Raw genomic sequence first — 97,608 nt, forward strand, 5'->3', positions numbered from 1 at the left:
CCTTCGCAGCTAAAAATTGCTGCGAAGGTCTTTTTTATTATTATTCGGTTAGTCTGATAGCGGCTTAACCGGCTGATCTACTTTATTAGTGCCTAACAGCGCGCCAGCGACCTTTAAATCACCAAGTGCGTCAATGGCCGTATTAGGTACAATAACCGTGTTAGCGGGGCTCTTAGCCACATCACGGAAAGCATCAATATTTTGGGCAGCCAAATAATTGCCATCAACCTGACTCAGAATCTCATTAGCCTTCTGAATACGATAAGCCTCAGCATCCGCAGCCAAGCGAACCGCTTTCGCATCGGCTTCAGCGGTTGCAACTAGCGCATCATTCTTAGCTTTCGTCGTGAGTTCAATTGAACGCGCTTCACCTTGCGCTCGTGCAATGGCAGCCTCACGTTCACGGGTTGCATTAATTTGCTTATTCATCGACTCTTGGATTTCAGGTGTTGGTTGAATTGTATCAATGTTAATACGATCCACATTTACCCCATAAGCATCCGTAATCGACCCCAATTCGCGACTCAAAGCGGCGTTAATTCGCTCTGTCCCGTTCAACACATCGTTCAAATCCATCGTACCAATAATCCCACGTAGATGTGCACGTGATTGCTGAATCATTGACTTCACGGAGTCCGCATTCTCAAATGTAAACTTATATGGATTTGTGACGTGGTAATTCAATGACAGTGAAATGATGACTTCCGCATTATCCTGCGAAATAACACTTTGTTCACTTAGTCGAATTGGTACCTGGGCAAGATCAACACGATCAACGTGCGTAATGACTGGTACAACGACATGCAGTCCTGGTTCAATTTGTTTTTGATATTTACCAAGCACAGAAACCATGCCAACCATATTTTGGGGAATAATGCGGACCCCGGTAAATAAAATCACCCCAATAATTAATACAACGATAATTGCTAAAATACTAAATACTATCATCACCCAAGTCTCCTTTTTGAACGATTAATTGGTTACCAACAATGTCTGCCACATAGACCACATCACCAATAGATACTGGTACATCACTCTGAAGTTGATAATAAATACCATTCACTCGTAACATACCGACATCATAATTATCATGATCTAAAACAAACGTTTGATGAAGCAACCGCTGATCGAAATTATAACTCACTATCAGTCCCCCGCGATGGTACTTTTTCCAGAATCAATGTCTCCCCGACAACACGAGCAACGCGAACTGTATCCCCCATCTGCACCCCATCCAAACAACGGTATTGATAGCTTTGCCCATTAATTGTAATTTTGTTGTTTGTAAAACTACCTGGCGTTAAATGAATCGTCATTTGAAAAATAATATCATCTAATTGTAATGCCATAATATGGTACCCCCATCTCATTTATTACACTCAGTATAGACTTTTTATAACGAAAAATAAATAAGGATGCCTTGAACCTGGATAGTAGCACACTATCTAGTCACAAGGACCACAAAAAGCCCTGTTCAGTTTAAGAACAGGGCTTTTGTAAAATATCTCTAGACACAAAAAAACCTCACACGTTACCGGTGCGACATCACTGCCATTCAACCTAGACTTGGCTACTGCCATCATCGTAACGGTTTATACCATGTAACATGAGAGATTTCATTGTTTTGTATTAATTAACCAATGAAATTAGTCAACCAATTCCAAGATAACCATTGGTGCAGCGTCTCCACGACGTTGTACCGTCTTCAAGATGCGAGTGTAACCACCTGCACGGCCCTCAAAGCGAGGTGCAACATCGTTGAACAAGTGTTGCAAAGCCGTTTCTACCTTGACCTTGTTATCTTCAGTCGTTTGTACGTCAGCAACGACGTTACGTACGAAAGCAGCGGCCTTACGGCGTGAAGCCAAGTCACCACGCTTACCCAACGTAATCATCTTTTCTGCAGTACGGCGAACTTCCTTAGCTCGAGCTTCTGTCGTTTGAATGCGACCGTTGATCAACAAAGCAGTCGTCAAATCACGCAACATAGCCTTACGTTGTGAGCTAGTACGTCCCAACTTGCGGTATCCCATGAGTATGTCCTCCTTTACTTGGAATTCTATCGTTTAATCTAATCTTCCTTGCGGAACCCTAAACCGAGCACTGCCAGCTTTTCCTGGATTTCGTCAAGTGATTTCCGACCGAGGTTTCGTACAGACATCATTTGAGTTTCTGTACGCTCCGTCAACTCTTGTACAGAGTTGATCCCGGCCCTTTTGAGACAATTATAAGAACGAACTGACAAGTCCAACTCTTCAATAGGAGTGTCGGCATGCTTGCTAGTTGGTGCTTCTTCCTTGTCTACCATCACTTGTGTGTTAACCGCACGTTCTGACAACTCAACGAATGAGTTCAAGTGGTCTGACATGATGCGAGCTGCCAATGAAATAGCTTCAGTAGCAGTCAATGATCCATCAGTCCAGATGTCCAAAGTCAACTTGTCAAAGTCATCACGGTTACCCACACGCGTGTTCTCAACTTGATAGTTTACGCGTTCGATTGGGGTAAAGATTGAATCAATTGCTAGAACGCCAATTGGCATTTCATCATGCAATTCCTTATTCTGGTCCGCAGACACATAACCACGTCCGCGTTCTGCAGACAAAGTCATGTGCAACGTAGCCCCAGCCGCAACAGTGGCAATGTGAAGGTCCTTGTTCAAAATCTCCACATCACTGTCACCAGCGATGTCGCCGGCCGTCACAGTAGCGGGACCGGTTACGTTAACTTCGAGCGTCTTCTCTTCATCACTGTCGATGCGCATTGAAACCTTCTTGAGGTTCAAAATGATTTGCGTAACGTCTTCAACGACACCTTCGACCGTTGAAAACTCGTGCAAAACGCCATCAATTTGTACTGAATTGATTGCCGCACCAGGCAATGAAGACAACAATACACGGCGTAGGGAGTTACCCAAAGTAGTTCCGTAACCACGTTCAAGCGGCTCAACCACAAACTTACCGTAATTGCTATCCTCTTCAACCAGCGTAATCTTTGGGTTTTCGAATTCAAGCATACTGTTTGTTACCCCTTTCAAAGCATTGTGTGAACTAGTTGCAACTGGCAATTAGACACGACGACGCTTTGGTGGACGTGAACCGTTGTGTGGTACTGGAGTAACGTCCTTAATAGACGTAACTTCCAAACCAGCAGCGGCCAACGCACGGATAGCGGCTTCGCGACCTGAACCAGGTCCCTTAACAGTGACCTCAACAGTCTTCATGCCGTTTTCCATAGCACCCTTGGCAGCAGCCTCAGCAGCCATTTGCGCAGCAAATGGCGTTGACTTACGGCTACCCTTAAATCCAAGAGAACCAGCTGATGACCAAGCAACGGCGTTACCTTGAACGTCGGTGATCATCACGATCGTGTTGTTGAACGTTGCGTGGATGTGTGCAACACCTGACTCAATATTCTTCTTTACACGACGCTTACGATTAGTACGACCTGCCATAATCAAGTAATCTCCTTTCCTTAAAAATTAATTACTTCTTCTTACCTGCAATTGCAACAGCTGGGCCCTTACGCGTACGGGCATTGTTCTTCGTGTTTTGACCACGAACAGGCAAGCCCTTACGGTGACGGATACCACGGTATGATGCAATTTCTTGCAATGCCTTAATGTTCAATGAGACTTCACGACGCAAGTCACCTTCCACCTTAATACCGTCTACGACGGCACGGATGGCGTCCTCTTGGTCGGGAGTCAAATCACGAACACGAACGTCTTCAGAAACCTTAGCTTCTTCCAACACCTTCTTGGCAGTTGCGTTACCGATTCCATATACATATGTCAATGCGATCACGACACGCTTGTCGCGAGGCAAATCAACACCAGCAATACGAGCCATTACGATTACCTCCTATACAAAGATTTAATAAGTTTTACGACCAAAATGCAAATTATGCACCTTGACGTTGCTTGTGCTTAGGGTTTGCAGAGCAAATCACCATCACACGACCGTTACGCTTGATAACCTTGCAGTTATCGCACATAGGCTTAACAGATGGACGAACCTTCATGGTATTTACCTCCCTTGGATATTTTTATGGTTGACTACTTAAAGCGGTACGTAATACGTCCCTTAGTCAAATCATATGGCGACATTTCAACCGTCACACGATCACCAGGCAAAATGCGAATAAAGTTCTTACGAATCTTCCCTGACACGTGAGCTAGAATGGCGGCGCCGTTTTCCAATTCAACGGTAAACATGGCATTTGGCAAAGTTTCCTTTACCACACCAGAAATTTCAATAACATCGTTGGCCACGTTGCTGCCTCCTTAGTTGTGACAATGGAGAACGTAACAAGTTATTATAACATGCTTACTTGTAATTAAACAATAAAAGCTTCGTTAAATAATTAAGCGTTCTTCAAATTATCAAGTAACGTCTTTACATCAGCGAACACTACATCAAGCTCGCGAGCACCATCGATCTTGTTCAAGATACCCTTTTCGGCATAGAACTCAGCGATTGGCTCAGTAAGCTTTCCGTTAACGTCCAAGCGATTCTTAATCACTTCAGGCGTATCGTCTGCACGGCCACGGGCCATCATACGATCAACCAAAACATCAGTATCAGCTGTGAAGTAAAGAACACCGTCCAATGAACGACCGTCCTTTGCCAACATCTCATCCAATGCCTTCGCTTGGTCCAAGTTACGAGGGAATCCATCAAGGATGAATCCAACCTTCGTATCCTCTTCTGCCAAACGTTCGGCAACGATACCGTTCGTAACTTCGTCAGGGACCAAGTTACCGGCATCCATGAATGACTTTGCCTTCAACCCAAGTTCAGTTTCGTTAGCCATAGCCGCACGGAACATGTCGCCCGTACTGATGTGCGGCAAGTTGTACTCTTCCACAATCTTGGCAGCTTGGGTACCCTTACCAACACCTGGCAAGCCCAATAGCATGATATTCAAACTCATTTTGCTTCGACTCCTTCTTGAATAAATCCAACATATTGCCGCTTCATCATCAATCCTTCAAGTTGGCGAATCAGATCAATTGCCACACCAATGACAATCAATACTGATGTTCCTGACATTCCAAGGTTACTATCCAACCCGAAGATGTGTGTTGCTAGGATAGGTGCCAAAGCAACGAATCCTAGGAACAAAGCGCCGACTACTGACAAACGCATCAGCAGACCTGACAACCACTTCTCAGTGGCGCGGCCAGGCCAGACGCCCACGATGTAACTACCTTGCTTTTGTAGGTTCTCAGCAACCTTTTCAGGGTTAACCTGAACAAAGGCATAGAAGAACGTAAACAAGACAATCAACAACGTGTATACAATACCACCTTGCATTGTCTGCATTGATAGGTATTGCATCAAAGTGTTGTACCAACCTGCATCCGCAAACTTAGTTGCAAAAGCTTGCAAAATCGTTTGTGGCGTTACCAGCAATGATGAAGCGAAGATAACAGGGATAACACCCGCAACATTAATCTTCAACGGCAAGTAAGATGAGTTACCTGAACCCGTTGAACGACGTGTATATTGCATTGGAATCTTGCGAATCGCTTGGTTAAACCACGTAACAAACGCGATAACCAAGATAAAGATCAACAAGATACCAGCCAAGAATGCCCACCCACGCGCTGGGTCGTCACCTTGGAGAACGTGTTCCTTGAACAGTTGGTATACACCTGCTGGCACACGCGCAATGATACCAGCAAAAATCAACATTGAGACACCTTGACCGAGTCCGCGCTCAGTAATCATCTCACCCAACCAAACGGCAAACATTGTTCCCGCAGTTAAGATGAAACCGATCAACAAGTACGTTTCCAAATTTGGCGTCTCTACCAATTTAACTTGACTCAGTTGATTGAATCCAGCGGTGATTCCAATAGATTGGACAAACGCTAGAACAATGGTCAAATAGCGGGTCACTTGGTTCAACTTGCGTCGACCAACTTCACCTTGTTTCGACCATTCAACAAATCGTGGCACAATATCCATTTGTAGGAGCTGTACCACGATTTGTGCAGTAACGTATGGTGAAACTCCCATTGCGAACAATGAGTAGTTTGTAAGACCACCACCGCTAAACATATTCAAAATGCTGCCGAGCCCAGAATTTGCTACCTCAGTAAGTGCGGCCGTGTTAATACCCGGCACAGTAATGTAAGCACCCAATCGGTAAACAATCAGAATCCACAAAGTAAAGAACAACTTCTTGCGAATGTCCTTTTCCTTCAGTGAATTGAGCACGGTTTTCAGCATTAGATCACCTCAGTCTTACCACCGGCAGCTTCAATAGCCGTAACAGCAGCGGCTGAGAACTTGTTAGCCTTAACAGTCAATGACTTTTCCAATTGACCGTTTGCCAAGATCTTAATGCCACTCAATTCGTTCTTAACGATACCAGCTTCGACCAACAATGCTGGTGAAACTTCAGTTCCGTTATCGAATTGGTTCAATACGTCAAGGTTTACAACAGCGTATTCCTTGCGGTTGATGTTCGTGAAACCACGCTTTGGCTTACGACGGAACAAAGGCATTTGTCCACCTTCAAAGCCCAAACGTACCTTACCACGAGCCTTTTGACCCTTTTGACCACGTCCAGCAGTCTTACCGTTACCTGATGACTCACCACGTCCAACACGGTTGCGGACGTTGCGTGAACCTTCAGCAACTTGGAGTTCATTAAGCTTCATTAGGTTGTACCTCCTTCAAAGCAATCTATTTATATGCTTACTTAACTACTTCAACAGTAACCAAGTGAGCAATCTTAAACACTGCACCACGCGTTGCTGCGTTGTCAGGCAACACGACTGATGATGACACCTTGTTCAAACCAAGGGCCTTAACAATCGCACGTTGCTTTGGCAAACGGTGGGCAGCACTCTTAACAAGAGTAATCTTAACTTGTTCAGCCATTTTCTGCCTCCTTAATCTGCCAAGTGCTCAAGTGAGACCTGACGCAATTCAGCAACTTCTTCAGCGTTCTTCAATGAGTTGATTGCATCGAAAGTTGCGCGCACAACGTTAATTGGAGTTGATGATCCCAATGACTTTGCAGTCACGTCGGCAACACCAGCCAATTCCAAAACGGCACGAGCAGCACCACCGGCTGCCACTCCAGATCCTTCAACGGCTGGCTTAAGCAAGATGCGACCACCGCCAAAGACACCATTTGCAGAGTGAGGAAGGGTCGTACCAACAGTTGGAACTGCAACGATGTTGCGCTTTGCAGCTTCAACGGCCTTGCGAATAGCTTCAGGCACTTCTTGTGCCTTACCAGTACCAAAACCAACGTGTCCGTTACGGTCACCAACAACTACCAAAGCAGCGAAACGCAAGCGGCGTCCACCCTTAACAACCTTGGTAACACGGTTGATGGCAACAACGTTTTCTTCAAGCTCGCCGAGCTTGTTTGCATCGATAAAAGCCATGTTAAATTTCCTCCTTCCCTTAGAACTTCAAACCAGCTTCACGCGCAGCTTCAGCCAAAGCTTGCACACGACCGTGGTACAAGTAACCACCACGGTCAAATACAACAACTTCGATGTTAGCAGCCTTGGCGCGTTCTGCGATCAAAGCTCCAACCTTTGCTGCTTGTTCAGTCTTTGGAGCAGTCTCAACTGACTTGTCCAAAGTTGAGGCACTAGCAAGCGTCACACCCGCTACGTCATCAATTAATTGCGCGTAGATGTTCTTGTTAGAACGGTAAACGTTCAAGCGTGGGCGCTCAGCAGTACCAGAAATCTTTCCACGAACGCGCGTGTGTCGGCGTTGACGCACCTTGTTCTTGTCTGACTTCGTAATCATGTTCGTAACCTCTTTTATATATATTCGAAAGATATACTAACAAGTAAATCCCGAGACGTTGCGCCCGGGCCTTAAGCTATAAGCTTAAGATTACTTACCAGTCTTACCTTCCTTACGTGCAACGTATTCGTTCTCGTAACGGATACCCTTACCCTTATATGGCTCAGGTGCGCGTACGGCACGGATTTCAGCGGCCAAGTCACCAACAAATTGCTTGTTGATTCCTTCAACCGTGATCGTAGTTGAATCAGGAACTTCAACGGTCAAACCTTCACGGGCCTCAAACTCAACAGGGTGTGAGTAACCAACGTTCAAGACAAGCTTGTCGCCTTGCTTAGCAGCACGGTATCCGACACCGACCAACTTCAAAGTCTTCTTGAAGCCATCAGTTACACCTTCAACCATGTTTGCAACGTTAGCGCGAGTAGTTCCGTGAAGTGCCTTGATACGTCCTTCATCTGAAGGACGAGTGAACGTTACTTCCGTACCGTCCACAGTGAACTCGATTTGTGAAGCGACTTCGCGTGAAAGTTCACCCTTAGGTCCCTTAACAGTAACGACGTTACCTTCGCGTGACAATTCAACGCCAGCAGGCAAAGTCAAAACCTTGTTACCAATACGACTCATCGGTAGACACCTCCTTATTAGATTTTATTTATTACCAGACGTAAGCCAATACCTCGCCACCAATCTTCTTGGCGCGAGCTTCCTTATCGGTGATGACACCTTCAGAAGTTGAGATGATAGCGATACCCAAGCCGTTCAAAACCTTAGGTACAGCATCTGCCTTGACGTATGAACGCAATCCTGGCTTTGAAATACGCTTCAAACCAGTGATAACGCGAGTCTTGTCAGTACCGTACTTAAGGAAGACACGGATGACACCTTGCTTGTCATCTTCAATGTATTCAACGTCGCGAACAAAGCCTTCGTTCTTCAAGATCTCGGCGATGTCCTTCTTGATCTTTGATGCAGGAACTTCAACTGAATCGTGGCGAACCATGTTCGCGTTACGAATGCGAGTCAAAAAATCTGCAATTGGGTCAGTCATTGACATTGATGTTTGCCTCCTATTATTAATTACTGTAAATCAGTGAATGATTACTTTGCGAAAGGCATACCCAATTGAGTAAGCAATTCACGACCTTCTTCGTCAGTGTTGGCAGTCGTAACAACGACAATATCCAAACCACGGACACGGTTAACTTGATCGTAATCAATTTCTGGGAAAATAAGTTGTTCACGAATTCCCAACGTGTAGTTTCCACGACCATCAAAGGCCTTTGGTGAAACTCCACGGAAGTCACGAACACGTGGCAATGAAACGTTGATCAACTTATCCAAGAAGTCGTACATACGCTCACCACGCAAAGTAACCTTAGTACCGATTGCCATACCCTCACGCAAACGGAAGCCAGCGATTGACTTCTTAGCGCGAGTGATAACTGGCTTTTGACCAGCAATCAATTCCAATTCAGCAACAGCTTCATCCAAGTTCTTTGAGTTTGATACAGCGTCACCAACACCCATGTTAAGCACGATCTTTTCGATCTTAGGTGCTTGCATGATTGATGAGTACTCAAACTTTTCGATCAATGAAGGCGTTACTTCATTGACGTACTTTTCCTTCAAGCGATTTGCCATGATAATGATTTCCTCCTTTCACCTAGAAATTATGCCAAAGTCGTTCCAGACTTCTTAGCAAAACGTACCTTCTTACCATCTTCAACCTTGTAACCAACCTTAGTTGGTTCGTTAGTAGAAGGGTCAAGCAATTGTACGTTTGAAACGTGGATTGGAGCTTCAAGCTCAACAATTCCACCTTGTGGGTATTGGTTGTTTGGCTTTTGGTGCTTCTTTACAATGTTCACACCTTCGACAACAACACGGTCCTTGGCGGCCAAAGTCTTTACGACTACACCTTCCTTGCCCTTGTCCTTGCCGGCGATAACCTTAACCTTGTCACCAGTCTTCACAAACATGCGAGGCTTCCTCCTTGATTTAATGATGGTAATTACAATACTTCAGGTGCCAATGACACAATACGCATGTAATCATTGTCACGCAATTCACGCGCAACAGGTCCGAAGATACGAGTACCTACAGGGCTCTTGTCATCCTTTACGATGACTGCAGCGTTCTCATCGAACTTGATGTATGAACCATCAGCACGGTGAACTCCTGAAACAGTACGAACGATAACAGCCTTAACGACGTCACCCTTCTTTACAGTACCACCAGGAATAGCTTGCTTAACAGTTGCGACGATCATGTCACCGATACCGGCGAACTTACGACCTGATCCACCCAAAACCTTGATAGTCAAGATCTCACGTGCACCAGAATTGTCAGCAACCTTCAAACGACTCTCTTGTTGAATCACGATTTTGTCCTCCTTCCGTTATTGGTAAGATTCGAGATTAAACGATTAGATAATAACGGCCTTCTCGACGATTTCTACCAAACGGAAGCGCTTTGTAGCTGACGTTGGACGCGTCTCCATGATGCGTACAATGTCACCTTGCTTAGCTTCGTTGTTTTCATCGTGAGCCTTAAACTTCTTCGTGTACTTAACACGCTTACCATAAACTGGGTGGTTCTTGTAAGTTTCGATGGCAACAGTGATTGTCTTGTCCATCTTATCTGAAACCACGCGGCCTTGGTAAACCTTACGTGCGTTACGAGCTTCAGTCATATCGGTCTCCTCTCTTAGTCTACTTGTTCAATTCTTGTTGACGAATGACCGTCTTGATACGTGCGATTTGCTTACGTACTTCTGACAATCGAGCCGTGTTCTCAAGTTGACCAGTAGCTAATTGGAAACGCAAGTTGAACAATTCTTCCTTGTAGCTCTTTTCCTTGGCAACCAACTCAGCTTGGCTGAGACCCTTGATTTCGTTTTGTAGATCCTTGATCTTCATTATTCACCCTCCACTTGGCGAGTCAAGATCTTAGTCTTGACTGGCAACTTGTTAGATGCAAGACGCAAGGCTTCGCGGGCAACCTCTTCAGGAACACCGGCAACTTCAAACATTACCTTGCCGCGCTTAACAGGTGCAACCCATCCGTCTGGAGTACCCTTACCGTTACCCATACGAACACCAACACCCTTAGAAGTGTATGACAAGTGTGGGAAAATCTTGATCCAAACTTGACCACCACGCTTCATGTGACGCGTCATAGCAATACGAGCAGCCTCGATTTGACGGTTTGAGATCCAGTGTGATTCAGTGGCTTGCAAACCAAACTCACCAAATGTAACTGTCTTACCACCCTTGGCCTCACCGCGCATCTTTCCACGGTGTGGACGGCGGTACTTTACACGCTTTGGTACTAGCATGTTACTCGCCTCCTTGCTTCTTTACAGACTTCTTCTCTGGCAAAATGTCACCACGGTAAATCCAAGTCTTAACACCCAATTGACCGTAAGTAGTTGTTGCCTCATCCCATGAGTAGTCGATGTCAGCACGCAATGTGTGCAAAGGCACCGTACCCTCAGTGTATTGCTCTACTCGAGCAATGTCAGCTCCGTTGATACGTCCAGAAACTTGCGTCTTGATACCCTTGGCACCAGCACGCATAGCACGTTGGATAGCACCACGCATTGCACGACGGAATGCCACACGGCGCTCCAAGTCAGATGCAATTTGTGAACCTACCAAGTGGGCGTCCAAATCAGGCTTCTTAATCTCAATGATGTTGATGTGGACACGCTCGCCCTTAGCAACCAACTTTGAAAGTTCGTTACGCAATGCATCAACTTCAGAACCACCCTTACCAATAACCATACCTGGCTTAGCAGTGTGGATTGAGATGTTCACGCGGTTAGCAGTACGCTCAATTTCGATACGTGAAACTGATGCGTCAGCCAACTTAGTCTCGATGTACTTACGCAACTTCAAATCTTCGTGCAAAGCCGTTGCGTAGTCCTTCTTGTTTGCGTACCACTTAGCATCCCAGTCGCGGATGATGCCGACACGCATACCAGTTGGGTTAATCTTTTGACCCATGACTCAATCCTCCTTACTTTTCTTTTACCACAATCGTGATGTGGCTTGTACGCTTGTTGATTGGTGAAGCTGAACCCTTGGCACGTGGACGGAAACGCTTTAGCGTTGGTCCTTCGTTAGCAAAGGCTTCTGCAACTACCAAATCTTCGCGATCTAGTGAGAAGTTGTTCTCAGCGTTAGCAACTGCTGAGTTCAACACCTTGTATACATCTTCTGAGCTGTGGTTTGGCAAGAATTGCAAAATTGCAAATGCCTCAGCCACAGACTTACCACGAACTTGGTCAAGCACTAGGCGGACCTTACGTGGAGCGACACGAACGATCTTCGCTGTGGCGCGTGCTGACGTGATTTGTTCAGCCATTGTATTGTCCTCCTATATTACTTGCGCTTAGTCTTCTTATCGTCTGCTGCGTGTCCGCGGAACGTACGCGTAGGGACGAACTCACCAAGCTTGTGACCGACCATGTCTTCTTGTACCAAAACTGGCACGTGCTTACGTCCATCGTAAACAGCAAAAGTCAATCCAATAAAGCTAGGGAAAATCGTTGAACGACGTGACCATGTCTTGATGACAGCTTGCTTTTCTGAAGCGTTGGCTTCTTCAACCTTCTTCAACAAGTGAGCGTCAGCAAATGGTCCCTTCTTCAGGCTACGACCCATTTTAAGGTCCTCCTCTCGTTTGCTAAAAACTTATTAATTACGGAGTGTAAGTGATTACTTGCCCTTACGACCGCGAACAATGAACTTCGTTGAACGAGCCTTCTTGTTACGCGTCTTCTTACCGGCAGTCTTCTTACCCCATGGTGACATTGGTGATGGACGTCCAACTGGAGCCTTTCCTTCACCACCACCGTGTGGGTGATCGTTAGGGTTCATAACTGATCCACGAACGTGTGGACGTTGACCCTTCCAACGACGACGACCAGCCTTACCCCAGTTGATCAATGAGTGTTGTTCGTTACCAACAACTCCAACTGTGGCACGGTTAACGGCCAAGATCATACGTACTTCACCTGATTGCAAGCGAACAAGTACGTACTTTCCTTCCTTACCCAACAATTGTGCTGATGCACCGGCAGAACGGGCCAATTGACCACCCTTACCAGGCTTCAACTCGATGTTGTGGATTTGTGTTCCGTCAGGGATGTTTGCCAATGGCAAAGCGTTTCCGACCTTGATGTCGGCTTCAGGCCCTGATTGAACAGTCATTCCAACTTCCAAGCCCTTAGGCGCCAAGATATATGCCTTAGTACCGTCAGTGTATTGCAACAAAGCGATGTTAGCAGTACGGTTTGGATCGTATTCGATCGCTACAACCTTAGCTGGAACATCATCCTTTGTACGCTTGAAGTCGATAATACGGTATTGGCGCTTGTGTCCACCACCACGGTGGCGCACAGTCATGTGACCGTATGAGTTACGAGCACCAGTGTTTGACTTTGATTCCAACAAGCTCTTTTCAGGCGTCGTCTTAGTGATTTCAGCAAAATCTGAAGACGTCATGTTACGACGACCGTTAGAGGTTGGCTTGTACTTCTTGATAGCCACGCTAATTTCCTCCTAATTAGTTTTCGTTGAACAATTGAATGTCCTTAGAAGCGGCAGTCAACTTAACAGTTGCCTTCTTACGCTTCTTAGTGTAACCAGCGAAACGTCCTTGACGCTTCAACTTACCACGTACGTTCGCCGTGTTGATCTTTTCGATCTTAACATCGAAAATCTCTTCAATAGCGCGCTTAATTTGTGGCTTAGTGGCGCGAACATCAACTTCAAACGTGTAACGCTTTTCATCCAAAACGCTCATCGTTTGTTCAGTGATGACCGGGCGCAAAATGATATCGCGTGCGTCCATTATGCCAAAACCTCCTCAACTTGTGCCAAAGCTGATTGAACTACAACCAACTTATCGTTGTTGATTACGTCAAGCACGTTAACACCCTTTGCAGTCATAACAGTAACGTTTTCCAAGTTACGTGCTGCCAATGCTGCGTTAGCGTTATCATCGTCCAAGACAACCAACGTCTTTTCGTTTACGTTCAAGTTGTTCAAAACTGCCTTGAATTCCTTAGTCTTAGGAGCGTCGAATGACAATGCATCGACAACAACCAAAGCTGAGTCCAAAACCTTTTGTGACAACACTGACTTCAATGCCAAACGGTAAACCTTCTTTGGCAACTTGTAGGCGTATGAACGTGGAGTAGGTCCGAAGACAATACCACCACCACGCCATTGTGGAGAACGGATTGAACCTTGACGGGCACGTCCAGTTCCCTTTTGACGCCAAGGCTTCTTACCACCACCTGAAACCGCTGAACGGTTCTTAACGGCGTGAGTACCTTGACGCATTGATGCGCGTTGCATCAAAACAGCGTCAGTAACAACGTTGTTGTTTGGCTCGATTCCGAAGATTGAGTCGTTCAACTCGATCTCACCGGCGTTTGAGCCGTCTTGCTTAAACAAAGCAACCTTAGTCATGTTAGTTTCCTCCCTTCGTCCTTATTACTTAGCCTTAACAGAGTACTTAACAGTAACAAGTGACTTGTTGGCACCAGGAACATTACCCTTAACCAAGATCACGTTGTTTTCTACGTCAACGCGAACTACTTGCAAGTTTTGTACAGTGCGCTTGTGGTTACCCATGCGTCCAGGCAACTTCTTACCCTTGAAGACGCGGTTGATGATGGCACCCAATGAACCAGGACGACGGTGGTAACGAGAACCGTGCGCCATAGGACCACGTGATTGGCCATCCTTCTTGATGTTACCTTGGTAACCATGACCCTTTGTGATTCCAGTTACGTCAACAGCTTCGCCAGCAGCGAAGATATCAACCTTAACTTCATCCCCAACATTGAATTCTCCCTCAGCGTCGCGGATTTCACGAATGTAGCGCTTAGGGGCCGTGTTTGCCTTGGCAACGTGACCTTGCTCAGGCTTGTTGCTCAAAACGGCACGCTTGTCTTGGTAACCCAATTGAACTGCGTTGTAACCGTCGTTTTCCAAAGTCTTAACTTGGAGAACTACGTTTGGCGTAGCTTCAATTACCGTTACGGGGATAAGCTCACCGTTCTCAGTGAATACCTGAGTCATGCCGACTTTGCGGCCTAAGATACCCTTAGTAGTCATGACTATCTCCTTTGAATAGTAAATCTAAATTTTTGATCAGTTAAATGCTTAATCAGGCAAGTTGTTGTTTGTTGTTGCGTTGTAAAAATTACAACTTGATTTCGATGTCAACACCACTTGGCAATTCAAGCTTTGACAAAGCATCAACTGTCTTAGCAGTTGGGTTCACGATATCGATCAAACGCTTGTGAGTGCGCATTTCGAATTGCTCACGTGAATCCTTGTGCTTGTGTGGTGAACGCAAAACCGTGTACAACGTACGCTCAGTAGGCAATGGAATAGGACCTGAAATTTCAGCACCTGTACGCTTTGCCGTCTCAACAATCTTTTCTGCTGAAGCATCCAAGATCTTGTGCTCGTACGCCTTCAAACGGATACGAATCTTCTTACTTGCCATGATATAAATTCTCCCTTCGTCCATATTGGAATATGAAACTAACTCCGTGGAAACTACCGACGCACCCCAAAGAGCTCCATGGCAATGGGCCCCGTGGCAATGCTGCCGGGTGTGTCGCAACCTCCCACATCATCGCTTGTCGATGGCACGCTAATATACCCGGGGCGAATACCCCGTCCGTATTTAACGTACTAGAATATAATACAGCATACTAAATGCATTAGCAAGCTTTTTCGCCAACTTTGTTGTGACAAATGTATCACCTTTTTTCACGCTGGCTTCATAATTAATTCCGAAAACTATAATAACTAATTTCCTAACTAATTACCACCCTTTAGGCTTACGAATTTCTTTTCGATTCTTGTGCGTTGAAATTATCGTGTTTATTCATGATGATTCCTATATAATAGTACTTAGTTTACACATACAGTTATGTTGATTAGAGTTGTTTGCCACTTTGGCCACTTTATTTCAACTATACATATAGTAGTAATTAAGGAGTTTCCCGATCTTATGACGCATTCACAAACAACATTACATCCAATATGGGATGAGTTCCCTGCTATTCGTAAGGAGCTGCAAGGGGTATTAGATCGTATCGAAGCTAACCTAGACGCCAATGACGCTGACGTCGAAGCCGCCCTTATAGATATGTTCTCGCATGGTGGCAAATTGCTACGCCCTGCATTCACGATTTTGATTGGTCGTTTCTTTCCAGCAGAGCGTGAACCATTATTGAACCTGGCTGCAACGGTAGAAATGTTACATACAGCCTCACTTGTCCATGACGACATCATCGACGACTCACCCAAGCGACGTCACGCCGAATCTGTTCAGTCACGATTCGGTAAGGATGTTGCTGCCTATACGGGGGACTATCTCTTCGCCGTAACCTTCCGTACGTTGGCCGATAACACAAACGACATTAACGTCGTTCGGATGGCAACGCGTTACCTAGAACGCATCCTATCTGGTGAGTTAACCCAACGAACAAATCACTATAAGCGTGATATGACCATCGCAAATTATGAAGATCAAATCGCCGGTAAGACAGCTGCCCTCTTTGTGCTAGCTGCTAACTTAGGGATTGCTGCCAGTCATGCACCCAAAGACTTTGCGGACCTCGCAACCGACTTCGCTTACAACGTTGGTATGGCTTTCCAAATTCTTGATGACTTACTCGATTACAGTGCTGATAGTACAACCTTAGGAAAGCCCACACTGAATGACGTCCGTGAAGGGGTCTACTCAGCGCCTTTGATTATTGCCATGCAAGATAATGAGGAGATTCAAGCGCTACTCGCCAAAGGGGCTACGATTAGTGATGATGAGGCCGTTCACCTGGGTGAATTGGTCCGAGCCTCTGGTGCACTAGCCATCGCTGAAGACATGGCGGTCGCCTATACAAATACAGCCCTAGAACGACTATCTGACATGCCTGAACACGAATCAAAGCGCATCTTACTCAGCATCAGTCAAACGCTACTTACACGTAACGATTAATTCTGCATTATTATATAGAAGAAAAGCACGTAACAGCTGGAAAAAGTTGTTACGTGCTTTTTTATATTAGTCTTCTTCTAAATAATCAAATTCAAGGGCTGGATTAGCATTTAATGACCAATCACCACGCTTACCATGCCGATAAGCGATATCCCCAGCTGCACCAATCATTGCTGCATTGTCGCCAGCCAACTTAATTGGCACCGGAATAAATGTGGTCTCTGGAAAATCAGCCATCATTGCCGTTAATCCATCGCGTAGACCACGATTGGCAGCGACCCCGCCAGCTACAATAAATGATTTCACGGGATAATTTTGCAGTGCCCGTCGTGTCTTAGTAACTAAGACCTCAACCACAGCCGCTTGGAAGGAAGCTGCTAAGTTAACATGGTCAACCGTTTCGCCACGTTGATCCGCATTGTGCATTAAGTTAATCACCGCGCTCTTCAAGCCCGAGAAAGAAAAATCATAGCGGTCATCATTCATGAGTGCACGTGGCAAGTCGTATGTTGGTTCACCTTGGTGCGCCATCTCATCAATTGTCTTACCCGATGGATATTGTAGTCCCATCGTTCGGCCGACCTTATCGTAGCTTTCACCAGCAGCATCATCGCGCGTATCACCAATTACAAGGTAATCGTATTCCTCACGCATCAACACCAACTCCGTATGACCACCTGAAACCATCAATGCTAAGGCCGGGTATTGGATGGGGGCCACAAAGTTTGCTGCACTGATGTGACCTGCTAAGTGAATAACTGGCACTAACGGTAATTGATGCGCCCAAGCAATTGTCTTAGCTGCCGTCACCCCAATCAACAACGCCCCAACCAAGCCAGGCCCTTGAGTAACTGCGATTGCCGTCAAATCTTGGTATGTTAATCCGGCATCCTGCAAAGCTGCATCAGCTAATACCGTTACCTGTTCAATGTGGTGACGACTAGCAACTTCCGGCACAATGCCGCCAAAACGTTGATGACTTTTAATCTGAGTAGCTGTCTCCAAGCTCACGATTTCAACACCATCTTTAACAATGGCCACACTTGTTTCGTCGGCACTTGATTCAAATGCCATTATGTATCGCGCCATCTTGTCCTCCTATTCCGCTGCTAATGGTAACGTGACATCCATTAGATATGCATCTTCTTTCGGATCACGGTAATAATCCTCACGAATGTTATAAATAATAAAGCCTAGTCGCTCATATAATTTGATTGCCCGTTTATTACCTTGGCGCACTTCAAGTAAAATGCGTGTGCCCGCATCAAACCCAACTAACCATTGGCGTAAGAGGCGTTCACCTAAGTGTTGGCCCTGAACCCCAGGCACGATGGCAACGTTGGTAATTTCAAGTTCCTCACCCAAATGTGTGCCACCAACAAATCCAATTGGTTCGCCATCAGCTTCAATAATCATGTATCGGGCAAATTTGCTTTTCAAATCATTGGCAAAGGTTTGTTTTGACCAAGGTGATCCTTTATACGCCGCTTTGGCAATTGCATAAAGTTCCTCAGTTGTCGTTTCATTTCTGAACGTAAAATCCATCTGTTTTTCTCCCGAGAATCTGCGCCATGTCCAGTGCATCTTCCCCGTTGTCTTCATAATAATGTGCTTTGCGTCGGACTACCTGGAACCCTAAGCGTTCATAGAGCCGTTGGGCACTTGTATTAGACACACGCACTTCCAGTGACATCCGATTAAAGCGAATTTGCTTAGCAACCGTCATCATATACATCAATAGGAACGTCCCGATGCCTCGTCCCTGCCAGTGCGGTGCAACGGTCACATTGGTAATGTGCACCTCGTGGATACCTGGACGGAAAGCTGCCCCAATATAGGCCACCATCGCGCCGGTCTCAGGTTCGCGCACAACGACATACAACCGTTCTCGTGAACGATGTAACTCGTTATGGAAAATATCAGCAGACCACGGCTCTTCCCCATGGTAAGCTTCTCGTTCCAATTCCACCATTTCATCAACATCTTGATACTGCGCCGGCACCAATTCAAAATCGAACCCTTTGACGCTGATTGTCTGCTTAAATTCTCGTAAGCTCTGTGGTAGCGGATGCATTTGCCAGTGTAACCAGTTTTTAAACCTTTTCCACATAAATGCCATCACCTGCGTCAGGGTGTGCCTTTGCCCAATCTGCCTCAGCTTGTGAAAGACGGTAGTAATTTGGCACAAATTGATGAATAGCTATCTCCGTTAGTACCGGCGCATCCGTTGTTAACATCATCATATTAGCCGCATGTGGTAAATTGTCTTCAGCAAATGTCACCTCTGGCAGTGCCATTTGGAGCTCCTCTGCGAAGCGAGCCCATTCACCAACTAGTACGACTGGTCGTTGTTCTTCACGAAGCGTTGCAATCAACTTCGTCACATTAGTATGCCGGTCTGGCGCAACCTGGACGAGGCGATCGTTGTCGCGGACATAGCCGCCAGCATACAAGTTGTCATTCCGGGCATCCATAATCGGTACAATCACCGCATCAGACCGCACCACATTCGTTGCCAAGACTGCCAAGCTCGAAACCCCTTGCAACGCAATCTGCAATGTAAAGGCCAACGTTTTCGCTGTCGTCACCGCAATCCGTAAGCCTGTATATGACCCTGGTCCTTGGCTCACAATTACCCGATCTAGGTCTGATGGTTGCCAACCAGCTTCATGCACTAGTTCGTCAATAAAAGGCAACAATTGTACTGAGTGATTTTTGGCAACATTTGTCTCGCGTTGCCCGATTAGTTTGTCATCCTCAAACAACGCCACACTAAGTGGTTGATTGCTTGTATCAAAGGCAATAGTCTTCATGATTACCTTTCTCCCATCATTTTTTACACGTAAATGTCTAACTGCTATTTTACCGCATTTTTTCTGGATTAACACAAAAACCCCAGAGTGGTAAACTCTAGGGTTCATTTATTGATTATTAACGATCTTCGTAACCGTGTGGGTGTTGTTGGTGCCAAGTCCATGCCGTCTTGATAATTTCCTTAACGTCATCGTACTTTGGCGCCCAGCCCAACACTTCACGGGCCTTAGCTGAAGAAGCCACCAATGAATCTGGGTCTCCGGCACGACGTGGACCAACTTCGGCAGGAATTTCCTTACCCGTTGCTTCGCGTGCTGCTTCAACCATTTGCTTTACTGAGAAACCATTGGCTGAACCCAAGTTAAATTGGTTTGACTCGTTACCCTTTGCCAAGTAATCCAAAGCCAAAACGTGCGCGTTAGCCAAATCCATAACGTGCACATAGTCACGCACATTGAAACCGTCTGGTGTGTTGTAGTCATCCCCAAACATCATAATCTTCTCACGTTGACCCAAAGCCGTTTGCAAGATAATTGGCACCAAGTGCGTCTCAACTGGGTGATCTTCACCAATTGAACCATCAGCCTTAGCACCCGCAACATTGAAGTAACGCAAAGCAACCCACTTCAAACCATAAGCATCATCAGCCCACTTCATGATGTGCTCCATTTGAAGCTTTGACTCACCATATGGGTTGATTGGGTTTTGTGGCGTCGTTTCCTTAATTGGGTTTTCTTCAGGAATACCGTAAGTTGCAGCCGTTGATGAGAAGACAATTTGCTTCACGTCAAACTCCAACATTACTTCCAACAAAGCAATCATTCCAGCCGTGTTGTTATCGAAGTACTTTAGCGGATCAGCCATTGATTCTGGGACAATTGAAGAAGCGGCAAAGTGCACAACTTGTTCAATATTTTCCTTTTCAAAAACCTCACGCAAAGCTGCCTTATCACGAATATCTACTTCGTAAAAAGGAACTCCTGCAGGAACCGCAGCGCGGTGACCTGTCAACAAGTTGTCGACAACCACCACGTCACGTCCATCTGACAACAACGTATCAACCATGTGTGAACCGATGTAACCGGCTCCACCAAGTACCAAAATGGCCATGTTTGTATCTCCTAAATGATTTATTACTTCTTAGTTTAGCTTAATTTTCAGCGTCCGTCCATTCGATTGCCGCTTCGGCTGACAAGGTATCCCCTGACCAAATGCGGTGAATCGTGGCATCTTCCAACGTTTGGGCTTCTGACTTAATCGTGTCACCCAGCAAAACTTCGTGCTCGTACTTAATGTTCAAGCGCTTGGGTTCATGAGTCTTCACAAAATCGTGATCCAACACGTCTTGAATCCAGTCAAAGTACTTTGAATTATTCACGTGTTGGTTTGAATCGATATCCAAATAGCGCACCACATATTCTTGCGTCACATCCACTGGAATATCAGCAATCATATGTTGTGGCTCTGGTTGACGTGGAATCTTCTTCACCCGTTCCGGTTCATAAGCATCCACCATTTCTTGCGGAATACGGGCCATGCGGCGACGTTCCATATCAATCATGGCATACAACGCATCAATTTCAACGAGCACATTACCCGCTTCATCAAGAATGCGGTACATACGCTTGGCAAAGAAGGGGTTAAACTCCTTAGCCAATGTTTGCAACGTTAAATTCTCACCGATTTTTGGTCGGCGATTAATTTCAACCATGTGCTGTAGAATAATCCAACCAATTCCTTGCGCGTGGACAAAATCCGGTCCCACCTCAAGATCAACGCTTTGTTGGGTTGAGCTCAGGACAGCTAGATTAAAAATCATTGGTAAGCTCAACTTACCTGTTACATCTGCTTCGTAGTACAGCACTTGGTGTTGCATACTGTAAATTTCTGCCATTGTTCTAAATTTCTCCTTGGTATTCCAAGTACAAGGCTTGTCGGTCCAAGTCACGGGCCTTAGCAATTTGCTTCACAGCCGCCGTGGCTTTCATGCCTGATTCAACCAGAGCACGGACCGCTTGCACTGGTGTCATATCGGCGAGTGGGTCATCATCTGCTTCGGTAACCGGGTTATCATTTCCCGACACCATCATCACAAATTCCCCTCGCACTTCATTTTCGTTTGCCCAATCCGCCAACTCTTGCGCTGTACCACGCAAGAATTCCTCGTAGCGCTTCGTTAGCTCACGCGCTAAAACAACCTGACGTTCGGGACCAAACGCCTTCACAATTGTTTGCAGCGTTTTGGGCAAACGATGCGGTGCTTCATAAAAAATCATCGTTTCCGTATGGCTATTAAGATTCTGTAGTTCCGCTAGTTGTTCCTTTGGCTTGCGAGCTAGAAAGCCATAAAACATGAACGGTTGCGGTGCAAGGCCTGAGGCAATCAACGCCGTAATACCTGCACTCGCTCCTGGCAACGGTACAACCGGAATATTTTGGGCCACCGCTGCCTTAACCAATTCGTGTCCCGGATCAGAAATAGATGGCATCCCGGCATCAGAAACCTGCGCAACATCCTCACCAGCGGCCAAACGCGCCACCAATTCTGGAATACGCGTCTCCTTATTGTGTTCATGGAACGACACTTGTTTGGTTTGAATATCAAATTGATTCAACAATTGTTGCGTATGACGGGTATCTTCGGCCGCAATCACCGCGACCGCTTTCAACGTGTCAATTGAACGCACGGTCATGTCACCCAGATTTCCAATGGGCGTTGGTACTAGATACAGCGTACCCGTGGTATGTGTGGCAAAACTCTTTTGTTGATTCATGATAAACCTGCTAACTTAAATTGACTTTCCAAAACCGTTGATTCAACCGTTGTTTGGAAATTAATGTTCTTTTGTAATCGTTGTGGTGCAGCTAAGACGATATCAAGGACGGCTAACAACGTGGCCGTCGTATAGCGTTGGCCGTCACGTTGCCAGGTACTACCAGCTGAAAAACGCACTGGTACATCACCCGTTCGGCTCAGTAGAATGTCACGCCAAGCTTGCGCCATCATCGCGAGCAAGACGCGTGCCCGATCTGGTTCACCAGCTAACGGCACCAAATTCGTTTGCACCATTGTAAAGGCAGTATCGTCTTTCTTGAGTGTCGCTGTCACCAGGTTACCCACGGCCTGCTCAGCTTGTTGAAACCAATCATCAACCAACCATTCAGCTGCCACCTCGCTACTGTCAGTGAGCGTCCGGACTAACTCAGCCTGGGTTGCATTGAAACCGACCGCCATTAATGATGCCTGCATCTGTTCGGGCCCTAATGCTGGAAAATCAACTACCTGGGTACGTGACACAACCGTCGGCAAAATTTGTGCGCGATTTTCAGCAATCAAAATCGCTGTTTGTTGCCCAACTGGTTCCTCGATAAACTTCAATAACCCGTTCGCTGCGCTGCTTGTCATCGTATCAGCGCCTGCGACGATAAAGACTTTTTGGTTACCTTCAACCGCGGTCTTGGTAAACTCATCCCGCAAGAAGCGGACTTGATCGACTTTGATACTATTGCCATCAGGCGCTAATTGAATCACATCCGGGTGTTCATTAGACGCAATGCGTTGGCATTGATCACACATCCCATCTGGTTGACCATCCGCCGTCACGTTACGACACATCAGGCGCATTGCTAGCCAATCCGCTACTAGCCCTTGGCCACGGCCACGTGGTCCAGTAAACAAAAAGGCGTGGGCAAGTTGGTCACTTGCCACCGCCTGTTTGAATTGCGCAATTAATTGCGGTTGTTGCGCATTTGCCTGTGCAATTAATTCTTTGGCGTCCATCTGCACTCCTTAGAAGCGGTGGAATTGTTCAATATCTTGAACAAACACCGTAGCCCCACCAACTTGAACTTCCATCGGCGTTGTGGCCGTTGACTCCATTGAAACATCCAAACTAACCGCTGGCGTCATAAATTGCTTACGCGTGTGTGACGTCTCTTTGATAATCTCTAACACCTCAGCCACACGGTCATCTTCAATTCCGACCATAAACGTTGTGTTTCCTGAACGGAGGAAGCCACCTGAAGTTGCCAAACGCGTGGCACGCACATTGGCCTTAACAAATTCTAATCCTAACTTGTTCGCATCTTTATCTTGCACAATCGCGATAACCATCTTCATAAGCCGAACCTCCTAGTCCTTTAAACCGAGTACCGGTGCTAATGCTGCCCATGTGTCAGCAATCACCGCATCTAGATTTTGTTCTGCATCAATTATCAAAAAGCGTTCTGGATCCTTCGCTGCTAGCGCATGGTAAGCTTCAGAAACCCGTTGGTGGAATGATAACGCCTCTACATCCAAACGATTCACTTCGTCTTGACGAGTCGTTTGAATGCGATTGAGACCGACTTCCGGCCGGATATCTAAGTATACCGTTGCCGTTGGCATCATCCCTTCGATTGCAAAGTCGTTAATCGCCGTAACCGCATCGGTACCAATTTCGCGACCGCCACCTTGATAGGCAATCGAACTGTCGACATAGCGATCCGTAATCACAACTTTATCAGCCGCAAGTGCTGGTAAAATCGTCTGAACCAAGTGTTGCCGACGTGACGCTGCATATAACAATGCCTCCGTCTTCTTATCCATCTCGGTATTTGCCGGGTCTAACACCAAATCACGGATAGCCTCTGCAATTTTGTTTCCCGTCCCACCAGGTTCACGCGTTAACAACAGACGCTCTCCCAATACCGGTTGTAGCCGAGCGACGATTGCACGCAGTACAGACGTCTTACCAGCTCCATCGGGTCCCTCAAACGAAATAAATGTTCCAGCCATCGTTGTCACCACTCTCACTTTTTGTTTTGTACTATATTATAGCAAAAAAAGAGCAGTTTAGGTATTCAACCTAAACTGCTCAACCAATTCAACTAGATTGACCAATCAATATTCTCTGGCTTTACGAACGCCAACTCAAACAAATAATTCGCAATGCGCTTCTCAGACCACTTGCTACCGTGGTCTGGCAATAGCCGTGAATTATCAATTAAACGTTCCTTCACCCACTTTGCATTAGCGTCTGACCATTGCGTATTCTTGGCAATGATTGCACCAAATTCAGCGTTTGAATAAGTCTTATCGCTCATAACTCTTCTCCTCTTCCCAATCCTAACTACAACTCAGGGTGTACAAAGGCCGTTGACCAATGCCCCTTCATATCACGATGCCGTGCTGCCCGTAGGAGGAAGAAATACTTTTGTCGCGCTTTATCTGTTTCAGCTTTATTCAATCGTGGATCAACATCGCTTTCAAACATGGCAACTTCTGACATTTTCGCCTTTTCATAGTCAAACTTAGCACGATCGATAGCTTGCGATAGCTGTTCATCATATGCTTTCGTATCCACCTTAGGGCGCTTAAACAAGTTAAACATTAAAGCTTCGTCCTTCCTTCCACGGCCTTGATCAAGGTAATCTCATCCGCATAGTCAATGTCACTACCAACTGATAGTCCGGTTGCCAAACGTGACACCGTCAACCCAGCTGGCTTCAACAAACGTGACAAGTACATGGCTGTCGCTTCACCTTCAGCGTTAGCATTCGTTGCCACAATAACTTCTTGAATGTCTTCGTCTTTTTGTAGGCGCGTAACCAATGACTCAATATTAATGTCATCAGGTCCCTTACCAGACAAAGGTGACAAGACACCGTGCAGTACGTGGTACAAACCGCGGTACTCACCCGTATTTTCAATGGCCATTAAGTCACGGACTTCTTCAACTACCAACACTTGGCTTTGATCACGCGTTGGATCAGAGCAAATGGCACATGGTTGTGTTTCCGTTAAATTACCACAGATTGAGCAAAAGCTTAAATCACGCTTTGCTGAAATCAACGATTGGGCAAAGCCTGTCACGTCTTCTTCCTGCATATCAATCGTGTGGAAAGCCAAGCGAGTTGCGGTCTTGATACCAATCCCGGGCAACTTAGTGTAACTATCAATTAGTTTAGCAATTGGTTCTGGATATTGCACGTTACACGCCTTCTTTCTCTATAAGTGCGTTGTCTCTTAGAACATTCCCTTTGGGGCATATTGCCCCAAACGCTTTTGTTGGTCGGCCTCGATTTGTTGCAAGGCATCGTTAACAGCCACCAAAATCATATCTGACATACCATCGACATCGTCAGCATCGACAATTTCTGGGTTGATTTGCAAGTCCTTCAATTCGCGGTTACCGTTGAACGTTGCCAACACAACATCTGAAGGTGCGTGGCCCGTATAGTCCGTTGCTGCAATTGCTTCTTGCTCATTTTGCATTTGCTCTTGCATCTTCTTAACTTGCTTCATCATTGATTGCATATTTTGTCCACCAAACATATCTGGTCCCTCTTTTCTAACTTAATTAATCATCTATTTCTTCAACAATATCACTACCAAACAGACGTTCAGCTTCCGCAACCACTGGTGCTGGTCCAACTTCAGCTTCCGAGGCGACGTCCATCGCCGTTAAGCTAGCTAAATCATCCGCCACAGCGGTGGCTGTTTGTGTCTCAACCTGCTGTTGGGTAGCTGTCGTTTGGGCAGTGCCCTTACGTTGTGCCACAAAGGCCGCACGCATCTTAGGCCACTCTTCGGCATTAACAAAGACCAATTGGCGTTCATGTTGTGCCTGGGTCAAATTTTGAATTTGTGTCACCATCGTGTTCAGTAGCTCCGCATTACGCATCGCGTTTGACTTGATGACATCAAAATCAAAACCGACAACCAATCCTTCTGGTGACGCCGCAATTGGACGCGCCACATTCAGCATCGCTTGTTGCGGTACTGGTAACATATTCACCATGTCTGCCCAGACGGCAACCACCCGGTCTAAGTCACCGCGCGTCGCGGCACTCAAAACGCTAAACACCGCTGCCTGATCATCACTCACACGTGGCGCTACCCGACTTGGTACTGGCTGAGCTACCGGCGTTTCATTAACTTCCGGTGCCATACTTGCTGGTTCACCTGTTAGATCCGAAACTGGCGCCTCACTAACCGGTGCTGGCGTTGTTGACTGAGCTGGCGCTGGTGTCACGGCTTGTGGGCGTTGTGGCTGTGGCTTTGGCTCAGCGACAACTTGGGTTGCTGATACGCGTTCAACAGTCACTGGTGCCGTTGTTGGCAATGGCTGACTTAACTTAACCGTCAACACTTCCAGGTAGATACTTGGTCGATTTGTATAGCGTAGTTGTTGCTGCGTATCATTCAGCGTATCAATCATCCGGTACCAAACAGTTGCAGGTGTATCACTCGCTAATGCTTTAAAAATATCATCCGGGACAATACTGATTAATTCTGGCGCTTCAGTATGCAACAACAAATCACGTGCATAGCTAATCAGATCTTCAACAAAACGGCTAGCATCTTTACCAGCTGACAACACTTCAGATAACTTCGCTAAGGCCGCCTTGGTGTCTTGCTGCACAACAGCTTGTACGTACTCACCCAATAATGTTTGGGTAACTGAACCTGTCACTAACAACGCATTTTCTAGCGTAACATGGCCATCCCCAAACGAGAGCGCCTGATCTAGAATACTCAACGCGTCACGCATCCCACCATCAGCAGCGTTAGCAATCACGCGAATGGCCGCTTCATCGTAAGTATCACCTCGTTGATCCAAGATGTACGTCATACGATCGTACGCTGCCTTCGCATCAATTCGCTTAAAATCAAAGCGTTGCGTACGTGAAATGATTGTGGCTGGAATTTTTTGTGGTTCCGTCGTAGCTAAAATGAAAATGACGTTAGCTGGTGGTTCTTCCAAAGTCTTCAGCAACGCATTAAACGCCCCTGTCGACAACATGTGGACCTCATCAATGATGTAGACCTTGTACTTCGCTTGCGTTGGGGCGTAATTCACATCTTCACGAATCTCACGAATTTCGTCAACACCGTTATTTGATGCGGCGTCCAATTCAATAACATCCCCCAACGTACCATTATCCGCTGCTTGGCACATGGCACAAACACCATCGGGTTCACCATTAATTGGATTCAAACAATTAATGGCTTTGGCAAAAATCTTGGCCGCAGATGTCTTTCCCGTTCCACGTGGGCCGTTAAACAAGTACGCGTGCGTTGTTTGGCCCGTCATGATAGCGTTTTTCAACGTCTTGGTCACGACTTCTTGACCGATCATATCGCTAAATTTTTGCGGACGCCATGTCCGGTACAACGCCTGATACGCCATTGTGTGTGACCCCTTTCAACACTGTCAATTTAGACAGTCAACTAAGAATATTTCCTACTCTTATATTACCAGAAAAAAGTAAAAAAAACGCCAACCGATTAGCATCGGTTAGCGATTAAAGTTCATAAGAAGTGAAGCACAATGCACGGTCTCCTTAGTGCTGCTGCCTTCCGACCCTGACACGGTTCGAAGTGCACACTTGCCCCACAAACAATATTATAGCAGGTGCATTACTTTTCTGCAAATGCATTAGGGGTTTCTTGCGCAGCTAACTCAGCCGCGCGGCGCGCTTTCTTTTCCGCCTTCTTTTGCTTACGAATCTCGCGAAAGAAATTACGCAACATATCCCCAGATTCCTGTTCACGAATCCCTTGATGTACATGCACTTGGTGATTCAAACGTTCATCTTCTAAGATGTGATACATTGAGTGAACAGCGCCAGCCTTCGGATCTTCGGCACCATAGTAGACATCACTAATCCGCGACTGTTGAATAATACCAGCGCACATAATGCATGGTTCTAGTGTGACAAACAATTGGGCATCAGGCAGACGCCATGACTTCACCAGCCGGTTTGCTTCCGTGATGGCTTGTAACTCGGCGTGTTGACTAGCATCTTCTAACCGTTCACGCAAATTAAAGCCACGTCCAATAATCTCACCGTGTTGTACAACCACCGCGCCAATCGGCACTTCACCTAATGCACCGGCCTTCTTGGCTTCCTTGATGGCCTCACCCATGAAATAATCAACTTGTTCAGGCGTCAGCTCGCTCATGGTATACGCTCTCCAAAATATAGTAACCCTTGTTCTTCGCGATAGTTGCGGCATTACCAAACGTTTCTGTCATCAATGCCTTCGCTGATGGCGCGCCTTGTTTCTTCTGCAAGACCACGGTCAACGTACCACCATCAACCAGATAATCCTTTGCCCCAGCAATCATATCTGACACAATTTCCTTACCTGCTCGAACCGGTGGATTCGTTAAAATCGCAGCAAACTTACCATCAACCCCAGAATAACGGTCTGATAACACCACGTCGATACGATCTGACACGCCATTCTTTTGGGCATTACGCTTTACCAATTCAGCGGCACGCTCATTAATTTCAGCCGCAACAAATTCACGATCAGGCATCACCGTTGCCAAAGCAATCGATACTGGGCCGTAACCAGCACCCAAATCCAAAATTTTGCCAGCTGGAATATCTTGATCAAACGCTTCTAGCATTGTTCGTGTCCCGAAATCTACGGTAGACTTAGAAAAGACACCTGCGTCAGTCGTAAACGTTAAGGAATGTTCAAAAAGCGGGAATGCCCAAGTGTGCTCGTCGTGCGCAACACTTGGGTTCGCCGTGTAATAATGTTCAGCCATGTGAACCTCTTTCTATCTTCAGGTGTCAGACATCCTGATAATCTTCAAAGTTTTAGTCTATAAACCATTGTAAGATAAAGGCACTAATTATAAAAGCAAAGTACTTGGGGGAGTATGACATGACAACACATACAATCGGCGTTTTTATGGGCGCTCAATACGGTCATCTAGAAGAATTCCATGAAGCGGCCGCAGCCATGGGGCACGGTATCGCCGAACATGGCTGGTCATTAGTCTATGGCGGTTCTAAAAGCGGTTTAATGGGCGAAGTCGCTGTTAATGCGATTAACGCCGGGGCCGACGTGACCGGTATTCGGCCTAGTAGTTTTCTACCAGAAGAAGCCGGTCATGAGTTACAAATGACCCACATTGACGTTCCTGACATGGATACCCGCAAACGGATGATGTTTGATCAAGCGGATGCATTCGTCTTTTTGCCTGGCGGCATGGGTACCTTAGAAGAATTGGGCCAAGTGATGTCCTGGACCAAGCTAGGATATTACGAAAAGCCAATCATCTTAGTTAACATTGCCGGCTTTTGGGACGATATGGTGGCCTGGTTTGAAACGGCCATCGATGCAGAATTTGTGACACGTGAAGGATTATCGCATTTGGCTTTGATGCCAAGTGTCGCTGAAACATTCACGTATCTTGAAGGTGAATTCGAAGAATAATAAAAGAGCTGCTCATGATTATCGTCATACGCAGCTCTTTTGTTTAAGCAATAATATCTGTTTTTTCAACCATCCAGGCAGCCAATGCCATCAAAATAATTAACACCATTAACACAATCAGTTGAATCGTCCAACTATGCCATAGTCCAAAACCGTAACCGAATAGCGTTGGTCCAAAGGCTGCCAATAGGTATCCCCCTGATTGGGCCATTCCTGACAATTCCGCCGTTCGGGTTGGGGTCGTTGTCTTAACTGAGAACATCGTTAACAAGTACGGGAACAGCGCCCCACCAGAGAAGCCCATCAATAGGTTAACAACCAACCAAAACAGGAACCCATGGCCATTAAAGAGCATCATACCCACACCAATAAACGCTAATGCTGAAAAGCCGACCATCACCCAACGACGGGTTTGGTTGCCCCAACGAGTAAACGCGGTTGGCAACACAAACGTCAGTGGCAATGTAATCAGCGTAAAGATTCCTGATAAGTAACCAGCTGCTTCGGCCGACAAACCCGTTTGTTGCGCCATTGTTGGTAACCAAGCCATGGCCGTGTAGTAATACAGCGATTGTAAACCACCATAGGCCAACAAATACCAAGCACGCTTATTGCGCCAAATTGAAGTATGCGCCCCGTCTTTTGGTCGTGCCTCCAAGACGTGGTTGTGCTTAACGTTGGGTAACCAAACCACAAACGCAATCACAATAATCACTGACAAAATCATAATCAGTGTCTGCCAATTCGTGGCCTTAACAATTGGCACCGCTAGTGATGACGCCAAGATAGTGGCAATTGTCATCGCTAACGAATACGTTGACGTATAGCGCCCAATTTTTGTTGGAAAGTTGGCAACAACTGCACTAGGCAACAACACGTTCAACGTCGCAATGCCGACCCCGATTAACACCGTCCCCAAGAACAGCAATGGCATTGACGCAATTCGCATCAATGAACCAATTGCCATCAACAAAACAAAAATAGCAAACGACTTCTCGATTCCCCATTTTTGACCAAACTTTGGCGCAAACGGTGAAACAATCGCAAAGCTTAATAAGGGAATTGTTGTTAAAATACCAAGCGAACTGACTGATACGCCAAGTCCCTTCGCAACATCGCTAATAACTGGCGGAATTGACGTAAAGGGAATTCGTAAAATCATCCCCATCATCACAATTCCAGGCACCAATAGTGGTGACTTTTGCTGTTCATCCATAAATAATATCTCCTCACACAATACACCGCTCTCTAAAACGGCATTTCCCAGTGTAGCGTAACAAAAAGCGCTACACAACAACGTGTAGCGCTTCACTTACATGATTTTACTTATCATATTTAGCCAGGAAATCAGCAACCTTTTGCTCATACTTCGCTGGATTAGTCGCATATGATTGGACGTGCTTAGCGCCTGGCACCAAGTACTTTTCCTTTGGACCATTTGACGCTTTGTACACTTGGTTCAAATACTTCGTTGGCACAAACGTATCATTACCACCGTGAATAAACAACATTGGTCGTGTATTCTTGGCGAGTAACTTAACTGAGCTAGCTTCAAAATAATCATAACCAGCCATCACCTTTGAGTAGGTTGATACAATCGGCACTAGCCCCTTGGCCAACCAATTTGGCATGCCGTACATATCACCAGCTTGGTAGTAAATTTCATCCGCAACAGACGTATAACCTGCGTCTTCAATGTAAGCTGAAACTTGCTTAGGTGGGTTCATCCCAGATAGCATCATGGTCGTAGCCGCCCCCATTGAAGCACCCATAACCGTGATATCGCTATCTTGACCATTCTTACTAATCACTTGGTTAATCCATTGCTTGTAGTCCTTGGCATCAAGGTAACCAAAACCAATGTACTTCCCACCAGACTTTCCGGCCGCACGATCATCTGGCATCAAGACGTTGTACCCCATGCGGTGGAACATTTCACCGTATGGCGCCATTGCCTTGTGATCAACACCAAACCCGTGAATCACAATCGCGGTCTTATTCGTCTTCTTCGCAGCAGGCACATAGTTACCAACTAACTTCGTGCCATCCTTAGCAGTCAAATGCCACGTCTGAGCATCCAAATCAAACCAGGCTTCTTGTTGTTTGTATAATGGATCCTTCTTCGTTAATACGCCACTACCGACGAAATCCTTCTTCGCACGGACTTCAGCAACGTGGAAGAAGTAGCCACCAGCTGCTACAACGAGCACAATCAAAACCACAATGATGCTAACTAGCCATGTGATTACTTTGCGCGATGTTGACCAGCGCTTCTTTTGCTTTGCCATTTCGCAAATCTCCCTATATTTATTAAACAAATAATTGCAACCTGTCCATTATAGGGAAGATACATGAAAAATAAAAGGTATACCCCGTTAATCATAATAAAAAGGCATAACCATTCGATTATGCCTCGCCAAGGATTTACTTCAAATATTGCAATGTGAACCAACCAATCATGCCAATCAGTGCAAACAGCAACCAATAATACCGAGCTAAAAATTCCCACCCATTTGTGATTGGACTATATTGCCACTGACGCCACCGGTGATTTTGATGCCAATCTTTATCGGCCTCATCTTGCTGCATATATTCACTCACTTTATCGCGAAATGACGTTTTACCCGGTTCGACCTGAGTACCAAATAATAACACTTGCACCGATACATCCAAAATGTCTGCAATTTCCTGCATACGATTCAAATCAGGTGAAGACTCTCCAGTCTCCCACTTCGAAACCGCCTGTCGTGTCATGTAGAGTTTATCGGCCAACTGTTGCTGCGATAACCCCTTCTGTTTGCGCAGGTTCGTCAACTGTTGTGCAAATACAATATCCATCATCTTGCCCCCTTAACTTTTGGTAACTAAATTATGACAAATCATCATTGATGCACCTAGCAATTCAATGTTATTTTTGCGCAAATTTAAGTTGCATCCTTGTTATGACGGCGTTTCTCAGGCTTTAATTTTTTACCCCATATCTATCAAGCGGTAGACATCCTTCAAGGGTCCTGTATATAATCGACCCAAAATTTATCGTCATATCTATTAAGACTGTTAGTCTAATCCCTCTAAGTTCCAAGCCAGCACTAGTTAAGGAGCGTTTCAGATGCAAGTTTCTATTATGTTAACAACCCACTCAACCGAATTGGACACTATTCGATCACATTACGACTCTCTAGCTGATTTTGTTCCAGCTCATCTATCACTAGTATTCCCCCAACCATTGCCTCAGTTGCAAACAAGTATGCTGACGGATATTCAAGAAATAATTCAAACATTGCCTGAAACCACTTTTTTCACAACACATTTATTACCTGATTATGACTATCACAACCTATTGCTCGTCTTGGATGATCCAGAAAACAGCCTAAAGAAATTGCATCAAGCATTATATTCATTGTCGTATTTTGAGCCATTTCAAAGACGCGATATTCCTTTCACGCCTCATATTACGATTGCACGCAATCAAACGAAGTCACAGTTAGACCAGCTGGCCCATGAGCTCATGTCTAAAACAATTGGCTTGTCAGTAACATTTGACACACTGGTATTTGAACAGATTGCCGACAATGATCAATCAATTCCTTTGCTCAAATGCCATTTAACTTGAGCTTAAATTACTGTACGCTACTTCTGACTAAACCACGCATCCCCCATGCGATCGCTATAAGCTTGCTCACGCTCCCAAATCGATTGGGTTTGCCAGTTGGCCGTCGAGTGCGTTGGTCGCTGTACGTTTTGCGTCGCAATCGATACAGTCGCCCCTAACACCCATACTGCTACCAATAAAATACCAAACACACGCATACTCTTTCGCATCACATCGTCCCCCACTGGTATCTACAAGCCACTTATCCACTTGTTTTTAGTAACTTCAGTTTACGCGCAAATTGTCATTATTCTGTCTGTGTTTCACTTAGGTTTTGTAAAGGTTTGACAGCGCAACAACTCCCATTTAAAGTACTTGCCATTCTTGCAAAATTGTATCGGCAAAATCGAATTCATTATTTTGGATGAATTTCTTAGCCTTCAGTACCAACGGCGACGAATTTTCTGGTGTTATATCTGCGAGTTTTACAAACAGTGCCCCTTTTGAATCTTGGCCCGGAAATTCTCGAACTTTTTCAGCAATGTTACCATGCACCTGCTGCACCAGGTTGAATACGGCAATATGATTATTCATCGTAAACGTTTCAAAGCGCCACGGATATCGAAAACTAGTAATGCCTAGTTGCTGATAGTTTATCAACTGCATACCGGTTTCTTCTAAGAATTCACGGCGTAGCGTATCATCAAGTCCCTCGCCCTCTGCCATGCTGCCACCAGGTAAATCTAACCGATTCGCATACGGCCCGCTTGTTTTCGAAATAACTAATAACCCTTGTTCCTGTCGATAGTAGATACCATACACACCGAACGCACGATGATAAATCTCATCCTTCATTATTTCATCCCCCACTTTGATAGCTTTCCAACAATATTATCATCAACACTCAAGATTGTGTGCTAAACTATTAGAAAACAATGAGAAACACAAGGAGTACCTATGGCCTATTCATTAAACTGGGATCTTGACCCAATTTACCCTGGTGGTATTACATCACCTGAGTTTGCTGCCAAGCTCACGTTGCTTGACGAACAAATCAAACAATTCGCTGCTGACGTTACCGCCTATGATCGATTCACAGATACTGATTTCAGTCAGTTTATTGCGTTAGTTGATGCCGCTCAGACAATCCGTTCTGGTTTGGGAACGGTTGCCCTATTCGTGAACGCATTATACTCAGCTGATTACACCAATCCTGTGTATCGCCCATATCAAACTAAGGTGTCACAACTTGACGTGGCTTATCAGGCACCTTTAAACGCCTTCGCTAAGTTGTTGACATCATTTGACGACGACACTTTTGCGAAGGTCCTGACATTGCCAGGCGTTAATGATGTGGCGTTCCATTTGAATGAGTTACGCGATGACGCGTCACGTTTGCTCGACGACCGTGCTGAGGAATTGCTAAATAACTTGCGGTTGGATGGTTTGCAAGCCTGGTCTGAACACTACGACACGATTTCAGCAGGTCTAAGCATGACGTACACTGACGAAAACGGGGCGGAACAAGCTTTGTCAGCCGGTCAAGCATTGAACCAACTGGATGGTTATCCTGATAACACAGTTCGAGCGAACATTATGGCTAATTATGAAAAGATGTGGGGCACGGCTGAAAACTTGGCCGCCGATACCATTAATCACTTAGCCGGTTCACGTCTAACAGAGCAACATGCCCATGGGTATGCTGATCATTTGGAACAACCGCTTGAGTTGAACCGCATGTCACGTGCCACGTTGGATGCCATGTGGCAAATGGTTGATGATAACAAGCACATGTTCAAAGCCTACTTTGACCGTAAGAAAGCTTTACTTGGTTTGGATGAAATCGGTTGGCAAGATCAAGTCGCACCGATTACCAACTTAGGTGATTATCAGCCAACTACCCTGACATATGATGAAGCAGCAGCCTTTGTGATTAAAAACTTTGGTAAGTACTCACCAAAGATGGCCGCCTTCGCGCAACATGCCTTTGAAAATCAATGGATTGAAGCCGAAGACCGCCCTGGTAAGACGCCTGGTGCTTGGATGGAAAGTGTGCCTGATATTCACGAGTCACGGATTATCACGACGTTCACAGGATCGGTTAACGACGCGGCTACCATCGCGCACGAAATTGGGCACGGTTTCCACTCTTCTGTCTTGACCGACTTACCTGTTTGGCGTGACGGTTATGCGATGAACGTTGCTGAGACAGCCTCAACGTTTGCCGAAATGCTGATTGCGGATGCTAATGTTCAAGCAGCCAAGACTGATGCAGAAAAGGTCGTGTTGCTTGATGCCAAGATGACCAACCCAATCGCGATGTTCTTGAACATTCACGCTCGATTCATCTTCGAGGATAACTTCTACAAAGAACGCGCTAACGGCTTTGTGCCAGCTGCCCGTTTGAACGAACTGATGGATAACGCCCAACAAGTTGCCTTTGATGGTATTTTGGATAAGCGTCACCCACACTTCTGGGCATCAAAGTTGCACTTCTTCATTGATGATGTGCCATTCTATAACTTCCCATACACATTCGGTTACTTGTTCAGCCAAAGCATTTACGCTTGGGCACAAACGCAAGCTAATTTTGAAGAAGCGTACATTGCCCTGCTACGCGATACAGCTAACATGTCAACCGAAGAATTAGCCCAAAAGCACCTAGGTGTCGATTTGACAAAGCCAGACTTCTGGCAAGCCGGTGCCGATTTGGTTAAGAAAGACATCGACGAATTCTTGGCGTTGTCTGAACAATTTATCTAGATATTTCCAAAAAGACTCAGCGCGATTGTGCTGAGTCTTTTTCATTTACGCACAACTTAGAACATTTGGCGTAAAGGCAATGGTGGCCATGATAATTGCAATAATCGTAAACTGCCACCAAGTTCGCAAAATTTTCAATTGCCACATCAGCCATCCGAACAACCCGATTGCCAATAGTGACAATACGATTTCGACACTCATTACCCTCTCTTGTTGGCGCATCAACAGTAGTACGACGCTTTCAACACCAAATGGCAGCCACACAAGTTGATTACATAACAGGACGCCACTCAACGTCAATTTCCGTTGAGGTCGCACAAGCATGAGTGCACCCCACAAAATAACGCCTAGCAATGAGGTCGTTAACACATACATCACCAGCGCCAACCCGATCAACATGGATTGATGTTCACGCAAGACACCATCAGTCCCCATTGTTGCCCGCATTTGACTTGTATTTATCCAAAATTGGCCGACCAATAGGGACAGCAGTGTAAGAGCACCCCACTTGCTGAGTCCGACCTTATTTTCCTGATATGTAAACATTGATCATCCTCCCCGCGATTTGATTTGAGTATAGCTAAATCGGTGACCCACGATAATATCGTATCGATAGCAAATCGGCGACAAATATCACAGTCGAATATCATTGTTAAGGTGGTACAAATTATCCCCACTACTTAGCATTATGTTTGATGTAACAAAAAACGGAATTACATCATCCCCTGACGTAATTCCGTTTGTCTGTTATTTTTTCAAAATTAACTTAGACGTTGTAATCGCCAAAACAACCGATAGTCCCATTGGCAAAAGCGCTGAGTAATCCATGTGCGTCACTTCAAACATCATAAACAATGCCATCAGTGGCGCTTGTTGCGAGGCTGACAACAAAGCCGTTGCCCCGATAACCGCCGCCTGATCAATCGATGCGCCTGGCATCATCATGACGTAGACAAAGCCCAAGATGGCACCAAATGATCCACCAATTCCAATCGATGGCGCCAGCGTACCACCATAGGCACCCGCTTTCAGCGTGAAGACTGTAATGACCGCTTTCAAAATCATGCCAATTGCGAGCATCCCAATCAGCTTCGTGCTTTCATTGTTAATCGCCAATTCAGCTAGACCACGCCCATTTCCCATAATCTGTGGGAAGAAGTAGGCCACGATACCCGTTGCAAGGGCGGCTAATGGCAGTTGCCACAAAACTTGCACTCGCTTAGCTTTCGCCTTGCCGCCTGCCCACTGGAACGCCTTGCGGAAATAGGCTCCCGCAATTCCCATAATTGGGCCAACCACAATAACGAATGGCAACATCTTCAAATCAAAATGCCGATCAGCCACAAAATAATAGGGGTGAAAGCCCTTGATTGACGCACCAACTAACATGGCAATCAATGACATACCTAAACTAACTGATACGGAACGCTTCGATACGTTCTTGTGCAGAATCTCCACCGCAAACAGCATTCCCGTAATCGGCGCAATATAGATTCCCGCGAAACCAGCGCCGGCTGCTGCGGCAATCAACAAGCGACGGTCATCTGCTGTTAACGTATCAAGGTGCCACTTGGCCAATAGCATTTCCCAACGTTGGGCAAGCAAGGCACCCATTTCACGTGGCGCTAGTTCACGCCCAACTGAACCACCGGTTGCCACATAAAATACCTGAGTAACAGCGTGAAGGATTGACGCACCCAATGGCATCGTCTCACCTTCAAGTGCTTTATTAATCCCTACTGTTGGCTTCATCTTCGTTTGCACAATGAACCACAAACCAGCCGCAATAATTCCACCAATTGTGACTGACAACAAGCGTTGCGTCCCAGCTGCATGAATGGCAACAGGCACCAACGTATTCTCCTCAAACCCCAAGAAGAAATGCTCAATCACATCTAAAAATAGACTTAGTACGACAGAACTCAGTCCCACAATTACCCCAAGTACCACAGTAGATAACGCCAAGACCCCCATCTTTTGACGCTCAGTATAAGTCTCCGATTGTTCCATCGTTACTACCTCATCTCAACAATAATTACAAAAAGTCATTATAACACGTTAGTTAACCCTGCTCCGGAATTCCGGCAATTGATCTGACGCATGTCAATTAAAAAAACAGTTATCCAACACCTAATTGGCGTTAGATAACTGTCAATATCATCACTATTCAACAACGTAGACACGTTCATCAATTAAATCAAATGACGTGTGGTGAGCATTTAATGCCGCCACTTCATGTAACGTCGCCTCTTGCCAAAAGACATCTGAATCCGTCGCACCATCTTTTTCGCCGATGACCAATAAATCAAAATCAAAGCGATATCGGTTATCGCGGATATACTGTAAGACTTGCCAGTCAGCGTCCGTGGTATCGGGCGCCCAACTCATAATCACGGTGGCCACGTTTTCGCCGTAACTATCCAACGCCGCAATCGCATCTAAGTTTTCAACGTCAGTAACTGGCTTGGCAGTCGTTGGATCTGGTTGCGTACGCCAGTCCTCATTGTCAGTCGCAATAATCGTTTGCGCTGGGGAAACTGCGCGAAGTCCAGCCGAAATATAACCATGGCCCGCCATAATTTCTAGGACGGGTAGACCATTTGTGTACGCTGACAGATCTTGAATAAACGCGTTCGACACATACGCATACATACTAAAGTACTCGATTAACGCATCTCGCAAATGACGGAGCATAAAATCAACGTCTGCCAACGGTTCCGTCAAAGTTTGCCAGAGGGCATTACCCTTCGTGGCGTCGTTCGGATATGTTTTTAAAACATATTGTTCTAATTCTGCCACCACCGACTCTGGGATTTCCATAGTCGGTAACGCACTTGGTAAGAGCCCATTATTTAAATCATTAATCGTCGCCACGGCTTGTTCAATCAAGTGCTTGATGGTGGGGATGTTTTGATAACGGTCCAAATATGGCAACAGCTCACTAAGATAATCTATCTCAGTGAGCTGTCGGCCAGATCCAAACCGAATTGTTTGGTTCGTTGTCATATCGTTTCCTCTAATTGGTTAGAAAAGACTCTCTTGATGGTTACTTCGCACATCGTCATCTGACGTAAACGAAACTGGGTTCAAGTATGAATTAACATACTGGAAAATATCAAACCGTTGCTGGTCAGTCAAAGGCTTACCGTTAAAATCGATTTCCTTACCTGACAGGAACAGCAAAGACAAATCCGTCTTCTCTGACATGGCGCGACCAACCAGAAAATCCATAGATACATTAAAGAAGTCCGCTAACTTGCGTACTTCAATGTACGATGGTGATCGATCACCACGCTCCCAGTTTCCGATTTGCGCGGCTGTATTTGGTTTTTGCCCCGGCTCGAGATGCTTATTCATCTCTTCTGCCAAGGTTTCCAATGTGATATTGCGTCCTTTACGCAACTCACGCAGACGATCTGGAAACATGTGCGTTGTACTCCGTTCTCACTAAAATAATCGTAAGCCGCGTTAAACGCCGTTTACTTCTCTATTTTAACGAACATTCAACTATTTTTCCACACCCAAATTGTGGATAAAGGCTTATTTTATCCACACGCTGTGAATTACTGTTTCACTGTCAAGACAACCACGTTAACTGTCACAGCTGGCAAGGGGGTTGCTTCCGCTGCGGCTTGGGCTTCTGGCCGAGCTCCCCAGTGAAGTGGCGTCATGTGTAACAGGTCAACATACAGGTCCGCTGGAATTGGCCATTGATAAGAAATTTCTTTTTGTGTAGCCGTAGGATAGTTCTCCATAAAGCGATCAACCACTTTTTGGTTACTGTAAGTATGATTTGGTGAATCAACTGGATAAAGCATTTCACGTAATTCATGCAAGTAACCTGACGCTGGTACGACTTTGACCAACGTTCCCTCAGGCGCCAGGACACGCTTGAATTCTTCGTACGCACTTGGTGAAAAGAATTCAACGATACTATCAAAACTATCGTCATTAAATGGCAAGTTCGCCAAATCTGCAACCGCAAAGAACGCGTCCGTCTCAAGCTGCGTCGCTAGGTTAACCCCTGCCTTTGAAATATCAAACCCAATCCCAGTGTCGATGTTGCCACGCTTCGCAAGTAACCGGGCAAACGGCGTTCCCTCACCCGTACCGACATCCATAATGCGTTGGGCAGTCGTTGGCAATGCTTCATTGACAGCATCGACAATGCCATCAAATAGTCCAGCCGTTAGCACCCGACGACGCGCTGCCAACATAGCATCATCGTATTCCGTGTTCACCGCGTGGTTCAAAAAGTAGAGTGTGCCCTTCTTATTGATATCAAGCCGGTGGTTATGCGCACAAACCAAGCTGTTGCCTTCTACGTGATCATAGGGTTCACCGTCAACGGTACAACGGAACATGTCGAGATGTTCCGTCACGAAGTGTGTCCCTTTTTCAATTTTCTTCATGTCGTTCCTCTTTCATCGCTAACCAAAGCATGGCATATACTTGGTCAAAGTCTGCTTCATTTTCCGTCGTTAAAGCCCGTTGTCGGACATAAGTCACAATCGTGCTAAAAGCCATCGTCATAAATACCTGGACTGGCATGTTGCGCAAGTCGCCCTTTGCAACACCTGCTTGCAACATGTCTGCGACAATATTTTGCTGGGCATCTGCCGGATCGGCAGGTGTTGTGTTAAAGACTGGGCTATCTGGTAATTGCTTAATTTGTGACACAGTTGTTAACGTGTCTGGTTTAGTTACCGCGATATGATACAACATTCGTAACCACGCACGCACTTGACCAGCAGTCGTTGGCTCAGCGGTAATCATCGTTGTGATTGATTGCCGCATAATCGCCTGTTCATGTTCAAACACCTGCAACAACATGTCTGATTTATTTTTAAAATAAATGTAGATATTTGACTGCGAAATGCCAACGGCTTTGGCAACTTTAGTCGTTGATAGACTGGCCGCACCTTCCGTCACAATAATCTTAATGGCAGCCTGAATAATCGTCTCATATTTTGTCTCGTCTTTTTTCTTCATGCTATTAATATAAACGCTTTACGTTGAAACGGCAATGTTGACAAAAGATAAGTCTATCTCTTATACTGATTACACATTAAAGATAAGTCTATCTCTTAAAGAGAGTGAAGGAGAATTATTATGAAAATCGCGATGCTTGGATCCCTCGGAAACATTAACCGGGTTGTGATTCCCGAATTAATTGCCGCTGGGCACGAGGTTACTGTAATGACCTCATCAGCGGAACGAGTTGCGGGTATTGCAGAATTGGGTGCCCACGCAGTTGTTGGTGATATCACTGATTTGGACAGCCTTGTAGCAACTTTAACTGGTGCTGACGTTGCTTATCTCATGTTGACTGGTCGCGCCAACGGTAGCTTAGTTGCTCACGGAGAAAAAGTTGGCCAGTTGTTTAAAAGCGCTTTGCTAAAGACTGGTGTGACCCGTGTCGTTAATTTGAGTAGTGTCGGTGCTGACCAGGGTCCTGAAATCGGCGCTTTGTACGTTTACAATATCATCGAGAAGATGCTTGCAAGTTTATCAATCGACATCACGTTCATTCGTCCAGTAGCGTTTTACGGTAACTTAATGAGCACCATTCAAACAATCAAAAATCAACAAGCCATTATCAATAATTTTCCTGCTAGTCACCGCAATGCCTACGTCTGGCCAGCAGATATCGCAGCGACCGTTGTTGACGCCATTTTGCACCCAGTTGCTGGTAAAACGGTTCGTTATGTCGTTTCAGATATGTTTACTGGCGACGAACTCGTGGCCGCTTTGCGTGAGACCTTGGGCCTGCCTGAGTTGAAATGGGTTGAAATTTCTGACGAACAAGCTTTGGCCAACATGACAGCTGCGGGGATGCCTGAAGCTGTTGCGACTGAATTTGTTAAGTTGGGCGCATCACAACGTTCTGAAACGGCGTACACTGATTTGTTAACCCACCTACCTGAATTTGGCGCGTTCAAATTGGCTGATTTCATGCCAATTTACAAGGCTGCCTACGAACGCTAAAAAAGTCTGGGACACAATTCTCTGTCTCAGACTCAAAAGCCGCCAATCTCCCGATTTAAAATCGGAGGACTGGCGGCTTTTAAACGTGTTCCGAAAGGCTGAACCCTTAATATAACGCCTCTCGTCTCACTCTCTTTAATTTACTCAGGTGCATCCAAATCAAGATCATACGCGACCCGATCACCAGCTAATTGGCCACGATAGGTAAAGCCACGTCGCGCGATGATTGCCTGCATCTTTTTATTCTTGGCATGGGTATCAATGCGCAGATACGTTAGTCCTTTCGTCCGGGCTGTTTCAAATAAGTGCGTAAATAGCGCTGTAGACAGATGGTAGCCTTGATGTTGGAAAGATACCGCCATTCGATGAATAATGGCATATGGACGTCTTTTCGTGGGATATAACCACCGACCGCCCTGAAGGCGTTGGTAGTTCACATCCTTTTCTTGCCATAAGGTTGCGGTTGCGACAACTTCATCGCCAAGTAATAACACATACGCATAACCTTTTGCGATATCTGCTTTGATAATTTCTGGGGATGGGTAACCATTATCCCACTGTGGATTCTGGTCAATCGACATCACGGCCTTTGCATCTGCAATAATTTGCCAGATGGCATCGGCGTCAGCCATGGTCGCCTGTCGGTAAGTTATTGTTGCCATTGGTAGTCCTCACTTCCGTCGAGTAGTACCATTATACGCCGGATTAATCCCATAATTCCCAACAGTTTCGTCACAACTAACGCGCATAATAACATCAGTCATAATAATGATTCGCGGTGAATCCCATCACCGCGCCTTCTTTCACCACCAGGTACTCCTTGCCTGGTGGTTTTTTACATGCTAAACGCCGTGGAAATCAGCACCCAAAGGACAATTAGTACCCCAATTCCTAACAGAAATAGCCCCAAGTAAAACCAAGCTGTTACTATAAACAGTAACAATGCCCATGGCAGTAGCAATATCTTTTTAATTATGTCCCACATAACGAACCTTATCTCCCAATTATAGAAGTCCAGACCACTAATCTGTTCATATTTTTAAGTCTACTTCTTATCGTGATCAGCTAATAATTGCATTAAATCGTGATGATCATGTACAAATTTCTTAATCGCCGTGTCATTTAGTTCATCACCCCTTAGTCGATCCAGGGATTCTTTCTTTCCGCGTTTCAATAAATCGTCATGTTCATCCATTAACTGACTAACTCCTTATTCCAATAACAATACAATCTAACATCAATTAAAATCAATCATATATATTACACCAATTCCAAAGATATGATAAGTGCAAAATAAAAATGCTACACGGCCAGTCATCTCGACTGCCATGTAGCATTTTTAATAACAATTAATCTTCGAAACCATCTGTCGTCATTGATGCTTGGTACAAAGCCACAACATCATCGACCGTCAAGTTCACGTAACCACCTTCTTGGTCCAAACGACCAATCTTAACAGCTGATTCAGCCATTGCACGGAAGTTCGTGTCATCAGTGATTTCGACACCTTGCAACGTCATTGGAATGTCCAAAGACTTAATCCAGTCATACGTTGCTTGGATTGCCTTTTCAGCAACCACTTGATCGTCATCGCCTTGAATTGACCAAACGTTGCGACCGAAACGGGCGAACTTAGCAACCGTTTCAGCTGACAAAGCACGCTTCATCCAACGTGGCGTCAAAATTCCCAAACCAACACCGTGAGTGATGTCGTAGTAAGCTGACAATTCGTGCTCGATAGGGTGCACTGTCCAGCCGTTTACGTTACCTGAACGAACCAAGCCGTTCAAGGCCATCGTTGACGCCCACATCAAGTTAGCACGTGCTTCATAGTGGTCAGGCGTTGCCAAAGCAACTGGCGCCCACTTGATAACTGCACGCATCATGCCTTCAATCATACCGTCTGAAATATCCGTATCGTTTGCACGATCGAAATATTGCTCAGTCAAGTGTGAGAAAATGTCGAATGAGCCAGCGGCTGTTTGCCACTTAGAAACTGAGTACGTCAATTGTGGATCCAAGAATGACACAGCGGGTGTGTTTGGTCCGTACGTACCAACCTTGACCTTTAGCTCTGGGTTTGAGATAACAGAACCAGGGTTCATCTCAGTTCCCGTTGCAGCCAATGTCAAAATGTCGACAACTGGCAATTGATCAATGTTTTGACGTGACTTGGCACCGCGGTCGGCCACCAAATCCCAAGCGTCACCATCATAGAACTTAGCTGATGCAATGACCTTAGATGCGTCAATAACTGATCCACCACCAACAGCCAAGATAACATCGATATCGTGTTCCTTAGCCAAACGTTGTCCTTCGCGAACTGAATCGATCTTTGGGTTTGGAGCGATACCTGTCAATTCGACAACGTTCAACCCTTCCAAAGCCTTCATCACACGCTCATACAAACCTGAACGCTTAATTGACCCACCACCGTAAGCCAACAAAACATTTTGACCATATTGCGCAACAGCGTCGTGCAATTCCTCGTCAATGTGGTTCTTTCCAAAGCGAATATCCGTCTTATTTACAAAGCGAAAATCTTCCATCTTAACATACCTCCGTTATTCGGTAGCTCAACCAATATTGCAAGAGTATACTATACACCTTAAACCATGGTTCAAGTCAAGTCACCACTTTTACACGGTCGCCACATATTATTCAAATTTCGACTATATGCTAACAGTATTGGAGGTACCTCATGAGTCGCAAAGCACGCTTATTACTAACCATACTCTGGGTGGCCGGACTACTCGCCGGGTTCAGCAGTGGTCAACTCTACCGCATTGCTCATCCTAAGCAGATAACTGATGCTTCATAGCTCGTTTTAACAGCTGGCCAAGCTGATACTACTATTAAGAGAACACAAAAAAAGAGCACCGGCGCTCCTGATACACAACAGTACATCAAGAAGGTCTATGCTCATTTACATATCACTGATTCAGTTGGCATGACCGCCATTGCCTCACCCTCAGCAGACGGTCCCTATGGCGCTCACAGTGTTATTTTATATAACGATGCGAATACGACACCTGCGCGTTATTACGTCTATCCAGATGGCGACGTTCGGGCTGATGTTTAATAATTCAACGCGACCTCAGCTAGATTAAGTGCCAATGACGCAAAGAATACAATCGCAAGCACTGATCCCGTTGCAATGCTTAGCGCAGCTGTCCGGCGACGGAGCCGGGTCAATGTATTACCGTTAACGGTATCAACGGTCAATGCCATCGTCGCACATCTATTAACCACGAACGCAGCAGCAAAAGCAATAATCAAGACTGCGAATGGCAACTGGTGGACAGCCCAGGTCACATCATTTACAAATTGTTGAAATCCAAAAGTTAAGACATCATGCATCTTAAAATTCCCCCTCTTTAACAAATCCCTCTTCTAAGAATAGATTACCAAAAAGGGGCCGGATAACAAATAGGTGAGACAATTTAAAATTTATTATTTCACAAAATAATATACAGTGACAGATTTGCTGACCAACACAAAAAAGCACTTTAACGAGATTCGCATCACGTTAAAGTGCTTTTTGTTTTGAACTACAACCAGCGATTAACCGAAATTAGTCGTTGTGCAAGTTCATTGAATTCTCAATATCAGCGATTGAAGGAATCTTCGTACCCTCTTCAGTTGATACCACAACAGGATCTGCAACGACCTTGTCTTCGATAGCTTGGTATTGCTTCATACCAGTACCGGCTGGAATCAACTTACCGATGATAACGTTCTCCTTCAAACCAACCAATGGATCGTTCTTTCCACGGATAGCAGCGTCCGTCAAGACACGAGTCGTCTCTTGGAATGATGCAGCTGACAAGAATGAGTTCGTCTCCAATGATGCCTTGGTAATACCAAGCAAAACTGGACGTGCTGTGGCTGGCAAGCCACCCTTCAACAACGTCTCTTCGTTAGCATCACGGAATTGCGCGATATCCATCAACGTACCTGGCAACAAGTCCGTCTCACCCGGATCCATGACACGAACCTTACGAAGCATTTGGCGAGCCATAACTTCGATGTGCTTGTCAGAGATCTCAACACCTTGCATACGGTAAACCTTTTGCACTTCACGCACAATGTAGTTTTCAGTAGCCAATGTGTCTCGAACTTGGATGATTTCCTTAGGATCAGCTGAACCTTCGTTCAACGTCTCACCACGGTGGATTTGATCACCTTCAGCCACACGCATGCGTGCAGTCATAGGCAACGTGTAAGTACGCGTATCCGTCTCACCTTGAACAGTAACTTCCTTAGTGCGTTCTGCTGGGTTTTCTTCAATTGAAGTAATCTCACCAGTAACTTCAGTAATCATTGCACGACCCTTAGGGTTACGTGCTTCAAAGATTTCTTGCACACGAGGAAGTCCTTGCGTGATATCGTTTCCGGCAACACCACCGGTGTGGAACGTACGCATAGTCAATTGCGTACCTGGCTCACCGATTGATTGTGCGGCAACAGTACCAACAGCTTCACCAACTTCAACAACGTCACCAGTAGCCATGTTACGACCGTAGTCGTATACGCAGACACCGTGTTCCGTGTTGCAAGTAAAGGCTGAGCGAATGTTAACAGTCGTAACGCCGGCTTCAACAATGGCCTTAGCCTTGTCTTCGTCGATCATTTCGTTGTGGGCAACGATAACTTCACCAGTCGTTGGGTTAATAACGGCCTTTTGTGCGTAACGTCCCAAAATACGCTCATACAATGACTCAATGACTTCGTTACCGTTCATGATGGCTGAAACATCCAAACCACGATCAGTACCACAGTCAAGCTCACGAATGATAACGTCTTGCGCAACGTCAACCAAACGACGAGTCATGTAACCTGAGTCGGCCGTCTTCAAGGCCGTATCAGTCATACCCTTACGAGCACCGTGAGTTGAGAAGAACATTTCCAAAACTGACAATCCTTCACGGAAGTTGGCAATGATAGGCAACTCCATGATACGTCCGTTAGGCGCAGCCATCAAACCACGCATACCAGCCAATTGCGTAAAGTTAGAAATGTTACCACGAGCTCCTGAATCCGACATCATAAAGATGTTGTTATCAGGTTCGAAGTGTTCAATCAGCTTTGACGTGATGTCATCCTTCGCTTGGTTCCAGATGGCAATAACACGCTCATAACGCTCATCGTCAGTAATCAATCCACGACGGAATTGCTTAGAAACAGTAGCGACTTGCTTGTGAGCTTCTTCGATGATTCCTGGCTTTTCCTTCAAGTCAGTAACGTCGGCCACACCAACCGTCAAACCAGACTTAGTTGACTCATCGTAACCCAAGTCCTTCATGCGGTCCAATAGCAATGACGTTTCCGTAACCTTGTAAATCTTGTAGACTTCGGCAACGATGTCTGACAAGTAACCCTTCTTGAATGGAGGCAAGATTGGCGTCTCGGCAAAGTGTGCCTTGATGTCAGTTCCTGGCTCCATGAAGAAGCGATCGTCAATGGCGTGCAAGTTAGCCTCAGTTGGCTCGTTCAAGTATGGGAAGTCGACTGGCAAGATGTCGTTAAAGAACAACTTACCAACAGTCGTCGTCATGATACGTGAACGTTGCTCGTCAGTGAATGGCTTCTCTGCAGGGAATGAAGACGTTTGGATTCCAATACGCGTGTGCAAGTGCACATACTTGTTTTGGAAGGCCGTGCGCGCTTCATTAATATCCTTGAAGATCATACCTTCACCTTCACGACCAGCTTCTTCAGTCGTCAAGTAGTAGTTACCGATAACCATGTCCTGTGATGGGGCCACGATAGGCTTACCATCCTTAGGTGCCAAGATGTGTCCAGCGGCAAGCATCAACAAACGAGCTTCGGCTTGGGCTTCATCTGACAAAGGAACGTGGATGGCCATTTGGTCACCGTCAAAGTCGGCGTTATAAGCTTCAGTAACCAATGGGTGCAAACGCATCGCCTTACCTGAAACCAAGACAGGCTCAAACGCTTGAATTCCCAAACGGTGAAGCGTTGGTGCACGGTTCAAAAGAACTGGGTGCTCCTTGATAACGTCTTCCAAGACGTCCATAACAACTTCGTCACGACGGTCGATCATACGCTTAGCGGCACGAATGTTACCAGCCAAGTCACGAGCAACCAATTCCTTCATGATGAATGGGCGGAACAATTCCATAGCCATTGGACGTGGCAATCCCATTTGGTTCATCTTCAAGAAAGGACCAACGTCGATAACTGAACGTCCTGAGTAGTCGACACGCTTACCAAGCAAGTTTTGACGGAAACGTCCTTGCTTACCCTTAAGCATGTGTGACAATGACTTCAATGGACGGTTACCAGGACCCGTTACAGGACGTCCGCGACGACCGTTGTCAACCAACGCGTCGACGGCTTCTTGCAACATACGCTTTTCGTTTTGAACGATAATGCCAGGTGCGTTCAACTCCAACAAACGCTTCAAACGGTTGTTACGGTTGATAACACGACGGTACAAATCGTTCAAGTCAGACGTTGCAAAACGTCCACCTTCCAATTGCACCATTGGACGCAAGTCAGGTGGGATAACAGGAATAACATCCATAACCATCCACTCTGGCTTGTTACCAGACTTAACGAAAGCTTCGATGATGTCCAAACGACGAACGGCGCGAACACGCTTTTGACCAGTGGCCTCACGCAATTCTGCCTTCAACGTTTCAACTTCAGCTTCAAGATCAGCATTTGCCAACAACGTTTGTACAGCTTCAGCACCCATACCCGCTTCAAAAGCGTTACCGTATTCGGCCTTCAACTCACGGTACTCACGTTCTGACAACAATTGCTTCTCAGTCAAAGGTGTATCACCGGCCTTAGTAACCACGTATGATGCGAAGTAGATAATCTCTTCCAATGAACGTGGTGACATATCCAAGACCAATCCCATACGTGATGGAATTCCCTTGAAATACCAGATGTGTGATACAGGAGCGGCCAACTCAATGTGACCCATACGCTCACGACGGACCTTTGATGACGTTACTTCAACGCCACAACGGTCACAAACGATTCCCTTGTAACGAATACGCTTGTACTTTCCGCAAGCACATTCATAATCCTTGGTAGGTCCAAAGATACGCTCGTCGAAAAGTCCATCCTTTTCTGGCTTGAGCGTACGATAGTTGATTGTCTCAGGCTTCTTAACTTCACCATAAGACCAGCTGCGAATCTTGTCTGGACTAGCCAATCCGATTTGCATGCTTTCAAACTTATTGACATCAATCAATGGTTTGACCCCTTTCGTAGGTTCCTATATACAATCCAATCCAGCACTTCTCTATGTCCGTGCTTACTGCATTCGAACCCAGTCAAATCCAGTAAGCACGAACCTAGCGAGGTGCTAGGTTGGCTAACAATCTATCATAAGGCGACCAAGCTTAACGCTTAGTCAGCATCACTCAAGTTTACGACTTCATCAGTCTTTGGCGCAGCAGTTGCTTCAGCACCGTCAGCAGCAAATTTCTGTGCCAAACGTTGTGCTTCTGCGTTCGCTGCTTCGATGTTAACGATTGAATCGTCTTCATCCATGTCGCGCAATTCGATCTCACGATCATCTGCGTCCAAGACCTTCATGTCCAAACCAAGCGCTTGCAATTCCTTAACCAAGACACGGAATGACTCCGGAACACCTGGCTTAGGGATTTGCTCACCCTTAACGATGGCCTCGTAAGTCTTAACACGACCAACAACGTCATCTGACTTGTACGTCAAGATTTCTTGCAACGTGTGCGCAGCACCGTAGGCCTCAAGGGCCCAAACTTCCATTTCACCGAAACGCTGTCCACCAAATTGCGCCTTACCACCAAGTGGTTGTTGCGTAACAAGTGAGTAAGGTCCGATTGAACGGGCGTGCATCTTGTCGTCGACCATGTGGGCCAACTTCATATAGTGCATGATACCAACTGAGACACGCTTGTCGAAGGCTTCACCAGTACGTCCATCGTACAAGATCGTCTTACCGTCAGCTGGCAAACCAGCTTCCTTAATTGCGTCCCAGATATCTGAGTCACGGGCACCGTCGAAGACAGGAGAAGCGATGTGGATACCCAATTCACGGGCAGCCATACCCAAGTGCAATTCAAGCACTTGTCCGATATTCATACGTGAAGGCACACCCATTGGTGACAACATAATGTCGATAGGTGTTCCATCAGGCATGAATGGCATGTCTTCTGAAGGAACGATAACAGAAACCGTACCCTTGTTACCGTGACGTCCGGCCATCTTGTCACCAACTTGAATCTTACGACGTTGGGCAATGTAGACACGAACCATCATGTTAACACCAGGTGCCAACTCGTCACCGTTTTCACGAGTAAAGATACGAACGTCTTGAACGACTCCGCCTCCACCGTGAGGAACACGCAATGACGTGTCACGGACTTCACGAGCCTTCTCACCGAAGATGGCGTGCAACAAACGCTCTTCAGCTGATAGCTCAGTCACACCCTTAGGCGTAACCTTACCAACCAAAAGATCACCGTCTTCAACTTCAGCACCGATACGGATAATACCGCGCTCGTCCAAGTTCTTCAATTGCTCTTCACCTGTGTTAGGGATTTCGCGAGTGAACTCTTCAGGGCCAAGCTTCGTATCACGCGCCTCTGATTCGTATTCTTCAATGTGAATTGACGTGTAAACATCATCGCGGATCAAACGTTCGTTGATGATGATGGCATCTTCGAAGTTATATCCTTGCCAAGTCATGAAGGCGATCAATGGGTTTTGTCCCAAAGCCAACTCACCTTGCTCCATTGATGGACCATCGGCCAAAACTTCGTCGGCATCAACTGCATCCCCAACCTTAACGATTGGACGTTGGTTGTAGTTCTTACCGGCGTTTGAACGACGGAACTTCATCAATTCGTACTTATCAAGTGAACCATCTTCGCGACGGATGCGGATTTCGCGACCGTCAACATACTCAACCGTACCAGGGTACTTTGCGATAATCGCAACACCCGCGTCGTGGGCAGCCTTGTATTCGATACCCGTACCAATCAATGGTGCGTGTGGATCGATCAAAGGAACCGCTTGACGTTGCATGTTGGCACCCATCAAGGCACGGTTTGAGTCATCGTTTTCCAAGAAAGGAATTGCGGCCGTGGCAACGGCAACAATTTGCTTAGGTGAAACGTCCATGTAGTCAACTTGGTCGATAGAAACTTCGACGTTTTCATCACCCTTACGAGCCAAAACAACGTCAGAAGCAAATGATCCATCTTCGTTCAAAACTGAGTTACCTTGGGCAACGATGAAGTTATCTTCTTCGTCGGCCGTCAAGTAGTCAATCTTGTCCGTAACCTTGTGCGTATCCCAGTCAACACGACGGTATGGTGTCTCAATGAATCCGTAACGGTTAACACGACCGTACGTAGCCAATGAGTTGATCAAACCGATGTTAGGACCTTCAGGCGTTTCGATAGGGTCCATACGTCCGTAGTGCGTGTAGTGCACGTCTCGGACTTCATAACCGGCACGGTCACGAGTCAAACCACCAGGTCCCAAGGCTGAAAGACGACGCTTGTTCGTCAATTCTCCAAGAGGGTTAGTTTGGTCCATGAATTGTGACAATTGTGATGAACCGAAGAACTCCTTAACAGCTGCCACAACTGGGCGGATGTTAATCAATTGTTGTGGTGTAACCGTATCTGGGTCTTGGATAGACATACGCTCACGAACCACACGCTCCATACGGCTCAAACCGATACGGAATGTGTTTTGCAACAATTCACCCACACGACGGATACGACGGTTACCCAAGTGGTCAATGTCGTCCGTTGCGCCGATGCCCAATGGCAAGTTCAAGAAGTAGTTCATACCAGCGATGATATCAGCTGGTTGGATCGTACGAATTGACTCGTCAAATTGACCGTTACCGATCACTGGCAAAGTCTTTTCTGGATCCTCTGGGTTTTCAACCAAGATTGTTTGCAACGTCATAGGCGTCGTCACAACACCTTCGTCTGAAGGCGTAAATGTCGTCGTCTTAAAGTCGTCACGATCTAGGTAAGGTGCCAAGTCGGCCATAACCTTCTTGTCGATTAGCGTACCCTTTTCGGCGATAACTTCACCAGTTTCAGGGTCAGCCAACGTTTCACCCAACGTCAAGCCCATCAAACGCGTCTTCAATGACAACTTCTTGTTGATCTTGTAACGACCAACTGGTGCCAAATCGTAACGCTTTGGGTCAAAGAAGCGCGCTGTCAACAACGCACGTGATGAATCCGCCGTCTTTGGCTCACCTGGACGCAGACGCTCGTAGATGTCCTTCAATCCTTCTTCGACACGAGAGTCGTTGATATCCTTGTGAACATCCTTATCCAACGTCAATGAGATTGAATCGTATTGGTCACCCAAAATTTGCAAAATCTCTGAGTCAGATCCGTAACCCAAGGCACGAACCAATTCAGTGATTGGCAACTTACGCGTACGATCAATACGTACGTAGCTCAATCCCTTGGCATCTGTTTCATATTCCAACCAAGCACCACGGCTTGGGATGAAAGTCGTTCCATAGTTAGGACGACCATTCTTATCCAATTCCTCGTTGTAGTACACACCAGGAGAGCGGACAAGTTGTGAGACGATAACACGCTCAGCTCCGTTAATGATGAACGTACCTGATGGCGTCATCAATGGGAAATCACCAAAGAACACATCTTGTGACTTAATTTCACCAGTTTCTTGGTTCGTCAAGCGCAACGTTACGTGCAATGGTGCTGAGTAATTAGCATCGTGGTTACGTGCTTCTTCTACTGTGTACTTAGGCTCCATGAGCTTATAGTCCACAAATTCCAATGACAACTTACCTTGGAAGTCCTCGATTGGCAAAATGTCCGTAAACATTTCGCGCAATCCTTCATCCAAGAACCAGTTGTATGAGTCCGTTTGGATCTCAATCAAGTTAGGCAAATCAAGGACTTCCTTGATTCGTGCGTAACTACGACGAACACGGTGCTTACCGTACTTTACAAGCGTTCCTACCAAGTTTTCCACCTCGCTTTGATTTGGCCAACTGCGCACACCAGTTTCTTTACAGTTTGATTACAATATCTGTTTTTTACCGGTTTTTGAGTGCAAAAAAGACAACGGCATTTCCATTGATGAAAACACCACTGCCCTTGCTATAAAGGCATTCAGGGACAATATTTCCTGCCTGCCGTTGTCTATGCACAATTAAACTACCTTATAGTATACAAGAAAAAGCAAGTAATATCAAGATTTTAAACCTTTGTCAATACTTGCTTTTTCAATTTATTGTGTTTATTCTGTGACCGCTTCTTGACTGTTCGTCTTTGACTTCACATTAATTGTGATTTCGCCACTCTTAGCACCGATCGTGACAACATCATTCGTCGTCACCTTACCAGCCAATAACTCTTCAGACAAACGATCTTCAACCTTCGTTTGCAACGCACGACGGATTGGACGTGCGCCATACTCTGGATCGAAGCCAGCCTTAGCAACCACATCAATGGCCGCTGGCGTAATCTTCACGTCAAAGCCTTGATCAGCGATACGCTTCAAGACTGACTTGGCCATCAACTTCACGATTTGGTGAAGTTCTGGCTTCGTCAATGAGTGGAAGACCACAATTTCATCAATACGGTTAATGAATTCCGGACGGAACGTCTCACGCAACGTCTTACGAACCGTCTCATTCATCGCATCGTAATCCTTTGACTTATCAACGGCACCAAAGCCGACTGACTTTTCATCACGAACACGAGTTGCACCCAAGTTAGACGTCATGATGATAATCGTGTTACGGAAATCGACCTTACGTCCCTTGGCATCCGTCAAGTAACCATCGTCAAAGACTTGCAACATCAAGTTGTAAATATCAGGGTGCGCCTTTTCAGCTTCATCCAATAGCACAACTGAGTATGGGTTACGACGAACCTTTTCAGTCAATTGGCCACCTTCTTCGTAACCAACGTAACCAGGTGCTGACCCGACCAAACGGCTAGCTGAGTATGCTTCACGGTATTCAGACATATCAACACGAATCATGTTGTCTTCTGAACCAAACATAGCTTCAGCCAAAGCCTTGGCCAACTCAGTCTTACCAGTACCCGTAGGTCCCAAGAACATAAACGTTCCAATTGGACGTTGTGGATCCTTCAAGCCTGAACGTGCACGACGAATTGAACGGGCGATGGCTGATACCGCTTCATCTTGCCCAACAACACGGTTGTGCAAAACCTTCTCCAAGTTCAACAAACGCTCTTGTTCTGACTTCTCCATTTGCGTTAGTGGAATACCAGTTTGCTCTGAAACAACTTCTGCAATATCATGCGTCGTAACTTCAAGGTCATAACTAGCTGACCCTTCTGGTTGTTCAGCATCACGATCTGCGATGTACTTATCAACCTTCTTCTTCTGGGTCATTTCCTTCTTACGCAATTGAGCTGCCAATTCGAAATCAAGCGCTTCGATAGCGGCATCCTTTTCAGCGCGGATGGTTTGCAACTTTTCCTCAAGCTTAGCCAACGGCGTCTTGTGACCAGAACGGTCAATGCGCACCTTGGCAGCTGCTTCATCCATGATATCGATAGCCTTGTCAGGCAAGAAGCGATCCGTCACGTAACGAACTGACAACTTAACAGCATCAACTACTGCGTCATCAGAGATGGCCACTTGGTGGTGTTGCTCGTAACGACTCTTCAAGCCCTTCAAGATTTCAATCGCATCAGCTTCAGATGGCTCGTCAACTTGCACTTGGGCAAAACGACGTTCCAAAGCAGCATCGGCTTCAATGTACTTTTGGTACTCATCCAAAGTCGTCGCACCAATCGTTTGCAATTCACCACGGGCCAAGGCTGGCTTCAAGATGTTTGACGCATCAATCGCCCCCTCAGCACCACCGGCACCAATCAACGTGTGCAACTCATCAATGAACAAGATCACATTGCCATCGCGTTGGATTTCGTCGATAACCTTCTTCAAGCGGTCTTCAAACTCACCGCGATACTTTGTTCCAGCGACCAATGACCCCATATCTAGCATCATCAAACGCTTCTTTGCCATGTCAGCTGGCACTTCGCCAGCGACAATCTTTTGGGCCAAACCTTCAGCAATCGCCGTCTTACCAACACCAGGCTCACCAATCAATACTGGGTTGTTCTTTGTGCGACGTGACAAGATTTGAATAACACGCTTCACTTCAGCAGAACGGCCAATGACAGGGTCCATGTGGTGATCACGGGCTTGTTGTGTTAAATCACGGGCCAATGAATCCAACGTTGGCGTACCTTCTTGTTGACCTTGTTGGTTACCACGACGGCTACCCCGGGCGTCCTTCTTACGCGCTGTATCATTAATACCCAACTTGCGCAAAATGACACGACGCATCTCACCTGGGTTAGCATCCAATGCAATCAAGATACGTGATGACAAGATTGAGTCATCAGCCAACAATGCCAACAACATGTGCTCCGTGCCGACACGACCTTGTTGCATGTTACGCGCTTCTTCACCAGCTAATTGCAACACTTCACCAGCCTTTGGTGAGTATGGCAAGTAAGCTTCCTTTTCAGCGCGTGATAGCGTACCGTAACCCGTAAAGCGTTCAATTTCCTCACGAATATCATCATCAGAAATATTAAATTGTTGCATTACCTTGCTGGCAATACCCTCTTTTTCAATCGCCAAGGCCAAAAGCAAGTGCTCCGTCCCAACGGCTTGGTGCTTAAAATACTTTGCTTGTTCTTGTGCCAAAACTAAAACGTTCTTTGCACTAGGTGTGTATTGATTATCCATAATTATTTACGCTCACTTTCAAACCGTAATCGGTTTAATAATTGACGCAGCAATTGTCCGCGTAGCTGTCCGGCCATCCGGGCATCCCCTACCGCTAATGCTTCCTTTGATAACATCGTTAATACAATCTTACCTTCCCGTTCAGTTAACAGTTCATCCCGGTATAAGCTTTCGATGATGTCGGTTGCTTCGCGTACGCTCACTACCTCTGAGAGACTTTGAATCAATTCTTCTATAAAACGTGGGTCAGTCCGTAGCGGAATTTGGACAATCCGAATATATCCACCGCCACCACGTTTTGACTCCACTATATAGCCGTTTTGAATCGTAAAACGTGTCTTAATGACATAATTGATCTGCGACGGCACGACATCGAAACGTTGTGCGAGTTCAGATCGACGAATTTCAATTTTCTCTGATTGCCGCAAAATCTGTTTCAGATACGTCTCGATAGCATCTGACATGTTTTGATCAGCCATGCGCGTGCCCCCTTGACCAATGTTGACATTATTATAAAACGCACTGCTTTGCAATGCCAATAATTTGTCGTGGTTTTCGCACACTTTCTGTAAGTTTACCATTACTCACAGTTTCTAAACAAAATTTTTCACAGATTTCCGCATACCCATACTGTAACAAATAATTATATCGATTCGACACGTATTCATTGGTAAAAACACGACAGAAAAACCACCAAGAAATATCTTGATGGTTTTTCCAATCGATGGGCCTAGCAGGACTCGAACCTGCAATACCCGGTTCGTAGCCGGGGTGTTTATCCAATTAGCATATAAGCCCAATAAATATTTAATTTGATTCTAAATCTAGAATCAGAAGCGAACAACGGGATTCGAACCCGCGACCTCTACCATGGCAAGGTAGCGTTCTACCAACTGAACTATATTCGCATCAAATGCCGACTACTGGATTCGAACCAGCGACCCCTTCATTACTAGTGAAGTGCTCTGCCAGCTGAGCTAAGTCGGCATGTCTATCGTAAACCGATAATACGGATGACAGGAATCGAACCTGCACGCCCGAAGGCACTGGAACCTAAATCCAGCGCGTCTGCCAGTTCCGCCACATCCGCAACAGACGTCTTCAAGTTATTCGCTTGAAACAACTTTTATATAATAACAAGTTTCGAATTAAGTGTCAACACTTTTTTAAAACTTGTTTTATCAAGTGGAACGCTTGGCAGCGGTCCGGTAGGCATGTCGCCTTACCACTCGATATATATTACTCGCTTCCGCCCAGTTTGGCAATACTTTTTTCATAAAAAAATAAACGTTTTGTGTCGACGCGTTGCGTCGAGGTATGGCAGGTGGTTGGGGTGGCGGTGCTCCGTCCTTCAATATAAGCTGGTGGCGACGGAGTCCCGTTCTCACTAAGTCTCAGCGTATTTCGGCGCCTACCGGCTTAAAATCCACTGCTACTAAGTGATTCCTGGTGCTCCTTCCTTCGCTTTATCACCGGCTAATATCGCAGGATCTCCGCACCACCACCCCAACCACCCGCCATACCAGCAACCGAGATATTCTCTATCAATTTCGATATTCATCTCTATGGACCGCAGGCACACACTAAGGAACCATGGATTTGCTAGTAAACATTATCGATCATTCAGCTCATTGGCGATTTTCGAACCAAAGTATTGCAACCATAAAATTCCCAGTCGAATTAACGCATTCCGGTTAATTCGACTGGGAATTTTTTCGTCTATCGCTAACTATGTCAGTTATCAGGTTCACGCATTTAATTCTCGGTGGATGATTATCACAGACAGACAAGAACATATCGGCTGCTGGCATGGGAGTTCAGCACTATCGGAGCGTTCAAATCGGGGCAACATGCCGCATGGCCAGCGCTATTCAGGTAAGCCCATATAGGACTAAAGGATTAGGGGGAATTATTTGCCCCGCTGAATGGCGCCTGTGCCATTCGGTTGCCTCAATTTGAACTTTGCCGAAGATAGCGCTGAACTCCCATGCCTCGACGCAACGCGTCGACACAAACCACCAACTAAAAAGCCCAACAACCAAAACCTGATTGTTGAGCTAAAATAATGTTTAATTTTACAACGTGTCTTCAGGAACGATCTTGTCTGCGCCAAAGTATGGACGTAGCACTTCTGGAATCGTCACTGTACCGTCTGCGTTTTGGTAGTTTTCCAAGATTGCGGCAACTGTACGACCAACTGCCAACCCTGATCCGTTCAACGTGTGAACGAATTGCAACTTACCTTCTTCATCACGGTATTGAATACGGGCACGACGCGCTTGGAAGGCCTCTGTGTTTGATACAGATGAAATCTCACGGTAGATGTCTTGTTCAGGCATCCAAACTTCCAAATCGTATGTCTTCGCAGCTGAGAAGCCCATGTCTCCCGTTGACAACGTGATCACGTGATATGGCAAGTTCAACTTTTGCAAGATGTTTTCAGCATTGGCCGTCATATCTTCCAAAGCTTGGTATGATTGCTCAGGCTTCGTAAACTTAACCATTTCAACCTTGTTGAATTGGTGCATACGAATCAATCCACGCGTGTCACGACCAGCTGAACCGGCTTCTTGACGGAATGATGGTGAAACGGCCGTTACAGAGTATGGCAACTTGTCAGCATCAATCACTTCTTCACGGAAGTAGTTCGTCAAAGGCACTTCAGCCGTTGGAATCAACGTCATGTCTTCGTTTGTGCCGACACGATAAGCATCTTCCATAAACTTAGGGTATTGACCCGTACCAAACATGGCTGCGTCCTTAACCATGTAAGGCGTAATCATTTCCTTGTAGCCTTCCTTTTGGTGCTCGTCCAACATGAAGTTGTAAACGGCACGCTCAAGACGGGCACCTTGGCCAACGTAGTAGACGAAGCGAGCGCCAGCAACCTTAGCACCGCGCTCCCAGTCCAAAATACCAAGGTCTTCACCAATTTCGTAGTGTGCCTTTGGCTTGAAGTCGAATGATGGGATTTCACCCCAAACACGCTCTTCACGGTTAGCTTCTTCATCCGCACCAACTGGAATCGTTGGGTTTGGCAAGTTAGGGAAGTGCAACATGCGGTCTTGGATAGCTTCGTCGACCTTAGCGACCTCTTCATCCAATTCCTTAATCTTGGCAGACACCGTTTGCATTTCAGCAATAACATCTGACGCATCTTCCTTGTTACGCTTCTTCAAACCGATTTCGTCAGACACCGTGTTACGGCGGGCCTTCAACTCTTCCGTTTGTACCAACAACTCACGACGCTTAGCATCGTCAGCTACCAAGGCGTCCACTTCCGCAGCATCGACACCACGCGTGGCCAAACGTTCCTTTACGCTTTCCGTTTCATTACGGATCAACTTCATATCTAACATAATTCTTTTCTCCTAATTAATCACGCAAACCGAGTTCATCAACTTTTTCGTCAATCAAAGACAAGACCTTCTTGGCCGCTTCAGGGTCATTAACGAAATCGTACTTGTCACCATCAATACTTAGCTTAGGCGAACGGTCATAACCTTCGAACCAAGCAATGTAACGCTCGTTCAACGTCTTGTAGTAATCATACAAAGATGGGTCGTGATCAATTTGTTCGAAATCACGGCCACGCTTTTGAATACGGGCCAACATCGTATCGAAACTGACGTGGATATAAATCAACAAGTCTGGCGTCTTAACGATAGCATCATCAGAAAAATCAACTTGTTCCATCATGTTGTTCAACAGATCGCCGTAAATTTGGACTTCTGTTTGCGTTGCACGTTCCAAATCGGCATTCAATTGGAATAGCAACAAATCTTCAAAAATTGAACGATCAATGACGTTTAGCTTGCTGCCTTGTGCGTCCTTGATATTGTCCATGCGCTTGTTCAAGAAATAATTTTGTAGCAAGAACGCATACTTCTTTGGATTCTCGTAGAACAAAGGCAAAATTGGGTTATCGTCCACGGACTCATAGAATGCGTCACTTCCCAAGTGCTCAGCGAGCATAGTTGTCAAACTGGTCTTTCCAGCTCCGATAGTTCCCGATAATACGATCATCGTGTCGTCCTGCTTTCTAAAATCAATATTAAGTCTATTCTACCAAATTTAAGAGGTCCTTAACACTCCCTTTATTTGGTCAGACGGTCTTTATAAGTTGCGCTGTATTCTTCGAGGGCTGGAATATCTGCTGACTTTGACTTATTGTAGTCGCCACCAGCGTTGCCTGTGTATTGTTCCAATGACAAATGGTACTTCGTGATGACCGCAGCTGCCCGCTTACCAACATAACGCATGTGCCATTCTTCGTGGTCATACCCGGTTGAAGTCGTTAAATCTTCTGGATAACGGACAATCAAGCCATACTTATAGGCATTATCTTGCAACCATTGCGCAGCATCCGGGTCAGAGCCACCTTCAGCAAACAAACCACCGGTGCTACTCCGCAAATCAAACGCCAAGCCAGTTTGGTGTTCTGAGTAACCAGGTCGGGCCGAAACGGAATCAGCCGCTGCTTGACCCTGACCAGCCACATAACCATCATACAATGTCTTCTGGTAATCATAAGCCCGGTAACCGGAAACCGTATCCCCAACGTTAAAGCCAGCGGCCTTCATTGCACTAATCAATTCATCCTTTGCCTGATTCGTCTTAGGACTCAAACCACCGTTATATGGGTTGTAATCAGCTGGCAACGGGTGCTTTTTGTTAACAACCATTAACGTCGTCGCCTCGGTTGACCCGGCTTTCACCTGCACAGGATATGGCTTGGTCGTTGCCGACTTCGTTTGCTTGCTCGTGTGTTGACTAGACTTGGTAATCGACGTGGTTGGATGTTGCTGATGGGCATAAACTAAGCCCCCGGCAACCAATCCAATTACGACGACGCCAATACCAACAGTCGCACCTAATTTCATGGGTTGTCTCCTTCATGCTTTTTCTGTCTGTTACTAGTTTACCACCCGAAACAAAAAAGGACCCCGAACATTTCTGTTCGAGATCCTTAAAGTTAGTCGATTGACTACTTGCCAGTCGCAACGTGGATACGGTTCACGGCACGCAACAAAGCGACCTGAGCACGTTCTACATCACGAACTGAGCTTTCTTCAGCAAGGCGACGCTCAGCACGTTCCTTAGCTGACTCAGCACGTGTCACATCGATGTCAGCAGCACGCTCAGCGGCGTCTGACACAACAGTCAACACGTTTGAAGAGAACTCAGCAAAACCACCGCTGACAGCCAAACGTTCTTCAACGCCATTGGCCTCGTCAACAATCTTCACTTCGCTCACCTTCAAAGCTGAAATAATTGGTGCGTGGTTCGCCATGACACCCACTTCACCGCCAGTCGTGCTAAGCACAACTAACGTAGCAGTCTCATAATCGAACACGACACCATTCGGCGTTACCACCTTAACATGTAGGCTGTGTTCATTCATGGCGCGCCCTCACTATTGAGCCATCGTAGCAGCCTTATCAGCTACTTGTTCGATGACACCAACGTTACGGAAGGCATCTTCAGGGTATTGGTCGTACTTACCTTCCAAGATTTCCTTGAAGCTACGTACAGTTTCAGCAACTGGTACGTACTCACCCTTCAAACCAGTAAACGTCTCAGCAACTGAGAATGGTTGTGACAAGAAGAATTGAATACGACGAGCGCGGTTAACGATCGTCTTCTCTTCATCTGACAATTCATCCATACCCAAGATTGAGATAATGTCTTGCAACTCACGGTAACGTTGCAAAGTACGTTGTACTTCAGTTGCAACTTCGTAGTGTTCTTGACCAACAATCTCAGGCGTCAATGCAGTTGACGTTGAAGCCAATGGATCCACGGCTGGGTAGATACCTTGTTGCGTCAATGAACGCTCCAAGTTAGTTGTGGCATCCAAGTGCGCAAATGTCGTAGCAGGAGCAGGGTCAGTATAGTCATCGGCAGGCACATAAACGGCTTGGATAGATGTAACTGAACCCTTTTGCGTTGACGTAATACGCTCTTGCAATTGACCCATTTCAGTTGCCAATGTAGGTTGGTAACCAACGGCTGATGGGATACGTCCCAACAAGGCTGAAACCTCTGAACCAGCTTGCGTGAAACGGAAGATGTTGTCGATAAACAACAACACGTCTTGTCCGTTAACATCACGGAAGTGCTCAGCAATTGTCAAACCAGTCAAGGCAACACGCATACGTGCTCCAGGAGGCTCGTTCATTTGACCATAAACCATGGCCGTTTGCTTCAAAACTCCTGAATCCTTCATTTCGTGGTACATGTCGTTACCTTCACGGGTACGCTCCCCGACACCAGTAAAGACAGAAATACCATTGTGACCTTGTGCGATGTTGTGAATCAATTCTTGAATCAAAACAGTCTTACCAACTCCGGCACCACCGAACAATCCGATCTTTCCACCACGGATGTAAGGTGCCAACAAATCGATAACCTTGATACCAGTTTCAAGGATTTCAGTAGATGTGGCCAATTGGTCGTAGGCAGGCGCGTCACGGTGGATTGGGTCACGAGGAACATCCTCACCCAATGCTTCACCACCGTCAACGGGGTTACCCAAAACGTTGAACACACGTCCCAACGTAGCTTCACCGACTGGAACACTAATAGGTGCATTAGTATCCTCTACGGCCATCCCACGTTGCAAACCATCAGTTGAGTCCATGGCAATCGTACGAACGACACCATCACCCAAAGCCAAAGATACTTCGACCGTCAACGAACCTTGCTCACCCTTATCGATGATCAAAGCATTGTTGATGTCAGGTACTTGAGTTCCTGATGGAAAGGCAACGTCGACGACTGGGCCAATGACTTGAACAACACGTCCAGTATTCATTGTCGTTTCCTTCCTTCATTTCAAAGGGGTTACGCCGCTTGGACTAATCCAAGGCAGCCATACCACCTGTAATTTCTGTAATTTCCGTCGTAATCGCACTTTGACGCGCACGGTTGAATTGCAACTCCAACGTGTTAATCACTTCCTTGGCGTTATCAGTTGCCGATGACATGGCGTTGGCCGAAGCCGCGTGCTCAGCCGTCTTGGCATCCAAGATAGCACCATAGACCAAACTCTCAGCATATTGTGGCAAAACCACACCCAAGATTTGTTCTGGAGAAGGATCCATTTCGTAATCCGCCTTCAAACCGCCTTCTTCAGTTGGTTCCATGTCGTCAGTCGTAACTGGCAACATCTTCTCCAAACGAAGATCGTTTTGAATACGTGATACGAAGTGTTGGTATGCAACAGTCAACTCATCAAAGACTTCGTTGTCGTACATTGTCGTAACGGTCTTAACGATTTCGCGAACCTCGTTAAAGGTAGGCACATCAGACACACCACGGTACTCGTAAGCAACATTGAAGCCACGCTTCTTGAAGAAGTCTGAGGCGTTACCACCAACGGCCAAAATAACCACTTGGTCAGGCGTCAATTGACGCTCTTCAATAACTGCCATCATACCCTTCAATAGCGTTGAGTTATAACCACCAACCAAACCACGATCAGAAGAGATGACCAAGAAGCCAACCTTCTTCACATCACGTTGTTCAAGCAAAGTACCTGAAACATTGTTGATGTGTGCATTAGCTAAGTGTGCCACAACGTCATGCAAGGCGTTAGCATACGTTGTGTATGAACCACCGTGACGTTGAATTTGACTCAACTTAGCCGTAGAAACCATTTGCATGGCACTCGTGATTTGTCGCGTCTTTTTTGTTGAGGCAATTCGGCGTTGAATATCTTGCAAAGAAGCTGCCATTTATCGCCCCTCCCTTAATTAGTGGGCACTTGGCGCAAAGGTTGCCTTGAACTCCGTAATAGCGGCGTTCATAGCATCTGCATCAGGCAAATCCTTTGTGTCAACAATCGTTTGCAACAAGTCGTTGTGTGAAGCACGAACAGCTGCGATCAATTCTGATTCGAAGCGTTGGATATCTTCAACTGCAACGTCATCCATAAAGCCACGAGTCAAGGCGTACAATGACAAAACTTGCTCTTCAACTGGCAATGGTTGGTGCAATGGTTGCTTCAACAACTCAACAGTACGACGACCACGGGCCAACTTAGCTTGCGTTGCCGCATCCAAGTCAGAACCGAATTGTGCGAATGACTCCAACTCCTTAAATGAAGCCAAATCCAAACGCAACGTTCCGGCAACCTTCTTCATGGCCTTAATTTGGGCGTCACCACCAACACGTGAAACAGAAGTTCCGGCATCGATGGCAGGACGTACGCCGGCGTAGAATTGGTCGGCATCCAAGAAGATTTGTCCGTCGGTGATTGAGATAACGTTCGTTGGGATGTACGCAGAAACGTCACCCGCTTGCGTTTCGATAACTGGCAAAGCAGTCATAGAACCGCCACCCAATTCGTCTGACAACTTAGCCGCACGTTCTAGCAAACGTGAGTGCAAGTAGAAGACGTCACCAGGGTAAGCTTCACGTCCAGGAGGACGACGAAGAATCAATGACAGCTCACGGTAAGCCGTAGCTTGCTTTGACAAATCATCGTACACAATCAAGACGTGCTTGCCGTTGTACATGAACTCTTCACCCATTGCTGCTCCGGCATAAGGTGCCAAGTACAACATTGGGGCTGGTTCTGAAGGACCAGCTGAGACAACAATCGTGTAATCCAAAGCACCCATTTGACGCAAAGTTTCAACTTGCGTACGCACAGTTGAGTCCTTTTGTCCAATAGCCACGTAGATAACGATCATGTCTTGATCCTTTTGGTTCAAGATCGTGTCGATGGCAACAGACGTCTTACCCGTCTTACGGTCACCGATGATCAACTCACGTTGTCCACGACCAATAGGAACCAAGGCGTCGACGGCCTTCAAACCAGTTTGCAATGGTTCGAAAACAGACTTACGCTCCATAACTCCTGGGGCCTTTACTTCAACTGGACGAGTGCTCGTCGAGTTAATTGGTCCCATTCCGTCGATTGGTTGACCCAATGCGTTAACAACACGTCCGATCAATCCCTCACCAACAGGCACTTCCATGATACGACCAGTGCGCTTAACAGTATCGCCTTCGCGAATCTCGTCGTACTTACCTAGGATAATGATACCAACATCATTAGACTCAAGGTTTTGTGCCATACCAAATACGCCGTTCTCAAACTCGACCAATTCACCGGCAAGAGCATTCTCCAAACCGGTTACACGGGCAATACCGTCACCAACATAAGTAACAGTACCCGTTTCTTGAACAGTCAATTCGTCTTGATAGTTGGCCAATTGGCTCTTGATGAGTGAACTGATTTCTTCAGCTTTGATGCTCATTTCAGCAGTTCCTCTTTCTTTAAAGTGTGTCTATTCATCACACACAACATCAATTTCTACTAGATTTTCAGATTACTAGCGGATGATACTCTGACGAATAGCAGCTAACTTAGTTGCTAATGACCCATCCAAAATCTGGTTGTTAGCTCGCACAACAACACCACCAAGTAAGTTTTCGTCAACAGATTGTGTCAACTTAACTTCCTTTGCATCAAAACGGTTTGCAAGTTGCGCCGTCATCCGGGCAGCTTGTTCGTCACTCAATGCAACGGCCGTCTTAACTTCTGCGTATACCACACCTTCAGCCTTGTTAACCAAAGCTTCGTATGCCGTAATAATCGCTGGTAGGTTGCTGAAACGGCGGTAATCATACGCCATTTGAAGCAAGTTAGTTACCACTTGGCTAGTCCCATCTGATAGCGTTGCTACCATTTGCTTCTTAGCCGACTCAGGCACACGCATTGATTCAATGGCCTTCGTCAATTCTGGGTTTTCCACCAATACTGTACGAACTTCAGCTAATTCAGCCAAATTCGCAGCATCCGTGTTCTGGTCATGGGTTAATTCGAACAAAGCAACGGCATATCGCTTAGCAATCGTTGCTTGATCCAATGCCATTACTTGTTACCTAACCCTTCGATGTAGGCGTCAATCAACGCCTTTTGATCATCTAACTTTAGTTCCTTTTGGATAATCTTTTGTGCGATTGATACTGACAATTCAGCAACATCATTCTTCACGCCAGCCATAGCCTCGGCACGCTCTTGCTCGATTTGAGCTGAAGCTTGATCCTTTGTGGCTTGGGCAGCTGCATGCGCGTCAGCAACGATTTGATCACGTTGCTTACCTGCTGCAGTCTTAGCGTCAGCGATGATGCCATTTGCGTCAGTACGTGCTGTTTGCAATTGAGCTGAACGCTCAGCTGCATCAGCTTCGGCTTGCTTGCGGGCCTCTTCAGCAGAGTCCAAATCGCGAGAAACCTTATCCGCACGGCTTTCCATCATCTTTACTACTGGACCCCAAGCGAAGTGCTTAATAAGAAGCATCAACACTAGGAAAGCCACTAGTACAAACAACATGTTACCCAAAGCCAACCCTTCGCTAGCACCTGCTAGAACAATTTGATTAATCATAATTAGTTGGCCTCCGCGTTACTATTACTTGCTCAACAACATGAAGGCAATGGCGATGGCGATGATAGGCACGGCCTCGACCAATCCAACACCGATGAACATGTTAGAACGCAACTTACCTTCCAATTCAGGTTGGCGAGCCATACCTGAGATCATGCTTGAAATAACAATACCGTTACCAATTCCGGCACCAATAGCGGCACCAGCAGCAGCAACACCAACACCAATGGTTGCAACGTCCATTTTTTTAATCCTCCGATTAGATAAAAAACAATTACTCTTCAATCTCAGTCTTTTCTGATACGTAAACCGTAGTCAACGTCACAAAGACATAAGCTTGAATACTTCCGACAAACAAAGAGAATGCTTGCCAAATCATCGTCAACAAGAATGCTGGAACGAATGATACGACACCGGCTGCATTTGCCAATTCCCAAAGAAGAGACAAGACCATTTCACCGGCAAAAATGTTACCGAACAAACGAAGTCCCAATGTTAAGAAACTTGTGAATTGCTCAATAATGTTAATTGGCAGCAATGCGCTAAATGGACTCAAGTAAACTGACTTGAAGTAGTTCTTAAATCCGAGCTTTTGAACACCCAAGAAATGGGACATTCCAATTGCAATCAATGCCAAGGTCATCGTTACCAACGGGTTAGCCGTTGGTGAACGCAAGTACGTTACGTCATTGAAGTTAACCACGAAGGCAACACCCAATTGGTTCGCAACGAAGATGAACATGAACATTGAGAATGCGAAGAACTTTAAATTAGTTCCAGTTCGATTTGGTAGCGATCCATCAACAATACCGTTGGTAAAATCGATAATCCATTCTAGGAAATTTTGCTTTGACTTACCAGCTGGCTTTAAAACCAACTTGCGAGACATCCAAAATACCAAGAAGAAAACAATTGCGAATGTCACAGTTGTTGAAATGATAATGCTCCAGTCGAACGTTAGCCCCGCAATGCTAAAGGTTGCGGTCTTCTCACCCACAGAAATCCACCTCTTTCCTTTCTAAATATAATTGAGCGGCGATGCGCAGAACACAGGACCGTTAAACTTTTACCCCCCTATATTACGCTTTTAGGAACGAAATTCAACGTTTTAGCATTCAACAAATTTGTCCCAAATGTGCAACCATTTAAGAAAAGGCCCATTTACCGCCGTTTTAATCATTCCAATTAGGAATGATTTGATATTAATATCCAGAATTGATATTTTCTGACTTGCCAAACCCGCGTCATTAAGCGTTTTTGTACCATTTTTACAAATAAAAAGCGACGTCGCTTTTACGCAACGTCGCCTATTCTTGAATATTTATTACTTTTCAGAAGCTGCCTTTTGTGGCAAAACCAAATTCAATACAATTCCCAAAACAGTCGCAATTGCTACGCCTGAAAATTGGATAATGTCATTACCATGACCAACTTGCAAGTAGGCATTTCCAATTCCGATAACCAAAACTGATGAGGCAATCATCAAATTGCGCTTCAAGTTGAAGTCGATCTTGTTTTCAACGATGATACGCAAACCAGAAGCTGCGATCACCCCGAACAGCAAGAATGAGACACCACCGGTAACAGCACCCGGAATTGATTGAATCAAAGCCGACAACTTACCCACGAATGAGAACAAAATGGCGAAGACGGCTGCACCAATCAAGACGTACACTGAGTGAACCTTGGTAATGGCCATAACACCGATATTTTCACCGTATGACGTCACTGACGGTCCACCGACCAAACCAGCGAAGATTGAGGCTGTACCATCACCAGCCAACGTCCGGTGCAAACCAGGGTTACGCATGAAGTCTCGGCCTGTCAAATCATCCAAGACCATCAAGTGACCCAAGTGTTCGGTAATTGTAACCAACGCTAGCGGTGCCATCACGATAATCGCACCCCAGTGCATCACAGGCTTGTAATCCACAAATGGCACATCAAAATCTGGCAAGGCAAACCATGCCGCGTGCGCAACTGGTGCCAAATCAACCAACCCAAACAAAATCGCGAAGATGTATCCACCCACGATACCCAGCAAAATGGGAATCAAGCCCAAGAAGCCCTTAAGGAACATGTTGAAGACGATTGTCAAAGCCAACGTGATCATCGCCACTGCAAAGACCCGAATATCATACTTGCCATTCAACAACGTTGCTGATTGTGCAGCAGATGATGACAATGACAGCCCGATGACCATGATAATTGGCCCCACCACAATCGGTGGCAACAACTTTTCAATCCAGTTCGTCCCGATGAACGCCACAATCGCAGCGACAATCAAGTAAACAATACCAACCGAGATAACGCCGGTTGCCACACCGGGGTAGCCAGTTGTTTTCATTAAGGCCACCATCGGAATAATAAATGCAAAACTTGATCCCATGTACGCTGGAATTTGACGCTTCGTAATCAAGATGTGTAGCAAAGTTCCCACACCTGAACTAAACAGCGCAATTCCGGGGTTCAAACCAACCAACAACGGTACCAACACCGTTGACCCAAACATTGAGAACATGTGTTGCAATGACAACCCAATCCATTGCAAGAAGCCCGGCCGTTCATTGACGTCTAGGACCACATCACGTTTCGTTTCCATAATAACACTCCTCTTTCATCGCCTTTAAAAACAAAAGCAGCCAAGATGACTCATCATCCCAGCTGCTAAATCTTGTAACGTGCGGTTGTGTTAGTCCTACTACCCCAATAGTACGTTAGTCGATCTTGTTAGTCTCGCTGGGCTAACTTAAAGACGTTCTTTATGTCTATTAGTATATAGTAGTTAAAACTCTTGGTAAACACTTCCGTTCGTGTTAAACGTTTTACTTAAAAATTGATCACTTCTGGGGCTTCAACGAATGACGCCAACAAAGCTGATGGGAAAGTCAACTCCAAAATGATTTCTTGTTCTGGCGTTGGGTGACCAGCCATGAAGCCCTTATTTTCTTCGAAATAGTGCTTCACATCAGCCCACGTCTTCTCAGAGCGTACCAGCGTTCCCTTGTTTGATGAAATTCGGCGACCGCCCTCACCCATCATGGTATTAAACGCAACCTTACTGTTTGCATCCAATTCAGCAACCTTGGCAGAAGCTGGGTCAGTTACCAAGTACCACTTATTAGGCGCTTCAGTTGATTGTGCAAAGCCCATGATGCGAGTTGATGGTTGGTTATCAACCGCCGTTGCCATCACCAACAATTGACCAGCCGCAGCCACGTATTCGTTAAAGTTTGCCATATGTGCAATTTCTCACTTTCTTTTCGTTACCTACATTCTAACAGAAAGAAAGTTGACTTGCTGGTTTAAATTGACTTTAATTCTCGCAAAGCATCCGGAATTGCAACATCCCCATCGTGCATCGTAATGACCCGACGGTACGTGTTCTCAGCCTGCAACAGTGCTGCCAAAACAGCCGCAACGTTCGGAATAGCATTCTTACCCGGCTCAGTTGGGTCAAGCGCAACTAAGCCTGTTGCCGGCTCTTCAACCAATGAACCCGGTTGTAAGATGGTGTAATCCAACTTGGTATTATCCATCAACCATCGATCAGCAAAGAACTTGGCAATGTTGTAGTCACGCAATCCTTCACCCCATTCAGCTGGTGACGTTGCGTTCCACGATGACAACATGATAAAGCGCTTAATACCCAAGGCTTCGGCAGCGTTTTCCAACTTAACTGCTCCAAAGGCGTCAATTTGCAATAAATTCTTACCGCGTGAACCAGCTACGAAATAGATAGCATCCACTGCCAACGGACGCAACTCACCAATTAGCGTGGCTTCATCAGCCAACAAGTCAATGTTCTTAACCGTTACACCGGCACCAAAATCTTGGTCAGTATGACGTGTCCCTGCCACAACTTCACGGCCATCCGCGACCAATTGCTTCACTAGTTCCTCACCAACACGACCGCTTGCACCAACAACTAATACTTTCATGTGTATCTCCTTTTCATCACTGACAATATCTTTCATCTTACCCCACCATAACAAAAATAGAGGCTGAATGATATTAATCACTCTGCCTCTACTATTAAATTTACAATTAGTGAGTACCGAACAAACGGTCACCGGCATCACCCAAACCTGGGACAATGTAACCGTGCTCGTTCAAACCTTCGTCCAAACCAGCCGTGTACACGTCAACGTCAGGGTGGGCCTTTTGTACTGTCTCAACACCGATTGGGGCTGAAACCAACGTAATCAACTTAATCTTCGTAGCGCCACGCTTCTTCAACGCATCAATCGCCATAACCGCTGAACCACCAGTGGCCAACATTGGATCAACAACCAACACTTCACGTTGGTCAATATCCTCTGGCAACTTAACGAAGTATTCAACTGGCTCCAATGACTCTTCATCACGGTACATACCAATGTGACCGATACGAGCGGCTGGGATCAACTTCATAATACCGTCGACCATGCCCAAACCGGCACGCAAAATTGGCACAATAGCCAACTTCTTACCAGCCAACGTCTTTTGCGTCGTCTTGGCAACTGGTGTTTCAACAACAACATCTTCAACTGGCAAATCACGCGTTACTTCGTACGCCATCAATGATGCAATTTCATCAACAATTTCGCGGAACTCCTTCGTTCCAACGTTCTTATCACGAATAATCGTTAGCTTGTGTTGAATCAATGGGTGATCAAAAACAGTAAGCTTGCTCATGTCATTTACTCCAATTCATTTTCTTCTATTATACAGGTTATGTTATTCCGCGTGCTCAATTCCGCTCAATGGGAATTGATCCGTCAATGCAACAACTTCCGCTGCAATCAAATCAAGGACTTCTTGGTTATCGTGGTTCTCAAAGGCACGCAAAATCATGTGCGCCACTTGACGCGCCTCGTGCTCCTTGAAGCCGCGGGTCGTAATTGCTGGCGTTCCGATGCGAATACCTGACGTAATGAACGGACTACGTGGCTCGTTTGGAATGGCTTCCTTATTAGTCGTGATGTGAATACTATCCAATAAGTTTTGCGCTTCCTTACCTGTCAAACCAGTTGCAGTCAAATCCAAGTTAAAGAGGTGGTTATCTGTGCCACCAGAAACAACACGGACCAAATCAGATTGCTCGAAGACTTCTGCCATTGCCTTAGCGTTGGCCACGATTTGTTGACCATACGCCTTGAAACTAGGTTGCATATCCTCATAGAACGCAGCCGCCTTACCCGCAATCACGTGTTCCAATGGACCACCTTGCGTGCCTGGGAAGACTGCTGAATTCAACTTCTTGCCTAGTTCAGCCTTGGCCAAAATCATACCACCGCGTGGGCCACGCAACGTCTTGTGCGTCGTCGTTGTCACAACATCTGCAATGCCAACTGGTGATGGATGAACGCCGGCTGCAATTAAGCCGGCGATGTGGGCCATATCAACCATCAAATAAGCACCAACTGAATCGGCGATTTGACGGAAACGGTCAAAGTCAATGAATCGTGAATATGCTGACGCACCCGTCACAATCAACTTCGGTTGGAATTCATCAGCCAACGCTTGCACTTGATCGTAATCAATCAACTCGTTCTCATCCAATCCATATGAGTGGAATTGGTAAGTCTTACCTGAGAAGTTAACTGATGAGCCATGTGTCAAGTGACCACCAGCGTTTAGGTCCATCCCCAACACGTGGTCACCGTGCTCAAGCAAAGCCGCATAAACAGCGGCATTTGCTTGCGACCCTGAATGCGGTTGCACATTGGCGTATTCGGCACCAAACAATTCCTTTGCCCGGTCAATCGCCAATTGTTCAACTTGGTCAATGTATTCTGTACCACCGTAGTAACGCTTACCTGGGTAACCTTCAGCGTACTTATTTGTCAAAACACTACCTTGTGCCGCACGGACACCTGCTGATGCAATATTCTCAGATGCAATCAATTCAATGTTGTGTTCTTGACGATCGCTTTCACGATCAATCGCTGCCCACAACTCTGGATCAAATTCACGATAATTTGTCATTCGCAATGACCTCCTATATATCCCCAATAACTATTACAGCCCCAAAGTTAATCCGCCAACAGTTCAGTTACCCAGTGACCACCTGACGACTTGCCAAGACGGTTATTATAAGCACTATTTTCTGGCGTATTTGGCATTGCAGCTACCAAAACCGTTAACACATCCTTACGATCATCGAAATGACGCAAGCCGGCAAACAATTTTGCTGCTGCGGTATCTCCATTATCCCCGAGCGACCAGACAAAGTCCATGCCGGCTAACTGGTGTTGCACAATTAAATCGTTCGTCAACATCAACCCAACTGGTTCCAATTGGCTTTGTGCCCAAATAATGGCCTGCGTCCAATCTTCAGGCGCCACCATATAGACATCCTTGTCGGGTGCGTAATGGCGGTACTTCATGCCCGGTGCTTTTGGCGCTTCATCTGCATCAACGTGCTTAATTTCAGAGTCCACTGGCACGCCCAAAACCGCTTCGATTTGGGCTGGCGTAATCTTACCAGGGCGTAACACAGCTGGCGTATCTGTCGACAAATCAATCACCGTCGACTCCACGCCAATCTTAGTTGCACCATCATCCAAGATGCCTGAAATCTTACCATGTAAATCATGATAAACGTGTTGGGCAGTGGTTGGTGATGGCTTCCCTGATGTGTTTGCAGATGGCCCAACCATTGGCGCATCTGCTTCACGAATCAAGGCCCGTGTCACGTCGTTGTCTGGCATCCGGGCGGCAACAGTATCCAAGCCCCCCGTTACCGTCGTCGACACCGTACCAGGCTTGACTGGCAAAATCATCGTCAATGGGCCTGGCCAAAAGGCGTCCATTAACTTTTCTGCCCACGCATTAACCACCGCAAAGCGATCAACTTGTGCCTTGTCAGCGACGTGGACAATCAACGGATTATCCGATGGTCGGCCCTTCGCTGCATATACCTTACTAACTGCTTTTTCATTAAAGGCGTCGGCACCTAAGCCGTACACCGTTTCAGTCGGGAACGCTACCAGTGATCCGCGCTTAATCGCACGAACGGCTGCTGGCAATTCATCGGCCGACCAAATTTTTGTCTCTGCCATACTCTTTATGCCTCCCGCGACACTTTAATCATCCGATCATGTCCACTCATATCTTGACGCAACGCCACTGATACACCTGGCAACTCGCCAAAGACCGCTAACAAAGCGGGCCCTTGTTGATAGCCAATTTCAAAGTACGCTGTTCCGTTGGGTGCCAAGTAGGTGAGCAATTGGGCTGCCATTTGCTTGTACAGGGCTAACCCCTCATCATCAGCAAACAAAGCCAAATCTGGTTCGTACATGATGACTGACTCATCCATCACATCACGTTCCGCCTCACTAATATAAGGCGGGTTCGAAATAATGATGTCGTATTGCCCAGTCGCTTGGCTAAACAAGTCGCTTTCAATGAAATTAACCTGCTTGGCAAATTGGTCAGCGTTGGTTTGCGCTACTACTAACGCATCTGCTGAAATATCCGCCCCAGTCACATCCCAGGTTGGTCGTTCAGCCCCAATCGTCACCGCAATCGCCCCCGAACCAGTCCCGATGTCGAGTACGCGTTGCACCGGCCCAGTTACTTTATGATCGTTTAATACCCATTCAACTAATTCCTCAGTCTCCTGGCGTGGAATCAAAACACGTCGATCAACGTTGAACTCGCGGCCATAGAACGCAGCGTGACCCAGCGCGTATTGCACTGGTTGACCACCCTTGATTGCCCGGACGGCAACCATGAAACGTAACCGCTTCTCGTCCTCTAAGACCGTATTCAAGTTATTCGCCAATTGCGCATAGTTCCAATCCATCATCCCTGTTAGCAGATAATCGATTTGTGCAAGTCGCTCTTCTTGGTCGTGAATGTATGGCTCAAGTTGCCAATCACCCCAATCGCGAACTGCTTGAATTGTCCATTGTTCATCAAACATGTTATCTATCCTTGCTTCAATTCTTCCAACTTAGCCGTTTGATCAGCGATAATCAACGCATCAATCACGTCTTCCAATTCACCGTTCATAATGCGATCCAACTTGTTCAATGACAAACCGATACGGTGGTCCGTCACACGGTTTTGTGGGTAGTTATACGTTCGGATACGTTCTGAACGATCACCCGTACCAACCGCCGTCTTACGTTGCTCGGCGTATTCAGCTTCGTTTTGTGAGGCGTAGTAGTCGTAGACACGCGCCTTCAAAATTTCCAACGCCTTCGCACGGTTTTGTTGTTGTGAACGCTGGTCTTGCATGGCTACCACGATACCAGAAGGCAAGTGGGTCATACGCACGGCTGATGACGTCTTGTTAACGTGCTGTCCACCAGCACCAGATGAACGGTACACATCGACACGCAAATCCTTGTCTTCAATTTCGATATCAACGTCTTCGTATTCTGGCATCACCCCAACAGTAGCCGTTGACGTGTGCACACGACCAGCTGATTCTGTTTCAGGGACACGTTGCACACGGTGCGCACCGTTCTCAAACTTCAACTTTGAGTAAACGTTGTTACCCGTAATCATCAAAACGATTTCCTTGTAACCACCGATTTCAGTCTTGTTTTCATCGATAATTTCAACGTTCCAACCTTGCTTTTCAGCGTAGCGTTGGTACATGTCGTACAAGTCAGCCGCAAACAAAGCCCCTTCATCACCACCGGCAGCCCCGTGGATTTCCATGATGATGTTCTTATCATCGTTTGGATCCTTTGGCAAAAGCAAAATCTTGATTTGCTCTTCAAGGGTTTCCTTTTCTGCCTTTAGTTCCTTCAACTCATCCTTGGCCATTTCTTCCAATTCAGCGTCGCCCAAACCTTCGTTCAACATCTCTTCGTTGCCTTCGATACCGTCAACAACGTCCTTGTAGCGCTTAAACGTCTCAACCGTTTCACGCAAGCTACCTTCTTCCTTAGAAAGTGCCATGAAACGTTGCGTATCTGAAATGACATCAGGGTCAGAAATCATTTCGCTGATTTCGTCGTAACGGTCAACAACCGCTTGGACCTTCTCAAAAATCTCATCCATGTGATTTACAATTCCTCTTCTTTAAGTATGTATTAGTGCTTAACAACACGACGGGCAATCGCTGCCATGTCTGGGTGGTTATAGTGATAACGGCAAACTGGCATATAGGCTTCATCCCCACCAATTTGCACTTGTGCGCCTTCATAAACAGGCCGACCGTCAGAAATGCGTAAGTTCATCGTCGCCTTACGACCGCAGAATGAACAAAGCGTCTTCATTTCCTCGATTTTATCCGCATAAATCAGCAAAGCTTCTGACCCGGGGAACAAGTTATTAAACGCGTCATTCTTCAACCCGAAGGCCAAGACCGGAATATGTAACTCATCCACTACCCGTGTCAGTTGTAACACCTGGGCTTTGGTCATGAATTGGGCTTCGTCGATTAAGACTGCTGCAACCTCATCTTGACCATGAATCAATGCGAACAGATCGTCCTGCTCAGTAATCGCTGTGGCTGAGCGCTGCATCCCAATTCGCGATGCAATTTCGCCAACCCCTGAACGATTGTCTAGCGCACTCGTCAATAAAAGCACATGGCGTTGTTGTGTTTCATAGTTGTGTGCGACTTTTAAAATTTCGATACTCTTACCGCTTGCCATCGCGCCGTAACGATAAAACAGTTGCGCCATATGCGACCACCTTTCCGTTTGCCAAACCATTTTTTGCAGTTTGACACTCGTATACCAGTATAACGAAATTTCACTTATAAAAAAAGAAGAGAACTCGCAACAGTTCCCTTCTTGCCATTTAATTCGCTAGATTCTTGTAATTCAAAATCTTCTTATACATCGTCTTGTACTCAGCGTTCGTCATCGTGGCCTTGTATGGTGGGATGTAGAAAATCTTGGCATGCTTGTCGAGGTAGTCCATTGGGTTCGTCTTAGCAGAAGCCATAGCCTTCTTCCACGTATCACGGGAGATACCTTGCTTATCAGCTTGCCAATCAAGAATAAATGATGCCAATGCACCGACGTTATACGTTTCAGCGTATGCACCACTGTCTAGGTAAGCCAAACGGTTTTGCTTAAACAATGTCCGCACCGCTTGATCGTTTTGCTTCATCGTCTTCACCTTGTCTGGATAGCCAGCAAATAGTGAGGAACGAATCTCATAGTAGTACGCCGTTCCTTCCATCCGATCGTCCTCAAAGGTTGCCTTGTAGTCCTTGGCGTAGTTTTCCTTGTAATAACGGTACGTTGCCAACGCTTGCGCCAATGACTTTTCAGACTTATTCGTGTAAGCCGCCATCAATTGTTCTTGTAATTGCAATCGAATACGGCGCGCATCCGTGTGCTTCAAATACTCGTTTTGCTCTGGATTGTCGTGCTTCTTTGGTGACGCCCAACCCTCTTGTTCCGTACCGTGGAACATTTCGTGCGCATACGTGATGAACAAATCGTATGTTCCCAAATGTGGGTAGCGCACTAGTCGCTTCGTATTCGTTAGTTCATCTTTATTAACGGCCATAAACGCACCACTCTTATGATGTGCTGCGAATGCTAAAAACCACCCCTCATACGGTTCTGGCTGAACCCCATAAGACAACGCCTGCTTCTCCGTCAAATCTGACACCTTACCCGTTGGTGTCACCATCCAAAACGTCTTATTGTCGATGTCGTTAATCATGGCATATTGGTTAACATCCTTATTATCCGGCCAAAGCTTCGGTGCAATTTTATGGTAAACCTTCACCTGATTCGCAAATGTCTTGTGGACATATGTCGAGACATCTTGATCTGCCCGAGCTTTCGTAATGCCAAATTCACTTGCATGTGTTGTCGTGCCCAACAGCAACAAGCTGATACCGATGACACCAGCACCCAAACCAACCCGTGCCACTAGTTGTTTCATACCCATTTCGTAAACCCCACTATTTTCAAGTTTGCTTTATTGCATTTAGTTTACAAAAAATGAGTGGCGCTGTCACAAGATAAGGTTTAAAAAACACCCGTTGACCTTAATCAACGGGTGTTTCGATTATCATTAGAATGCTTCTGGCTTGATGTCGGCCATCTTTTCAGCCCAGTTGACTTCTGGGTACTTGCGTTCCAAAGCCGTTTGCAACACGTGCAAGGCCAAGTTTCCGTTACGCGTAAAGATAGGTCCGTGGAAGTACGTGCCATAAACATTACGGTACACAAGTCCTTCACCGCCATCTTCACCGTTGTTTCCCTTACCTTGCAAGACCTTACCCAATGGGCGCTCGCCTTCACCCAAGAATGTACGTCCTTGGTGGTTTTCGAAACCGCGGTACTCGTTGCCGTTAACTTCGTCCTTAATCAAGACATTACCAATGAAACGGCTGTGTTGTTGGTTCAACGTGTAGTGGTCCATGACGGAAATCCCCTCAACACGCGTCCCATCAGCCATCAAGAAGTAGTGACCCAACAATTGGAACCCACCGCAAACGCCCAACAATGGGCCATCTGATTCGATGTAGCGCTTAATGGCATCTGCCTTAAACTTCAAATCTTCTGCAACGATTTGCTCTTCGTAGTCTTGTCCACCACCGAACAGCACAAAATCGTACTTCTTATCATCGAACTCATCGCCCAATGAAATCAACTCTACGTCGACATCGACACCGATTTGTGATGCATAGAAACGCATCGCCACGATGTTACCGTAGTCACCGTAAGTGTTCATCAAATCACCGTACAAGTGTGCGGTGTGCAAAACGTACTCTGCTGCCATGATTTTATTCTCCCATACCAGTCTTGATAAAGCCTTGTTGTGCCAATTGGGCACGTAGTTGTAGCATTGCCGTATAAGTTGCGGCAATGTACACGCGCTTCGTTGGCATCTCGTCGATTGCCTTTACAATTTGCTTGAGATCTTGGTAAACCGGGTGTTCACCGTATCCAGCCATCTTCACACGGACATACAAGTCCTTGTAACGCTCACCACCAGTTGCAATGGCTTGCATGCCTGAATCCTTTAGTGATTCAAAGTCAGTATCCCAAATCCAACTCGTATCGATACCATCCGCATAATTCGCATTCAACAATGCAATCAATGAGAATGGTTGGTCATCTGTCTTCATCATATCGATGACTTGGTTTGCCCCAACTGGGTTCTTAATCAAGACAATCGTGACTTCCTTACCGTTGACGTTAACGGCTTCTTGACGACCAAAGATTTGCGCATTTGATTCAAAAGCGTGGTGAATTTGTTGTGTGGTAACACCTAAGAAACGTCCAACTGTGTAAGCAGCCAGTGCGTTATAGATGTTGTACATCCCACCGATTTCAATTTGATACGTCTCGCCATCAATATCGAAGTTTGAATAACGAGGTGTCATCTCATTAATCTTCGTTACGGCATAATCCAACTCAGGACGCTTGAAATCGTCTGAAACTGAGAAGTAATCACCTTGATTACCGAACGTCATAAAGTGATAGTGCAACACCGTGTCATCAGTTGGTGATAGCACACCGTCCGTGTTGTGAGGAGCCTTCATATCGCCATCCGCTGGCAAGTGGTTAAACCCGTAATAAACCTTTGGATTTGGCAAATCGCCACGCATGAAGATTGGTGAATCAGCGTTCGCAATCACCGTTGCCTCAGGGAACAAACGAATGCCCTTCAAAATCTTATCGTAGGTTGTGTAAATCTCACCAAAACGATCCAATTGATCACGGAAGATATTCGTCAATACAAAGGCCATTGGCTTCAATTGACGCGCAACTTCTTCCACGTTCGCTTCATCAACTTCCAAAAGCGCAATTGGGCGGTGTGACTTACCGGTTACTTTCGCTGTCAACATCGTTCCCGTGATACCTTGCATCATATTCGAACCAGATGGGTTTGTAATCACATCAGGGAATTGTTCGCGCAAGACACGCGTGGTCAATGTTGTTGTCAACGTCTTACCATTCGTACCTGTAATCAAAATAACGTCATACTTCTCAGCCAACGTTGTCATGACTTCAGGGTCAATCTTCGTTGCCAACTTACCTGGCAATGATGTACCACCACGACGCAAAATATCATGCAGTACCACGTATGAACTTTTACCAACAAAAGTTGCCAATGCACTCTTCAAGCTCATGTCGTCCTCCTACTACATCGTCACCGATGTTTATCTGTCAAAATAACTAATCTATAGTGTACCATTTTCGCGCATAAAAAGTCAGGCCGATAGGAATATAAAATAAAAGCACGCGCAAATAATTTGCACATGCTTTTGCTAACAATTCACTTACATTGACTTTGGTCCCGGCGTCGATGTAATCAACGTCGCCTCACCTTGTAGCGTCCACGCTTCAACATCGTTTGGCAAGATAAAGCTTTGGCCCTTGTGCAATGGATAGGTCACACCAAAGACGGTTAAGTCTAATGTCCCGTCAATCACAGTTGCCAGCAAATATGGTGCGCGTGCATCTAAGGTCGCACGTCCGTCAACATCCCACTTATAGACATTGAAGTAAGGTGCTTCAACCAGCGTTGTCACCGTGACACCACCGTACGTAGCCGTCGACGTTTGTGGTTGTTCCGGTACAAACGGTACCGTCGTCACATTCTTCGCATCGGCCAAATGTAGTTCACGCAATTCACCTGTTTTCGCATCAACCCGGTCAAAATCGTAAACCCGATACGTCACATCAGATGATTGCTGCGTTTCCAGCGCGAGAACCCCGGCACCTAATGCATGCAGCGTCCCGGCTGGTACGTAGAAAAAGTCGCCAGCCTTGACAGGCACCTTTCGGAGTAACTTATCCCAGTCACCGGCATCGACCGCCGCATCAAATTCTGCCTTGGTTTGGGCCGTGTGCCCGTAATAAATTTCAGCGCCCGGTTCAGCAGCCACGATATACCACGATTCCGTTTTACCAAGTTCACCGGCGTGTTCACCAGCATACGCGTCATCAGGGTGCACTTGCACTGATAAATCCTGGTGCGCATCTAGCAATTTAACCAGCAGTGGAAATGGTCGGTTCGTGTCTGTGTTACCAAACAACTGTGGCTCTTCTTGCCACAACTCAGCAATTGACTTACCCGCATAACGGCCATCCTCACAGAACACCGTGCCATTCTTGTGACCCGAAATCAGCCACGCTTCACCCGTCGTTTCCGATGGGATATCAAAGCCAAACACATCACGTAACGCCGTGCCACCCCACATCTTTTCGTGCAAGGCTGCCGTCAAAATCAATGGTTCTGTCATTATTCAATTCCCCCAAAGTACATGTCGCTAATTAATCAAGATGCAAATAAATACTTGAAATCCAACCGTGTTGCACCACGTGGTACCACAAGATACCAGATGGATCATCAACCCGTTCTGAAATTTCAATCCGTGAACCGTGGACAACCCGTCCAATTTCACGTCCGTATGGTTGTGCATATACGGCCACGTCCCCACCTGGCACATAATCCACAGTCCCGCGGGCCACAAATGGCTTTGGGGCCCACGTCGTTGGTCGATTCCATTCAGAAATTGGCTTTGCTGAACGGCCATCATTATCCGTTAACTTCATTGTTTGCATGTTGTAAGGTACCCAGCGTGAATCTGATAGTTGATACCAGAACTTCCCCTCACGCGTTGCAACTCGTTGGGCAACCTTCACGTATGAATCCGCCCAAAGCTTTTGGCCAGTCGGTTCAGCAATCTCAATCGCTGCAACCGGTTGGACATCCGCTAACAAATGCAAATACTTATCAGTTAATTGCTCAGTTTCCGCAATGTCATCGCGACGGTAATAGAACGTTGCGGTGTGCATCGTAGTTTCATCGAAAGTCCCTTTTAACGTCCCCTCTGATGAAACAAAGCGATACCCTGGCAATGTTTGTGGATCAACTGAAAAGCTGTCACCCACGGTACCTTCAATCAATCTTGCATGCGTTAACGCCGTCTTTGTATCAACATCCTTGGCGTATACCCAAACTGGCATACCCTTTAGTTGAAAGTCAGCCATACTCGCTGCCTCCTAGTCGTAGTTTCTTACGTCTATTCTACCAAATTAACCTTAAGTAAGCCCGCGTTGATTACCTGCACTTAACCTTTTGTTTAGTTTAACGTCTTAATGACCCGCGCTGGTTTACCGGCAACCATGACATTACTTGGTACATCCTTGGTCACAACCGCACCGGCACCAACCACTACGTTATCTCCAATCGTAACACCTGGTAGCACGATAACGGAACCACCAAACCAGCAATCATCCCCAATCGTGATTGGCGAATCATATTGCCAACCCTCACGCCGCAACTCCTTATCATATGGATGGTGATTCGGCGTGTAAAGCTGGCAGTTCGGCCCGATAAAACAGTGCGCACCAATCGTTACGCGCCCAGCACTCAAAATTTGCAGACCGGCGTTAATAAAGGTGGCGTCGCCGATGGTTAGACGTTGGGGATGCTCAATTGACGTGATTGGAAAATACACATCAGCATCTGCTGCCATATTTGGTAAGAACTCTTGCAACAAACGCGTCGCTTCAGCCAAATCCGTCTTCGCGACATCGTTAATGCGTTGCACCGTTTGGGCACTTTGCTTGACGATGGCTTGTACCTTAGGCTCCTTCGCGTATTGGTACCACTCCCCTTGGTCAACCTTGTCAAAAATATCCACATCGGCTAAACGCGCGATTTCTGCTGGTGTTAAGTCTTTCATAATCCGATTCCCCTCGTTATTCAGTAACTCTATTATACGTCAAATTTGTACGGACAAATGTGAATTAATTTAAATGAGAACAATTTTAATCAAAGTAGTTGACTTCTCATTTTCCTTACTGTATATTAATGTCATGCCTTAGCGAAGGACATAATTGCTTTGTAGTTCAGCGGTAGAATAGCTCACTGTTAATGAGAAGGTCGCTGGTTCGATCCCAGCCAGAGCAGTTGCCATCACGGCGAATTGAATACACTAATTGCTCTGTAGTTCAGCGGTAGAATAACTCACTGTTAATGAGGAGGTCGCTGGTTCGATCCCAGCCAGAGCAGTTGCCATTGCGGCAAAATGCATATCTAATTGCTTTGTAGTTCAGCGGTAGAATAACTCACTGTTAATGAGGAGGTCGCTGGTTCGATCCCAGCCAGAGCAGTTACCGGACCCCGTTTCTTAATTGAAACGGGGTCTTTTTCATTCACTTTTTTATCACATAAAGAAAAGCGCAACTGCATCACTGCAATTACGCTAATCAATTAATCATTAAACTTACGCTTCAACGTCAATGCACCTGCTGCACCAACCAGAATCAAACCAACAATCACAAAGCCCATAATGCCCGTTCCACCCGTAACTGGGAAGATTGATTGCAGCGGTTCTTGCTTCTTGTTTTCAACCGTGAACGTCGTCGTAAAGATGTTCTTGTTTTGGTCTGGCTTAATCCATTCCGTCACTGCCCCATCCTTATCAGTCTTCACAAACAATACCTTTTCGTTCGCCAAGGCCGCCGGCACTGTTACACCAGTTTGCGTTGTGAAATCTGCTTGCTTCAAAACCTTGAAGTAAACATCTTCCGCGCGTTCGTAACCAGTTGGCACCGTCGACTCATTCAATGTGTACAACTTGTTGAACTCAAGCGTTTGACCAGTTGGCATCGTGTGCATACCAGTCGTATCATCCTTGTTCATACCAGTCTTTTGAGTCACATCCGTGAAGTATTGGAAGACCGCACCAGCCAATGGCTTGTTGTCTTGATCAACCTTCTTCACTTGGAAGACCGCCTTGATATCCAATTGGTTAGGCACGTTAGCTGTGACGCTACCGTCCTTCACATCAACATTCGTCAAAACGGCTGGATTTGTCGTTTCCTTAAATGTCGATGTGTAAGCATCCCCTGTACCATCCGCATTAGCCGTCAACTTCGCGCCAACATTGAACGTAACGTCCGTTGCCTTCACATAGCCATCTGGCGCCGTTTCGATCAATTGGTATTGACCAACCGGCAAGTTGTTCCACGTCCAGCTTGTCTCAGTCGTTGATGATGCAGCAATCGTCGTTGCCGTCGTCAACGTCTTGTAAGCTGAAATTTCAGCTGATGCAAAACTTGCAGCCGTCCAAGCTGAAGGCTCACCGACCTTCTTTAGCTCAAACTTGGCACCTGCCAAAGCAGCCCCGGCCTCGTCAACCTTGTTGATAGTAACGTTAGTCGTTGACAATGGATGTAGCTTAACCGTTACGGTGTTTGTCGTACTCTTGTACTCTGAAGCATCACTGTGCTCAGTCTTCGTGTAAACGTCAGCCGTATTATGCTTTGTCCACTCAGCAAAACCTTGCGCTACTTGCGAGTCAGTCTTTACGTCCAAACGAAGTGCGAACATATCAGAATTAAAGTCAATCGCTTGAATTCCCGCATCCGTCAATGTTGCAACGACCTTCTGACCAGCAATCGTTACCGTGTAGTCAGCTCCAAGCTTCAGTTGCTTACCCTCGGTATCATACAGCTTTACCGAATTTTGACCATCACGCAACGAAATACCATCAGGCAAGGTATCCTCGAACCGAATACCGAATGGCCGAATCAAAGAATCCGTTCCCAAATCGTAGGTTGGTTGCGTTACCCAGTATGCAAAATTAAACTTTCCGTCATCAGTAGATGTGATTGCCAAGTTCTTCTCGTGCATATTACCTGACTTTCCAGCCTTAGCATCACTAACCGCTGTTGTATATGTTGTATCATCCGTTGTCACTAACTTATGCGTTTGCGTTAGCTCTAGCGGATGCATCACGGCAGCTGAAATTGTCTGCCATGTATTACCGTCTCCCGTACGTAACGTAAAGTTGTACGCATCCCCACTAACTGGGAATTGCAACGCCGCCATTTGGAAGTTTGTACCACCTAGAGAATCTTCAAAATTACTCTCATAACCCTCAATATCCAAGTAGCTCTTGTACGATGTACCATTGACATCCGTCAAGTCATAAACACCGTGCACCGTTGAATACCAGATTCCCGCGGCATCCTTTTGCATAAAGGTATCATCAGAGTCGGTAGTTGGATCATCATACGGTTGTGCCGCCAACGTTCCTGCACCACCAAAAACAGTTTCAGCATACTTTGAATTATTAATGCCCGTTGATAGTTGATCCCATGAGAAATCAGCACCAACAGATGAGCTAGAATTTGCTGAACGCCCAAAGTTATTCAGTGAGGAGAACGTCACGTGACCATCCCCTTCATCAACATCAATTCGCTCAGCAAACTTACCATCAACCAACGTGTAGAACTGCAACTTAATATCTAACGACTCAATACCGTGATACATAACACCTGAGTACAGGTTATTCGGTACATCGATGAAATGCATATTACCTAGTTGCAAGTGGTCACCTGAAGCTGGCGTCACATTTGAGATTGTCATCGTTGCACCAATTGGATGGTGTTCCTTAGTGACTGAATCAACGTAACTACCCACGTGGTCATAAACAACCGTGAACTTGGCATTCGTCATTGCATCGCCGTCCTCAAATGAGATGGTATACGCTGACTGATTATCGCCACCCGTTTGCTCATATTGGTTGTGGTAGGTTGACCGCACATACTGCAGGCGAGTCGCATCGTTCTCATTTTCAGAACCACCAATATTGCCAGTTGCCGTCACATCTTTCTTTTGATAAATCGTAACTGGCGCCTTGTGATCGGCATCCGCCGTCGTATATACTGGTGCATTCATTGAACTCCACAATTGGAAATTATTGAAGTCAGTCTTGTTATCTGAATCTGGTGTCGTTCGAACACCACGCTCAATCAAGAAACCATCAACAATCCCCTGCTTTGTGTCAGGCAACTTCGCATAGACATCTGCAGGATCGTCAGAGCCTGGCGCTGGCAACGTCGTTTCCGGCTCATCAGGTTTTGTTTCACCCTCATCTTCACCAGTCGCAGCATCTCCCTCGTAACCAAACAAGTTCGCCTCAACCATCATCTTGGCATCATCTGGCAACAGGTTTGTCTCCGCCAACTTTGGCGCCTTAATCTTAGCACCCTGTTGCGCAGTACGCGTCAACGCTAAACCAACCGGCACCGAAACGGCACGCTTTTCATCCGTTGTTGACTTAGCCGTCAAAATCAACGAATGACCAGAACCACCATTGTAGTACAACTCGAAGCCACCCAGTTCACCAGTTTTAGCATCCCAAGACTGGCCATTAACTTTAAAGTCAGTCAATCCTTGCTTGGCTGCCGCCTCCTTATCGATTAAGAACGTCACCTCATCCTTATTTGGATAATTAGCATCCTTATCGATAAACTGGAACTTCCAAGAAACTTCGCGACCGTTCTCCCATTTCCAGTCGTTACCATCCCCAGCAGTAACGGTCAGTCGATCAGATTTATACAGCGTTTTTTCCGCCGCATAGACTGTCTTGGCTAACAAGCCCATGTTGGTCACATAAGGAACAACCAGTGCAATCAAACCGACAACCGCCCACCAGAAACGCAACCGCTTGTTGGGCAGAATACCCCGGTGTGTTTCCATAAACATCACTCCTTTTCATGCTATTTTCTGTTTCCAGCGTAATGGACCGAATATCCACTACTGCACTCTCATAGAATAGCGAAGCAATGTAGTTATCTTTTGCCGGGGTCTTAACGAAACTTTGAAGTCTTTTGAAGAATTATCCGCACCCTTCAAACCCCTTGACGATTTTGTGCATTTTCAAACAATCTTCATAAATCAAACTAATTTTCAGCAAATCCCACAACGAAAACCGTCATATTTACAATTCATAATAAGTATTTGTAAGAGGGTTGAACGTAACTTACATGGGGAAAATACATATATAGGCCGGTAGCTATCAAATCGATAGTCACCGGCCTATTTTTTATACAATGAGATTAAATCATCTCATTTTTCGAAAATTCGCTATTTTGAGATTAAATCATCCCATTTCACCAAAAAAGTCGCACCGCATAATTGCAGTACGACTTAATCATTAACTATTCAAATACCATTTGGTTTGTATACAACTCAGCGTAGAAGCCGCCTTGTGCCAACAACTCTGCGTGGCTACCTTGCTCAATGACGTTACCGTCACGCAAGACCACAATCTTATCCGCATTCAAAATCGTCTTCAAACGGTGCGCGATCACGAAACTCGTCCGACCGGCAATCACGTTATCCATCGCCTTTTGAATCTTAGCTTCTGTCACCGTATCAACGTTTGACGTCGCCTCATCCAAAATCAACAAGTCAGGCGCCGTCAAAATCGTCCGTGCGATTGACAACAATTGCTTCTGACCAGTTGAGAAGACTGAATTTTCATCAGACACTTCAGTATCGTAACCCTTTTCCAACGTCATAATAAAGTCGTGAATATTGGCTTGCTTAGCCGCATCAATCACTTCATCATCAGTTGCATCAGGCTTACCAAACGTGATGTTGTCACGAATCGTACCGGTGAACAAAACAGAATCTTGCAACACAATCCCGACGTTATCACGCAACGATTGTAGATCCATGTCACGAACGTCGATGCCGTCAAACTTAACCGCACCACCCGTTACGTCATAGAAACGGTTCAACAAATTCATGACAGTCGTCTTACCAGAACCGGTTGGTCCAACCAAGGCCACCATTTGCCCCTTATCAACTTCGATGTTGATACCATGCAAAATTTCACGATCTTCGTTATACCCAAAGTGCACATCGTCCAACACAATCTTATCTTGGACACCGTTAAACTTCACCCCATTAGCTGGGTTAATTTCATCATCTTGCTCGAAGACTTCGTTCAAACGGTGCGCACCCGTCATCGCCAATTGCAACATGTTGTAAGTTGACGTGATTTGGGTGATTGGCTGGTAGTATTGTTGTGAAAATGACACGAAGGTCACAATCAGTCCCAAACCAGCGGCACGGGCTGACAAATCACCGTTCAAGGCTTGCGTAGCACCGTAGAAAATAACGATGGCCAAATTGAACAAGCCCATTCCTTGCATCAATGGGAACAAAACACCTGACCACGTTTGACCAAGCGTTGACGCACGACGCACCTTGTCGTTGTGGGCCACAAAGCCCTTGATTGACTCTTCTTGCAAGCCGTTGGTGATAATGACCTTTTCACCATTAATCTGCTCATTAATGTAACCGTTCAAGTGACCCACTTCAGCTTGTTGCGCATCCACAAACTTCTTTGCTTGCACAATAATCAGCGCCGCCAAGATAACCGCAACTGGTGTTGAAGCAATCGTGACCCACGCCATCTTAGGGCTTTCGTTGAACATCATCCATACAACTCCAACCAGCATGGCCACTTGTGAGAACAATTGGAAGATAGCTTGGTTCATTGCATTAAAGATGTTATCCAAATCTGACGTGAAACGTGACAATACTTCACCGTCTTGGTGTGAATCAAAGTAACGAACCGTCATCCGTTGCATCTTGCCAAACAAACCCTTACGCATTTGGTTCACTGAGTTAGAAGCGACGATTGATTGAATCATGGCGTTGATAAATAGTCCCACCAACATCAACAAAACAAAGGCCGCAAACGTCCACAACGCATGGTGGAAGTCAGCCAAACTCGCTTGGCTCGCTGTCATCGGGTTCAACTTCACCATCAAATACTTTGATAGCTCTGTAATTGAACGTCCCATGTAAACTGGCGCTTTAACTTGGGCCCACGTTGCAAAAATCGTGAAGACCACAATCGCAATCATCGCCACCCAGTAGCGCTTAAAATAATGAGCAAAGAAGCGGACTGATTCAGTAATATTCTTCATCGTTTATGCCTCCTGCGCCTTTTGTGTCTTATAAATTTCTTGATAAATTGGGGATGTTTCCACCAATTCTTGGTGCGCACCTTCCGCAACCAATGCCCCATCTTCCAAAACCAAAATACGATCAGCGTTAATCACTGAAGAAATCTTTTCCGCAATGATAAATGTCGTCGTATCTTGCAATTCGTTATCAAGGGCTTCCTTAACCAACTTTTCTGACTTGGCATCCAACGCTGACGTTGAATCATCCAAAATCAAAATCTTTGGATCACCAATCACCCCACGGGCAATTGACAAACGTTGCTTTTGACCACCAGAGAAGTTTGATGAACGTTCCTCAACTACGTGTTCATACGTGTCTTCATAGCGTTCAACGAATTCAGCTGCTTGTGCAATTTGTGCTGCACGCTTCATATCTTGCTCTTGTGCATCTGGCTTACCTTGTCGCAAGTTATCTGAAATCTTACCTGAGAACAACGTTGCGCGTTGCAAAACGAATGATACCGTCTTGCGCAATGATGACTCGTTGGCATCCTTCAAATCAACTCCGCCGACCTTAACCGTTCCTTCGGTTGGGTCAAACAAACGTGGAATCAGTTGGGCCATTGATGACTTACCTGAACCCGTCGCACCGACGATACCAATCATTTCACCAGGTTGCACCTTGAATGAAATGTGCTTCAAAGTTGGCTTATCATCCCCTGGATACGTGAATGACACGTCATCAAATTCGACAGCTCCCGTCAAATCTTGTGCCGGTACATCCTTATAAACCAAATCTGACTTCGTATCCATAATTTCAGAAATACGACCCATTGACACAAATCCACGTGCCGCAAAGGTCATCATCATCCCACCAACAATAATGGCTTGCATGATAATCATCAGATAATTCGTAAACCCGGTAATTTGCGCCAACATCTTAGGCTCAGTCCCCACCATATTTCCAACGAAATAGATGGCCACAACCATCAAACCTTGCCCAATAAACATGAAGGCCGGCATGATAATTGAGAAAAGGTACCCAATTTGCAAATTAACGTGGTTCAATTCATCAGAAACATCATCAAAACGCTTCTGTTCATTACCTTCTTGGTTGAATGACTTCACGACACGAACACCTTGGAGGTTTTCCTTTGCCTTCGCATTCACTCGGTCAATCAACCCTTGAATCATCCCGAAACGCTTCCCCATGTTTCCCATGACCAGCGCTGAAACAGCACCAACCAAGATAACCATGACGACGATGATCCACCATAACTTGGGAATTGAATTAACCGCCAAGATAAAGCCACCAATAAACAGAATTGGCATACGTAGCAATGGTTGCAACATCATCATCAAAATACTTTGAATTTGTTGCACATCATTAGTCAATCGCACAACCAAGTTACCGGCTGAGAATTGCTCCACATTACCAAATGAAAATGTTTGAATCTTACGGTATGCTGCTTCACGGACATCAGACGCAATTCCTTGCGATGCACGTGCTGCAAAAATTGTATTCACAATCCCCGCAATCAAACCAATCCCCGCAATCACCAACAATTGCAACCCAATATGACGCACCTTGCTCATATTGTCATCTGAGATTGCTTGGACAATCTTAGAAAGCAATGTCGGTTGGAATAGCATCGCCATCGCCATGATAATAACCGTGATGACAGCGAGTACTAAATCGAGTTTGTACCGCTTAAAATACGGCTTTAACAAACGCATAGTTTCCCCTCCAATTAATAAATTATTTCTATCGTTAGTGAACCATTCTAACATTCTTTTTCAGTTTTTTGTCAATTTAGTTAACAAAAAATTTAAAACCATGAAAAAAGCGCAACCCAAGTGATGTACATCGGTTACGCTTTAAAAATCTATTTCAATGACGCGAAGTTTTTAGCCCGTTGTTCAGCGCTAACGACACTACGTCGAGTCAGCAATATCGTTGCTATAATCGCAATCATCACCATCCCCAGTAACCCAGCAATCAAATGATAAAAGATGCGAGGCACTTTAGCCGGAATCGCCAACCAAGCTGTCATTTGATTTGACACGTTTTGCGAATCCAACCAATTAGATGAATGGTCTGACACATCTGACAAAACTGACGGCTTCACCGTAAAGGGCAGGTTTTGCAAATCCCAACCGGTAATGCGTTGGGTAGGTCCCAAATTACGCGGATACATAATATCATGCTCATTGGTTGTATTATGCTGCAACCCCAAGGCGTGACCAAGTTCGTGTTCCCAAACCGACACCACCAAATCATGACGCTTCATGTATGCTGTTTTTGCAAACGCACGTTCAATTTCACGTTGATATAACGTAATCACGACCGTCCGCTTATCACCAAGGGTCGTCGTCTCCGTTAACCCCATCGGATCATCGGCACCAGGTGAAGCGACACCATCCGTGCTCCACATCATGGTCACATTCACCGCCTCTGGATCAGTCGGATTCCCGCTAAACAAAGTTGGCATTTGCAGCGTATTCGTCCAAATCGCCATCGCGGCTTTTGCCTCAGTCTGTTGTTTTGCCGGCAAACCCGTCATATCAACAGCATAAGTCGTTGCTGCCTCAGCAACCATCCCGTGACTACGCACCAATAACGCAACTACCAACGTGGCGATAACCAGCATCGCCCCTTTTAAAAATCGCATCCCAAAACTCTCTAATCTCTCACTATTAAATCCGTTCTTTGTCCTCTCTACTTAACAAAGAACGTGGCAATCATCATCACTACAGCAACCACAAACGCCAAGGCTGTCACTGCCATGTGTAAACGACGGTGCATGTTCAATACCGCAATGTATTCACGAATGAATGCTGGAATACGGTAATAGAATGGGGTATTACCACCTCGACCTTGGGCCAGCACGTCAAAACGGCGCGCCTGGAGGCCAGCACGGAACACGTGGTACTCACTCGTAAAGTACACAAATTCAGGATCAATCTTGCCAGTTGCCTTACTAATAATATCACGAGAAAAGCGCATATTTTCGCGCGTCGTTCGACTCTGGTCTTCCAAAAGTGTTTTATCAGCGGGATAGTTTAGTGTTGCAACGGCGTAGTCGCGCATCGCTTGGGCTTCTGAAACCTTTTCGTCGCCCCCTTTACCACCGGAAAAGACAATCGTTGGATAAACGCCCGTTGCGTCAAAACGACGTTGCGCGGCATCGGTTGCCGCCTTAATTCGGTTACCCAACAACTTACCAACGGTTTCACCATTCACTAGACCAGCGCCCAAGACAACATAGTAATCAGACTCACGCTTACGTGTCACTGCCGCGTAGACAATCGCTGATACCAAGAAAATGACGAAAATTAACATGAAGTAAAGTTCCATCACCCGGGCAAAAATAAACAGGGCTGCCAACCATGCCGGTGCATGTTGCATCATGGCGTCAATCATGTTGAAAATCATCAAGCCCAAGAACAACAATGGCAGCAATAAGTTTGGTAACGTGTGGTGCTCTTTACGCCAGACTTGCCATGAGTAATAAACCACAGCTAAGTCGAAGAAAACGGATAGGAACAAGAAAATCGCCAAGAACAAGGCAAAAATCATCGCAAAGGCGAAGATTCCCGTACCGCCAAGTTGCACCAAAATCATCGTAATCGAGATGGCGGCGAAAAAGAGCGTAAATAACGTCCAAACCCCAAGCCACATCGACCGCGGATCCGCGTTAATCACACGCCACAACGCATACCCGCTTAAGACAAATAACAATAACGCAATTAGTGTAACAAATAGCATAAAGCCTCCCTTAATCTACGACATAGGCCGCAAATCGGGCCGCTTGCACTGGTGTTAGCGTGACATCCATCATCGTGCCAGCTTCCACATAATCAATGCTGTGCACTGATGCTTGTTCATTCAATTCACTGACCAATTGTCCCTGCTCGAAAGGAATCAAAACCTTTGTTTGGACGTGGTCTGAATAGATGTGTTGCCGAATGACCTCAATCAACATATCCAACGACGCATCATCTTGTGCCGACAACGTCAAAGTATCCCCATCACGATCTGGGAATGACATACCTTCAATCTTATCGGCCTTGTTATAAATCGTAATCATTGGAATATCACCAACACCGATTTCCTTCAACGTCTTGGCCGTTGTCGACATCATTTCCTTGTAGTTTTCATCTGCATAGTCGACCACTTGAAGTAGCAAGTCAGCTTGTGCCGCTTCCGCCAACGTGGCGCGGAACGCCGCCACCAAGCCGTGCGGCAACTTTGACACGAATCCAACCGTATCTGACAACAAGAAGTTTTGATTGTCCGGCAAGTTCAACTTACGCACTGACGTCTCCAACGTGGCAAACAACATGTCTGCTTGGAAGACCGTCTTATCTTGGTTCTCACCATAGCGACGCACCAAACCGTTCATAATCGTTGACTTACCGGCGTTGGTATACCCAACCAAGGCCACGTTCTTGATACTTTCCTTCTCACGACGGGCGCGACGAGTTTGATCGTCAGCTTCCACATCCTTCAATTCCTGACGCAAGAGTGAAATTTGGTGTTCAATGTGACGACGATTCGTTTCAAGCTTCGTTTCACCGGCACCACGGCTGGTAAAGCTACCCCCGCCACCACCAGTTTGCTGATCCAAACGGACATTCATCGACGTACGCAAACGTGGCAACTGGTATTGTAACTGGGCAATCGCAACTTGCAACTTGGCAACCTTCGTCTTAGCACGTGATGCGAAGATATCCAGAATCAAAGCCGTGCGGTCCATAATCCCCGCCCCAGTACCTGATTCCAAATTACGAATCTGTGAAGGTGACAATTCATCATTCGTCACCACCATATCGGCTTCGTAATATTCTACGGCTTCCTTCAGTTCTTCAACTTTACCCTTACCAAAATATGTTGCCGCATTTGGACGCTCAAGCTTCTGCGTCACCGTACCCACAACTTCCATATAATTTGCTTCTGCCAAATTAGCCAGCTCAATCATTTCATAATCGAACTCAGCATTTTGACGATCCAAGCCAGCAAGAATAACCTTGCGGACTGGATGTAACTCATTTTCTATCATAGCCATTTTTCTTTTACCAATTCGTTGTCGTGTCGTTATACGCCTTCAACTTCATATCATCATCTGAGACTTCCCAGACTGAAATTGAACCGTTCAACGGCTTTGTCTTTGCTGTTTCGTGAGAATCGTACTTATAAACCAAATTGCGGATTAACGTTCCGTGGGCCACGACCAAAACATTTTGCCCATCGCGGACGTTACGGCGTAAGATATCCAGCCCCTTATCGGCACGCGCCCAGAATGTTGCCGCATCTTCAGCGTCGTGGGTTGGATCCGCTTCCTTGAAAGCATCCATGACCTCATCTTGCGTTAGTTGCGCCATCAAGTCACCGTACGATTCAATGTTTTCTAGTCCAATAATACCCGCGATTTGCTCAGCACTTTGCGCACTTGGCAATCCCTCAAAGAAACCGAAGAATTGCTCGCGGAATTGTTGCAATTGCTCTGGCGTTTTCAAATCACCACTTTGTGTGTTGCGACCTAGAATAAATTCAGCGGTGTGAATAGCCCGTTGTAGGTCTGATGAGTACGCGGCGTCAAACCGGACATTGCTGAGTCGCTCACCAGCCGCAAAGCCGTCAGAAATACCTTTATCCGTCAAAGGGGCATTTCCCCAACCTTGCATCCGTTGATATTTATTGAAGTACGTTTCACCGTGACGTACCAAGTACATATTAAATGACATTAATTGAACCTCTTTTCGGTTTGTTAGACGATTGTTAGTCTAGCTGCAGCCTACTAAATGACGATAATCTAGCAGGCTACGCATCCCCTTACTAATACCTATTATTGTACCATTTATGTAACAAGGACCGCATTTTTCAAGGCAGGGCGTTTAATTGAATTTTGTTAGGAAAAAGTGTTGACTTTGGCCATTGATATCTGTATAGTTATGTATTGTTGTTAAGCAACAGATGATATTCATGGCCCAATGGTCAAGTGGTTAAGACGTCGCGTTCTCAGCGCGGAATCCAGGGTTCGATTCCCTGTTGGGCTATTTCAGCTCAATGCTATTGATATCATCATGGCCCAATGGTCAAGTGGTTAAGACGTCGCGTTCTCAGCGCGGAATCCAGGGTTCGATTCCCTGTTGGGCTATCACTTGTAAAAGCACGTAAGTTTCGGCTTGCGTGCTTTTATTTTTGCCATTAAACCCTTTCAAACAAATTACCCCCGCGACACAACTGCCGCGGGGGTTATTTCATTTAACTTATTTACCAAAGAACATCGTAATAATGACACTAAAAATCATTAGCAACGAGATGCTACCGTTGTAAACCATGTGTGTCATGATGTTTTGCCAGATGTTGCGGCCACCCCAGATGTAAACCAGTTGCAACCAAACACCCATCACAATGTACATGATCAATGAACTCCAGTGACCGTTAACGTTGTTGATGTGCACCACACCAAACATGATGTTGGCGAAAATTGAGATCAATACGTATACCCACTTTGCCTTGTTGCGGAATGGTTCCGTAATGGCGTGGTGGAAAACGATTTCCTCGTAGAATGGTGCAAACAAACCAACAATTGCTGACAAGAACGTTGGTGCAACGTCACTAAATGACAACGCGCTTGCACCACTGTACTTAATCGCAAAGTCCCCCGTATCCAAGAACCCAGTCAACGCCTTCGTTAATGGCACTAGCACACCCATCATAATAATGCCGGCTAGCAATGCCCACATGACATTCTTAACCCAGTGCTGACGCCAAATCTGCCAGTCCCGACGCAAAATACCGTCCGACCAGTAGAAAATCGACACTAACAACAAGATTGTTGCTGGCACTAACGCCGCAATCGAAGCCGACCACGTTGCCAATCCAGTCGTTGATTGCGCATTTCCTGTCAACTTTAACATCCAGCCCCCGATTGGACCGAATACCATCAGTGGGAAGATAACAATCGCACTCACCCACTTTACCCAATTAAACTTCTCTGACTTAGCCATTTTAAATCTCCTACCAGTTATCCCATTTCTATTTTCAATATTCTATAACGTATAGTATTGTTCTGCAACACATTTGTCACATTTCTTTTTTGCATGTCAGTACGCGTCGGTGCCACTTTCACGATACAATAGATTTATCAGATAAAAGGAACGGTGACCGCAATGAAATTCATTTCATGGAACATTGATAGTGTAAATGCTGCTGTTGAGCATAAATCAGCCCGTGGCGAGATGACTTGGCAGGTACTGCAAGACATCGCTGCTGAGCAACCCGACGTCTTGGCTATCCAAGAAACTAAGTTAAAAGCAACTGGCTTAACCAAGAAACAAGCAACCGCGCTCGATGAACTTTTCCCAGGCTATCACCGCTACCTACGGATGAGCACTGGTCGTTCTGGCTACTCAGGTACGATGATGCTGTCAAAAGTTGAACCAATTGCCGTTGAGATGCCCGTTATCGGTGCCCCGGATGAAATGGACATCGAAGGGCGTATCATTACCCTTGAATTCGAAAACACGTATGTTTCAACGGTTTATACGCCAAATTCAGGCAGCAATTTGGATCGACTAACCGACCGGCAAGCCTGGGATGACGCCTACCGCGCCTACATCGCTGACTTGGATGCTAAGAAGCCGGTTATCTTCTCAGGTGACTTTAACGTTGCCCACCAAGAAATCGACTTGAAGAACCCCAAGACCAACCACAAGAGTGCCGGCTTCACTGACGAAGAACGTGAGAAGTTCGGTTTGCTACTTGATGCTGGCTTCACCGATACCTTCCGTTACCTAAATCCTGACCAAACCGGTGTTTATACCTGGTGGGCTCAGATTTCAAAAACCTCAAAGATTAACAATTCTGGTTGGCGCATTGACTACTACCTAGCGTCAAACCGATTGAACGACCAATTGGCAACCTTCAGCGTTGTCGACACCGGCGCACGTCAAGATCACGCCCCAATTAAATTGGAAATGACTGACGATTTCACGCTTTAAACCAAAAGAGACACAGTGCATGCCATCAAGCTAATGCACTGTGTCTCTTTTGGTTTATTAACCCTTAAATTCGGAAGTATACTTCCGAAACTGCGTTAAAAAACACGTTTTCCGGATTATACTTCCGATTTTATTTATCGATTAACTATTTCTGCCGTCAACACCTCGACGTACGTTCGTAAGGTGCCATCTGAATTTGCATAGATTGCCACACCCACATCCACATTACCAGGTGTTAGTAAGCCCATCTTATGCGATGCGCCTTGTTGATACGATGAGGTGCCATCATAACCGGCTGCTTGCCCATCATCGCCAAATTGCAAAATTGCATCTTGGGCCAACGCCTGTAATTGTGCATCACTCGTCAAATCGGTTACGTGCCAGACGTCTGATGACGTACCTGCAACACTACCAAACGACAACGTATCCTTCTGATCAGCGGTGCCACCATAATTCACGGCTGCAATATGCTGAATTGTCGAACCATCACCATTGGTTTCTTCACTACCATGGTTGTAGTAGCGTACTTGCCCATTGCCTAAATCTTCAACCGGCATCGTGCCAAACAGATTATTAAAATTGGCATGCGGATTAGCCTCAAACGCTTCTGGCTCACGCAACGCCCAGCGGCTCTCCTGCTTCGCCAAATTCAACGCCATTTCGGACGTTTGCGCCGGCGCCACGCCATACCGTGCGCGATAATCGTTCAAGGCCGCCAATGCATAAGGCTGTAACTTTGCCAATGTCGCATCGGCCAACAATTGATTAGGCCCATTCGTGACAGTGACTGGCGCAGTTGTCTGACTTGCGCTACTTGCTGACACTGATGACGGCGTTGCACTTGTAACTGATGACGCCACCGATTGTGAAACCGATTCACTCACTTGTGATGCAGCTGAAGACTGACGACTCATTGCTGTCGATGCTTCAGCGCGATGCAAGCGATAAGTGATGGTCTCAGACCCCTTCACCGTAATCGTATCACCCGGGTTTTGGTGATACCCCTGTTGTTGATAAGTCGGCAAAATCAATTTAGCGCCATACGTTGAACGATACTCTCGTACTTTAACCTCATTACCAGTAATATCATCAAGATACCGCACCTTGATCGTGTATGTTTCAGGCAAATACTTAAATGTAATGACCGTCTTTTGGCCCACCGTCTTTTCAATTGCTTTGGGCATTTGGTAGCCCGTCGCAACGACTGGCTTAAACCGTTCATGTGCCCCAATTGGTACTAATTTTTCCGTTTGTGGTTGAATCGCTTTATTTGTACGAATATCGACATAGCGAATTTTAACTTCGGTCTTTTTCTTTTCTGAGGCGAACTCCGGCACCAATCCACTCGAACTGGCCAAAGCGCCACCCCCAAGTACTAAGGATAGTGCCGTCAATCCGACGACACGCCAATTTTTCAAAACGCCCCTCCTTTCAGCTTGTTAACGTTGTGTATTAAGTTAAGTATAGCTGGGGGCGTTTCATGGTCGCAAACAATAACCCTCGCACATAAAAACGCCCCAGGTTCATGGCTGCGGACCTGGGGCGTTTTGTCATTATTTAGATAGTGT

The 97,608-nt window shown here is 46.0% G+C and carries 108 protein-coding genes, 9 tRNA genes and 1 other RNA gene; 11 read left to right on the top strand and 107 right to left on the bottom strand.

The window, feature by feature from the left end:
- Positions 1 to 48: 48 nt before the first annotated feature.
- From ESE_RS0100150 to rpsJ, 31 genes are all read right to left on the bottom strand, one after another.
- The gene (locus tag ESE_RS0100150) at positions 49 to 948 is read right to left on the bottom strand and encodes an SPFH domain-containing protein (RefSeq protein ID WP_010369317.1); all 900 of its coding nucleotides are present in this window, start codon (positions 946 to 948) and stop codon (positions 49 to 51) included.
- Positions 935 to 1,072 carry a hypothetical protein gene (locus ESE_RS12195; protein ID WP_153280281.1) on the bottom strand — a complete coding sequence of 46 codons (138 nt, stop codon included), beginning with the start codon at positions 1,070 to 1,072 and terminating at the stop codon, positions 935 to 937. The genes ESE_RS0100150 and ESE_RS12195 overlap by 14 nt, the downstream gene beginning before the upstream one ends.
- A 61-nt stretch (positions 1,073 to 1,133) precedes the next feature.
- The gene (locus tag ESE_RS0100160; RefSeq protein ID WP_010369324.1) at positions 1,134 to 1,349 is read right to left on the bottom strand and encodes an NfeD family protein; all 216 of its coding nucleotides are present in this window, start codon (positions 1,347 to 1,349) and stop codon (positions 1,134 to 1,136) included.
- Between the two features lie 297 nt (positions 1,350 to 1,646).
- Positions 1,647 to 2,033, bottom strand: coding sequence for a 50S ribosomal protein L17 (rplQ, locus tag ESE_RS0100165; protein WP_004560241.1), 387 nt, complete (start codon positions 2,031 to 2,033; stop codon positions 1,647 to 1,649).
- A 38-nt stretch (positions 2,034 to 2,071) separates the two neighbouring features.
- Positions 2,072 to 3,016, bottom strand: coding sequence for a DNA-directed RNA polymerase subunit alpha (locus tag ESE_RS0100170; protein ID WP_010369333.1), 945 nt, complete (start codon positions 3,014 to 3,016; stop codon positions 2,072 to 2,074).
- A 51-nt stretch (positions 3,017 to 3,067) separates the two neighbouring features.
- Complete coding sequence (gene rpsK, locus ESE_RS0100175) at positions 3,068 to 3,454, bottom strand: 30S ribosomal protein S11 (RefSeq protein WP_004560243.1); 387 nt, start codon at positions 3,452 to 3,454, stop codon at positions 3,068 to 3,070.
- Between the two features lie 31 nt (positions 3,455 to 3,485).
- Positions 3,486 to 3,851, bottom strand: coding sequence for a 30S ribosomal protein S13 (gene rpsM / locus ESE_RS0100180; RefSeq protein ID WP_010369336.1), 366 nt, complete (start codon positions 3,849 to 3,851; stop codon positions 3,486 to 3,488).
- A gap of 52 nt (positions 3,852 to 3,903) precedes the next feature.
- Positions 3,904 to 4,023 carry a 50S ribosomal protein L36 gene (gene rpmJ, locus ESE_RS0100185; protein WP_004560245.1) on the bottom strand — a complete coding sequence of 40 codons (120 nt, stop codon included), beginning with the start codon at positions 4,021 to 4,023 and terminating at the stop codon, positions 3,904 to 3,906.
- A 34-nt stretch (positions 4,024 to 4,057) separates the two neighbouring features.
- Positions 4,058 to 4,273 carry a translation initiation factor IF-1 gene (gene infA / locus ESE_RS0100190; RefSeq protein WP_004560246.1) on the bottom strand — a complete coding sequence of 72 codons (216 nt, stop codon included), beginning with the start codon at positions 4,271 to 4,273 and terminating at the stop codon, positions 4,058 to 4,060.
- Between the two features lie 92 nt (positions 4,274 to 4,365).
- Positions 4,366 to 4,935 carry an adenylate kinase gene (locus ESE_RS0100195; protein WP_010369344.1) on the bottom strand — a complete coding sequence of 190 codons (570 nt, stop codon included), beginning with the start codon at positions 4,933 to 4,935 and terminating at the stop codon, positions 4,366 to 4,368.
- The gene (secY, locus tag ESE_RS0100200) at positions 4,932 to 6,239 is read right to left on the bottom strand and encodes a preprotein translocase subunit SecY (protein WP_010369347.1); all 1,308 of its coding nucleotides are present in this window, start codon (positions 6,237 to 6,239) and stop codon (positions 4,932 to 4,934) included. Before secY ends, ESE_RS0100195 begins: the two co-directional genes overlap by 4 nt.
- On the bottom strand, positions 6,239 to 6,673 hold the full coding sequence (gene rplO, locus ESE_RS0100205) for a 50S ribosomal protein L15 (RefSeq protein ID WP_010369350.1): 435 nt from the start codon (positions 6,671 to 6,673) through the stop codon (positions 6,239 to 6,241). Before rplO ends, secY begins: the two co-directional genes overlap by 1 nt.
- Before the next feature lie 37 nt (positions 6,674 to 6,710).
- On the bottom strand, positions 6,711 to 6,896 hold the full coding sequence (gene rpmD / locus ESE_RS0100210; RefSeq protein WP_004560255.1) for a 50S ribosomal protein L30: 186 nt from the start codon (positions 6,894 to 6,896) through the stop codon (positions 6,711 to 6,713).
- Positions 6,897 to 6,907: 11 nt separating this feature from the next.
- Positions 6,908 to 7,411, bottom strand: coding sequence for a 30S ribosomal protein S5 (gene rpsE, locus ESE_RS0100215; RefSeq protein ID WP_004560257.1), 504 nt, complete (start codon positions 7,409 to 7,411; stop codon positions 6,908 to 6,910).
- A 19-nt stretch (positions 7,412 to 7,430) separates the two neighbouring features.
- A complete protein-coding gene (gene rplR / locus ESE_RS0100220; protein WP_010369354.1) occupies positions 7,431 to 7,787 on the bottom strand; it encodes a 50S ribosomal protein L18 in 357 nt (118 codons plus the stop codon).
- A gap of 90 nt (positions 7,788 to 7,877) precedes the next feature.
- Positions 7,878 to 8,414, bottom strand: a complete 537-nt coding sequence (gene rplF, locus ESE_RS0100225) for a 50S ribosomal protein L6 (RefSeq protein ID WP_010369360.1) — start codon at positions 8,412 to 8,414, stop codon at positions 7,878 to 7,880.
- A gap of 31 nt (positions 8,415 to 8,445) precedes the next feature.
- Positions 8,446 to 8,844, bottom strand: coding sequence for a 30S ribosomal protein S8 (gene rpsH, locus ESE_RS0100230; protein ID WP_010369363.1), 399 nt, complete (start codon positions 8,842 to 8,844; stop codon positions 8,446 to 8,448).
- A 44-nt stretch (positions 8,845 to 8,888) separates the two neighbouring features.
- Complete coding sequence (gene rplE, locus ESE_RS0100235) at positions 8,889 to 9,431, bottom strand: 50S ribosomal protein L5 (RefSeq protein ID WP_010369366.1); 543 nt, start codon at positions 9,429 to 9,431, stop codon at positions 8,889 to 8,891.
- Positions 9,432 to 9,460: 29 nt separating this feature from the next.
- A complete protein-coding gene (gene rplX, locus ESE_RS0100240; protein WP_010369369.1) occupies positions 9,461 to 9,769 on the bottom strand; it encodes a 50S ribosomal protein L24 in 309 nt (102 codons plus the stop codon).
- Between the two features lie 32 nt (positions 9,770 to 9,801).
- A complete protein-coding gene (gene rplN, locus ESE_RS0100245; protein ID WP_004560264.1) occupies positions 9,802 to 10,170 on the bottom strand; it encodes a 50S ribosomal protein L14 in 369 nt (122 codons plus the stop codon).
- Between the two features lie 45 nt (positions 10,171 to 10,215).
- Positions 10,216 to 10,482 (bottom strand): 30S ribosomal protein S17, encoded by a 267-nt coding sequence (gene rpsQ, locus ESE_RS0100250; RefSeq protein WP_004560265.1) that lies wholly within the window; start codon positions 10,480 to 10,482, stop codon positions 10,216 to 10,218.
- 19 nt (positions 10,483 to 10,501) lie between these two features.
- Positions 10,502 to 10,708: a 50S ribosomal protein L29 gene (rpmC, locus tag ESE_RS0100255; protein WP_004560266.1), complete on the bottom strand. Its 207-nt coding sequence runs from the start codon at positions 10,706 to 10,708 to the stop codon at positions 10,502 to 10,504.
- Positions 10,708 to 11,127, bottom strand: coding sequence for a 50S ribosomal protein L16 (rplP, locus tag ESE_RS0100260; protein ID WP_010369375.1), 420 nt, complete (start codon positions 11,125 to 11,127; stop codon positions 10,708 to 10,710). The genes rpmC and rplP overlap by 1 nt, the downstream gene beginning before the upstream one ends.
- A 1-nt stretch (position 11,128) precedes the next feature.
- Positions 11,129 to 11,797, bottom strand: a complete 669-nt coding sequence (rpsC, locus tag ESE_RS0100265) for a 30S ribosomal protein S3 (protein ID WP_010369378.1) — start codon at positions 11,795 to 11,797, stop codon at positions 11,129 to 11,131.
- Positions 11,798 to 11,810: 13 nt separating this feature from the next.
- Complete coding sequence (gene rplV / locus ESE_RS0100270) at positions 11,811 to 12,158, bottom strand: 50S ribosomal protein L22 (protein WP_002827984.1); 348 nt, start codon at positions 12,156 to 12,158, stop codon at positions 11,811 to 11,813.
- A gap of 17 nt (positions 12,159 to 12,175) precedes the next feature.
- Positions 12,176 to 12,457, bottom strand: a complete 282-nt coding sequence (rpsS, locus tag ESE_RS0100275; protein ID WP_004560269.1) for a 30S ribosomal protein S19 — start codon at positions 12,455 to 12,457, stop codon at positions 12,176 to 12,178.
- A gap of 54 nt (positions 12,458 to 12,511) precedes the next feature.
- Positions 12,512 to 13,345 (bottom strand): 50S ribosomal protein L2, encoded by an 834-nt coding sequence (gene rplB / locus ESE_RS0100280; protein ID WP_010369391.1) that lies wholly within the window; start codon positions 13,343 to 13,345, stop codon positions 12,512 to 12,514.
- Between the two features lie 16 nt (positions 13,346 to 13,361).
- Complete coding sequence (gene rplW, locus ESE_RS0100285; protein WP_004560271.1) at positions 13,362 to 13,649, bottom strand: 50S ribosomal protein L23; 288 nt, start codon at positions 13,647 to 13,649, stop codon at positions 13,362 to 13,364.
- On the bottom strand, positions 13,649 to 14,272 hold the full coding sequence (gene rplD / locus ESE_RS0100290; RefSeq protein ID WP_004560272.1) for a 50S ribosomal protein L4: 624 nt from the start codon (positions 14,270 to 14,272) through the stop codon (positions 13,649 to 13,651). Before rplD ends, rplW begins: the two co-directional genes overlap by 1 nt.
- A gap of 24 nt (positions 14,273 to 14,296) precedes the next feature.
- Positions 14,297 to 14,923, bottom strand: coding sequence for a 50S ribosomal protein L3 (gene rplC / locus ESE_RS0100295; RefSeq protein ID WP_004560273.1), 627 nt, complete (start codon positions 14,921 to 14,923; stop codon positions 14,297 to 14,299).
- Positions 14,924 to 15,011: 88 nt separating this feature from the next.
- Positions 15,012 to 15,320, bottom strand: a complete 309-nt coding sequence (gene rpsJ / locus ESE_RS0100300; protein ID WP_004560274.1) for a 30S ribosomal protein S10 — start codon at positions 15,318 to 15,320, stop codon at positions 15,012 to 15,014.
- A 513-nt stretch (positions 15,321 to 15,833) separates the two neighbouring features.
- Between rpsJ and ESE_RS0100305 the strand changes: the two genes are divergently transcribed.
- Positions 15,834 to 16,823, top strand: coding sequence for a polyprenyl synthetase family protein (locus tag ESE_RS0100305; protein ID WP_010369401.1), 990 nt, complete (start codon positions 15,834 to 15,836; stop codon positions 16,821 to 16,823).
- A gap of 66 nt (positions 16,824 to 16,889) precedes the next feature.
- Here ESE_RS0100305 and tsaD read toward each other — a convergent pair whose 3' ends face one another.
- From tsaD to ESE_RS0100390, 18 genes are all read right to left on the bottom strand, one after another.
- A complete protein-coding gene (gene tsaD, locus ESE_RS0100310; protein ID WP_029237412.1) occupies positions 16,890 to 17,912 on the bottom strand; it encodes a tRNA (adenosine(37)-N6)-threonylcarbamoyltransferase complex transferase subunit TsaD in 1,023 nt (340 codons plus the stop codon).
- Positions 17,913 to 17,921: 9 nt separating this feature from the next.
- On the bottom strand, positions 17,922 to 18,368 hold the full coding sequence (gene rimI, locus ESE_RS0100315; RefSeq protein ID WP_010369405.1) for a ribosomal protein S18-alanine N-acetyltransferase: 447 nt from the start codon (positions 18,366 to 18,368) through the stop codon (positions 17,922 to 17,924).
- On the bottom strand, positions 18,346 to 18,933 hold the full coding sequence (rimI, locus tag ESE_RS0100320) for a ribosomal protein S18-alanine N-acetyltransferase (RefSeq protein ID WP_010369408.1): 588 nt from the start codon (positions 18,931 to 18,933) through the stop codon (positions 18,346 to 18,348). The genes rimI (ESE_RS0100315) and rimI (ESE_RS0100320) overlap by 23 nt, the downstream gene beginning before the upstream one ends.
- The gene (tsaB, locus tag ESE_RS0100325; protein ID WP_010369412.1) at positions 18,917 to 19,636 is read right to left on the bottom strand and encodes a tRNA (adenosine(37)-N6)-threonylcarbamoyltransferase complex dimerization subunit type 1 TsaB; all 720 of its coding nucleotides are present in this window, start codon (positions 19,634 to 19,636) and stop codon (positions 18,917 to 18,919) included. The genes rimI (ESE_RS0100320) and tsaB overlap by 17 nt, the downstream gene beginning before the upstream one ends.
- A gap of 118 nt (positions 19,637 to 19,754) precedes the next feature.
- A complete protein-coding gene (galE, locus tag ESE_RS0100330; protein ID WP_010369415.1) occupies positions 19,755 to 20,747 on the bottom strand; it encodes a UDP-glucose 4-epimerase GalE in 993 nt (330 codons plus the stop codon).
- A gap of 40 nt (positions 20,748 to 20,787) precedes the next feature.
- Positions 20,788 to 21,531 (bottom strand): acyl-[acyl-carrier-protein] thioesterase, encoded by a 744-nt coding sequence (locus tag ESE_RS0100335; RefSeq protein WP_010369418.1) that lies wholly within the window; start codon positions 21,529 to 21,531, stop codon positions 20,788 to 20,790.
- Positions 21,532 to 21,535: 4 nt separating this feature from the next.
- On the bottom strand, positions 21,536 to 22,411 hold the full coding sequence (gene rsmI, locus ESE_RS0100340) for a 16S rRNA (cytidine(1402)-2'-O)-methyltransferase (RefSeq protein ID WP_010369420.1): 876 nt from the start codon (positions 22,409 to 22,411) through the stop codon (positions 21,536 to 21,538).
- A complete protein-coding gene (holB, locus tag ESE_RS0100345) occupies positions 22,408 to 23,418 on the bottom strand; it encodes a DNA polymerase III subunit delta' (RefSeq protein ID WP_010369423.1) in 1,011 nt (336 codons plus the stop codon). The genes rsmI and holB overlap by 4 nt, the downstream gene beginning before the upstream one ends.
- Before the next feature lie 9 nt (positions 23,419 to 23,427).
- Complete coding sequence (locus tag ESE_RS0100350) at positions 23,428 to 23,757, bottom strand: cyclic-di-AMP receptor (protein WP_010369426.1); 330 nt, start codon at positions 23,755 to 23,757, stop codon at positions 23,428 to 23,430.
- 12 nt (positions 23,758 to 23,769) lie between these two features.
- Positions 23,770 to 24,414 (bottom strand): dTMP kinase, encoded by a 645-nt coding sequence (gene tmk, locus ESE_RS0100355; RefSeq protein ID WP_010369429.1) that lies wholly within the window; start codon positions 24,412 to 24,414, stop codon positions 23,770 to 23,772.
- Positions 24,415 to 24,506: 92 nt separating this feature from the next.
- Positions 24,507 to 24,722: a hypothetical protein gene (locus ESE_RS0100360; RefSeq protein ID WP_010369432.1), complete on the bottom strand. Its 216-nt coding sequence runs from the start codon at positions 24,720 to 24,722 to the stop codon at positions 24,507 to 24,509.
- Positions 24,723 to 24,748: 26 nt separating this feature from the next.
- Complete coding sequence (locus ESE_RS0100365) at positions 24,749 to 25,009, bottom strand: YaaL family protein (RefSeq protein ID WP_010369435.1); 261 nt, start codon at positions 25,007 to 25,009, stop codon at positions 24,749 to 24,751.
- Complete coding sequence (recR, locus tag ESE_RS12125; RefSeq protein WP_010369438.1) at positions 25,009 to 25,608, bottom strand: recombination mediator RecR; 600 nt, start codon at positions 25,606 to 25,608, stop codon at positions 25,009 to 25,011. Before recR ends, ESE_RS0100365 begins: the two co-directional genes overlap by 1 nt.
- 36 nt (positions 25,609 to 25,644) lie before the next feature.
- Positions 25,645 to 25,953 carry a YbaB/EbfC family nucleoid-associated protein gene (locus tag ESE_RS12130; RefSeq protein WP_010369442.1) on the bottom strand — a complete coding sequence of 103 codons (309 nt, stop codon included), beginning with the start codon at positions 25,951 to 25,953 and terminating at the stop codon, positions 25,645 to 25,647.
- Positions 25,954 to 25,978: 25 nt separating this feature from the next.
- Positions 25,979 to 27,811, bottom strand: coding sequence for a DNA polymerase III subunit gamma/tau (dnaX, locus tag ESE_RS0100380; RefSeq protein ID WP_010369445.1), 1,833 nt, complete (start codon positions 27,809 to 27,811; stop codon positions 25,979 to 25,981).
- Positions 27,812 to 27,936: 125 nt separating this feature from the next.
- Positions 27,937 to 28,022: signal recognition particle sRNA small type (gene ffs / locus ESE_RS12005), an RNA gene on the bottom strand.
- Positions 28,023 to 28,041: 19 nt separating this feature from the next.
- Entirely contained in the window at positions 28,042 to 28,587 is a 546-nt protein-coding gene (gene tadA, locus ESE_RS0100385; protein ID WP_010369448.1) for a tRNA adenosine(34) deaminase TadA, read from the bottom strand.
- A complete protein-coding gene (locus ESE_RS0100390) occupies positions 28,568 to 29,185 on the bottom strand; it encodes a class I SAM-dependent methyltransferase (RefSeq protein WP_010369451.1) in 618 nt (205 codons plus the stop codon). Before ESE_RS0100390 ends, tadA begins: the two co-directional genes overlap by 20 nt.
- Positions 29,186 to 29,304: 119 nt before the next feature.
- Here ESE_RS0100390 and ESE_RS0100395 point away from each other — a divergent pair, with 119 nt between their 5' ends.
- Complete coding sequence (locus tag ESE_RS0100395; RefSeq protein WP_010369454.1) at positions 29,305 to 29,859, top strand: LOG family protein; 555 nt, start codon at positions 29,305 to 29,307, stop codon at positions 29,857 to 29,859.
- A gap of 43 nt (positions 29,860 to 29,902) precedes the next feature.
- Here the strand turns inward: ESE_RS0100395 and ESE_RS0100400 are convergent, their stop codons facing one another.
- The 3 genes from ESE_RS0100400 to ESE_RS0100410 all read right to left on the bottom strand — a co-directional run bounded on the left by ESE_RS0100400 (position 29,903) and on the right by ESE_RS0100410 (position 32,700).
- The gene (locus ESE_RS0100400) at positions 29,903 to 31,075 is read right to left on the bottom strand and encodes a CynX/NimT family MFS transporter (protein WP_010369457.1); all 1,173 of its coding nucleotides are present in this window, start codon (positions 31,073 to 31,075) and stop codon (positions 29,903 to 29,905) included.
- 106 nt (positions 31,076 to 31,181) lie between these two features.
- On the bottom strand, positions 31,182 to 32,147 hold the full coding sequence (locus tag ESE_RS0100405; RefSeq protein WP_010369460.1) for an alpha/beta hydrolase: 966 nt from the start codon (positions 32,145 to 32,147) through the stop codon (positions 31,182 to 31,184).
- Between the two features lie 136 nt (positions 32,148 to 32,283).
- Positions 32,284 to 32,700 carry a helix-turn-helix domain-containing protein gene (locus ESE_RS0100410; RefSeq protein WP_224159022.1) on the bottom strand — a complete coding sequence of 139 codons (417 nt, stop codon included), beginning with the start codon at positions 32,698 to 32,700 and terminating at the stop codon, positions 32,284 to 32,286.
- Between the two features lie 268 nt (positions 32,701 to 32,968).
- Here ESE_RS0100410 and ESE_RS0100415 point away from each other — a divergent pair, with 268 nt between their 5' ends.
- On the top strand, positions 32,969 to 33,472 hold the full coding sequence (locus tag ESE_RS0100415; protein WP_010369466.1) for a 2'-5' RNA ligase family protein: 504 nt from the start codon (positions 32,969 to 32,971) through the stop codon (positions 33,470 to 33,472).
- 17 nt (positions 33,473 to 33,489) lie between these two features.
- Here ESE_RS0100415 and ESE_RS0100420 read toward each other — a convergent pair whose 3' ends face one another.
- Both ESE_RS0100420 and ESE_RS0100425 read right to left on the bottom strand, forming a co-directional pair.
- Positions 33,490 to 33,681 carry a hypothetical protein gene (locus tag ESE_RS0100420; protein WP_010369470.1) on the bottom strand — a complete coding sequence of 64 codons (192 nt, stop codon included), beginning with the start codon at positions 33,679 to 33,681 and terminating at the stop codon, positions 33,490 to 33,492.
- Positions 33,682 to 33,817: 136 nt separating this feature from the next.
- Entirely contained in the window at positions 33,818 to 34,306 is a 489-nt protein-coding gene (locus ESE_RS0100425; RefSeq protein WP_010369473.1) for an NUDIX hydrolase, read from the bottom strand.
- Positions 34,307 to 34,408: 102 nt separating this feature from the next.
- Between ESE_RS0100425 and ESE_RS0100430 the strand changes: the two genes are divergently transcribed.
- The gene (locus ESE_RS0100430) at positions 34,409 to 36,214 is read left to right on the top strand and encodes a M3 family oligoendopeptidase (protein ID WP_010369475.1); all 1,806 of its coding nucleotides are present in this window, start codon (positions 34,409 to 34,411) and stop codon (positions 36,212 to 36,214) included.
- Positions 36,215 to 36,259: 45 nt separating this feature from the next.
- Here the strand turns inward: ESE_RS0100430 and ESE_RS0100435 are convergent, their stop codons facing one another.
- From ESE_RS0100435 to ESE_RS0100460, 6 genes are all read right to left on the bottom strand, one after another.
- Positions 36,260 to 36,760: a hypothetical protein gene (locus ESE_RS0100435; RefSeq protein ID WP_010369478.1), complete on the bottom strand. Its 501-nt coding sequence runs from the start codon at positions 36,758 to 36,760 to the stop codon at positions 36,260 to 36,262.
- 201 nt (positions 36,761 to 36,961) lie between these two features.
- Positions 36,962 to 38,224, bottom strand: coding sequence for a chloride channel protein (locus ESE_RS0100440; protein ID WP_010369481.1), 1,263 nt, complete (start codon positions 38,222 to 38,224; stop codon positions 36,962 to 36,964).
- Positions 38,225 to 38,377: 153 nt separating this feature from the next.
- Entirely contained in the window at positions 38,378 to 39,220 is an 843-nt protein-coding gene (locus tag ESE_RS0100445) for a hypothetical protein (RefSeq protein WP_010369485.1), read from the bottom strand.
- An 18-nt stretch (positions 39,221 to 39,238) separates the two neighbouring features.
- Positions 39,239 to 39,640, bottom strand: coding sequence for a helix-turn-helix domain-containing protein (locus tag ESE_RS0100450; protein ID WP_010369488.1), 402 nt, complete (start codon positions 39,638 to 39,640; stop codon positions 39,239 to 39,241).
- 137 nt (positions 39,641 to 39,777) lie between these two features.
- Complete coding sequence (locus ESE_RS0100455) at positions 39,778 to 40,626, bottom strand: methyltransferase domain-containing protein (RefSeq protein ID WP_010369490.1); 849 nt, start codon at positions 40,624 to 40,626, stop codon at positions 39,778 to 39,780.
- Positions 40,613 to 41,206, bottom strand: coding sequence for a TetR/AcrR family transcriptional regulator (locus ESE_RS0100460; RefSeq protein WP_010369492.1), 594 nt, complete (start codon positions 41,204 to 41,206; stop codon positions 40,613 to 40,615). The genes ESE_RS0100455 and ESE_RS0100460 overlap by 14 nt, the downstream gene beginning before the upstream one ends.
- A 120-nt stretch (positions 41,207 to 41,326) precedes the next feature.
- Between ESE_RS0100460 and ESE_RS0100465 the strand changes: the two genes are divergently transcribed.
- A complete protein-coding gene (locus tag ESE_RS0100465) occupies positions 41,327 to 42,202 on the top strand; it encodes an NmrA family NAD(P)-binding protein (RefSeq protein WP_010369495.1) in 876 nt (291 codons plus the stop codon).
- A gap of 140 nt (positions 42,203 to 42,342) precedes the next feature.
- Here the strand turns inward: ESE_RS0100465 and ESE_RS0100470 are convergent, their stop codons facing one another.
- From ESE_RS0100470 to ESE_RS0100665, 38 genes are all read right to left on the bottom strand, one after another.
- Positions 42,343 to 42,864: a GNAT family N-acetyltransferase gene (locus ESE_RS0100470; protein WP_010369498.1), complete on the bottom strand. Its 522-nt coding sequence runs from the start codon at positions 42,862 to 42,864 to the stop codon at positions 42,343 to 42,345.
- 383 nt (positions 42,865 to 43,247) lie between these two features.
- A complete protein-coding gene (locus tag ESE_RS12200; protein ID WP_010369502.1) occupies positions 43,248 to 43,397 on the bottom strand; it encodes a hypothetical protein in 150 nt (49 codons plus the stop codon).
- A gap of 154 nt (positions 43,398 to 43,551) precedes the next feature.
- On the bottom strand, positions 43,552 to 44,751 hold the full coding sequence (locus tag ESE_RS0100485) for an iron-containing alcohol dehydrogenase (protein ID WP_010369504.1): 1,200 nt from the start codon (positions 44,749 to 44,751) through the stop codon (positions 43,552 to 43,554).
- 529 nt (positions 44,752 to 45,280) lie between these two features.
- Positions 45,281 to 45,562, bottom strand: a complete 282-nt coding sequence (locus ESE_RS0100495) for a hypothetical protein (protein WP_010369513.1) — start codon at positions 45,560 to 45,562, stop codon at positions 45,281 to 45,283.
- 214 nt (positions 45,563 to 45,776) lie between these two features.
- Positions 45,777 to 49,433: a DNA-directed RNA polymerase subunit beta' gene (gene rpoC, locus ESE_RS0100500; RefSeq protein ID WP_010369515.1), complete on the bottom strand. Its 3,657-nt coding sequence runs from the start codon at positions 49,431 to 49,433 to the stop codon at positions 45,777 to 45,779.
- A gap of 158 nt (positions 49,434 to 49,591) precedes the next feature.
- Positions 49,592 to 53,206, bottom strand: coding sequence for a DNA-directed RNA polymerase subunit beta (gene rpoB / locus ESE_RS0100505; RefSeq protein ID WP_038228707.1), 3,615 nt, complete (start codon positions 53,204 to 53,206; stop codon positions 49,592 to 49,594).
- Positions 53,207 to 53,473: 267 nt separating this feature from the next.
- Positions 53,474 to 55,972 (bottom strand): ATP-dependent Clp protease ATP-binding subunit, encoded by a 2,499-nt coding sequence (locus ESE_RS0100510; protein ID WP_010369521.1) that lies wholly within the window; start codon positions 55,970 to 55,972, stop codon positions 53,474 to 53,476.
- A gap of 2 nt (positions 55,973 to 55,974) precedes the next feature.
- Entirely contained in the window at positions 55,975 to 56,451 is a 477-nt protein-coding gene (locus ESE_RS0100515) for a CtsR family transcriptional regulator (RefSeq protein ID WP_010369523.1), read from the bottom strand.
- Between the two features lie 246 nt (positions 56,452 to 56,697).
- Positions 56,698 to 56,770, bottom strand: a tRNA-Arg gene (locus ESE_RS0100520).
- A 37-nt stretch (positions 56,771 to 56,807) separates the two neighbouring features.
- Positions 56,808 to 56,880 (bottom strand) — tRNA-Gly (locus ESE_RS0100525).
- 6 nt (positions 56,881 to 56,886) lie between these two features.
- Positions 56,887 to 56,959: transfer RNA gene (locus ESE_RS0100530), tRNA-Thr, on the bottom strand.
- 21 nt (positions 56,960 to 56,980) lie between these two features.
- A tRNA-Leu gene (locus ESE_RS0100535) sits at positions 56,981 to 57,062 on the bottom strand.
- A gap of 985 nt (positions 57,063 to 58,047) precedes the next feature.
- On the bottom strand, positions 58,048 to 59,331 hold the full coding sequence (gene serS / locus ESE_RS0100540) for a serine--tRNA ligase (RefSeq protein WP_010369527.1): 1,284 nt from the start codon (positions 59,329 to 59,331) through the stop codon (positions 58,048 to 58,050).
- Positions 59,332 to 59,347: 16 nt separating this feature from the next.
- Positions 59,348 to 59,998 (bottom strand): deoxynucleoside kinase, encoded by a 651-nt coding sequence (locus ESE_RS0100545; RefSeq protein WP_010369531.1) that lies wholly within the window; start codon positions 59,996 to 59,998, stop codon positions 59,348 to 59,350.
- Between the two features lie 71 nt (positions 59,999 to 60,069).
- Positions 60,070 to 60,855, bottom strand: a complete 786-nt coding sequence (locus ESE_RS0100550) for a M15 family metallopeptidase (RefSeq protein WP_010369534.1) — start codon at positions 60,853 to 60,855, stop codon at positions 60,070 to 60,072.
- A gap of 104 nt (positions 60,856 to 60,959) precedes the next feature.
- Positions 60,960 to 61,376: a F0F1 ATP synthase subunit epsilon gene (locus tag ESE_RS0100555; RefSeq protein ID WP_010369537.1), complete on the bottom strand. Its 417-nt coding sequence runs from the start codon at positions 61,374 to 61,376 to the stop codon at positions 60,960 to 60,962.
- A gap of 12 nt (positions 61,377 to 61,388) precedes the next feature.
- Entirely contained in the window at positions 61,389 to 62,789 is a 1,401-nt protein-coding gene (atpD, locus tag ESE_RS0100560; RefSeq protein ID WP_010369540.1) for a F0F1 ATP synthase subunit beta, read from the bottom strand.
- A gap of 43 nt (positions 62,790 to 62,832) precedes the next feature.
- Entirely contained in the window at positions 62,833 to 63,711 is an 879-nt protein-coding gene (locus ESE_RS0100565; protein WP_010369544.1) for a F0F1 ATP synthase subunit gamma, read from the bottom strand.
- Positions 63,712 to 63,729: 18 nt separating this feature from the next.
- The gene (gene atpA / locus ESE_RS0100570) at positions 63,730 to 65,241 is read right to left on the bottom strand and encodes a F0F1 ATP synthase subunit alpha (RefSeq protein ID WP_010369547.1); all 1,512 of its coding nucleotides are present in this window, start codon (positions 65,239 to 65,241) and stop codon (positions 63,730 to 63,732) included.
- Between the two features lie 75 nt (positions 65,242 to 65,316).
- A complete protein-coding gene (gene atpH / locus ESE_RS0100575; RefSeq protein WP_010369550.1) occupies positions 65,317 to 65,859 on the bottom strand; it encodes an ATP synthase F1 subunit delta in 543 nt (180 codons plus the stop codon).
- A complete protein-coding gene (gene atpF, locus ESE_RS0100580; RefSeq protein ID WP_010369553.1) occupies positions 65,859 to 66,374 on the bottom strand; it encodes a F0F1 ATP synthase subunit B in 516 nt (171 codons plus the stop codon). Before atpF ends, atpH begins: the two co-directional genes overlap by 1 nt.
- 24 nt (positions 66,375 to 66,398) lie before the next feature.
- Positions 66,399 to 66,617, bottom strand: a complete 219-nt coding sequence (gene atpE, locus ESE_RS0100585) for a F0F1 ATP synthase subunit C (protein WP_004560332.1) — start codon at positions 66,615 to 66,617, stop codon at positions 66,399 to 66,401.
- A gap of 31 nt (positions 66,618 to 66,648) precedes the next feature.
- Positions 66,649 to 67,371, bottom strand: a complete 723-nt coding sequence (gene atpB, locus ESE_RS0100590; protein ID WP_010369559.1) for a F0F1 ATP synthase subunit A — start codon at positions 67,369 to 67,371, stop codon at positions 66,649 to 66,651.
- 327 nt (positions 67,372 to 67,698) lie between these two features.
- Positions 67,699 to 68,976, bottom strand: a complete 1,278-nt coding sequence (locus ESE_RS0100595; protein ID WP_010369563.1) for a solute carrier family 23 protein — start codon at positions 68,974 to 68,976, stop codon at positions 67,699 to 67,701.
- A gap of 227 nt (positions 68,977 to 69,203) precedes the next feature.
- Positions 69,204 to 69,614, bottom strand: a complete 411-nt coding sequence (locus ESE_RS0100600) for a pyridoxamine 5'-phosphate oxidase family protein (protein WP_010369566.1) — start codon at positions 69,612 to 69,614, stop codon at positions 69,204 to 69,206.
- A gap of 65 nt (positions 69,615 to 69,679) precedes the next feature.
- Positions 69,680 to 70,315: an NAD(P)H-binding protein gene (locus ESE_RS0100605; RefSeq protein ID WP_010369569.1), complete on the bottom strand. Its 636-nt coding sequence runs from the start codon at positions 70,313 to 70,315 to the stop codon at positions 69,680 to 69,682.
- A 106-nt stretch (positions 70,316 to 70,421) separates the two neighbouring features.
- Positions 70,422 to 71,051, bottom strand: a complete 630-nt coding sequence (gene upp / locus ESE_RS0100610) for a uracil phosphoribosyltransferase (protein ID WP_010369572.1) — start codon at positions 71,049 to 71,051, stop codon at positions 70,422 to 70,424.
- Positions 71,052 to 71,093: 42 nt separating this feature from the next.
- Positions 71,094 to 72,344, bottom strand: coding sequence for a serine hydroxymethyltransferase (gene glyA, locus ESE_RS0100615; protein WP_010369575.1), 1,251 nt, complete (start codon positions 72,342 to 72,344; stop codon positions 71,094 to 71,096).
- 47 nt (positions 72,345 to 72,391) lie between these two features.
- Positions 72,392 to 73,420, bottom strand: a complete 1,029-nt coding sequence (locus ESE_RS0100620; protein ID WP_010369577.1) for an L-threonylcarbamoyladenylate synthase — start codon at positions 73,418 to 73,420, stop codon at positions 72,392 to 72,394.
- A 5-nt stretch (positions 73,421 to 73,425) separates the two neighbouring features.
- On the bottom strand, positions 73,426 to 74,289 hold the full coding sequence (gene prmC / locus ESE_RS0100625) for a peptide chain release factor N(5)-glutamine methyltransferase (protein WP_010369580.1): 864 nt from the start codon (positions 74,287 to 74,289) through the stop codon (positions 73,426 to 73,428).
- A gap of 5 nt (positions 74,290 to 74,294) precedes the next feature.
- Positions 74,295 to 75,380 carry a peptide chain release factor 1 gene (prfA, locus tag ESE_RS0100630; RefSeq protein WP_010369583.1) on the bottom strand — a complete coding sequence of 362 codons (1,086 nt, stop codon included), beginning with the start codon at positions 75,378 to 75,380 and terminating at the stop codon, positions 74,295 to 74,297.
- A 32-nt stretch (positions 75,381 to 75,412) separates the two neighbouring features.
- The gene (locus ESE_RS0100635) at positions 75,413 to 76,009 is read right to left on the bottom strand and encodes a thymidine kinase (protein WP_010369586.1); all 597 of its coding nucleotides are present in this window, start codon (positions 76,007 to 76,009) and stop codon (positions 75,413 to 75,415) included.
- Positions 76,010 to 76,127: 118 nt separating this feature from the next.
- The gene (locus ESE_RS0100640) at positions 76,128 to 77,237 is read right to left on the bottom strand and encodes a hypothetical protein (protein ID WP_010369591.1); all 1,110 of its coding nucleotides are present in this window, start codon (positions 77,235 to 77,237) and stop codon (positions 76,128 to 76,130) included.
- Between the two features lie 126 nt (positions 77,238 to 77,363).
- Positions 77,364 to 78,074 carry a type 1 glutamine amidotransferase gene (locus ESE_RS0100645; RefSeq protein WP_010369594.1) on the bottom strand — a complete coding sequence of 237 codons (711 nt, stop codon included), beginning with the start codon at positions 78,072 to 78,074 and terminating at the stop codon, positions 77,364 to 77,366.
- Between the two features lie 4 nt (positions 78,075 to 78,078).
- Positions 78,079 to 79,431, bottom strand: coding sequence for a MurT ligase domain-containing protein (locus ESE_RS0100650; protein ID WP_010369596.1), 1,353 nt, complete (start codon positions 79,429 to 79,431; stop codon positions 78,079 to 78,081).
- A gap of 150 nt (positions 79,432 to 79,581) precedes the next feature.
- Entirely contained in the window at positions 79,582 to 80,547 is a 966-nt protein-coding gene (gene manA, locus ESE_RS0100655; protein ID WP_010369598.1) for a mannose-6-phosphate isomerase, class I, read from the bottom strand.
- A gap of 31 nt (positions 80,548 to 80,578) precedes the next feature.
- Positions 80,579 to 81,298 (bottom strand): MucBP domain-containing protein, encoded by a 720-nt coding sequence (locus tag ESE_RS0100660; RefSeq protein WP_010369600.1) that lies wholly within the window; start codon positions 81,296 to 81,298, stop codon positions 80,579 to 80,581.
- Between the two features lie 92 nt (positions 81,299 to 81,390).
- Positions 81,391 to 81,996 carry a DapH/DapD/GlmU-related protein gene (locus ESE_RS0100665; protein ID WP_010369602.1) on the bottom strand — a complete coding sequence of 202 codons (606 nt, stop codon included), beginning with the start codon at positions 81,994 to 81,996 and terminating at the stop codon, positions 81,391 to 81,393.
- A gap of 155 nt (positions 81,997 to 82,151) precedes the next feature.
- On the opposite strand from ESE_RS0100665, the gene ESE_RS0100670 reads away from it, so the two are divergent.
- The 3 genes from ESE_RS0100670 to ESE_RS0100680 all read left to right on the top strand — a co-directional run bounded on the left by ESE_RS0100670 (position 82,152) and on the right by ESE_RS0100680 (position 82,426).
- Positions 82,152 to 82,223 (top strand) — tRNA-Asn (locus tag ESE_RS0100670).
- Between the two features lie 30 nt (positions 82,224 to 82,253).
- Positions 82,254 to 82,325: transfer RNA gene (locus tag ESE_RS0100675), tRNA-Asn, on the top strand.
- Positions 82,326 to 82,354: 29 nt separating this feature from the next.
- A tRNA-Asn gene (locus tag ESE_RS0100680) sits at positions 82,355 to 82,426 on the top strand.
- Between the two features lie 100 nt (positions 82,427 to 82,526).
- Here the strand turns inward: ESE_RS0100680 and ESE_RS0100685 are convergent.
- The 7 genes from ESE_RS0100685 to ESE_RS0100715 all read right to left on the bottom strand — a co-directional run bounded on the left by ESE_RS0100685 (position 82,527) and on the right by ESE_RS0100715 (position 93,778).
- On the bottom strand, positions 82,527 to 85,805 hold the full coding sequence (locus tag ESE_RS0100685) for a SpaA isopeptide-forming pilin-related protein (protein ID WP_010369603.1): 3,279 nt from the start codon (positions 85,803 to 85,805) through the stop codon (positions 82,527 to 82,529).
- 461 nt (positions 85,806 to 86,266) lie between these two features.
- Entirely contained in the window at positions 86,267 to 88,051 is a 1,785-nt protein-coding gene (locus ESE_RS0100690; RefSeq protein WP_010369604.1) for an ABC transporter ATP-binding protein, read from the bottom strand.
- Positions 88,052 to 88,054: 3 nt separating this feature from the next.
- Positions 88,055 to 89,767 (bottom strand): ABC transporter ATP-binding protein, encoded by a 1,713-nt coding sequence (locus tag ESE_RS0100695; RefSeq protein WP_010369605.1) that lies wholly within the window; start codon positions 89,765 to 89,767, stop codon positions 88,055 to 88,057.
- Between the two features lie 149 nt (positions 89,768 to 89,916).
- Positions 89,917 to 90,702, bottom strand: a complete 786-nt coding sequence (locus ESE_RS0100700; RefSeq protein ID WP_010369606.1) for a matrixin family metalloprotease — start codon at positions 90,700 to 90,702, stop codon at positions 89,917 to 89,919.
- Positions 90,703 to 90,749: 47 nt separating this feature from the next.
- On the bottom strand, positions 90,750 to 91,799 hold the full coding sequence (locus tag ESE_RS0100705) for a YdcF family protein (RefSeq protein ID WP_010369607.1): 1,050 nt from the start codon (positions 91,797 to 91,799) through the stop codon (positions 90,750 to 90,752).
- A gap of 10 nt (positions 91,800 to 91,809) precedes the next feature.
- Positions 91,810 to 93,093: a GTPase HflX gene (gene hflX / locus ESE_RS0100710; protein WP_010369608.1), complete on the bottom strand. Its 1,284-nt coding sequence runs from the start codon at positions 93,091 to 93,093 to the stop codon at positions 91,810 to 91,812.
- A gap of 13 nt (positions 93,094 to 93,106) precedes the next feature.
- On the bottom strand, positions 93,107 to 93,778 hold the full coding sequence (locus tag ESE_RS0100715; protein WP_010369609.1) for a histidine phosphatase family protein: 672 nt from the start codon (positions 93,776 to 93,778) through the stop codon (positions 93,107 to 93,109).
- Positions 93,779 to 94,018: 240 nt separating this feature from the next.
- Here ESE_RS0100715 and ESE_RS0100720 point away from each other — a divergent pair.
- Together ESE_RS0100720 and ESE_RS0100725 are read left to right on the top strand one after the other, a co-directional pair.
- Positions 94,019 to 94,090: transfer RNA gene (locus ESE_RS0100720), tRNA-Glu, on the top strand.
- 29 nt (positions 94,091 to 94,119) lie between these two features.
- A tRNA-Glu gene (locus tag ESE_RS0100725) sits at positions 94,120 to 94,191 on the top strand.
- A gap of 112 nt (positions 94,192 to 94,303) precedes the next feature.
- On the opposite strand, the gene ESE_RS0100730 is transcribed toward ESE_RS0100725, so the two are convergent.
- On the bottom strand, positions 94,304 to 95,047 hold the full coding sequence (locus ESE_RS0100730) for a CPBP family intramembrane glutamic endopeptidase (protein WP_010369610.1): 744 nt from the start codon (positions 95,045 to 95,047) through the stop codon (positions 94,304 to 94,306).
- Between the two features lie 162 nt (positions 95,048 to 95,209).
- Here ESE_RS0100730 and ESE_RS0100735 point away from each other — a divergent pair, with 162 nt between their 5' ends.
- Positions 95,210 to 96,040 carry an exodeoxyribonuclease III gene (locus tag ESE_RS0100735; RefSeq protein ID WP_010369612.1) on the top strand — a complete coding sequence of 277 codons (831 nt, stop codon included), beginning with the start codon at positions 95,210 to 95,212 and terminating at the stop codon, positions 96,038 to 96,040.
- Positions 96,041 to 96,174: 134 nt separating this feature from the next.
- Here ESE_RS0100735 and ESE_RS0100740 read toward each other — a convergent pair whose 3' ends face one another.
- The gene (locus ESE_RS0100740; RefSeq protein ID WP_010369613.1) at positions 96,175 to 97,458 is read right to left on the bottom strand and encodes a hypothetical protein; all 1,284 of its coding nucleotides are present in this window, start codon (positions 97,456 to 97,458) and stop codon (positions 96,175 to 96,177) included.
- Positions 97,459 to 97,608 lie beyond the last annotated feature (150 nt).

Origin of the sequence: Weissella cibaria KACC 11862 (assembly GCF_000193635.1) — a bacterium.
Classification (GTDB): domain Bacteria; phylum Bacillota; class Bacilli; order Lactobacillales; family Lactobacillaceae; genus Weissella; species Weissella cibaria.

Excerpts from the sequence above, each read along its gene's own strand:
- ESE_RS0100150 (WP_010369317.1), bottom strand. The coding sequence starts at position 948 with ATGATAGTATTTAGTATTTTAGCAATTATCGTTGTATTAATTATTGGG.
- ESE_RS12195 (WP_153280281.1), bottom strand. The coding sequence starts at position 1,072 with ATGTTACGAGTGAATGGTATTTATTATCAACTTCAGAGTGATGTACCA.
- ESE_RS0100160 (WP_010369324.1), bottom strand. The coding sequence starts at position 1,349 with ATGGCATTACAATTAGATGATATTATTTTTCAAATGACGATTCATTTA.
- rplQ (WP_004560241.1), bottom strand. The coding sequence starts at position 2,033 with ATGGGATACCGCAAGTTGGGACGTACTAGCTCACAACGTAAGGCTATG.
- ESE_RS0100170 (WP_010369333.1), bottom strand. The coding sequence starts at position 3,016 with ATGCTTGAATTCGAAAACCCAAAGATTACGCTGGTTGAAGAGGATAGC.
- rpsK (WP_004560243.1), bottom strand. The coding sequence starts at position 3,454 with ATGGCAGGTCGTACTAATCGTAAGCGTCGTGTAAAGAAGAATATTGAG.
- rpsM (WP_010369336.1), bottom strand. The coding sequence starts at position 3,851 with ATGGCTCGTATTGCTGGTGTTGATTTGCCTCGCGACAAGCGTGTCGTG.
- rpmJ (WP_004560245.1), bottom strand. The coding sequence starts at position 4,023 with ATGAAGGTTCGTCCATCTGTTAAGCCTATGTGCGATAACTGCAAGGTT.
- ESE_RS0100195 (WP_010369344.1), bottom strand. The coding sequence starts at position 4,935 with ATGAGTTTGAATATCATGCTATTGGGCTTGCCAGGTGTTGGTAAGGGT.
- secY (WP_010369347.1), bottom strand. The coding sequence starts at position 6,239 with ATGCTGAAAACCGTGCTCAATTCACTGAAGGAAAAGGACATTCGCAAG.
- rplO (WP_010369350.1), bottom strand. The coding sequence starts at position 6,673 with ATGAAGCTTAATGAACTCCAAGTTGCTGAAGGTTCACGCAACGTCCGC.
- rpmD (WP_004560255.1), bottom strand. The coding sequence starts at position 6,896 with ATGGCTGAACAAGTTAAGATTACTCTTGTTAAGAGTGCTGCCCACCGT.
- rpsE (WP_004560257.1), bottom strand. The coding sequence starts at position 7,411 with ATGGCTTTTATCGATGCAAACAAGCTCGGCGAGCTTGAAGAAAACGTT.
- rplR (WP_010369354.1), bottom strand. The coding sequence starts at position 7,787 with ATGATTACGAAGTCAGACAAGAACAAGGTGCGTCAACGCCGACACACG.
- rplF (WP_010369360.1), bottom strand. The coding sequence starts at position 8,414 with ATGAGTCGTATTGGTAACAAGGTTTTGACTTTGCCTGCTGGCGTTGAA.
- rpsH (WP_010369363.1), bottom strand. The coding sequence starts at position 8,844 with ATGTCAATGACTGACCCAATTGCAGATTTTTTGACTCGCATTCGTAAC.
- rplE (WP_010369366.1), bottom strand. The coding sequence starts at position 9,431 with ATGGCAAATCGCTTGAAGGAAAAGTACGTCAATGAAGTAACGCCTTCA.
- rplX (WP_010369369.1), bottom strand. The coding sequence starts at position 9,769 with ATGTTTGTGAAGACTGGTGACAAGGTTAAGGTTATCGCCGGCAAGGAC.
- rpsQ (WP_004560265.1), bottom strand. The coding sequence starts at position 10,482 with ATGACTGAAGCTCGTAACGCACGTAAGGTTTACCAAGGCCGCGTGGTT.
- rpmC (WP_004560266.1), bottom strand. The coding sequence starts at position 10,708 with ATGAAGATCAAGGATCTACAAAACGAAATCAAGGGTCTCAGCCAAGCT.
- rplP (WP_010369375.1), bottom strand. The coding sequence starts at position 11,127 with ATGCTAGTACCAAAGCGTGTAAAGTACCGCCGTCCACACCGTGGAAAG.
- rpsC (WP_010369378.1), bottom strand. The coding sequence starts at position 11,797 with ATGGGTCAAAAGATTAACCCAACTGGTATGCGTGTCGGCATCATCCGC.
- rplV (WP_002827984.1), bottom strand. The coding sequence starts at position 12,158 with ATGGCTGAACAAATCACGTCAGCACGCGCCACAGCGAAGATCGTTCGT.
- rpsS (WP_004560269.1), bottom strand. The coding sequence starts at position 12,457 with ATGGGTCGTAGCCTGAAGAAGGGACCATTTGCTGACGCTCACTTGTTG.
- rplW (WP_004560271.1), bottom strand. The coding sequence starts at position 13,649 with ATGGACGCACGCGATATCATTTTGCGCCCGGTCATCACTGAACAAACG.
- rplD (WP_004560272.1), bottom strand. The coding sequence starts at position 14,272 with ATGACTAAGGTTGCTTTGTTTAAGCAAGACGGCTCAAACGCCGGTGAG.
- rplC (WP_004560273.1), bottom strand. The coding sequence starts at position 14,923 with ATGACTACTAAGGGTATCTTAGGCCGCAAAGTCGGCATGACTCAGGTA.
- rpsJ (WP_004560274.1), bottom strand. The coding sequence starts at position 15,320 with ATGGCAAGTAAGAAGATTCGTATCCGTTTGAAGGCGTACGAGCACAAG.
- ESE_RS0100305 (WP_010369401.1), top strand. The coding sequence starts at position 15,834 with ATGACGCATTCACAAACAACATTACATCCAATATGGGATGAGTTCCCT.
- tsaD (WP_029237412.1), bottom strand. The coding sequence starts at position 17,912 with ATGGCGCGATACATAATGGCATTTGAATCAAGTGCCGACGAAACAAGT.
- rimI (WP_010369405.1), bottom strand. The coding sequence starts at position 18,368 with ATGGATTTTACGTTCAGAAATGAAACGACAACTGAGGAACTTTATGCA.
- rimI (WP_010369408.1), bottom strand. The coding sequence starts at position 18,933 with ATGTGGAAAAGGTTTAAAAACTGGTTACACTGGCAAATGCATCCGCTA.
- tsaB (WP_010369412.1), bottom strand. The coding sequence starts at position 19,636 with ATGAAGACTATTGCCTTTGATACAAGCAATCAACCACTTAGTGTGGCG.
- galE (WP_010369415.1), bottom strand. The coding sequence starts at position 20,747 with ATGGCCATTTTGGTACTTGGTGGAGCCGGTTACATCGGTTCACACATG.
- ESE_RS0100335 (WP_010369418.1), bottom strand. The coding sequence starts at position 21,531 with ATGGCAGAAATTTACAGTATGCAACACCAAGTGCTGTACTACGAAGCA.
- rsmI (WP_010369420.1), bottom strand. The coding sequence starts at position 22,411 with ATGAATCAACAAAAGAGTTTTGCCACACATACCACGGGTACGCTGTAT.
- holB (WP_010369423.1), bottom strand. The coding sequence starts at position 23,418 with ATGGACGCCAAAGAATTAATTGCACAGGCAAATGCGCAACAACCGCAA.
- ESE_RS0100350 (WP_010369426.1), bottom strand. The coding sequence starts at position 23,757 with ATGAAGATGGTTATCGCGATTGTGCAAGATAAAGATGCGAACAAGTTA.
- tmk (WP_010369429.1), bottom strand. The coding sequence starts at position 24,414 with ATGGCTGGAACATTTATTTCGTTTGAGGGACCCGATGGAGCTGGTAAG.
- ESE_RS0100360 (WP_010369432.1), bottom strand. The coding sequence starts at position 24,722 with ATGAGCGATAAGACTTATTCAAACGCTGAATTTGGTGCAATCATTGCC.
- ESE_RS0100365 (WP_010369435.1), bottom strand. The coding sequence starts at position 25,009 with ATGTTTAACTTGTTTAAGCGCCCTAAGGTGGATACGAAAGCATATGAT.
- ESE_RS12130 (WP_010369442.1), bottom strand. The coding sequence starts at position 25,953 with ATGTTTGGTGGACAAAATATGCAATCAATGATGAAGCAAGTTAAGAAG.
- dnaX (WP_010369445.1), bottom strand. The coding sequence starts at position 27,811 with ATGGCGTATCAGGCGTTGTACCGGACATGGCGTCCGCAAAAATTTAGC.
- tadA (WP_010369448.1), bottom strand. The coding sequence starts at position 28,587 with ATGAGCGAGCTGACGCCTGAACAAGTTGATTATTTCATGGGTGAGGCC.
- ESE_RS0100390 (WP_010369451.1), bottom strand. The coding sequence starts at position 29,185 with ATGGCTGAACATTATTACACGGCGAACCCAAGTGTTGCGCACGACGAG.
- ESE_RS0100395 (WP_010369454.1), top strand. The coding sequence starts at position 29,305 with ATGACAACACATACAATCGGCGTTTTTATGGGCGCTCAATACGGTCAT.
- ESE_RS0100400 (WP_010369457.1), bottom strand. The coding sequence starts at position 31,075 with ATGGATGAACAGCAAAAGTCACCACTATTGGTGCCTGGAATTGTGATG.
- ESE_RS0100405 (WP_010369460.1), bottom strand. The coding sequence starts at position 32,147 with ATGGCAAAGCAAAAGAAGCGCTGGTCAACATCGCGCAAAGTAATCACA.
- ESE_RS0100410 (WP_224159022.1), bottom strand. The coding sequence starts at position 32,700 with ATGATGGATATTGTATTTGCACAACAGTTGACGAACCTGCGCAAACAG.
- ESE_RS0100415 (WP_010369466.1), top strand. The coding sequence starts at position 32,969 with ATGCAAGTTTCTATTATGTTAACAACCCACTCAACCGAATTGGACACT.
- ESE_RS0100420 (WP_010369470.1), bottom strand. The coding sequence starts at position 33,681 with ATGCGAAAGAGTATGCGTGTGTTTGGTATTTTATTGGTAGCAGTATGG.
- ESE_RS0100425 (WP_010369473.1), bottom strand. The coding sequence starts at position 34,306 with ATGAAGGATGAGATTTATCATCGTGCGTTCGGTGTGTATGGTATCTAC.
- ESE_RS0100430 (WP_010369475.1), top strand. The coding sequence starts at position 34,409 with ATGGCCTATTCATTAAACTGGGATCTTGACCCAATTTACCCTGGTGGT.
- ESE_RS0100435 (WP_010369478.1), bottom strand. The coding sequence starts at position 36,760 with ATGTTTACATATCAGGAAAATAAGGTCGGACTCAGCAAGTGGGGTGCT.
- ESE_RS0100440 (WP_010369481.1), bottom strand. The coding sequence starts at position 38,224 with ATGGAACAATCGGAGACTTATACTGAGCGTCAAAAGATGGGGGTCTTG.
- ESE_RS0100445 (WP_010369485.1), bottom strand. The coding sequence starts at position 39,220 with ATGACAACGAACCAAACAATTCGGTTTGGATCTGGCCGACAGCTCACT.
- ESE_RS0100450 (WP_010369488.1), bottom strand. The coding sequence starts at position 39,640 with ATGTTTCCAGATCGTCTGCGTGAGTTGCGTAAAGGACGCAATATCACA.
- ESE_RS0100455 (WP_010369490.1), bottom strand. The coding sequence starts at position 40,626 with ATGAAGAAAATTGAAAAAGGGACACACTTCGTGACGGAACATCTCGAC.
- ESE_RS0100460 (WP_010369492.1), bottom strand. The coding sequence starts at position 41,206 with ATGAAGAAAAAAGACGAGACAAAATATGAGACGATTATTCAGGCTGCC.
- ESE_RS0100465 (WP_010369495.1), top strand. The coding sequence starts at position 41,327 with ATGAAAATCGCGATGCTTGGATCCCTCGGAAACATTAACCGGGTTGTG.
- ESE_RS0100470 (WP_010369498.1), bottom strand. The coding sequence starts at position 42,864 with ATGGCAACAATAACTTACCGACAGGCGACCATGGCTGACGCCGATGCC.
- ESE_RS12200 (WP_010369502.1), bottom strand. The coding sequence starts at position 43,397 with ATGGATGAACATGACGATTTATTGAAACGCGGAAAGAAAGAATCCCTG.
- ESE_RS0100485 (WP_010369504.1), bottom strand. The coding sequence starts at position 44,751 with ATGGAAGATTTTCGCTTTGTAAATAAGACGGATATTCGCTTTGGAAAG.
- ESE_RS0100495 (WP_010369513.1), bottom strand. The coding sequence starts at position 45,562 with ATGCATGATGTCTTAACTTTTGGATTTCAACAATTTGTAAATGATGTG.
- ESE_RS0100510 (WP_010369521.1), bottom strand. The coding sequence starts at position 55,972 with ATGGATAATCAATACACACCTAGTGCAAAGAACGTTTTAGTTTTGGCA.
- ESE_RS0100515 (WP_010369523.1), bottom strand. The coding sequence starts at position 56,451 with ATGGCTGATCAAAACATGTCAGATGCTATCGAGACGTATCTGAAACAG.
- serS (WP_010369527.1), bottom strand. The coding sequence starts at position 59,331 with ATGTTAGATATGAAGTTGATCCGTAATGAAACGGAAAGCGTAAAGGAA.
- ESE_RS0100545 (WP_010369531.1), bottom strand. The coding sequence starts at position 59,998 with ATGATCGTATTATCGGGAACTATCGGAGCTGGAAAGACCAGTTTGACA.
- ESE_RS0100550 (WP_010369534.1), bottom strand. The coding sequence starts at position 60,855 with ATGAAATTAGGTGCGACTGTTGGTATTGGCGTCGTCGTAATTGGATTG.
- ESE_RS0100555 (WP_010369537.1), bottom strand. The coding sequence starts at position 61,376 with ATGAATGAACACAGCCTACATGTTAAGGTGGTAACGCCGAATGGTGTC.
- atpD (WP_010369540.1), bottom strand. The coding sequence starts at position 62,789 with ATGAATACTGGACGTGTTGTTCAAGTCATTGGCCCAGTCGTCGACGTT.
- ESE_RS0100565 (WP_010369544.1), bottom strand. The coding sequence starts at position 63,711 with ATGGCAGCTTCTTTGCAAGATATTCAACGCCGAATTGCCTCAACAAAA.
- atpA (WP_010369547.1), bottom strand. The coding sequence starts at position 65,241 with ATGAGCATCAAAGCTGAAGAAATCAGTTCACTCATCAAGAGCCAATTG.
- atpH (WP_010369550.1), bottom strand. The coding sequence starts at position 65,859 with ATGGCATTGGATCAAGCAACGATTGCTAAGCGATATGCCGTTGCTTTG.
- atpF (WP_010369553.1), bottom strand. The coding sequence starts at position 66,374 with ATGATTAATCAAATTGTTCTAGCAGGTGCTAGCGAAGGGTTGGCTTTG.
- atpE (WP_004560332.1), bottom strand. The coding sequence starts at position 66,617 with ATGGACGTTGCAACCATTGGTGTTGGTGTTGCTGCTGCTGGTGCCGCT.
- ESE_RS0100595 (WP_010369563.1), bottom strand. The coding sequence starts at position 68,976 with ATGGAAACGAAACGTGATGTGGTCCTAGACGTCAATGAACGGCCGGGC.
- ESE_RS0100600 (WP_010369566.1), bottom strand. The coding sequence starts at position 69,614 with ATGGCAAACTTTAACGAATACGTGGCTGCGGCTGGTCAATTGTTGGTG.
- ESE_RS0100605 (WP_010369569.1), bottom strand. The coding sequence starts at position 70,315 with ATGAAAGTATTAGTTGTTGGTGCAAGCGGTCGTGTTGGTGAGGAACTA.
- upp (WP_010369572.1), bottom strand. The coding sequence starts at position 71,051 with ATGAGCAAGCTTACTGTTTTTGATCACCCATTGATTCAACACAAGCTA.
- glyA (WP_010369575.1), bottom strand. The coding sequence starts at position 72,344 with ATGACAAATTATCGTGAATTTGATCCAGAGTTGTGGGCAGCGATTGAT.
- ESE_RS0100620 (WP_010369577.1), bottom strand. The coding sequence starts at position 73,420 with ATGGCAGAGACAAAAATTTGGTCGGCCGATGAATTGCCAGCAGCCGTT.
- prmC (WP_010369580.1), bottom strand. The coding sequence starts at position 74,289 with ATGTTTGATGAACAATGGACAATTCAAGCAGTTCGCGATTGGGGTGAT.
- prfA (WP_010369583.1), bottom strand. The coding sequence starts at position 75,380 with ATGGATGAGATTTTTGAGAAGGTCCAAGCGGTTGTTGACCGTTACGAC.
- ESE_RS0100635 (WP_010369586.1), bottom strand. The coding sequence starts at position 76,009 with ATGGCGCAACTGTTTTATCGTTACGGCGCGATGGCAAGCGGTAAGAGT.
- ESE_RS0100640 (WP_010369591.1), bottom strand. The coding sequence starts at position 77,237 with ATGGGTATGAAACAACTAGTGGCACGGGTTGGTTTGGGTGCTGGTGTC.
- ESE_RS0100645 (WP_010369594.1), bottom strand. The coding sequence starts at position 78,074 with ATGGCAGCAGAGTACGTTTTGCACACCGCACACTTGTACGGTGATTTG.
- ESE_RS0100650 (WP_010369596.1), bottom strand. The coding sequence starts at position 79,431 with ATGAGCTTGAAGAGTGCATTGGCAACTTTTGTTGGTAAAAGTTCATAC.
- manA (WP_010369598.1), bottom strand. The coding sequence starts at position 80,547 with ATGACAGAACCATTGATTTTGACGGCAGCCTTGCACGAAAAGATGTGG.
- ESE_RS0100660 (WP_010369600.1), bottom strand. The coding sequence starts at position 81,298 with ATGGCTGACTTTCAACTAAAGGGTATGCCAGTTTGGGTATACGCCAAG.
- ESE_RS0100665 (WP_010369602.1), bottom strand. The coding sequence starts at position 81,996 with ATGAAAGACTTAACACCAGCAGAAATCGCGCGTTTAGCCGATGTGGAT.
- ESE_RS0100685 (WP_010369603.1), bottom strand. The coding sequence starts at position 85,805 with ATGGAAACACACCGGGGTATTCTGCCCAACAAGCGGTTGCGTTTCTGG.
- ESE_RS0100690 (WP_010369604.1), bottom strand. The coding sequence starts at position 88,051 with ATGAAGAATATTACTGAATCAGTCCGCTTCTTTGCTCATTATTTTAAG.
- ESE_RS0100695 (WP_010369605.1), bottom strand. The coding sequence starts at position 89,767 with ATGCGTTTGTTAAAGCCGTATTTTAAGCGGTACAAACTCGATTTAGTA.
- ESE_RS0100700 (WP_010369606.1), bottom strand. The coding sequence starts at position 90,702 with ATGCGATTTTTAAAAGGGGCGATGCTGGTTATCGCCACGTTGGTAGTT.
- ESE_RS0100705 (WP_010369607.1), bottom strand. The coding sequence starts at position 91,799 with ATGCTATTTGTTACACTAATTGCGTTATTGTTATTTGTCTTAAGCGGG.
- hflX (WP_010369608.1), bottom strand. The coding sequence starts at position 93,093 with ATGATAGAAAATGAGTTACATCCAGTCCGCAAGGTTATTCTTGCTGGC.
- ESE_RS0100715 (WP_010369609.1), bottom strand. The coding sequence starts at position 93,778 with ATGTCATTTAATATGTACTTGGTACGTCACGGTGAAACGTACTTCAAT.
- ESE_RS0100730 (WP_010369610.1), bottom strand. The coding sequence starts at position 95,047 with ATGGCTAAGTCAGAGAAGTTTAATTGGGTAAAGTGGGTGAGTGCGATT.
- ESE_RS0100735 (WP_010369612.1), top strand. The coding sequence starts at position 95,210 with ATGAAATTCATTTCATGGAACATTGATAGTGTAAATGCTGCTGTTGAG.